This window comes from Eupransor demetentiae, assembly GCF_963930865.1.
Lineage (GTDB): Bacteria > Bacillota > Bacilli > Lactobacillales > Lactobacillaceae > Eupransor > Eupransor demetentiae.
In genome coordinates, this window is sequence record NZ_CAWVOH010000001.1 from 1 (window position 1) to 113,689 (window position 113,689).

Sequence of the window (113,689 nt, forward strand, 5' to 3'; positions counted from 1 at the left end):
ATAGAGGAACCACCTGTACCCATCTCGAACACAGAAGTTAAGCTCTATAGCGCCGAAAGTAGTTGCCGGATCGCTGGCTGCGAGGATAGGACGACGCGATGCCGTACATAGGAGAAGAGAGCAGTATTCGGAGAGGTGTCCGAGTCAGGCTTAAGGAGCACGCTTGGAAAGCGTGTAAGCGGTGAGAGCTGCTTCGAGGGTTCGAATCCCTTCCTCTCCATTTGGACGCTTAGCTCAGCTGGGAGAGCACCTGCCTTACAAGCAGGGGGTCACAGGTTCGATCCCTGTAGCGTCCATTTTGCGTATGTTATTATATATACGTTGCTCTCTGTGACATGAGCCTTAGGTGGCCTATGTGAGGTGCGAGTCCTTATCATGTCTTTCAACCTTTTTGGTTGATTTTAATAATAGTTATCGTAGGGATATAGTTTAACGGTAGAATAGCGGTCTCCAAAACCGTTGATGGGGGTTCGATTCCCTCTATCCCTGCCATGGCGGTAGTGGTGAAGTGGTTAACACACTGGTTTGTGGATCCAGCATGCGAGGGTTCGATCCCCTTCTACCGCCCTAATAAAGTTTCGACTTTATTCATGCCCTTGTGGCGGAATTGGCAGACGCGCTGGACTCAAAATCCAGTGGTGGCAACACCGTGTGGGTTCGACTCCCACCGAGGGCATCACAGAAGTTTCGGATTTCTTCCGAAGCTTTTTCTTTTACTATCTAAGTGGGGTAGTGGGGCTTGCTTTTATTTCTTGCGTAAATTTATTTGGAGGAAGATTTCTGACTTTGAGCTCATGGCTCAAAGTTTTTTTATTATTCTGAGCGCACTTGAACGCTTGTAAAATCGCCATTTTTTAGGTATTCTTAATGTTAGTATGCTGATGATTTGAAAAGGATGAAGTGACTTGAATACGGATGATTTTAAACAAGCTTTGGAAGCGTTTGGTATTAGGCTTTCTGACTTTCAAATGCAGCAATTTGAAAGCTATTATAAGCGATTGGTCGAGGTAAATCAGCAGTTTAATTTAACGGCTATTACTGAAAAACAGGATGTGTATTTAAAGCATTTCTATGATTCTTTGACACTTGCGGGCTACGTGAAATCTTTGCAGTCGGAAGAACTGACTTTGATTGATGTTGGGGCAGGTGCTGGTTTTCCATCCTTGCCGCTAAAGATAGCTTTTCCTAATTTAAAAGTAACGATGATTGATTCGCTTAATAAGCGGGTTAAGTTTCTTAAAGAAATGGTGCAGCTTCTTGGCTTGGATGGTGTGACCGTTTTGCATGGTCGTGCGGAAGATTATGGGCAGGATTCTCAGATGCGCGAATCTTTTGATATTGCGACTGCGCGCGCGGTTGCTCGCACCTCAGTCTTGTCTGAATATACTTTGCCTTTTGTTAAAATTGGTGGCCAGCTGCTGGTCATGAAGGCCTCGACTGCTGAAGCTGAATTAAAAGATTCAAAGGGTGCTTTAAAAGTCCTTGGCGGACAGTTGAAGGAGCAGTTCGACTTTGATTTACCAAATGGTGATCCGCGAGTTATTCAAGTGATTGATAAAGTTCAAAAGACACCTAAGAAGTATCCACGTCAGGCTGGTCTTCCCAGCAAGAAGCCGCTGCACTGAGCATTTTCGTAAAGGAGTTTGCGATGGCACATGTAATTGCCTTAGCCAATCAAAAAGGTGGCGTTGGTAAAACAACCACCAGTATAAATCTTGGCGCAGCTTTAGCTCAGGCGGGAAAGCGTGTGCTTTTGGTCGATATCGATCCTCAGGGAAATGCTACGAGTGGTTTGGGCGTCGACAAGTCCACTTTGAAGTCTGACGTTTATGACGTTTTGATTCAAGAGGCAACGGTTCGTGATGTGGTGGTTGCCACTGATAACATGGACCTAGTACCAGCGACGATTCAGCTTTCCGATAGTGAAGTGCAACTGGTCAATATTCCAGAACGAGAATATCGTTTGAAGAAGGCACTAGAGGCGGTGCAGGGGGAGTATGATTATATTTTGATCGACAATCCACCTTCATTAGGGCTATTGACGATTAATTCCTTTACTGCCGCTAATTCAGTATTGATTCCAGTCCAGACAGAGTTTTACGCCTTGGAAGGATTGGGACAGTTGATTAACACGGTTGAATTAGTTCGCCAGCAGTTTAATCCAGAATTGGAAATCGGTGGCATTCTTTTGACTATGTATGATGGTCGTACGAATTTGGCCAAGCAGGTTTCACAAGAGGTTCGCTCTTATTTCAAGGACCGGGTTTACCAAACGGTTATTCCACGAACGGTTCGTTTGTCGGAAGCACCGTCATATGGTCAAGCAATTATTGATTTTGACCCCCGTTCGCTTGGAGCGCGGGTATACACTGAGCTAGCTCAGGAGGTTTTGAAGCAATATGGTTAATAAAAAAGGTGGCTTAGGCAAAGGTATGGACTCCCTTTTTGGAGCTAACCGCGTTTCGCCTTCAGCCCTAGAACATTCGAAAACCATTCAGCGTAAACCTGAAGCGGGGGAAAAGGTTGAAAAGATCACGCTATCGTTAGTTGATCCTAATCCTTTTCAACCTCGTGAACATTTTGATCAAGAAGCCTTGCAGGAATTGGCGAATTCAATCAAAGAAAATGGTTTGTTGACGCCGATTATCGTTCGTCAGGCCGGCGATCGTTACCAGATTATTGCCGGAGAACGACGTGTACGAGCATCCAAGCTGCTAAAGCTGCGCAAAATTGATGCTATCGTTCGTAAGACGAATGATGACACCATGGCCACTTTGGCCTTGATTGAAAATTTGCAGCGCGACAATCTCAATCCAATCGAAGAAGCCCATGCTTTTGACGGCCTATTGAAGCAATTAAAGCTGAACCAAACGCAACTGGCTGAGAAATTGGGCAAGGAACGTACGACAATTGCTAACTCCTTGCGACTCTTGAAGTTGCCTGACGAAGTGCAAGATTTGGTTCAAAACAAGGAATTGTCGATGGGGCAGGCCCGGGCTTTGCTTGGTTTGGAAAAGTCGAACAAGTTAAAAGCAGCTTTGAAAGAAATTTTGGGTAAGGGGCTTAACGTTCGCCAGGTCGAACAACTGGTTAAGCGTTTGAACAGCGACCAGGCTGCACCGAAGAAAGCGCCAGAATCACCTTACGTGGCTGACCTTTCCAATCGTTTGGAAGAAAAGTTTGGTACCAAAGTACGCTTGCAAACCGGTGCTAAGGGAAAGGGTAAAATCGAAATTGATTTCCTTTCCAACGATGACTTGGCCCGCATCCTTGCTTTACTAGAAATTGAGGTGGACCAATGATGCCAGTTCCTGAATATCATTTACATGACGTTGTTGAAATGAAAAAGCCCCACGCTTGTGGGGCGAATGCCTGGGGAATCATGCGTTTAGGGGCGGACATTAAGCTGAACTGTACGGCTTGTAACCGCACCATCATGTTGACCCGTTTTAATTTCAACAAACGTTTAAAGAAAATTATTAAGTCAAATGCCACTCAAGAAGAGGGCTAGAAAGTAGGATTTTACTATGGCACTTACGGCCGGAATCGTTGGATTACCTAACGTTGGAAAATCAACACTATTTAACGCCATTACCAAGGCGGGCGCCGAGATGGCCAATTATCCTTTTGCCACTATCGAACCGAATGTTGGAATGGTGGAAGTGCCTGACAAGCGCTTGGCCCGCATTCAAGAAATTGAGCCTGCGGATAAGGTTATTCCAACTACTTTTGAATTTACGGATATCGCTGGAATTGTAAAGGGGGCTTCTCAAGGAGAAGGTCTTGGAAACAAGTTCTTGGAAAACATTCGCCAGGTCAACGCCATCGTCCACGTTATGCGTGCCTTCGATAACGACGAGATCATCCACGTTAACGGTGTTGTGAATCCTTTGGATGATATCGATACGATTAACACGGAATTGATTTTGGCTGATTTGGAAGCCGTTGATAAGCGTTATGCCAAGGTTGCACGAGCAGCTAAGGGGAGCGATAAGGCCGCCAAGGCCGAAGCCGCGGTTTTGGAAAAGATTAAGCCTGTTTTGGAAGCGGGTAAGTCAGTCCGTTCAATCGATTTTAACGAAGAAGAAGCAAAGGTTGTTAAGGGGCTCTTCCTTTTGACGGCCAAGCCCGTGCTTTACGTGGCCAACATCGCTGAAGAAGATATGGCGGATCCAACGAAGTCAAAGTACTACCAGCAAATTAAGGAATTTGCGGATAGTGAAAAGGCTGAAGTGATTGCTTTGTCAGCTGAAACGGAAGAGGAAATCGCTCAGTTAAATGATGACGAGAAGTCAGACTTCTTGGAATTGGCTGGCGTTGACGAACCTGGTTTGGACAAGTTGATTCGTGCCGCTTACCACTTGTTGGACTTGCGTACCTTCTTTACCGCTGGCGGTAAGGAAACTCGCGCTTGGACCTTTAAGGCGGGTGCTAAGGCACCACAAGCAGCGGGGGTTATTCACTCCGACTTTGAACGAGGCTTCATTCGGGCCGAAACGATGTCCTTTGAAGATTTGGACCATTACGGTTCCGTTAAGGCCGTTAAGGAAGCCGGTCGCCTTCGCTCAGAGGGTAAGGAATACGTTGTCCAAGATGGGGACATTATCGAATTCCGTTTCAACGTTTAATTAAATTTCTGTTAGGAGAATTGCATGTCGAATCAAGAACATGAACTAACGAAGAAAAATGAAGCTTTCGTTTTCCAGTTAGGTAAATTACTTGGTCAATCCGATAAGTTAGATGGTGACCAGGTTGATGATATTATTGCTGAAGTTCGTACGAAATTGTATGAAAATCAGTCAACTGGTCGGACGGCTGCCCAAATCTATGGGACGCCCAGCTTAGCTGCTAATCACTTTTTGGATCCTAAGCAAAATGCTAAGACGATGCAGGAATATTCTAACTGGACCCTGACCCTTGATACAGCGATGGCCTTTCTAACTTTTATTGCGCTCTACGTTGGCGCTACGATGTTACTTTCTAAGAACAGCAACACTGGGATTGGAATTACTTTTGTTTTGGCCATGCCATTCTTGATTGCATTCATGTACGTTGCTTTGATGCGCCGGCTTGTTCCTGATCCTAAGAATCCTAATCCTAAGCCAATTAAGCGCTGGGTTGCTTGGTTAACGATTCCAGGAATTACCATCTTTATGCTGGCAATCTCAGTGCTTTTGGTTTTGTTGCCCCACTTCCTCAATCCTGTTTTGCCAGGTTGGCTTTACATTGTCATTGGGGTTTTGGCCTTTGTGATCTTGCGTTGGAACCGTGGCCAGGCAGGTATGCACAATGTGGGAATTTTGGCAGTAAGCAAGTTGGCGCAACAATCGCGTGAACAGATGCAGAATAACAAGGATTAACTCATGAAAATTTTAGTTGTTGACGACGATGTCGAAATTGCAGAATTACTTGAAATTTACCTTAAAAATGAAAGCTACGAACCATTGATTGCCCATGATGGGAAGGAAGCTTTGTCAAAGCTGAACACTAATCCGGACGTGGCCTTGATGGTTTTGGACATTATGATGCCCAACATGTCTGGTTTGGAAGTGTTGAAGGCGGTTCGTAAGGATACTCATATTCCAATCTTGATGCTCTCAGCAAAGTCATCGGATATGGATAAGATTCAGGGCTTGGTTTCAGGCGCTGATGACTACGTGACGAAGCCATTCAATCCTTTGGAAGTTATGGCGCGCATCCGTTCTCTTTTGCGTCGCTCCCAAAACATGGTTCAAGACGAAAAGCCTGATGTGTTGAACATCGGCTCTTTGGTGATTAACAAGGACAGCCACGAAGTTAAGACCGCGGACGGTGAGCTAGTTAATTTGACGGCCCTTGAATTCGGTATTTTGTACTTGTTGGCTTCCCATCCAAACCGTGTCTTCTCAGCGGATGATATTTTTGAACGTGTTTGGCAGCAAGAATCCGTAGTCTCCGCCAAGACTGTTATGGTGCACGTTTCTCATTTGCGTGATAAGTTGGAAGAAGCAACCGATGGAGACCAAGTTATCCAGACTGTCTGGGGCGTTGGTTACAAGATTGAAGTGAATTAATGATGAAAAAGGCTAGCAAGCAACGATTAGAGATTTATTATTTTGGCAAAGGGGCGCTTTTGACCCTGATTACCATTCCAGGTCTCTTCTTTGTTTTTAATTCTTTACAAAAGCAAATGCCAGCCTGGTCAACAAAATTTTGTTGGCCTTTTTTTTGCTTAATCGCCTTCCTAATTTTAGGGGCTATCGTTTGGACTTCCTGGCGGGAGTGCAAGCAGGCGGTTTCGATTCAGCGTTTGACTGATGAATTGGCTCAGCAGGTTAACCAGGAACAAGGGCACACGATTGAATGGCAACATCCTGTCGATCAGCGAGTGGCCACTTTAACCAAGCAGTTTAACCAGGTTATTACCCGTTCCAACCAGCTTCATCAGCAGGAAGAAGAGACCAAGTCTTCTCGTGATGAAATGATGACGAATATTTCCCACGATTTACGGACGCCTTTGACTGCGATTATCGGGTATCTTGGTCTCGTGGTCATGCAAAAGGATCAGCTTTCGACGGCTGACCGCAACAAATACATCCAAACGGCCTATGACAAAGCCAACCAAATGAAAACTTTGGTGGAAGACCTCTTCGAGTTTTCAAAGACCCAGCTTCAAAATGCTAGTTTGAACATTACCGAATTTTCTGTCGGAGACCTCTTTGCCCAGCTTTTGGCTTCTTATGAAGTTGAAGCTCAGGAAAAAGGAATTGAGCTAACTTACCTGATTGAGCCCCGTCTGATTATCATGGAAGGCGATTCGGACAAGTTGGCCCGGGTCTTGATGAACCTGATTAACAATGCCTTTAAGTATGCTAAGGGCGCCACTTTTATTAAGTTGACGGCGCAGGTTCGCCCTAATGATCAAGTTGAAATTCGTGTCACCAACGACGGCGAATCGATTCCTCAGGATTCTTTGGATTCACTTTTTGATCGTTTTTACCGGGTGGAGAGCTCGCGTAACAGTAAAACCGGGGGAACCGGCTTGGGCCTTGCCATTGTGAAGGGCATCGTCGAACAGCATCACGGCCAGGTGAAGGTCGAATCAAGTCAAGAAGCTACATCCTTCGTGGTTTCCTTGCCTATTCACCAAGTTGCTACCAATGATGACGAGGGAGAATCTGTCAGTGACTAAACGTAATTTTCCATACAAAGCTTGGCTAGGTTTCATTGCAATACCGGGACTTATTGTCTTTCTTTTTGTGCATAATTTAATCGTTGATCATGCTAATCATGATATTCCCAACCAATTAAAGGCACAAAAGGTAGAACCGGTTTCTTTGAACGTGAATGCTAACTCAGCTTTGGTGGTTGATTTGTCGTCCGGACAAATTTTGGGTGAAAAGGACGCGAACAAACAGGTACCAATCGCTTCTCAATCGAAATTGCTAACGGCCTATGGTGTTTTGAAAGCGGTTAAGGTAGGGAAGATCTCCTGGCAGAGTCAGGTTAAAATTCCAGCCAGTGCCGACTTGTCTGGGCAAACTAAGGACCTTTTCTCTCACCTGGATATTAAGGCCGGTGATAAGGTCTCTGTTAAGGACCTCTACACGGCGATGTTCACCAACTCCGCCAACGATGCAGCCTTCTCCCTAGCTAGTTATTTGACGCCCAAGGGCAAGACGACCCAGGAAGTCTTGCAGGGCTGGGCAAAAGAATTGGATTTGACTGATTCGGCCTGGTACAACGCAGCCGGACAGAAAAACGGGGATGCATTCGGTAATCGAGTAAAATCAGCCCCAGATTCCGCCAGCAATCATGCTTCGGCTAAGGAATTAGCCAAGATTGTTCAGGCTGATCTTCAGCTGGATCCAGAACTAAAGCAAATCGCTAAAATGAAGACTTTGACTTACACCAAAAATGGTAAGAACAAGGTAACGGTTCAGACTGACTACGGGAAGGTCCAAGGCCAATTAAAACAAAACTACGGTAAGAACGATGTTTTGACGATTGGTGGTGTCAAAACCGGCTCCACTCCTGAATCCGGGGCGGCCTTCACCGGCTTTGTCACGGATTCCAAGGGACATGAATTTTTGACGGTCATTAATGGTGCCGGCGATTATCAAAATAAGACCCAACGCTTCCAGGCAACCTTCCAAATGGTTCGTCAGGTTTTGCAGGCCCGTAAGGCCCAAGACTTCAAGGCTGGCAGTAGCATGGCCCAGCAAAAGAAAGTTGATTCCGCCACAACCCGCTACCGCCGTATCCCGGTTCACGTTGCCCAGTCAAAGAGCTATTGGACTGACGCTGATCAGGCCCTTGAAATTCATGAGTTAAAGAATCTCAAAGATGACAAGGGGAAGGTAGCCAAGAACGAACTTGTTGCCCGAGCTCGATTAACCTTGGATACTGATTTCTTGAATGAGGATGATGGGGTTAGCTTGGCTGCAGACAAGGATGTTCCTGCAGTTGGTTTCTTTACTACTATCTGGCACTGGATTTGGCATTAATGGTAATTTTTAGATGTAAGCCCTTTCATAATCGATGGCTTGTGCTATAATAATGATAGCGGTTACATTACTGATAGAAAGGGAAGCGGTTCAGGAATGAACCCGGTATTAAAATGGCACAGATTCAATTTGATGCAAAGTCAGTCGAACAGTTTGTTGGCGCAAACGAATTAAAGGAGATTCAACCTTTAATTACCATGGCTGATCAGGAACTTCGCAATGGAACTGGCGCTGGTTCAGATTTCATTGACTGGTTAAACTGGCCCAGTGATTACGATAAGGAGGAGTTCGCACGCATTAAGGCGGCTGCTAAGCAGATTCAAAGCGACTCTAAAGTTCTTGTTGTGATTGGAATTGGTGGTTCCTACTTGGGTGCCAAGATGGCCTTTGATTTCTTGCATCCATCCTTTAATAACGAATTGGCGGATGACCAGCGCAAGGGCGTTAAGGTTTACTTCGCTGGAAATTCAATGTCAGCTTCCTACATCAACGACTTGATTCGTGTCATTGGCGACCAAGACTTTTCAGTTAATGTCATTTCAAAGTCAGGAACGACCACGGAACCATCGATTGCCTTCCGCGTTTTCAAGCAAAAGTTGATTGAAAAGTACGGTGAAGCTGCGGCTAAGAAGCGCATTTACGCCACAACGGATGCTAAGAAGGGTGCCTTGCACGATGAAGCCCAAGCAGCTGGTTATGAAACTTTTGTTATTCCTGATGGCATCGGTGGTCGTTTCTCAGTTTTGACGGCGGTAGGGCTTTTGCCAATTGCTGCTTCAGGTGCTGACGTTGACCAGTTAATGGCTGGTGCTAAGTCCGCTCAGGAAGAATATACCGAAACGGATTTGACCAAGAACGCTGCATATCATTACGCTGCCTTGCGCCGTATCCTTTACGACAAGGGTTACACGACTGAACTCTTGATTAACTGGGAGCCATCTTTGCAGTACTTGTCAGAGTGGTGGAAGCAGTTGATGGGTGAGTCTGAAGGTAAGAACCAGAAGGGCATCTATCCATCATCAGCCAACTACTCAACGGACTTGCATTCCTTGGGTCAGTATATCCAAGAAGGTCGTCGTGACCTCTTTGAAACGGTTGTGACCATCGACCAGCCAAACACGGATTTGGATGTTCCTAAGACGGCTGATAACGGCGATGGTTTGCAATACCTCGAAGGTAAGACCATTAACGAAGTTAACGCAACGGCTGCTCAAGGGGTTGTTTTGGCCCACTTAGATGGTGGTGTGCCAAACTTGGCCATTCGCTTGCCAAAGCAGGATGCCTTTACGCTCGGTCACTTGATCTACTTCTTTGAATTGGCCGTTGGTATCTCTGGTTACACCTTTGCTATCAACCCATTCAACCAACCCGGTGTTGAAGCCTACAAGACGGCCATGTTCGCCTTGCTGGGTAAGCCAGGTTACGAAGAAGAAACTAAGGCTTTCCGTGCCCGTTTAAATAAGTAAATTAAAAAAGCTCATCGTCATGATGGGCTTTTTAGTTTGCAAAAAATTGTTGCATGGCTAGGACACTTTTGTCGGGCCCAACAAAGTATACGGTATCGCCAGGTTCGATGACGGCGTAGGGCCCAGGGGAGAGGACCAATTCATCTTGATGAAGAATGGCCACGACTGTGGCACCGGTGTTTTGCCAGATGTTTAGCGTTCCAATTGATTGATGGAGCTTTTGACTGTCATCGTCAGGGATAAACTCATGGGGCGCCATGGGACTCTGCTGACGCACTTGCTGGGTTTGGTCAGCGAGTAGGCCGAGGAGTTGGTTTAAACTCGTTAGGTCCTCTTTTTGCCGCTTTAGAATTTCTTTAATCTCACGGTTGGTGGCCTGGATGTTGTTACTTGCGGAAGCTTGTGACAAGAAATCTTGGGCTTTTCCTCGTGATAGAACCTCGACCCCCGAGCCATGAACAGGCTTGACGATAGCGAGATCGGCAAGGACGGAAACAGCTTTGCGGGCCGTCTCAGCCGAAACACCATAGGTGGCAGCTAGGGTTGATCGGGCATGGAGTTTTTGACCAACTAGGAAATGATTATCAACGATGTCTTGTGCAATTTCTTGGGCAACTTTATGGTAACGCGGTTCGCGAATTTTCGGCATAAAAGCTCCGCCTTCATTATTTTAATAAAATTTGTTTCTACCCGACGAAGTCAGTAAATTTGACATCAAATCTGTGTCGTGTAGAATAGATATATCGTTACTGACCATCTTTATTAATTTATAAATGGTCACTTGTTAGTTTAATGTAAATCAACAAGATAGTCAAACGGGAGGGGCGCATGCCTAAAGTAGAATTAAAGCACCTGACCAAGATTTTCGGGAAGCATCAAAAGGCTGCCCTGAAGATGGTCAAGGAGCACAAAAGTAAGAACGAAATTTTTGAGAAAACCGGCTCGACTGTCGGGGTTTACGACATCAACCTTTCAGTTGATGAAGGTGAAATTTTCGTTGTCATGGGACTTTCTGGTTCAGGAAAGTCAACCATGATCCGGCTCTTGAATCGTTTGATTGAGCCAACCTCTGGTCAGATTTTCATTGATGGCCAGGAAATCACTAAGTTAAATAAGAAGCAGATGCTCAACATTCGTCGTAAGAAGATGAGCATGGTTTTCCAGAACTTCGGTCTTTTCCCACACAAGACCATCTTGGAAAACACCGAGTATGGCTTGCAAGTTCAGGGCGTGCCCGCAGAAGAGCGCCGCAAGCGTGCCGAAGCAGCCTTGGATAACTCCAAGTTGCTTTCCTTCAAGGATCAATATCCTAGCCAGTTGTCTGGTGGTATGCAGCAGCGTGTTGGTTTGTCACGTGCTTTGACCAACAACCCGGATATCTTGTTAATGGATGAAGCCTTCTCAGCCTTGGATCCCTTGGTTCGTCGTGAAATGCAAGATGAACTCTTGGATCTTCAAGCCAACTTGAAGAAGACCATTATTTTCATCACCCACGATTTGAATGAAGCGTTGCGTTTGGGTGACCGCATCGCCATCATGAAGGATGGACAAATCCAGCAAATCGGTACTGGTGAAGAAATTTTGACCCAGCCCGCTAACGATTACGTTGAGTCCTTCGTGGAAGATGTTGACCGTTCGAAGGTCTTGGTTGCTGAAAGCATTATGAAGCCAGGTGTCACGGTTAACGTTGATTCTGATGGACCTAACGTGGCTTTGCACCGTATGTCTGAAGAAAAGGTTTCTGGTGCGGTTGCCGTTGATAAGGAACGTCACTTCGTCGGTTACATTACTTCTGACGGTGCCGTTAAGGCCCGTAAGGAACAGTTGCCACTGAGCGAAGTTGTGACAGATATGCCAACGGTCAAGCCAGATACTTTGATTGCTGACATTATGAACATTATTTATGATGCCAACACGCCAGTTGCCGTAGTCGATGATGATCGCCGCCTTAAGGGAATCATCATTCGTGGTGCGGTGATTGAAGCGTTGGCCGATGATACTGATAGTCAGGGGGATGAATAAACATGTTCAATATTTTAACTTCCGTGCCCCAACTACCGCTTGAATCTTGGATTTCTGATGGTGTTAACTGGTTGACCACGCATTTGGCCGGCTTCTTCGACGTCCTTCAGCAAATCGGACAAAACGTCATGGATGCCATGACCAACTTCTTGACGGCCATTCCAATGCCGCTCATGATTATTGGTTTGACTTTGATTGCGATTGTTACGACGCCAAGAAAATGGGGCTTTCCACTCTTTGTTGCACTGGGCTTGCTCCTTGTTGCCAACCAGGGTCTCTGGAATGATTTGATGTCAACGACCACCTTGGTTGTGATGTCATCCTTGGTTTCAATTATTATCGGAATTCCACTTGGAATTTGGATGGGAAAGTCGGATCGTACCAATGCGATTGTGAAGCCAATTCTGGATTTCATGCAGACGATGCCCGCCTTCGTCTACTTGATTCCAGCCGTTGCCTTCTTCGGTATTGGTGTGGTTCCTGGGGTTTTCGCCTCCGTTATCTTCGCCTTGCCACCAGTTGTTAACTTCACCAACTTGGGTATCCGTCAGGTACCAAAGGCCTTGGTTGAAGCAGCTGATTCATTCGGTTCAACGACCTGGCAAAAGCTTTTCCAACTGGAATTGCCAAATGCTAAGAACACGATTATTGCCGGTACGAAGCAAACGATTATGCTAGCCCTTTCCATGGTGGTTACGGCTTCCATGATTGGTGCGCCCGGCCTTGGACGTGGTGTGTTGTCCGCCGTTCAGCACGCTGATGTTGGTTCTGGTTTCGTTAATGGAATTGCCTTGGTTATCTTGGCCATCATCATTGACCGCTTTATCCAGAAGATGGATACGCCGCCAGAATATGCGGTTAGCCACGGTAAGCTCCGTACTTGGATTGTCTGGGGTATCGTTGCCTTGATGGCAGTCGGTGGGGCAGTTAATTCATTTGCTAACCAAAAGTCTGCTGGTAAGACGATTAACCTGGGCTACGTGCAATGGGATTCCGAAGTTGCTTCAACCAATGTTTTGGCCGAAGCGATGGAACAGCATGGTTACAAGGTAACGATGACGCCGTTGGACAACGCCGTTTTGTGGCAGTCCTTGGCGAACAAGCAAGTGGATGCCACTGTTTCTGCTTGGTTGCCAAACACTCACCACGACTTGTATGAAAAGTACAAGAACGACATTGATGTGCTTGGTCCGAACTTGAAGGGCGTTAAGCTTGGTTTGGTTGTACCGGATTACATGGACGTTAACTCCATTTCAGATTTGACCAACCAAGCCAACAAGACCATCGTTGGAATCGAACCTGGTGCCGGTATCATGAAGGCCGCTGATAAGACCCTTAAGGCTTATCCAAACCTTTCCGGTTGGAATTTGCAGGCTTCATCTTCAGGTGCCATGACTTCTGCTTTGAACAAGGCTTATAACGCCAAGGAGCCAATCGTTGTGACTGGTTGGTCACCACACTGGATGTTTTCAAAGTACCACTTGAAGTACCTTGAAGATCCTAAGAAGACGATGGGAACCGAAGAAGCGATTAACACGGTTACTCGTAAGAACTTGAAGTCAACGAACCCAGATGCTTACAAGGTCCTTAAGAAGTTCCACTGGACCAAGGAAGATATGGAAAACGTGATGTTGTCTATCCAGAATGGTAAGTCACCTAAGGCTGCCGCTCAGGATTGGATCAAGAGCCACAAGCAACAAGTTGATGCTTGGTTTAAGTAATTCAATGTAAAAGAAAAGCCGCTCGTGCTGAGCGGCTTTTTTGGTGCTTGGATTTAATTACGCAACTTGCTTGGCTTCAAAGCTTTCAAGAGTTGCTTGGTGATGTTTTCGTCGCTGTAGGAGAGGACGTTGCGGGAATAAATTCGCTCGCCATACTTGGCTAACAAAACCAAAGCAAGCACTGAAATAGCTAAGGAAACAATCGCTAATGGCCAGTTTGCTGTGTGTGAAGCTAACTGCACAGGCATAAGGCTCTGGGCGACAAAAGGAATGTAGGAGAATACCTTTACTAGTCCATTTTGGGCACCTGCGGAACCAGCTGTGAGACCTAAAGTGTAGGGAACCATTGAAAGGTAGTTTACAGGTTGGATTGCCTGCTGGGTCTGAGAGGCATCATTGACCAAAGAAGCTGAAATGGCAACAAGGACAAGATAAAGTACGATGGCAACAATGACGAAAACCAAAGTATAAATCAAAACCGGCAAGGTTAGCATACCAAGGTATTCGTGGAAGAAACTTGTAATTTCTGGGAATTTTGTGATTGCAATAATTGCCGCAATCACAATGAGTAGAACATAGAAGGTAACTTGAGTAAGTAGAATACCGAGCACTCCAAAGATCTTTCCAAAGTACTGTGACTTTGCAGATGATGCTGCTAACAAAGTTTCCATGATACGGGATGATTTTTCATTTGAAATTTCGTTAGCAAGAATATTTGCGTAGAACAGAATTAGGAAGAAGACAATCACTGAGATAGCAAAACTTAGACCAGTGGTCGTTCCCTGACTAATCTGACTACTCTTCGTCTGGTTTTGTTCCATGACGACTGAATTAACAGAGTAAGGCTTATTAAGATCGTTAGCCTGTGAAGTTGTAAGACCGTACTTATTCGACTTTTGCTTGATTAACCACTTGTTCAAAAAGTCTTTCAAATCTTTGGTTTTGACATCATTACTTTTTGGTTGAGTGGTCAGCGTTGCTTTGTCAGCATGGAGAACTAAGACAGCGTCAAGGTCACCAGCTTTAAGTTCTTTCTTGGCTTGCTGTTCGTTAGTTATTTTGACGACATCTAAGTCTAAATCTTTTTGTGAATTTTTGATTTCCTGACGAAGTTCAGGTTGGTTAATGACCGCAATTTTAGGTGTATCAGTGTTTTGAAAGGCTGCAATACCTTGAACGATGGCGACCATCGCAATTAATCCGATTAAAGGAGTAAGCAAGACAAACCAGAATGATTTCTTTTTAACATATGTGATGTAGGTGTGCTTGGCGACTAAAGCAGTTTGGCTATTCATTAGTTGGCAACCTCCTGGCGGAAAATTTCATCGAGGGTTGGTGGCTGTTGGCTGAAGGCGGGGATGTAGCCGTTGGCCGTGACGATATTAAAGATTTCGTGGCCGACTTCTTCGTTGGCCAAAATCAATTCGAGACCTGCGCCCTGTTCTTCAACGGAAGTCACGCCCGGAACAGCGGCCAATTGTGCCGCGGAAAATCCAGGTGCTTCCACATATAGGCGAGTGCGGCCAAAACGTTCGCGGATTTCTTGTGTGCCACCTTGCAAGACTGTCTTACCCTTTTTGAGCATGGTCAAGTGGTCGGAAATCTTGGTTACGTTGTTCATGTCGTGACTGGAGAAGATGATGGAAGCGCCTTGATCGCGGAAACGAAGGATTTCGTTCATCATCAAGCTAGTGTTGACGGGATCCAAACCAGAAAATGGTTCATCTAAGATGATGAAGTTGGGCTTGAAAATCATTGCCGCAATCATCTGGATTTTCTGGGCGTTTCCCTTTGAAAGACTTTGTACTTTGTCTTTAGGCTGACCAACAACATCGAGGCGGGACATCCACTTCTTGAGTTCGGCTTGGGCATCGGCACGGGCCATACCATGCAGGGCGGCCATGTAGACGATTTGATCCTCGATGCTTTGCTTCTGGTAGAGACCACGTTCTTCTGGTAGGAAGCCAATCTTCTGGCGGCGAGCCGTTGTGATTGGCTGACCGTCCCAAGTGATCTTACCCTTCGTTGGTTGGATAAAGTTCAAAATCATGCGGAAGGTGGTGGTTTTACCGGCACCGTTTTGGCCAATTAGGCCCATTACAGAGCCTGGTTTGAGGCTGAGATTGAGGTCCGTCACAGCCGTGTGAAGGCCGAAATCTTTTTGGACGTGTTCGAGATTAATCATGGGAATCCTTTCTGTTTAGGAGAATTTGTTGAGTAGCAAGTAGGAAAGTAGGTAAATTGCGGAAGCAATTGTGATAACTCCACTGATTAATATTCCAGCTTTTAAGTTAGCAACGCAGTAGAAATAGGCCATCAGTAGGAGGCTGAGCGCTTCAAAGGCGACAAAGCCGATTTTGGCAGCGCGCGTGTTGTTTAACTGAACTCGTTCATCACTTTCTTTGATTTTGGCTTGTTGGAGTTTGTCAGGGTGTTTTTTGATATTTAGATATAGTAATAAGTAAAAGACAGCTATAACTAAAAACGCAGTTATGAATCCGGTGAGAAGCCCTAGTTTTGCAGCTTTACTTACGTCAGCAAAGACGAAAATCGTCGCATAGAAAATGGCACAAAAGGCAGCGATTAATGAGTAACGCATCACTAAGATTTTACGATATTGGTTGTTGGTTACGGATGGATTGACGCTGATGAATAGGTATTTGAGCATGTGAGGTCCTTAATTGTATTTGTTTAGAAGGGTGCGAGTGATGATTGATAGCCATACATTTCCCATAAGGAACCACCAAAAAATATTTGCTAGATGTTCCGGACCTTCGAACATGTAGTAGGCCCAGAAAAGTGTTGAAACATAGCTCATAGTGATGACGGAAACACGGTAAGCTTTCATTTCATTTTGAACCCGGCGTTCATCAGTGGCATTTATTTTCTTTTCCAGGACTTCTTTATCTGAAAGTTTATACATTCGGACGCAGTAGAAGACTGTTAATAATGCGAAGAAGACAAACATTGATGCTAAGAAGATTAGTTTTCCAGTAAAAGTGTATTCACTTTTTGCGGTAACAGGTGCTATGAGTGCCGAAATAAACATAAAAAGATAAGCTGATGTTATGGAGAAAATAATTCGATGGCAATAGATTTTACGATACTCATTTACTGTAATTGATGAGGGGATGGTTCCAAATAGATATTTAAACGTGTTCATGATTTTTCCTTTCAAGGTAATTTGTTGAGTAAGTACCAGACAATGCGGTAAATAATTACTGATCCGAATGCAATTAGCATTAGCGCCAAAGAGAATTCATATTTTTCTATTCGAGCAGAGTAGATTCCTGCTGCATAAATTGCAACTAAGAGTGTAAAGTAAGAAACTTTCAAGGCTCTTAAACTGTTATATTTGCTTCGTTCATCCGTTTCTTTGATTTTTTTCTGTTGAACTTTCTTTAATGGCATGTTTTTAGCTTGACGGAAAGTTACCCAAACAATCAAAAGAACAACAACGGCTACAAAACTAATGCGTAACAAGAAGCCTTTATCCGTGAGAAATGCCAATGGGTGGGTGTCCATGAACGATGTTGCTAATAGGCCACCTATAGCACCCCAAACTGCTGCTAAGCTACGTACTTCCAGAATTTTTCGATATTCTTCGTCACTGATAACGACTGGTGCAGTGGAAAATAAATATTTTAAATTTTTTCATCTTACTCCTCCTCAAAAGTAAAAATATCTTCGATTGTTGTGTTGAAATAGGTGGCTAAGCGGTGCGCCAGCATCAGCGAGGCATTGTATTTTCCCCGTTCGAGGGAGATGATGGTTTGCCGGCTGACCTGCAGCTGGTCCGCTAACTCCGCCTGAGTAACGTGATGTTCCTGGCGAAGTTCCTGGATTTTATTTTTCAATCTTTGCTCTCCTTGTTAAGCAAACTTTACATTTAGGATAGCAAATCAGCTTTTTGATGTAAAGGGTACTTAACATTACATTTATATTTTCAAAAGATTACAGATTATTACAAATGTTTATAATTGACGCGGGGCAAGGGATTTAGTAAACTATTATATGTTCTGGCCCTATGGTCAAGTGGTTAAGACGTCGGCTTCTCAGGCCGAAATCGAGGGTTCGACTCCCTCTGGGGCTACTATGAAAAGGACCTATCTAGCATTTGCTGTTAGATAGGTCTTTTGTTTGCCATGCAGAGTATAGCCACAAGTGCTATATTAAAAATAAAATTGATTGGGGAGAGAAGTATGAAGAAGGTTTGGAGAGTTCACCGCTGACATTGTGACCGGCGCTTTGCTTCTACTTTTCACTCAGGTCGCCTAAAAGTAAGAAATAACTGAGGCTCTAATGAAAAAATTTTTCCTAACATCATACTTAGCAGGGACAGCACCTTTGCTTGCTGGTTTCCTGAAAAAGGACACTAATCAGCCGCAACGAACACTCTTCATTACCACCGCAGGTAACGTCGAAAGCTACACGCGCTATATTAGTGAAGGACGGGCGACTTTGGTTAAATTGGGTCTGCAAATTGACGAGCTGGACATTGCAGCTGTTGATGAAGCCACGGCCCGAGAACAAATTAAACAAGCAGAAATGATCACCATCGTCGGCGGTAATACCTTTTATTTGCTGCAGGAATTGAAGAGGAAGGATTTGCTGCCACTGCTTCGGGAAAAGTGTGAGGCTGGCACACCCTATATTGGGGAATCGGCTGGATCAATTATTCTGGCACCGGATATTAGTTATGCGCAAATCGTCGACAGCCCTGACCTGGCGCCGGAATTAAAGGACTATAGTGGTTTAGCGCTGACGGATTTTTACACCCTGCCACATTACATCGAACCGCCTTTTACCGAAGAGGTTCAGGAAACCTATCGACGGTATCACGACCAACAGGATTTGGTGCCGATTAGTAACTCGGAGGCGATTGTCGTGACTGGGGATGAATATAAAGTTGTGAAATAAAAACCGCCCTCCCCCGAGTGCGGTTTTTTTATCGATAGCGCTGGCTATACTTTGCCATGTAATCGGCATGATACTGGTTGTAATCCAGACCCAATCTTTCGAGTTTTTGATTGGTCTCTTCATTGATTGGAACGTAACCTTTTTTCAGCAATTGTTTAATGTGCATTGTGTTGTACTGAGATCCTAAGTAAATGTGTAGTAATGTACCGGCCGCCCCCAATGTTATGAGTGATGCAATGTTACCCAAAATGAAAAAGCCAAAAAACATGGCGTAATCACCACGAAAAAGCATCGGCCAGGCATCCCAAAACAGGGACGTCCAGGAAAAACCAGTTATTGTGGTAACTCGTTCGCCGGTGTCTTGCTGAACAAGTTGAACATACTGCCGCATAATAAATCCCCTTACTTCAATAATCTTCTCTCTAGATATTTTAAATTATAGCCGAATTATGAAAGTCTTGTCACTGTTTTTAAAAAAGTAAACTAAAAATAAAATCAATGGCGAGAAAGTCCTACAAGTGGGATTTGTTCTCCAGAAAAGCATAGCCAGCTGACGTGACCTTATTAATCGTAAAGTCATATTCGCCAGAAAAATATGCTTTAATGTACTGTTTCTCGTAGAGTGATTCAACGCAGCGGCGAATTTTGTCAGGCGAATATTTTTGATTTAGTAAGCGCTGCACATCGTCAGCAGTGGTGGGTAAAGCATCATCTTTTTCCTTGGCTTCAGCAATGAGCAAAATTTTGCGGGCGAGTCTTGGGGATTTAATCATAGAACCTCTTGTTTGTTTAATATTTTCGTAGATAGTATAGCAAGTATATTAAAATCACGCGAAGTATACCAAGTATACTTTGTGAAATCGGAGTATACTAAGTATACTTTGTGAAGTTTAGAATTATAGAAAGTGCGCCATTATGAACCTATTCCGGAAACCCAGCCTGAACAAATCCATTGCCGCCCGAACCAAGGGCCGTGCAACGCGTCAACTCAAGAAAGCTTTGATTCCTGGCTACGGCCAAAAGGGGATGGGGATGGCCCGTCCTAAGCGTGCCATCTACAACAAGGTTTATCGCAAGTCGACGATTGGCTGGAAAGATTTATTCAAATAAAAAGCGTTGCCAATTGGCAACGCTTTTTTAGACGAGGAGCATAAAGAGGTAAATCGTGAAGGCCGAAGCAATGGTGCTAATTAGCTGAGTCGACGCAATCGTTGCTTCGCGAATTCGATAGCGGATTGCGATGGTAACGGGCATAGCTGGTGAGGGAAGGGCCATCGTGATCACAATCATTTTGATTAAATCGTGCGGCAAGTTTAACAGGGACATGACAGCCAGCAGAAGGCCCGGTATGGCGATGTTGTGGAAGACGACGGTCTGTGCAACTAACTTGTTAAAGACGACGCGGTTAGTAAAGAGCGTGATTCCAATTGAGAAAAGTGCAATCCCGCTGGCGGCTTTTCCAAAGGCCAAAAAGATAATTTCAGCATGGGCTGGGACTGGAATTCCTAGAAAAGATAGGAAAAAGGCTGCGAAGGGGGCGAAAACCAAAGGGTTTTTAAAAGTGTCAACAATCTTGCGAGCGATAGAACTTTGCTTATCAACCAACGCGAGTGCCAGTGGAATGGTAATCAGGTTGGAAAAGAGCGCATAGATGCCAATGATAATGGCGCTCACCTTTGCTGAGAAAACGATTGGCAATAAGGCTGATCCGATAAAGGGTACCGAGGCGTTGGCTACCGAAAGCGTCAGCAAGGCACTGCCGCTCTGTTCAATTTTCATTCCATAACGGTAATAAAAAAAGAAAATGGCAAAAGCGACGACCATCGTTGCTAGAATCCAAAAGGCGAGCGGACCGTACTGACTTAGCTGTCCACGGGGCGTTTCCCAAATGCCGATGAAAATACTAAGGGGCAGGGCGTACTTCATGGTTAACTTGGCCAGCTGCTTGTTGTCTGCCTCGTCGAAGTCACCATGGCGGGCAGCGAAGTAGCCCAAAATGATGGTCCCCAGGACTGCTAGAATCGGTATAACAAGAATTCCCATTGATTAATCTCCCATCTGTTTTGTTTGATTATAGACCTGAAAATTAGATTTTCTTTATTTTTGTCAGGAAAACCGCCATTGGATAAAGAATACATTTTTAAGCTTGCTAAAGCAGAAATCTTGCAGTAAGATTAAAGAAATTATCATTATTCGTTGAAAAGATGAGTAGTTTAGCTAAAGTGCAAGAGAGAGTTCGGGTAGGTGTAAGCGAACCACGGCGGCTAAACGAAGAATGGTCTTGGAGAATTAGAAGGTGAAGCCTTAGCCTTTTACGTCTGACAGTCGTTATCCTGTTATAAAGTGACAGACTTCGGTCTGTAATGAAGATGGTACCGCGAGCACTCGTTCTTTGATGAACGGGTGCTTTTTATTTTGGAGGCCGACATGGCAGAAGCAGAAACAAAATTGAATCATTCGATGAACACCAATCACCTGATTGCGCTTTCCCTTGGGGGTGTGATTGGAACCGGAATTTTTATGTCCCCGGGTTACTTCATCAAAACCGCTGGACCACTTGGCACAATCGGCGCCTATTTGATTGGGGCCTTGCTCGTGACGCTGGTCATGATGTGTCTGAGTGAACTCTCGGTTTATATGCCCACAACCGGGGCCTTTCACGACTACGCAACGAAATTCATTAACCCGGGCGTCGGCTTCGTAGTTGCGTGGCTTTACTGGTTAACCTGGACCATCGCGCTGGGCTCGAATTTACTGTCCATGTCAATCTTGACGCAGCGCTGGTTGCCCAGCATTTCCGTTTGGGAAATCAGTCTTGTTTACGGCGCCATTATCTTGGTTTTGAACCTCTTTAACCTTGCTTGGTTTAACAAGAGTGAAGCGGTTACTTCCTGGATTAAGACGATTGCTTTGTTGGTTTTCATTATCATTGGCCTGCTGATGGTCTTTCGGGTGGTGCCGGTTCATCACTTGCAGACGCTACCTGATTTTCGTGAATTGACCCGTCAGGGTTGGTTGCCACACGGTTGGGGACCCATCATCGCCACGGTTTTGACCGCTAACTTTGCCTATTCTGGTACTGAAATGATTGGGGTTGCCGCTGGGGAAACAAAGAATCCGGCCAAAATGGTGCCTCAAGCAATTAAACGAACGTTGATTATCTTGATTGTCCTCTTCATCGGAGCAATCGTGGTCATGGGCTCCCTTTTGGCACCCAGCGACAAGGCCTTGGTGACGAGTCCCTTTGTTGAAATCTTGAATCAGGCTAGCATCCCATATGCAGCCGATGTTATGAATGCGGTCTTGATCATCACGCTTTTCTCGGCCTCTAACGCCGGCGTATATGCGGCCTCCCGTATGATTTGGTCACTGGCTAATCAAGGGCAAATTGCCAAGCGCTGGGGCAGGTTGACCAAGCATGGTTTGCCCGTTTATGGACTGCTACTAACCATGTTGGGTGGTGCCTTGTCATTGCTATCCTGTGTCTACTCGGCGCAGGCCCTTTACCTGGCCTTGACCGCTTTGTCAGCCTTCGCTGTGGTTGGCGTTTGGCTAGTAATCGGCTGGTCGCAGCTAAACTTCCGCAAGCACTTTTTGCAGGAACACAGCCTGTCTGAATTGAAGTATCGGGCTCCCTGGTATCCGGTCCTTCCTTGGCTAGTTATCATCTTCTGCCTTGTCTCCATGGTTGGCATTGGTTTTGACCCCGACCAGCGGATTGCCCTCATTATCGGCTTCCCGTTTTCACTAATTGTTTACGCTTATTATCAATTCCGTCACCGTTCAAGTAAGAAAGGAAATTAAATATGTCAAACTTTATCGATTGGGAAAAATCACAAAAAACCATTCTTTTTGACTCGTCCATGGGCTTAGGTTTGAAAAGTCTAGGCTTCGACGTCAACAACCCACTTTGGACCGCCAAGGCCTTGGTTACGGATCCGGACAAAATTTATCAGGTGCACCGCGAGTACTTTGATGCGGGTTCGAACATTGCCTCAACGGATTCCTACCAAGCTAATTTGGCTGGTTTTATCGACCAGGGATACACCCGCGACGAAGCCGAAAAGTGGATTAAGGGGTCCGTTCAGCTTGCACAAAAGGCCCGTGAAGACAGCACAGGGAAGCAGACCAAGTGGGTCGCAGGTGCGATCGGACCTTACGGGGCCTACTTGGCCGATGGTTCAGAATATACTGGCGATTATAGCCTGAGCGATGAAGACTTGCGCGCTTTCCACCAGGACCGTTTGGACTGGCTAATTGCGGCAGGCGTTGATTTGTTGGCGATTAAGACTATTCCTAATTTCAAGGAAATCCAGGTTTTGGCTCAGATGATTTCCAAGTATCCAGACGTACCGGTTTACTTCTCCCTGTCCTTAAAGGATGCTCATCATTTGAGCGACGGCACGGACTTGCATATCGTGCAGGATTTCTTGGAAAAGCAGCCTAGCATCGTAGCCTACGGGGCCAACTGCTTCCACCCCCGTTTCGCCGATGATGCGATTAAGTACTTCACGGAGAACGCCAAGGGCGACAAGGATATCTTGATTGCACCCAACGCCGGTGGCCAGTACGATCCATCCGTCAAAAAGTGGGGCGAACCAATCGACAAGGTCTTCTCTGACAATGCCCCTAAGTGGCGTGAAGAAGGGGCTAAGTGGATTGGCGGCTGCTGCGAAATGAAGCCCGAAGAAATGCAAGCTGTTCATGACGAATTGGTGCAATAAAAAAAGCCCGGAAGGGCTTTTTATTTTTGATCTAATTTCTTTTCGATTTGGGCCAAACGTTCTTCAATTCGGCTTAAGCTCTCTTCGATTTTGTCATTCTCGTTTTCCTGGTCTTGGTGAACGAAGAAGGAGGTCACGGTACTCGTGATACTTCCAATCAAGCCAATGCCGACGATCATGAGGATGCCGGCAACGACTTTTCCCAGAATTGTGTGGGGTGAAATGTCGCCGTAACCAACCGTCGTAGTCGTGGCGATTGCCCACCAAATGCCGTCACCAAAGCTTGTATCTTCTGACAAGGCGTAAACGCCGCCACCGAGCAGCATGATTGCAATGGCGGACAAAAGGACGTAGATGAAGCCGTTTGTTTTGAAGAAACGAGCGAAGTTCCCCTGTAATTTCTTAGAGAAACCAACAATGCGGACAACTTGTAGAATTTTGATAATTTTGACGGCTCGCGTAACACGGAAAATCGAGAAGATGGCATCAAAGGGCATGATGGCAATCAGGTCAAAAATATTCTTCTTGAAGAAATCCCATTTGTTTTTAGCCAGGGTGAAGCGTGTCACATAGTCAATCCAGAAGTAGAGCAGGATGGAATAGTTGATGAAGTTATAGGGCCAGTCGCTCATGTGGATGACGCCCGTGATGTCCAGCAGGGATAAGAGAATCGCCACGATGGCTAGAACGAGGGATGCGAAATAATAGAGTGCTTTCATAACTTTAGTATACATAAAAAAGCCCGTGGGACGGGCTTTTTTCTTAGCGTTGTGAACGGCGGTAGCCGGCATTGAGGGCTTCTTGTTCACTATTGAAATAGACGACGTTTCCACTATTCATATGGTAACTTTGTTGACCAGGCACGTGATAGACACGGGTACGTGAGTTACCAATGATTGCTCCTTGCGAAGCAGTATTATAGTCGTTTGCGGGCGCCTGATTTGCTGGCGCTGCCGGAGCAGGGGCAGGCGCTGCATTGATGGTTGAATTATTTTGGGATTCAGCTGCAGGTTGACTAGGAGCTGCGGTGTTAGCTGAAGATGATGAAGTGCTTGAAGTTTGCTTGCCCTTGGAAGTGCTGTGCTTCTTAGCAGAACTTGAACTAGATGAAGACTTCTTCTCATGAGAGCTCTTATGTTTTTTAACTGAGCTAGAATTTGAAGAGGAATTTTTCTTAGCAGATTTGTGTTTCTTTACGGAACTAGAACTGCTTGATGATTTTTCCTTTTCGCTGGAACTTGAACTTGATGAAGTAACCTTAGTAGCCGTTTGTGTTTGCGATGATTCTGAATCTTTTGAATCTGCAGTGGCACCCGTCATAATGAAGGTAAGAAGGGCAGCAACTGTGATACCGATTTTCTTTCCTCGCGAAGAACGTAAACCATTCTTTTTGTTCTTACGCCACAAAACAATGGCATAAATGATTACTGCTAAAAAAATTAAACAAAATATAGACGACACTTTCTCTCTCCTGGAGCTTTTTGCGTGGTTCACTGCTTGCACGTAGAAGTTCGGTGGGGATGAATATGTATGCCCAAAAGGGCGTTGAAATTAAGAAATCTTGTGAATGTTAACGATTTTAATCGTAGGATACTTTGTGTCATCTACTTTTGAATCTGATACAAACGATTTTTGCTTGCCCAGCAGGATCCCTTCGATAGATACCTTATCGCCTTCTTTGAATCCTGATTTAGTATAGTCGGCTTGGAAATGTCCTGTATATAACTTAGAGTTCTGATCAGTAGATGCGGAAATCCAAAGACCCTTGCCACCACTCAATGTCCCCAACTCTGCATTTTCCAGTTTGATGCTCTTACCAATATTTGATGATTTTTCAATATCATCTAAATCCCAGTTGTTGGCATTTTGTACGGCTTCTGCATCATTGTATTGATAATTTGTTTTGCTATCCGAAGTTTTCTTTTTAGATGATGAAGACTTCGATTTAGAACTACTTTGTGATGACTTTGAATTGTCATCTGAATTTGACGATTGACTCCATATAATTAAGGCTACTAATGCCAACAGAGCTAACGAAATTTTCACTAATTTTGATGAATGTTGACCGTTCTTTTTATTTCTACGCCAAAGAACAATTGAATAGATGATGATTCCTAGAAATACTATACAAAAAAATGCTCCCACTGTTTCTCTCTCCTTGGTGAACTCTTTTAAATCATAGACCTAATAGCTGTTTCTTCTTAACGTCAAATTCTTCTTGAGTGATGATTCCCTCATCAAGAAGAGATTTGAGTTTTCTTATTTTTGTAAATGAATCATCTTGAGATTCGGCTTGTGGTTGACTGCTTTTATTGTCGTAAGAATCCATTGCCTGTCGGAGTTTATCAACCAAAATCGGAGCTGTTTCTTTGCTTACATTTTCAATTAAAGTTGTGTTGGCTCCATTGGTAATTGCAACATTAGCTAAAACAAGCTTCTTACTATATGAAACAGAGTTAATGTGATTGAAAGGGAATTCTTTGAAATCAGAACCCCAGGTCCAATTATTGTTAACAAAAACAAGACGTTGATCAGTAAGTACAACTAAAACCGTTTTGGAATCAGAAAAACCACTTGTCGCGTAAAGAATTGTTTCATTATCACGAAGAATTTCCAGTAGGTGTCTAACTTCTTTTTTAGTTCCAAAGAGATCACTGACACCAGCTGCATCCATCTGAGCCTTAATTTTTAACATGTCTTCGTCATGTTGTTTCTGTGTTTCAGTACGATGTTCAGTTTTATAAGCCTGATTATCTTCTTTAACCTGATCTTTTGTGCGTGGCTGACCAGATTCAATGATTTCTTTGCATTCCTCTGCGGTGTGATGTTGAAACCAATCAACAGCAGAAAAAGCAGCGGGTTTTTCCAATGTTTTTGACGCACAGTTGAAATCAATATGACCGTCAGCAACTGTAGTTGATTTACCAAATCCTATTTTTTCATTACAAATTAAGCATTCCTTTGCCATAATTTCTTCTCTCTTTCCAATTAATTCGTGAGACCAAACACAAGTATTAATTATAAGACATAAAGTGCTAATGTATTATTATAATTATCAATTTTGTACAAAGCTGAACACACTTCATAAATTTGTCATCAAAAAAGCCCACCAGCCATCCGGCCAGCGGGCTTCCTTTATATCTTATTGTTTATGCGTCACAATCCGGCCCTTAATCATCCAGGAACCGTTGTACTTGACGGCCTTCATGACTTGGAACTTGACGTGCTTGCCCTTTTTCAATCCGCTTTGCTTAGCTTCGGGGAAGAAGTTCAAGTGCTTACCGGCCTGAATAACTTGGCCGTATTCCTTATCACTTTTGACCTTGAGAATGTCAACGTCGATAACCTTACCGTACAAGTTGTCCTTATCGTTCAAGGCGCTTTCGGCTTGGGTCGTCGTGTAGTCGACGGGGATGTGGTAGTGATCGTATACGCTGTAGGCGTTGTAACCAATCAAGCCGACACAGACAATGCCGACCAACCAGTAAATCCATTTTTTAGAAAACTTAGACATTAAATATCTCTCCTTAGTGTGAGACAAAAGCTCGTCTCACTCGTATCATTCACTAGACCCTTACTTCAAGTCCACGGTAATGTGGAGTGAATCACCGTCACGGTTGACCTTAACAACTAACTTCAAGTTGTCGTCGGGGTTCGCCTGCGTCGTAATGTCACCGGAAACAGAGTCATTCTGAGCTAGGCTACCACCGGTAAATCCGCTGGCTTGCGCATTCTGGCCCAGACTCGTCTGGTTACCATCGTCGTCAAGCGAGAAGTTGTTCGGATTGTAGGAAACATCGCTGCTACCCTTGTTGGCCATGGAGACGTTAACCTTGACGAACTTCTTACCATCTTCCGCCTTTTGATCACCATCAGTGTCACTGTAGGAAATGTTGTTAACGCGGTATAGGAAGCCGTTGTGGTCAGCAGTTTGTCCGACCTTCAGAGTTGAAGTTGGGATGCTCTTCACCGGCGCAACCGTCTCGTGCTTAACAGGCTTTTTAAAGGTTAAGTCACCGATTTCGGCGAGGACAATCACAACCAGGATAATGGTTGAAAGAATGAACCAGCCGTGCCGATAGAAAGGCACATGATATTCGGTTTCAGTTGTATTTACTTCGTTCATCTGTAAACCTCTGTTACCATTATAAATGATTTTAGCGGAAAGGTCTCTTTAAAAAAATTTAAACTTTGCTAAAATAGAGCTGTATCGAAAAAGGAGAGAGAAATGTTAAAGAGTATTTATGGTTTGTCAGCCCTCGGTGTGGCCGGATTACTTTTGTCCGGTGCATCAGTGGCTAACGCTGATAGTAATAATGATGCTTTGCCTGGAGACCCACAAGCGGCCTTCGTGATGCCAGCCTTTTTGCCGGGTGCAATCTGGGATAAGGCTGCCCAAGAACCCGTTTCATATGGAAATGATGCACTTGTTGCACCAACTAATTCAAATGGTACGGAAGTAGTTCCTGACCACTACATTCCTGGTCAAACTTGGAATGGCGAAAAGCAGGTTAACGAACCAGTTGTCACGTCAAACAATGAGGCAACGCCGAGTAGTAACTCAGCCAATGCCAGCACAAACAATTCAACTTCCGTAAACCCACACAACATTCCTGGTGTTGTTCGTGATGTCAACAAGTTTGCCACGAACAATGGGGATGTTTACTACTTCGGTAACAATGGCGAAGTTGTGACTGGTGATCAGACTATCAACGGTCATCAAGTTCATTTTTTCAACGATGGTAAGCTCGACTGGAACAGTGTAAATGTCGATTTGCCTCATGATTTCTACAACCAAAACGAAGAGGGTGCCCCTGAAGGCTGTGAGGGAACTTCTTTCCAAATGGCCCTTTCTGCAAAGGGTAAGCAGGTGCCTTCATTGAAGGATATCTACAACACTATCGGCTACGGTTGGGATGTTCCTGCCAACGAAGGTTTCCACGGTAACCCATTTGGTTGGGGTGCTGACGAAACGCAGACTGTTCTTGCAGCCCCATTGGCGAACAAGTTGAATGATGTTTACGGTGTTAAGACGGTCGACATGACTGGCGCAAGCATCGGTGACGTGATCTCACAGTTGATGCAAGGTAACCCTGTGATTACTTATATCCCATGGGATTTGAAGATTACGGGTAAGAACAATTTGCACGTCCAGGTCATTACTGGCTATGCAAATGGTAACTTCATCATTGCTGATCCATTGCGTCATGCGGATTACCAACTGCCAGTTGATGATTGGTACTACTTGAATCAAAACATCCAACCGCTTGGTTTTTCTGCCCCACAAGGCATGAACGTTGCGGTTCAATAATAACTAATAAAAAAGGCTACTATCCGAAAGGACAGTAGCTTTTTTTATTGGATGGCGTTGATAATAACCAAAGCACACCCAGCTAGGAAAACCAGAGTTCCCCAAACAAGCTGAGTAATCAGTGAATGGTCACGAAAATATGCGCGCACCCAGGGGAGAAATGAGCCCAACACCAAGAGTAAAATACCCAAGATGATTAGGGCTAGACCGAAAAGTCCAAGCATGTGGCGCCTTCTTTCTGAAAGGGTGGAATTGGTTTACGAATGTTCTTCTATATTCTAGCCGATATCGCCCGGCGAAATATTAAAAAAAGTCTTAAGTAAAAGGATGCCTGTTAAAAACAGACATCCTTTTGGTCAGAGTAGAAAGGCGTAGCCGAACATGCAAAAGACGGCTATCACGCCAATCAAGATAAACCACCAACGGAAATAGACCGGGAAGTCACCCTTTGATTCCAATTCTTCGTCGCGTTCTTCTTTTGATTCCTTCGTCATAATTGCTCCTAAGTTTCTCTTTTCTACTATTGTAACAGCCTAACTTTCAAAAAATGGACAAATACGAATGCTATTATAACGCCTATGTTACAAAGGCTTTTCAATCTCTTTACTTTTCCTATATTAAACGAAAATTAAAGTCCGGAGATGCTATACTATCTAAGTTATCTTTATCCTCTTTCTAGAACTGAATTGATTTGGCATTTACCTACACCGCTCCTTGCGAGCGCCTAGTATATACACTCCAGTTTTCTACTTAATTGTCGTAGTAATGTAAGTCCAAGCCAACGGTAAGCATCCTGCCCAGGGTGCTTATTTTTGTCTTCAAAAAGCCCAATATGAGGGCTTTTTTATTTGTTATGGTCAACAATCCAAGGTTGGTCGGATTCTTCGTTTTCTTTGACGACACGAGCCAAGGTATCTTGAGCGGCCGGCACAAACATCTTAGGGGTTGGGTGAATGGGGACGAAACGAGCGTCCAAGGTTTCGTCACCGTCAACCTTGAGTTCGCCGCCGATTAATTTCACTTCAAAACCGATGGCAATCGTTTCCTGGGCATCGCCCCAGGAGTTTTTCTCAGTGACATTACTGGAGAGACCGATGATGCGGACGACTTCAACATCCAAGTTGGTTTCTTCTTTGAATTCGCGGACTACGGCCTGCATGGGTGAGTCGCCATACTCTAGGTAGCCACCGGGAAAGCCCCAGCCTACATCTGAGTCACCACGTTTTTCCAGGAGAATGGCATCGCGCTTATCATTCCATAAGACGCCGAAGGCCGAGACGAAAATCATGCCTTCGTGACCGACTTTTTCACGCATCCGAGCAATATAGTTTTTATCCATAAGATTGACCTTCCTTTGTTCCCATCATAACAAATGGACACCGGTGCGGCCATGTTATAATAGGAAAAGAATTTACGAAGAAAGCTGGTAGGGCATGGCAAAGCAACACGCGGCCGTTTGGTACGAACATTTACATACAGAAAAGCATACGGGGGCTCGCCGTGGTCGGATTCACACGCCGCACGGTACCTTTGAAACCCCAATGTTTATGCCAGTTGGCACGCAGGGAGCCGTTAAGGGTGTGGATGTCCGCACGCTAAAGGACATTGGCTCCCAGTTTATTTTGTCCAACACTTACCACCTCTGGGTGCGTCCCGGGGATGAATTGATTGCTGAAGCCGGTGGCTTGCACAAGTACATGGGCTGGGATCAGGCCATCCTGACTGATTCCGGTGGTTTCCAAGTTTTCTCCTTGTCTGATGCGCGTAAGCTGAAGGAGGAGGGCGTGACCTTTAAGAACCACGTCAACGGCGACAAGATGTTTCTTTCTCCCGAAGTGGCCATGCGAATCCAAAACAACTTGGGTTCCGACGTCATGATGCAGTTGGACGAAGCCATTCCTTATTTTGAAACTTATGACTACGTTGAAAAGTCGATGCAGCGTTCCTTGCGTTGGGCCGACCGTGCCCAGCAGTACCATAAGAAGACCGATACACAGGCTTTGTTTGGTATTGTTCAGGGGGCTGGTTTCAAAGCTTTGCGAACGGAATCGGCTCAAGAACTGGTCAAGATGGACTTGCCCGGTTATGCCGTCGGTGGTTTGTCGGTCGGGGAATCTAAGCATGAAATGAACCGTGTCTTGGACTTTACCATGCCACTTTTGCCAGAGGATAAGCCCCGCTACTTGATGGGCGTGGCGGCGCCGGATTCCTTGATTGATTCCGTAATGCGTGGCATGGACATGTTTGACTGTGTTTTGCCGACTCGAATCGGGCGTAAGGGGACTTTGATGACGCCGCACGGACGAGTTGTTATCAAGAATTCCAAGTACAAAAACGATTTCACACCGATTGATGCCGATTTGTCCTACTATTCTGATAATCCCATTCGGAGCGAGCAGTTTGGGAACTTAGCCCAGTACGATATTCCGGGTTACAATCCTTTCCAAACTTTGACACGTTCCTACTTGCACCACTTGTTTAATGCGAACGAACAGTTGGGTTCTCAAATTGCTTCGGCCCATAACCTGCGTTTCTTACTCCAATTTATGGAAGACATGCGTCGCGCCATCGAAAACGATGAGCTGCTTGAATTCCGTGAGCGGGTTATGGAAGATTACGGATACAACAAACCCAACGCGCGTTTGTTCTAAAAATTTGTTACAATATTAGGAACATAATTAATAGAAGGAAGTAAAAAATGAATGCGAATATGATTGTCGTTGTTGTTATGCTTTTGGCGGTGGTTTACATCATGTCACGCCAATCAAAGAAGCAACGCGAACGCCAAGCCGAAATGCAAAAGAACTTGGCCAAGGGCGCTAAGGTAACCACGATTGGTGGTTTGCACGCCGTTGTTGATTCAGTTAACGAAGCCGAAAAGACGGTCGATTTGGATGCCGAAGGCGTTATCTTGACTTTCGATATCAACGCTTTGCGTAAGATTGAAAGCGGAGCTACTCCAGCCGCAACGACTGAAGAAAAGCCAGCTGACAAGCCTGAAGAAAACGATAAGCCTTAAAGTAAAAAAGAAGCCATAGGGCTTCTTTTTTTATTGATTATAATGGGCAATTTCTACCAAATTATTGTCTGGATCACGTAGATAAATTGATGTCATAGCACCTAGCGCCCCGTGTTTTTGTTCTGGCCCTTCAATCGGTTGAATATTTTTAGCTTTGAGTTCGGTTAAAACTTGTTCAATAGGCGTTTCGGTGATGAGACAAAAATCTCCGGAACCCGGCGTGGGCTTCGCCGATTTAGGTTCGAATTCATGGTGGATTTGGTGGAGATTGATTTTACAAGCTCCTAAGTGAAGAGCCGTTCGACCGTTCTGAAAATGTTCGACTTCCATTCCTAGGATGTCCTGGTAAAAATTCACACTGCTTGAAATGTCGGCGACGGTGAGTACAAGATGATCAATATTTTTAAATTTCATATGGATATTCCTCCATTGCTAAGCATAGCAAATTGATGTTGAATTCTAAAATTTTGAACGGCACTTTTTGAAAAACTTGTGTTAGGATAGACTATACTTTTTTGCCGATTGAAATGCATAGGAGGATGTCATGCAAATTTTGATCAAACATGCCAAGCCCTATCGCGGACTCTTAATTGCCTCCGTGCTAGCTGTTGTGGTTATGGCGGGTGCTTCCCTCTGGCAGCCCCATCTATTTCAAAAAATGATTTCGGCCATTCTCGCCGATGACAAAAGCAAGCTGCTGGGACTGGGAATTCAGCTAATTGTAGTGGCCCTGTTGGGAATTGCGGCAGGGGTCTTGAACACGATTCTGGCTGGAAAAGTTTCCCAAGGGATGGCTGCAGATATTCGTGCTGAGGAGTACGCCAAGATTCAGTCCTTCTCCTTTGGTAACATCGAAAAATTCTCTGCTGGAAATTTGGTTGTTCGCATGACCAACGATGTTAACCAGGTGCAGCAGCTAATGATGATGTTGCTTTCAACGGTTTTGCGAATCCCGATTCTCTTCATTGGTGCCATTGTTTTGGCCATTTACACGATTCCGTCCCTTTGGTGGATTATCGTTTTGATGATTGTTTTGATTGTGGCCTCATCAGCGGGTATTTTTGCCAAATTGGGCAAGTCCTTTGCTAAGATTCAGTCCCTAATCGATACCAACAACACTCTGGCTAAGGAAAACTTGCAGGGCGTGCGCGTGGTCAAGTCCTTCAATCAAGAAGGAAACGAAACGCAGCGCTTCACCGATAACACTGACGAGTTAATTCGAGTCAACATCAAGATTGGTTATCTCTTTAATTTCACTTTCCCTATTTTTATGATCATATCGAATTCAGCTATTACGGCGGCGATTTTGTTGGTGGGAAAGGATATCGTCAAGCATCCCGAAAACTTGGCGGCAATTTCGCCCTTTGTTTCCTATTTAACGCAACTTTTGATGGCCATTATGATTGGTGGCATGGTTTCAACCTTTGCCTCCCGTGGTTTTGTTTCCCTTGGCCGTATTAAGCAGGTCTTGGACACGAAGCCGGATGTCACCTATGACCCTGAGGCGCCTGCTGAGAATTTGTCGGGTTCGGTGGCCTTTAAGGATGTTTCTTTTACTTACCCAGGCGACGAAAAGCCTGCCTTGAAGCACGTTTCCTTCAGCATAAAGCCAGGTGAAATGGTCGGAATTGTCGGGGCAACCGGTTCCGGGAAAACGACCATGGCTCAACTAATTCCACGTCTCTATGATCCCACTGAGGGGGAAGTTGACGTTGGTGGTGTTAACCTGAAGAAGGTCAACGAAGCCTCTTTACGCAAGACTGTTTCTTTGGTTTTGCAAAAAGCGATTCTCTTCTCCGGTTCGATTGCCGACAACTTGCGGCACGGAAAGCCAGATGCAACGCCGGCTGATATGCAGCGGGCGGCTGAGATTGCTCAGGCTGCTGAATTTGTTGACCGCTACGATGATGGTTTTGACCATGAGGTTGATGAACGTTCCGCTAACTTCTCGGGTGGTCAAAAGCAACGTCTGTCAATTGCACGAGGCGTAATTGGCAAGCCTAAGATTTTGATTTTAGATGATTCAACATCTGCTTTGGATGCCCACAGTGAAAAGTTGGTTCAAGAAGCTTTGAACCAAGACCTGAAGGGCACTACGACCATGGTCATTGCCGAAAAGATTTCCTCCGTGATTAAAGCGGACCGAATTTTGGTCATGGATCATGGGGAACTGGTCGCGGAAGGTAAGCACGAAGAATTGGTGGAAAAGTCATCAATTTACCGTGAGATTTACACGACTCAAAAGGCAAAGGAGGAAGAAGCATGAAAAGCTTTATGATTGCTGTGCGCTACTTCCTGCGCTACTTAAAGAAATATTGGAAGGGCCTGATTTTTGCGCTGGCCTTTGTCATACTGGGAACTTACGCCCAAGTTAGGGCTCCCTATTATATGGGAAAAGCCTTTACGGATTTGTCGACCTACCTCAGTCAGTATGTGAACCCAGCCACTCATGGAAAGGCATCGCTGGATAAGTTCTATTCAGCCGTCTGGTCCATGGCTGCTTTCTACATCTTAACCGAAGTTGGTTTGGTTCTTTCGGGAATCATTACTTCGCGGATTTCTGCCAAAACCTCCGGTCGGATGCGGATTGGCCTCTTCTCCAAGCTACAAAAAATGACCATCAAGTACTTTGATAGTCATCAAGACGGTAAGATTCTTTCACTCTTTACTTCGGATATTGATAACATTTTCAACGCTTTGAACCAGGCGGTTTTCCAGGTCTTTTCACAGGGCTTGCTCTTCATCGGTGTTATCTGGATGATGTTTGAACAATCGGCAACGATGGCTTGGGTGACGATGGCAATGACGCCCATTGTTATCCTCTTGGCCTTCTTCGTGATGAAACGTGCCCGCCACTACATCAACGATCAGCAGGAAGCCATTGGGTCCATGAACGGTTATATCAACGAGCAAATCAACGGGCAAAAGATTATCATCACCGAAGGTTTGCAAAAGAAGTCGATTGCCGGCTTTGCACCTTACAATGAAGATGTGCGTCAGAAGACCTACAAGGGCCAGGTATATTCCGGTATGCTTTCGCCAATGATTCAGGGCTTCTCCTACTTGAACCTGGCCATTGTCATTTTCTTCGGGTCTTGGCTGGTCTTGAACTCCGGCATGTCTAAGGCAGCTGGGCTGGGCTTAGTGGTCGTCTTTTTTAACTACTCCCAGCAGTACTTCCAACCGATTTCACAGTTAACTTCCATCTACAATTCCTTGCAGTTGGCTATTACTGGTGCCAATCGTTTGGATAAAGTTGACCAAGAGAAAGAGGAATCCAATCCTGGTAAGGGCAAGGCTTTGCCTACTTTGGAAAAGCGCGTCGCCCTGAACGATGTTGACTTTGGTTACCAGCCCAATCGTCAAATTTTGCATGATGTTTCCATCGACGTGAAGAAGGGGCAGATGGTTGCCTTGGTTGGGCCAACCGGCTCTGGTAAAACCACCGTCATGAACCTTTTGAACCGTTTCTACGATGTAAACTCTGGTTCCGTGACTTTTGACGGCCGCGATATTCGTGACGTTGACTTGCAGTCCTTACGGGATCAGGTCGGTATCGTGCTGCAGGAATCAATCATCTTTAGCCGAACGATTGCTGAAAACATTAAGTTCGGGAAACCGGAGGCAACGGATGAAGAAATGATTGCTGCGGCCAAGGAAGCGCACATTCACGACTTCATTGAGTCGCTGCCGGATGGCTACCAGACACAGGTTTCGGATGAGAATTCGATTTTCTCAACAGGCCAAAAGCAGTTGCTCTCGATTGCACGAACGATTTTGACAAATCCGGATTTCTTAATTTTGGATGAGGCAACTTCCAACGTTGATACGGTGACGGAAGAAAAGATTCAAAAGGCAATGAACAACGTCATTGCTGGCCGAACCAGTTTTGTCATTGCCCACCGTTTGAAGACCATCCTCGGTGCTGACAAGATTGTCGTCTTGAAGGATGGCCGCGTGATTGAACAAGGTTCGCATCAAGAATTACTTGATCAAAACGGCTTTTATGCCGAGCTATACCACAATCAAATGGTCTTTGAATAAAGCTAAAGCTGTCCCTTGGGGCGGCTTTTTTAATTGGAAGGGCTGTCGGGTAAATGATATACTGAGAGTACTGTTTTTAATTTGGCCTTACTTTAAATTACTGGAGGAACAGGATGAGAATTGGCTTGTTTACCGATACTTATTTCCCGCAAGTTTCGGGTGTTGCGACTTCGATTCGTACTCTGAAAGATGCGTTGGAAGCGCAAGGACATGAGGTTTACATTTTCACGACCACTGATCCTAAGATTGACAAGAACACGAAAGAGGAGCATATCTATCGCTTTTCGAGCTTGCCCTACTTTGGTTTTAAAGACCGCCGTTTTACTTTCCGTGGCTTGATTCAAGCGGTTGAAATTTCCAAGCAATTGCAACTCGACATCATCCACACGCAAACTGAATTTTCATTAGGCTTGATGGGAAAGTACGTTGCCCGTCAAATGAAGATTCCCGTGATTCACACTTACCACACCATGTATGAGGACTATACGCATTACGTTGCGCGTGGCATGTTGCTTAAGCCTTCCGCCGTCGGGCCTTTGGTCAAGGCTTACTTGAAAGGTATGTCAGGCGTGATTGCACCTTCCGAATTAGTTAAGGAAACTTTGATTCGTTATGGCGTTGAAAATATGCCAATTCCAGTGATTCCAACCGGTGTTCCTGTACCAAAGTTGACTGATCACGAGGCTGATTTGCGGGCTAAGTTTGGTTTCAAGCCCGACCAACCCGTGATTCTGTCCCTGGGTCGTTTGGCTTACGAAAAGAACATCGCCATGACGATTTCAGCCTTTTCTGAATTGTTGCAGAGCATCCCCGATGCTCGTTTGGTGATTGCTGGAGATGGTCCGGCCCGCAAGTCCTTGCAAGAACAGGTTGAAGATTTGGACTTGCAGGACAAGATTACTTTTGCCGGCATGGTCAACCACGATGAAGTTTATGACTATTACCACATGGCTAACGTCTTCGTGTCATCTTCTGATTCGGAAACGCAGGGCTTGACCTTCATTGAAGCCATGGCCGCTGACCGTCCCTTTGTTGCCATCCATTCGCCTTATTTGGATAATTTGGTCGACTCCAAGGCAATTGGAACTTTGGTGGATGATTACGATGATTTCTTGGAAGCCATCGAATACTACCTTAAACACGCGAATACCGAAGCCGACTCTGAAGTGCGTCACGAAAAGATGAAAAACGTTGACGCCACCCATTTTGGGAAGCGCGTCTTTGCCTTTTACGAGGACGTCATCGCCGGTTATCAGCAAGAACAGGATGCTAGCCAGGACGATGAAGAACTTAACGATGATGAAATCGGCTACATCAAGCGTATTTTACGAAACCCCTTCAGGAGAAATTAATCTTGAAAGTCTTGTTATATTTTGAAAACCAAGCACTGATCGCCAAGTCCGGCATTGGCCGGGCCTTACGTTTGCAGCAAGCGGCTTTGGCTAATACCGACGTAGAAGTGACCACTGACCCGAAGTGCACGGATTATGACATCTTGCACATCAATACCTACGGAGTCATGAGCCATCACATGGTCAACAAGGCCCACAAGATGGGGAAGAAGGTCATCTACCACGCCCATTCAACTTACGAGGACTTTCGTAATTCCTTCATGGGTTCCAATCTCTTGGCACCGCTCTATAAAAAATACTTGGTTTCCTTGTATGGCAGCGCGGATGCTTTGATTACACCGACGCCCTATTCCAAGCACCTGCTTGAAAATTACGGTCTCAAGCAGCCTATTACCCCAATTTCAAACGGGATTAAGTTGGCGAAGTATACCCAGGATCCAACCAAGGTTGCTAAATTCCGTGAACACTTCGACCTAAAAGAGGATGATAAGGTTGTGATGTCCGTGGGCCTTTTCTTTGAACGAAAAGGGATTTTGGATTTTGTCACTTTGGCGGAGCAACATCCGGAACTAACTTTTATCTGGTTTGGTTACACTGACCCTAAGTTGATTCCAGCCAAGATTCGCCACGTGCTGAAGGATCATCCTAAGAATTTGATTTTCGCCGGTTACATTACCGGGGATGTCATCTTAGGGGCTTATCAGGGTGCCAATCTTTTCTTGTATCCTTCTTATGAAGAAACGGAAGGCATTGTTGTCCTAGAAGCGCTGGCTTCAAAGCAAAAAGTATTGGTTCGCGATATTCCAGTCTACGATCCCTGGCTCAAGGACGGTCAAAACGTCTACAAGGCGGGCGACCTCGTTGAATTTGAAGAGAAAATGCAGGCCATCCTAAAGGGTGATTTGCCTGATGTCACGGCAGCAGGCTACGAAATTGCCCAAGCACGTGATTTGAAAGAAATCGGTCAGCAGCTTAAGGCTGCCTATGAGGCCGTTTTGCAGTAAGCCCCTATCAAGAGGAGTAAAGTAATGTCAAAACGTAATTGGTTATCAGGCGGCCTAGTCGTTATTCTGACTGCATGGGTCATTTACTATCTGACAAATGAATTAAAAGGCAAGGGCCACCAACTTGAAGCAGCTTTGAAGGTACTCGATTGGCGCTGGCTCGCAACTGGTTTTGTCTTGATGCTGGTTTCAATTTGCTTTGAAGCCTTCGCTACGCACGCCCTATTGGACCGTGCGGACCGCAAGCGTCTGACGCCTTTGGCCTTGATTAAAGTTCCCCTGATGAATCTTTTGGGAACTGGCCTGACGCCCTTTGCTTCGGGTGGCCAGCCCGCCCAGCTTTACGCCTTGGTTTCTGAAAAGGTTGAAGCCGGGAAGGCCATGTCGGCAATCTTGATGAAGTTTTTGGTCTATCAAGTTGTTGTGGTACTTTTCTTTATCGTCGGTTACTTTGCTGCCGATGACTTTATTTACAAGAACGTCGCCCCAACCTTTGCCACCTTTATTCCCTTTGCCATTGCCATTCACGCTTTTGTGATTATCGGGATTGCCATGGTTATGTTTTGGCCGGCTCTCACGCTGAAAGTGATGGATTGGTTGGCAAAAGCCGTCGGGTATTTCGCTGGTCACGACCGATACCAAAGTGTGTTTGACAAGGGCAAGGAGAAGATTAATAATTTTCACAATGAATCACGTCGTGTAGTAAAAAATTATCGTTCACTAGCCCTGGCTACGCTGTATACTACATTGCAGTTGATTGTTTTTTATTTGATTCCATACTTCGTGATTCGTTCCTTTGGTTACGCCTGGGTCAATCCTTGGCTTATCGTGACCATGAACATCATGATTGTCATGGTGATTTCACTTTTCCCAATTCCTGGTGGGGTTGGTGGGGCGGAACTTTCCTTCCAGCTCCTCTTCACACCATTCGTTAAGAACCCAGTAACTTTGGTTTTGGTGATTTTGCTCTGGCGTCTGATTACCTATTACTTTGGCCTATTTGCCGGAATTATTGCTTATATTTGGCCGGTCAAAAAGGAGTCCTAATGTATGGCACAGCTTCGTTTACAAAGTGAATTAGATCAAATTTTAAATCGCTTACGAGCCATGACTCAGTCCAATGACCAACCCGTGCAGGTGCGGCGTTTTGAGGTTTATGGCCTAGAAGTGTTACAAGTTACGTATGATCAACATAGCAAAATCTGGACCATTCGCGAACACCGCCAGTCGCGGCAGTTCCAATTCGATGATTTAGATTTGGTGGCAATTGAAATTTATGACATCTTGCACGATGTCCAACTTACTTTTTAAGATTTGACTGATTGAGGAATGATGATGAAATCTAAAATTAAGGCAGCATTTAACCCCCGTACCTGGTGGCCTAAGGCCAAGGATGGCATGCATAACATGTCGCCGCTGGTCGCTTTTTTTCTGCTAAATCTCTTTTTGGTTTGGATTAAGACCTACATTAATTATCTGGTCAACTTTAACCTGGGCGTTACGGGACCAATTCAGAACTTCTTATTGGTCTTAAACCCAATTCCAACAGCGATTATGCTGCTTAGTATCGGACTTTACTTCCGTGGGAAGTTGTCCTATTGGTTGATTTGGATTTTTAACCTGATTCAGTCACTCTGGCTCTTCGCCAACATTCTCTATTATCGTGAATTTACCGACTTCCTTTCCTTTGGAATCATGGGGTCTGGTTCTGCAACGGGGAATAACTTGGGCAAGTCAATTGCCGCCATTATCCATCCGACCGATTACTTGGTCTTCTTGGATTTGGTGATTATCCTAGTCTTCCTACTTTTACGTAAGATTAAAATCGATCGCAAGGGTATCCAAAAGCGCTACGCTATTTTGACAATCTTGCTGGGCTTAATCTTGGTCTTCGTTGACTTTGGAATTGCCAACGTTGATCGCGATGGTCTCTTGGACCGTTCTTTCGACAATAACTACATTGTCAAATATCTCGGTTTGAACGAGTATGCGCTCTTCAACGCCAACCAAACTTACCAGCAATCAAACACGCGTAAGAAGGCGGGTCCTAAGGATCTGCAGAAGATTCAGCAGTTCGTCAAGGAAAATCACAGCCCTGCGAATGTTTCCTATTACGGTACGGAAAAGGGAAAGAACGTCTTCGTTATCCACTTGGAGTCCTTCCAGCAATTCTTGATTGACTACAAGGTGGATGGCCAGGAAGTCACGCCGAACCTAAATGCCTTTTATCACGACCAACACACGAAGTCCTTTGATAACTTCTACAACCAGGTTGGCCAAGGAAAGACTTCCGATGCTGAAATGATGCAGGAAAACTCGCTCTTTGGTTTGAACTCTGGTTCCGCCATGGTTAAGTACGGGGCATCCAACACCTTTGAGTCAATGCCTGGCATTTTGGGCCAGATGGGCTACACAAGTGCGGCCTTCCACGGTGACGTGGCGACCTTCTGGAACCGTAACAACACCTACAAGTCCTTTGGTTACAACTATTTCTTCTCTAAAGAATTCTATCCAAACGCTAATAAGCCAAGCTACAACGTCGGCTATGGTTTGAAGGATAAGATTTTCTTGAAGGATACGGCGCAGTACTTGCAGCAGTTGCCTCAGCCTTTCTATGCCAAGTTGATTACGGTAACGAACCACTATCCATACGACTTGGATAAGGAAAATATTTCCTTCCCAGCTACCAAGACCGGTGATAACACAGTCGATGGCTATGTTCAGACTGCGCACTACTTGGATCAAGCCTTTGGTGAATTGATGGACTACTTGAAGAAGGCCGGCTTGTACGACAATTCAATGTTTGTCTTGTACGGTGACCACTTTGGTATTTCTGAAAATCACCAGCCTGCTATTGCCCAGCTTTTGGGTAAGGATAAGGTAACGGATTACGACTTGGGCGAATTCCAAAAGGTGCCATTCATGATTCACTCCAGCGACTTGGATGGTGGCATTGATCACACCTATGGTGGTGAAATTGATATGATGCCAACTTTGCTTGATTTGCTTGGTGTGCCAACCAATAATATGACCATCTTTGGTCACGACCTTTTGTCCGCCCAAAACCCACAAATCGTTGTATTCCGTAAGGGCGGCTGGGTAACGCCAAAGTACATGAAGTACAACAACCACTACTACGACACGCAGACGGGCGAAGAGCTTTACTTGAGCAAGGATAAAGAATTGGCCAAGGAAGCCAAGGCTAATGATGCCTATGCCGACAAGGTCCTTTCCGATTCTGATAAGGTCATTACCGGCGATCTCTTACGCTTTGATAAGCGGACCGATTTCCACAAGGTGAACAAGAAGAATTATGACTACTCGAAGAAGGCTACTTTGAAGGCCTTGAAGCGTTCGCAAGAAACGAATCCATCTTCAGTTTTGGCCAAGAATGATGGTCATTCAACGACGGATGAATATACGACGGATGCACCTGAATACTCATCATCTTCTAAGTAAATAAAACGAGCAAGTGTGAATAGAACACTTGTTCGTTTTTTGCTATAATAGAACTATTCTTGACGATTTTTAATGGGGGTAGCAATGATTACACAAGAGACTGACCACAAGTTTGAAGTGGTCTCAAAGTACAAGCCCACAGGCGATCAACCCCAAGCGATTGAAAAGCTGGTTCACAACCTTAAAGCAGGGGTGAAGGAGCAGATTTTGCTCGGCGCTACCGGAACTGGTAAGACCTTTACCATTTCCAACGTGATTGCACAAAATAATAAGCCCACTTTGGTTCTTAGCCACAACAAGACTTTGGCCGGACAGCTCTATTCGGAGTTGAAGGAATTTTTCCCGCATAACCGCGTGGAATATTTCGTTTCTTACTATGATTACTATCAGCCCGAAGCCTACGTGCCCAGTTCGGATACCTTTATCGAAAAAGATTCTTCGGTCAACGATGAAATTGATAAGTTGCGTAACTCGGCGACTTCATCACTTTTTGAGCGAAACGATACCATTGTCGTTGCTTCGGTCTCTTCCATCTTTGGATTGGGTGATCCTCACCAGTATAAGGAACACGTGATTTCAGTGCGTGTGGGCGAAGAATATGGTCGTAACGAATTGATGCGGGACCTGGTGGACGTTCAGTTTACCCGTAACGATATCGACTTCCAGCGTGGAACTTTCCGTGTTCGTGGGGATGTGGTTGAAATTTTCCCGGCTTCACAGGATGAATTTGCCATTCGGGTGGAGTTTTTCGGTGATGAAATCGACCGGATTCGCGAAATCAATGCTTTGACTGGTGAAACGGTGGCGGACCGCGACCACGTTGCCATTTTCCCAGCTAAGCACTTTATGACCGATGATGACCGCATGCGGACTGCCTTAGAAGGTATCCGTGAGGAAATGAATGAACAGGTTGAAAAGTTCAAGAAGGAAGGGAAGCTGCTTGAAGCTCAACGTATCAAGCAACGAACTGAGTACGATTTGGCCATGCTGGCTGAAATGGGCTTCACTTCTGGGATCGAAAACTATTCACGTTGGATGGATGGCCGTGAAGCTGGCGAAGCGCCCTTTACGCTGCTCGATTTCTTCCCCAAAGACTTTTTGATTGTTGTGGATGAAAGTCACGTTACCATGCCGCAGGTTCGTGGAATGTTTAATGGCGACAAGGCACGTAAGGAAACTTTGGTTGATTACGGCTTCCGTTTGCCATCAGCACTGGATAATCGACCACTGAAGTTGCCTGAATTTGAGCAGCACGTCAACCAGATTATTTATATGTCAGCGACGCCAGGGGATTATGAACTGGCTCGGGTTCCCAAGCAAGATATTGTTGAACAAATTATTCGACCAACTGGCTTGCTTGATCCAACCATCGAAGTTCGCCCGGTCATGGGCCAGGTGGATGATTTGGTTGCCGAGATTAATAAGCGTGTTGAAAAGGATGAGCGTGTCTTCATCACGACTTTGACCAAGCGCATGGCCGAAGATTTGACCGATTACTTTAAGGACTTGGGCATCAAGGTGGCTTACTTGCACTCTGATATTAAGACCTTGGAGCGAACGGCGATTATTCGTGATTTGCGATTGGGCAAGTACGACGTTTTGGTCGGGATTAACTTGCTTCGTGAAGGAATCGATGTACCGGAAACTTCGCTTGTGGCGATTTTGGATGCCGACAAGGAAGGTTTCTTGCGTAATCCGCGTTCCTTGATTCAGACGATTGGCCGTGCTGCGCGTAACCAAAACGGGCACGTTATTATGTACGCCGATCACGTGACGCGTTCGATGCAAGAAGCCATTGACGAAACGCAGCGCCGTCGTGATATCCAGATTGCATACAACAAGAAGCACGGTATCACGCCAAAGACCATTAAGAAGGAAATCCGCGATTTGATTTCTGTCACTCACGCGGTTGATGATGGTGAAAAGAAGATTGATTTGACGAAGGTTGATTTCAAGGACCTTCCAAAGGATGAACAAAAGGATATCTTGGATAACTTGACCGGCCAGATGAAGGCTGCGGCCAAGTCCCTTGATTTCGAAACGGCTGCAAAGCTGCGCGATAACATTATCTCGTTGAAGGCGGAGCAGAAGAAGGGAAAGCGTTAAGCCATGGCAAAAGATAAAATCGAAATTCGAGGCGCCCGTGCACACAACCTTAAAAACGTTGACGTTGATATTCCCAAGGAATCGTTGACCGTCGTGACGGGTTTGTCAGGGTCAGGAAAGTCTTCCTTGGCCTTTGATACGCTCTATGCCGAAGGACAACGGCGCTACGTCGAAAGTTTGTCCTCCTATGCCCGCCAATTTTTGGGTCAAATGGACAAGCCCGATGTGGACTCCATTGATGGTTTGTCACCTGCCATTTCAATTGACCAAAAGACCACCTCGAACAACCCTCGTTCAACGGTTGGAACGGTAACGGAAATTAACGATTATTTCCGTTTGCTTTTCGCCCGTGTGGGCCGTCCTGATGATCCTGCCGATGGGACTAAAATCATGTACACCATCGACCAGATGGTCGAATACGTTCAAAAGCATTTGGAAGAAGGCACTCGTTTGCAGGTCTTTGCACCGATTATTCGAGGAAAGCGTGGTAGTCACGCTAGTGCCTTTGCCCAGATGAAAAAGCAGGGATATGTCCGCGCACGAGTTGACGGTGAAATCATCGAACTCGACAACGAGACACCGGAATTAGACCGAAATAAGAGTCACGACATTGACGTCATGATTGACCGAATTGTCTTGCGCGACAATGCTCGTTCCCGCCTCTATGACTCTATGGAAGCCGCGGCAAACATTGCTGACGGCATGGTCGAATTAGATGTCGTTACACGTGGTGATGAAGAAGCACCAGCGCCATTGAAGTTTTCCGACCACTACTTGGGTGAACTCCGTGATTTCCGGGTGGGTCGTTTGGAACCGCGTCTTTTCTCATTTAATGCGCCTATGGGGGCCTGCCCGGTTTGTCAGGGCTTGGGTGTCACTCGGGAAGTTGATTTGGACTTGGTTATTCCTGATCAATCGAAGACTTTGCGCGAGGGTGCGATTGCACCCTGGAATCCAATTTCATCGGATTACTATCCCGAATTGCTCGGTCAATTCTGCGACCAGTTTAAGATTGATTTGGATACGCCCTTTGAAAAATTATCAAAAGAAAAGCAGCGCTTGGTGCTTGAGGGATCAGGCGACAAGCCTTTCCACTTCCACTTTAAAAATAGTTTCGGCGGGGTACGTGACGTTGACCAACCCTTTGAAGGCGTTTTAAACAACATTAGCCGCCGTTTCAATGAAACCAATTCTGACTTTACCCGTGATCAGATGGCCATGTACATGACGGAATTGCAGTGTAAGGCCTGTCACGGTTATCGCTTAAACCCGGCCGCATTGTCGGTTAAGGTTCACGGCAAGCACATCGGTCAAGTGGCTGAACTTTCCGTTGAAGACGAGTTGAAGTACTTTAATGACATTACCTTGGGCCAGCAGGACCAAGAAATTGCCGCACCAATCATCAAGGAGATCAAGGACCGCCTTGGTTTCTTGCAGAGTGTTGGTTTGCAATACTTGACGCTGGCTCGTTCAGCTCGAACTTTGTCTGGTGGAGAATCGCAGCGAATACGTTTGGCAACTCAGATTGGGTCGAATCTTTCCGGTGTCCTCTACGTTTTGGATGAACCGTCAATCGGTTTGCACCAGCGTGATAATGACATGCTCCTGCGTTCGATGCAGCGTATGCGTGATTTGGGCAACACTTTGGTTGTCGTCGAACACGATGAAGACACCATGCTCGCTGCCGACTATTTGATTGATGTCGGTCCTGGGGCGGGTTCACTCGGTGGAAAAATTGTCGCTGCCGGTACCCCAAAGGAAGTGGAAGCTAACCCGAAGTCTCTGACTGGACAGTACTTGTCCGGTAAGAAGTTTATCCCGGTTCCTAAGAAACGCCGTCCAGGAAATGGCAATGAAATCGTGATCAAGGGTGCCAAAGAAAACAACCTGAAGAATGTAACCGCCAAGTTCCCGTTGGGGAAGTTTGTCGCTGTCACGGGTGTTTCCGGTTCCGGTAAGTCAACGCTGGTAAACACCATTTTGAAGCGGGCTTTGAAGCAGAAGCTGAACAACAACTCGCAAAAGCCAGGGACTTATAAGAGCATTGAAGGCGTGGAAAATATCGAACAGGTTGTTGATATTGACCAGTCACCAATCGGCCGCACTCCTCGTTCTAATCCAGCCACTTATACTGGCGTTTTCGACGACATCCGTGACCTCTTTGCACAGACCAATGAAGCCAAGCTGCGCGGCTACAACAAGGGTCGTTTCTCCTTCAACACTAAGGGGGGGCGTTGTGAAAACTGTCGTGGTGACGGTGTCATCAAGATTGAAATGAACTTCTTGCCCGACGTTTACGTTGCCTGTGAAGTCTGTGGCGGAACCCGCTATAACTCGGAGACTTTGGAAGTCACTTACAAGGGACTTAATATTTCCCAGGTTTTGGATATGACGGCAGCCGAAGCCCTTGAATTCTTTGCGCCCATTCCAAAGATTGCTCGGCGTTTGCAGACGATTAATGATGTTGGTTTGGGCTACGTCAAGCTCGGTCAATCCGCTACGACTTTGTCTGGTGGAGAAGCTCAGCGAATGAAGCTGGCCTCTGAATTGCACCGTCGCACTAACGGTAAGACGGTTTACATTTTGGATGAGCCAACGACTGGTTTGCACACCGATGATATTGCCCGCCTGTTGACGGTTTTGAACCGTTTGGTTGATGCCGGAAACACGGTCATTGTCATTGAACACAACTTGGATGTCATTAAGTCGGCCGACTGGTTGATTGACATGGGTCCTGAAGGTGGTGCCGGTGGTGGAAAGGTTCTGGTTTCTGGAACGCCTGAAAAGGTGGTCAAGAAGGCTGAATCTTACACTGGTAAGTATTTGAAGATCATTATGGATCGCGATATTGCGCGTGAAAAAGCAAAATAAAAAAGCGTCCCTGAATGGGGTGCTTTTTTTGTTAGACTGCGACAGGGGCCTTGATGGGGCCTTCTGAAACGTAATCGATTAATTTGATGTCGTCCATGGTGTAATCGAAAATTGACTTTACTTCCGGATTCAACCAAAGCTTGGGTTGCTTGTGGGCTGGACGGTCGAGCTGTTCCTTAACTTGGTCGACGTGGTTCTTGTAAATGTGGGTATCGCCAATCGTGTGAACGAAGTCGCCCACTTCCAAGCCCGTTTGGGCAGCGAGCATGTGGATGAGGAGGGCGTAAGAGGCGATGTTAAAGGGCACACCCAGGAAGAAGTCGCCCGAACGCTGATATAGTTGTCCGGAGAGCTTACCATCGGCAACGTAGTACTGACTCAAAACGTGGCAAGAAGGAAGGGGTGCCTGTGGCGTGGTCTCTGCATTCCAAGCCGTCAAAATCATGCGACGGGAGTTGGGATTGTTCTTAATTTGGTCAATTAAGTTGGAAACTTGATCCGTGGTGTCGCCATCTGGGAGAACCGAAGCCCAAGTGCGCCAAAGCTTACCATAAACCTCACCAATGTAGCCAAACTTTTCCATGAAATCATCGTCGTTCAAAATCTTATCCACGAAAATTTGCTTTTGTTCTTGGTAAATCTTGTTAAATTCAGGATCAACAGGCGCGCGGCGGCCGAAGTCGGTCATGTCAGGACCGTTGTAATCTTCCGATTCAATCCAGTTTTTGAAGGCCCATTCGTCCCAAATGTGGTTCTTGTGTTGGAGTAAGAAACGGATGTTGTTGTCACCGCGCAAGAACCAGAGCAATTCGCTTTTAATTAAGTTGAAGTAGACCTTCTTGGATGTCAAAATTGGGAAGCCTTCGCTCAAGTCAAAACGCATTTGCGTGCCGAAGATGGAGTAAGTTCCAGTCCCGGTGCGGTCCTCCTTAAAGTGGCCTTCGTCCAAAATCTTTTTGGCCATATTGAGGTACTGTGCTTCGTTTTTAGTCATGCTTATCTCCTTCATTAATAAAACGTTGTAAATCAATTTGCTGAGCGGTTTCCGCCTCAAACGGCACTTGGCGCATGCTGACTTGCTTTTGTTCCAGTAATTCCTGGGCAAAGGGGTCATTGCGGTAATTGCGCATAAATTGGATGGATTTAATGCCAGCTTGCAAAAGTAACTTGGTGCACTGGACGCAAGGGACGTCAGTTACATAGAGGTCACCACCGTCGACGGGAATGCCCATTTTAGCAGCTTGCATCAAGGCATTTTGTTCGGCGTGGACAGCTCGGATGCAATGGCCGTCTACCATATAGTCGCCAACGTCAGTACAGTGGGGTGTCCCAGCAACCGCACCGTTGTAACCGGAGGCGATGATACGGTGGTCTTTTACGATGATGGCACCGACGTGTAGACGGGTACAGGTTGACCGGGTCGAAAGAATTGCAGCTTGGGCAATGAAATATTGATCCCAGCTGATACGTTGATTTCCCATTGAAGCCTCCCAAAATCTGGTAAGATGATAACAATACAATATATCTTATCATTTAGACAGCGGATTTTCTCAGGAGAATAGGGGACAAAGATGACGGAAATTTTAGATGGTAAAGCAGTTGCAAAGTTGACAAACGAAGAAACGGCCAAGCGGGTGGCAGCCCTGCCCTTTACGCCGAAGTTGGCGGTCATTTATGACCCAGAGAACGGCGGAAGCGAACTTTATGTGGGGATGAAATCGCGTAAAGCGGCTCGTTTGGGAATGGAAACGGTCGACATTGCCGTGCCTGCCGATGCCGACACAGCCAGTGTTGTTGCAACGGTTAAGCAATTAAATGAAGACAGTAGCATCCAAGGAATCTTGGTCCAAAGCCCTTTGCCAGGTGAAATTGATGAACAGGTTATTTTTTCAGCGGTAGCACCAGCCAAGGATGTTGACGGTCTGGGAGCTTTCAGCCAGGGCTTGCTTTTCGCCGATGCACCGGCCGAGTACACCGTTGCCGCAACGCCTAAGGGTGTCATGACGCTCTTGGAGCACTACCACATTCCAACCAAGGGAAAGCGGGCTTTAGTTGTCGGACGTTCACAATTGTTTGGCCGCCCCATGATGGCCTTGATGTTAAACGCGGACGCTACGGTTACGATTGCTCACCGCTATACTCCGGCAGAAGATTTAAAGGCTGCCTTGAAACAAGCCGATATCGTCATGGTCGGTGTTGGAATTCCGAACTTTATTAAGGGCGAAGACCTCCAAGAAGGGGCCGTTGTCGTTGATGTCGGCATGAATGTCGTTGATGGTAAGGCCGTCGGCGACGTTGACTTTGCCTCTGCCCAGGGCATTGCCTCCTACATTACCCCCGTTCCCGGTGGTGTGGGACCTATGACCATCGCAACTCTCCTTGAAAATACCGTTACCGCCGCAGAATTGCAGGCTAAATAAATTCAGCAAAACGAATCGAAAGATTCGTTTTTTTTTGTAAAAAAGTGGCTTCGTCCTCGTACTATTCTCTACGAGGGGGAAATCATGCAGATTGAAGAGCTTTTGTTGAGCGCCCATAAGCGCTCGAGTAGTGATATTTATATTTTGCCTGACGGCCAAGGTTATCGCTTGGGTATGCAGGTTCAGGGAGCATTGGCAGAGTTCAAGCATTTGTCGCAGGAAGAGGCGCTGCCCTTAATTGCGGCAATTAAGTACCGGAGCCAGCTTAATATTTCTGAAAAGCGACGGCCACAACTGGGACGCTTCGACTTTCAGCATGGCTGGGTTCGGGTATCGACGGTGGGCGATTTTTTGGAACGTGAAACGGTCGTGTTGCGTTTAATTCAGAAACGACAGACTTCTATCGCTTGGCTAAATACAGGTCAGTATGCCTATTTGCAGCAAGAGATGCCATCAGCTGGTTTGTTTTTATTGACGGGACCAACTGGTTCTGGAAAAACAACAACGATTTACCAGCTACTAAGAGAATTGGATAACCGAGTCGTCTTGACGATTGAAGACCCAGTTGAAATTCATGAGCCGACCTTTGTTCAGCTGTAGGTTAATGAAACGGCTGGAATTTCCTATGTTGATCTGATCAAAGTGGCTTTGCGCCATCGGCCTGATGTTCTGGTCATTGGCGAAATTCGTGATGCCCAGACGGCCAAGGCGGCAGTGCAGGCAGCTTTAAGTGGCCACCTGGTCTTGTCAACAGTACATGCTTTATCGGCTCGAAATGTGACTTCCCGACTCTTAGAACTAGGCGTAAATGCCGGTCAGCTTCAAGCCGCCTTTCGTGGTGCTGCTTATCAGCGCTTGCTGAGTAAAGAAGATGGGCAACAGGCAGCCTTACTTGATTTCTACTTGCCAAATGAAGCTACAGAAGTGCCCACAAACCTTAGCTGGGATCAGTCGCTCACAGCAGCCTACCAAGGAAAGGAGATTAGCAAAGTAACTTATGAAAAATACCAAGCGATTGAACAAGAAAGCGCAAGTTGAATTCTTCCGAGAACTAGGGGAATTATTGGACGCTGGTTATAGCCTTGATCGTGCCTTAGATATTTTGAAATTGTCGCATGTTCGTTGGTCAGCACTGATTGAGAGAGTTCAGTTCGAGTTGGAAGATGGTCGTTCTTTTTACGATGCCTTGAAGGGGCGGATTGATACCAAAAATTTGTTATCGATTCAAATTGCTCAGCAACACGGCCAGTTAGCGACGGGGTTAATTCAGCTGGGTCAAGTATTGGGCCAGCTAAGTCGGCAAAGCGATAAGCTGCGTCAGGTGATGCGCTATCCCATGATTCTTTTGTCCCTTTTACTCTGTCTTTTACTAGCTCTCCAGTTTTTCCTTTTTCCAATTTTAAATCAATGGCAGCAGTCTCAAGGACAGGCCACAGGCAGTCAGAATGGGACTTGGCTATTAACGCTATCTCTCCTGTGTGGAGCCAGCATATTTGCTGCATTCGCTGCTTTTTTGTACTGGCGCCGCCAAAGTCGCTTGAATCGTGTCCGCCTTCTGGCGAAACTTCCGATTCTAGGCACACTGACAAAATTAATGGTTACTTATCAAGTGACGGCGCAATTGGCACTGATGGCCAAAGTTGGCTTGAATTTGCCGGCAATTATCGACGAATTGGCCGAAAAACCCGGCGAAGATTTTACAAAGGAGTTAGCGCAAAAAGCCAGGGTCACCCTAGCAGCAGGTCAAGGAATCGAAGCTTTTATTTTGCAGGAAAACTACTTGGATTCGGCCCTTGCAGGTTACTTTTTAAGGGGGCTTAAGGCAGAAGTGCTGTCGGATTACTTGAATTATTATGCCAAGCAGCAGTTTAGCCGCTTCATGATTCAAACGGACCGCTTGATTGGCATTTTACAGCCCCTTTTCTTTTGTGTAATCGGGGTGGCCATTGTGGGGATGTACTTATCGATGTTATTGCCGATGTATCACAGCTTAGGAGGAATGTATTCATGAAGAAGACGAAGAAGCGTGGTTTTACCCTAATCGAAGCAGCCGTGGTACTTTTTATCATTGGTCTTTTGATGCTTTTGATTTTGCCGAACCTAAATAATCAACGCAAAAACGCTAGTAAGACGCATGCCAAGGCAATGGTTGCCACTGTACAAACGTAGGTGGATCTCTATCAAAACGAACATCCTGAAGTTAGTAATGTCAGTTTGAGCGACTTAGAGCAGGCACACTATCTCAGTGGAAAACAAATTGAAAAGGTAAAGGAACTGAAAATTGGTATCAGCAATAACGAAGCCCACCAATAAAGGATTTACCTTGGTTGAAACAATCGTCACTCTCGTTATTGTGACCTTAATTATGCTGTTAGGTTGGCAGGGAATGAAGCTGGCTCAAGTTCGACCCACTAAGCCTCAATTTGAAGCAAACTTCGATGCTCACTGGCAAAGCATGCGGGCTCAGGCGCAGAGAAAAGGGCAAGTCGAAAAGGTTGAGTTCCGTGATGGTGTGGTGGTTTTCGGTCGCGATAAGGTGGATTATCCCGGGCACTTTCGTCTTAATGATGCCGTGACCGTCAAGATTCTACCAACTGGCTACGTTGCACCGCAAACTATTCATTTAGAAGATGGGCAAGAGGAGTTCAAGATTGTTTTCTCACTAGGAGGTGGTGATTATCGCTTCCAAGGATAAGGTGAAAGCGTTTGTACTAGCAGAGGCTTTGTTGGCCCTCGCTTTAATTTCGATGGCGGTTGTGATTGAGATGGAGCAGATACAAACATTTAAAAATCAAAGAGTGGCATTAGAGCAGAAAGGTCGCGATGCAAAGCAGGAAAAAATTAAGGCAATGGCTGCCTGGGAAACACAAGAAAGGCTTCACCCTGATCGAAGCGCTACTAGCACTGGTCGTGACGGGACTAGTGCTTCTGAGCATTCAACTGATTCTTCCCAGCCTAAAAGACGGAGCAAAATTAAGGACACAAGTGACCTTCCAAACGGCTCTGAATCAACTTCTGTTACAGGGCTACAACAATCCAGTTCTCAAAGGTGACTTTGTTACTATGCTGAATCAAGATCAGGTACCTGCTCAGCTTGTTTTGAAGAAGGATCGCTTAGTGCTTGCTGGTGAGGGAGCTGGCCAAGTTATTCTTCTTTCGAAAATTAAGAAGTTGTCCTTCCAGCAAGAAAAGGGCTACATCGCTGTTTCGGCCGAAAGTAACAGCGGTGAAGGATTATCTGGCGAACTCTTTTTGCCAAGGCGGGAGAACAGTGATGCAATCAAAAAATAAACAAGCGGGTTATATCCTAGTGACGGCGTTGATCTTTTTAGGGGTTATGGCTTTAGCTCTGCTCAGTCAAAGTATCGTTTTTGGGCAGCAAATTCGTGCCCAACAAGAAGCTAATCAAAATACCCGTTTGGAAACTCTGCAAATTCTAGCGAGTTTACACTATAAAAAAGACAAAAAAACTGAATTCAACCTGAAAGGTTACCAAATTAAAATCCAGGATGGAACGATTTTACTACAATCAGATGCTGCCAAATACCAGCGGCCCCTCCTGCCTTAAAAACGCTTGCTAGAGCTACCCTAAAAGGCTAGAATAAAGCCATGATTAATAAAGATGTTACCCAATATTTTGACAAAGTTTTCGAGGCAATTGAAGCTTATCAAAAGGCGCAAAATTCAACTTATCATGGTGCTGCTTTAATGGTCTTAAAGGACATTAATGCCGGTGAAGCCACTGCTATAGATCAGGAAGATGTAAAGCAAAAAATCCAAGCCGCTGTTGACCTCGATTGGCAGAAGCTCGACTTCTCTGCCCGCCGGCATGTTCTGCAATTAATTTTGTTGAAGATTGACCGGATGGATAAGGTCGAACCTAATTTACAGTTGACGCCTGATGGAATCGGCTATCTGCTTGGTGACTTAATTTACCAAACTGCCGATTGGACTGGACAAGGAAGTTTGCTGGACCTAACGGTTGGGACGGGAAACCTACTTTGGACGGTGGAGGAAGTGCTCCTTTCCCATAAGCTTGACCCTGATCGCTATGGTTTTGACAATTCGGATGAGCAGTTAGCTCTGGCAACCGTTTCAGATGATTTGCTGAATGAAAAGCCTAGTGATTTTTATCAAGCCGATGTTTTGACCGTTCCCAAGGACGAAATTCCTGCAGCCGACGTTGTGTTGGCTGATTTACCAGTTGGCTATTATCCTGGGCAACCTGATGGCGACTACATGACTGCTAGTGCCGAAGCTAACAAGTCTTTTGCCCACTACGTCATGATTGAAAAGGCCTTTGACTTGGTTCAACCGAAGGGCTGGCTGTACTTTATCGTACCGGCTAATCTGCTGGATGGTGAAGAGAGTCAGAAAATGTTGAAGTTCATCACGAACCGGGCCCGTTTGAAAGCCTTTATGCGCTTACCTGCCGACTATTTCAAAAATGCTGCAGCTGCCAAGGCAGTCTTGGTTCTACAGCCCAAAGAAGCCAGTCAACAGGGCGAAGTTTTGATGGGCCAGTACCCATCGCTAAAGGACCCCAAGGGCTTCGAAGAATTTTTGCAAGAAATTAAACGCTGGGTTAAACTAGAAAAAGAATAATAGAACAAAGTATTAAGATAGGCAGGGAATTTTAATGGCAAAAATAATGGCAGTCAACGCTGGTTCTTCATCACTTAAGTTTCAATTGTTGGAGATGCCAGCTGAACAGGTGATTGCAAAGGGATTGATTGAACGAATTGGTATGGATGATGCCATCGTCACGATCAAGTACACCGCTGATGATCAGGCCGCTCAAAACGACAAGGTTACAGTCGATGGCGAAAAGGCAAAGTTCAAGGATGTCACTGCCATCAAGGACCACGAAGCAGCAATTAACTTCATGTTGGCCCGGTTGAGTGGTTTAGGTATCATTGAAGACTTCAACGAAATCGTTGGGGTTGGTCACCGTGTTGTTGCCGGTGGTGAAGAATTTAAGCATTCCGTTGTTGTAACGCCAGAAGTTTTGAAGAAGATTGAAGACTTGGCAGACTATGCACCTTTGCATAATCCTGCTAACGCACAAGGTATCATCGCTTTCCAGAAGCTTCTGCCAGATGCAATTTCAGTTGCTGTCTTCGATACTTCCTTCCATCAAACGATGCCTAAGGAAAACTACTTGTATTCATTGCCATACGAATACTACACTCGTTACGGTGCCCGTAAGTACGGTGCACACGGTACTTCACACCGTTACGTAGCCGGTCGTGCAGCTAAGATTTTGGGCCAAAAGCTCGAAGATTTGAAGTTGATCACCATGCACTTGGGTGCTGGTGCTTCAATTACTGCTATCCAGGGTGGTAAGTCATACGATACTTCAATGGGCTTCACGCCCTTGGCAGGGGTTACCATGGCAACCCGTTCTGGGGATGTCGACGTTTCCTTGGTTGACTACATCCAAAACAAAGAAGGCCTTTCAAACGAAGAAATGCTGAACATCTTGAACAAGAAGTCAGGTTTGCAAGGTATTTCAATGTTGTCATCTGACATGCGTGATTTGCGTGCTGCCCGTGACACGAACGAAAATGCTGAATTGGCTATCCAAATCTTTGTTAACCGTGTTGTTCGTTACGTTGGTCAGTACATCGCCGAAATGGGTGGGGCAGACGCAATTGTCTTCACTGCCGGTATTGGTGAAAACGCTGATTGGATTCGTAAAGAAATTAGCGATAAGTTAGGTTACTTCGGTATCGAACTTGATGATGCTAAGAATGCCATTAACGGTCAAGAAGAAATCATTTCAAAGGATTCTTCAAAGATTAAGGTGCTTTTGGTACCAACCGATGAAGAATTGATGATTGCCCGTGACGTTCAGTCATTAATGAACAAGTAAAATAGTGTATACTGGACAAAGTAACTGGCTTAGGCTAGTTACTTTGTTTTACAAATAAAATTAATAAGCCACTAGGTGATTATTATGCAACAGAAAAGAAGCAAGCCACGTAAGCGGAAGTTTTCCGTTCGTTTGCTAGCTGCTATCGCAGTCATTATCCTGGCCTTCCTTGCCATGAAGGTTATTTCGGATACTGGTTACCAGGCCTTGAATCCTAACGATACAAAGTTTAAGACGGTAACGATCAAAGAAGGTTCCACCCCACTCCAAATGGGTGAAACCATGCAAAAACAAAATATTATTCGTTCAGCTAAGGCCTTTGCCTCTTACTCAAAGAAGTATGGTTCTGAAAAGTTGATTGCGGGTACTTATTTGCTTTCTGCCGCCCAAGATGTCCCTTCAATCTATAACCAGATGACATTGGGACCAAGTGCAGCACCACAATTACCAAAGGGTTACGCCTTTGTTGGAAACAATATGACGCCTGAGCAGGCGGCACAGTCAATGGCTGGCGCTTCGAGCGTTTCATCGGCCAAGATTGTGGCGGCTTACGATGACAAGAGCGTCATTAAGGATATGCAACAGAAGTATCCCCAGTTGTTAAGTGGTATTAAGCCAAACGGTAAGAATACTGATAAGCTTTACAACTACGTCACGCCTGGAATTTACAAGTTGTCTGGTGTTAGCAGCGTTGATGCCTTGATGGACAAGCTGCTTAGCATCTCAAATGACAGTTTGAAGCCATACTATAAGAAGATGGAAGCCAATGGCATCCAGTCGCCTTTGGTCATTAACTTGATTTCAAGCTCTGGTGGCGATGAATTTGATCGTCGTTTGGCCTTTATCCAAAAGATTGCTCCTTATGCCCAAGAATTGTTTAAGGAATACGGCGTCTTGCCTTCAATCTCAATTGCACAGGCCGCCCACGAATCAAACTGGGATAATTCAAAGTTGTCATCTAAGTACAACAACTTCTATGGTGTTAAGACGCAGGATACCACTCCTGGTAAGTCCGTCGTCCTTGAAACCACTGAAGATGAAAATGGTGAAACGGTCACACAGAAGGCTCGTTTCGCGGTATACACTTCATGGAAGCAGAGTATGAAGGCGCACGCCAAGACTTTGGCACAGGGTAACACTTGGAACCCAACACAGTTCCAGGACGTCCTTGCTGCTAAGAATTATAAGGAAGCCGCTAAGGCCCTTTATGATGACCACTACGCTACGGATACGAATTACACCACCTTGCTGACAAACTTGATTGAATCATGGAATTTGCAGCGTTATGATAAGTAAATAAAAAGTCGGTGAAATACCGGCTTTTTATTTTTAATTTCACAAGCTTAAAAGTATTGTGTAAACGGTTTCATTGTTGTAGAATAGCACTTGTAACATACAAAAGGAGTGAACAGAATTATGAATTTAGCAATCTTAATTGCGCTGTTCCCAGCCCTCTTCTGGGGTTCAGTTGGGATCGTTTCATCCAAGATGGGTGGAACTGCCGCACAACAAACACTAGGAATGACTGTCGGTGCTTTGATCTTTGGATTGGGTACGATGTTCTTCTACGTAATTCCTAAGGGTATTTACCTTGGCCCACAAATCTGGGTTGTTGGAATTATTTCCGGTTTGGTTTGGGCCGTTGGTACAGCCTACCAGTTCTTAACCTTTAAGGAAATTGGCGTTTCAATTGGAATGCCTTTGTCAACGGCTGGCCAGATTATCATGAACGCCATCATGGCAGCTACACTTTTGGGTGAATGGATTAACGTCAAGATGTGGTTGGTTGGTGTTGTCTCAATCGCCCTTGTCGTTGTTGGTGCTACTTTGATTTCAGCACCTGACAAGCAAGCCGAAAAGAAGGCAACTTTGGATGCAAAGGGTTTCTTCTACTTAGCTCTATCAACCTTTGGCTACATGCTTTACTTCGCTTTACCTAACTTCCTGGCTAAGATTCACTACATCGAACCATCAGTTAAGAACGCGGGTAACGGGGTTAGCTACATGACTTCAATCGTTGGCCCACAGGCCATCGGTCAGGTTATCGGAGCCATCTTGATCGCCGCTTTGATTTTCCACGAACGCGAACAAATGGTTGAAAAGCCAACTTGGAAGAACATCACGACTGGTTTGGTTTGGGCCTTGGGTAACATCTTCATGTTTATCTCAGCTGCCGATCCAAAGGTTGGTCAGACCATTGCCACGACCTTCTCACAGTTGGGAATCATCGTCGGAACCTTGGGTGGTATCTACATCTTGCACGAAAAGAAGACTAAGGGCCAGATGCGTAACATCTTCATCGGAATTGCCTTGGTTATCATCGGTGCTTTGATTATCGGTAACATTCACAGCTTTGCCTAATTTAAGCCAAATAAAAAAACGCCCGCGAGGGCGTTTTTTTTATTACTTCTTTTCAACATCAAGAATCTTGACTTGAATTTCCACTCCGTTAGGAAGGGGAACGCGAACCGTTTCACCAGTCTTACGACCAATCAAAGCGGTTGCCATTGGGGATTCGTTTGAAATCTTACCCACGTTAGGATCAGCTTCAACAGAACCAACAATCGTATAAGTTTCAGGTTCTTCGTCAGGAAGTTCCTTGAAAGTAACTGACTTACCAAGGGAAACTTCGTTGTCAGCCGTTGCGTCGGCATCGATGATTTCTGCATTTTCAATCATCTTACGAACGGTAATGATACGACCTTCAACAAAGGCTTGTTCATCCTTAGCGGATTGGTATTCTGAATTTTCAGAAAGGTCACCGAATGAACGAGCGATTTGAATTCGCTTAGTGATTTCGGGACGTTGGTTATTAATTAAATCTTCTAATTCAGCTTGAAGCTTATCACGGCCTTCAGCCGTCATAGGAAATGTCTTTTCTTCTGACATTGTGTAAAGTTCCTTTCATCGCGCCTGTGGCGCCAAGATACAGCAAGAAAAATATATCACGAGGGGCCTAATCTTGCAAGACAAATGGCCGTTTCGTGGGACGAACTGACATAATTAACGTAAAGCAGGCAAAAGCGGTAATCCAATAGCCATATTTGAAGCCACGCGGGGTATAGCGCAAGGTCAAATGGTGTTTACCAGGTTTGCTTGGAATAGCAAGTAGATAGTCGCCAACCTGCTTGCCCTTGACCTTTTTACCGTCGAGGTAAATTTGCCAGCCCGGATCACTTGGAATTGAAGTCATGATTAGGGGCTTGGCCTTGGTCGTGGTGATGTCACCCGAGAGGGAACGTTGACCGTGCTTGCTCAAGCTGATTTGGTTTTGCTGCAAGTTTTGAATGCCGGATTGGAGCTGCTTCTGGTCAAAGTGGTAGAGGGCCATTTGACTGGTAAAGATACTATCGTTGCGCAAGCGGATAGTGAGCTTTTGTTGCTTGCCTTTGACATTATCAGCGATGTTGAGGACCACGGCCGAGCGGTAGGTGGCAAATTGGGTCACGATTTTATCATTAACAAAGAGGTCGAAGTCAGAAATCTTCAAGTTGCCACCCAAGGTTAGGTAGTAGGGGCCGCTATTGCTTGGCGTAAAGTAAAGATCCATTGAAGCGGGCTTTTTAACATCTTTTTTGGCCAGGGTGACGTTGGTTAAATTATCTGGAACAGTTAGATTGTGACCGACAGCTGATTCAAAGTTATCAGTTCGTAGAGCTGATGAAGCTTGGCCGGTAAGGTTCTGGAAAAGAGTTGCCTGATTGTGCATTGGGTCGCTATCCGTAAAGTTGGTTTTCAACGCCTTGTTATTGGCAGCGTATACCGGTGCGAGGGCATTCGGGTTCTTCCATACCTTCGTATTATCGGTCCTTGCGAAGAATTTGTACTGATTAAAATCGGGACGGGTGGCCATTTTACGAGCCAGGGGCGAGCCTGCTTCGCGGTCGAACTGGTCGTCACCGGAGAAGAAGTATTTGAAGCCCAGCAAACTATCCGTAATCACCGTGCCGTTACTGTAGATGACGTTGTTGTCACCGGCGGGCAGCCCCATGTTTTGATAAAAGTTGCCGGTACTCGTGGTGACCAGTGAAGAAAAATGAGAACCGCCAAAGTAGTCTTCCATCATGCTGTCGCCGCGGGTCCGTTCGAAGTCCTGTCCAACACGGTACCAGCCATGATCGCCTTTAATTTTTGCACGGCTGGCATCGAGTGCCCGAATCGTGTTTTGATAATCGTCTTTACCGATGTAAGAAAAATTGTGCAGAGTGGAAGAAACGTTAATCGCCAGTGCCAAGACAGTCGTTAGTAGCAAGAAGGTCAGCTGGATGGCGCCAGACGGAATAGCTGAAAGTTGAATGAGAATCAAACCACTCAATAGGAAGAAAATCGTGATGTTGTCCTTTTGAACATAGGCTAAATTACCAAGCTGCGTCCAGGCATAAGCGACGACGCCCAGCATTAAGACGAGTGCGGTTAGCCGGATTTTCCAATCCAATAGCTGGTCGGGATGATAGGCCCAAGCCCCCAGCAAAATAATAAAAAAAGAAATGATAAAGCTAAAGCGGTCGGGATACCAAACGGGGTACTGTCCCCCGTGAAAAGCAATGGTGAGTGGTGCCCAGGTCGTTGCCAGGAAGAAAATAAAGAGAATGCCAAAGGCACCTAGCTTGACCCAGCGCGAAATCCCTTTTTGCAAAAAGAAGGCGAGCAGGGCAATCAAAGCGAAGGCCGCGACATAAAAGTTGGCCTGGCCATCCTGCATTTGTTGAAAATCAAAGCTGCCGGGAATTAGTTTAACAATCAGCTTGATTGGATCGTTATCAAAGCCCCAGTGGAGCTCCGAATTGTGCTGAACCTTACTGCCTTGCAGCTGCTGGAAAACCGGTATCAAGAGCCAAGCGGCTAAGCCAAGTGCCGTCAAAACGGCGCTAGAAAAGGCTTTAATTTTAGGCCAAAGGGGGCGGCCAACTTGGAAGAGGCGCCAGAAAAAGTAGAGGCCAATAAAAATGGCCATCATGTAAGCGATGTAGTAGTTCAGAATGAAGGAAGCCGTAAGCAGCAAGGCGAAGGGCCACCATTTCCCGCCACGAAGTAACTTTTCAAGGGCAAGGATAATCAGCGGCAAGATGATGGCAGAATCCAGCCAGAGCAAGTTTAAATCGTTGGCAATAAACCAGCCCGACAAAGGATAGTTAATGGCAAAAAGAGTCAGATAGTAACCCTTTTGCAACCCTAACTTTTTCAGGGCATAGGCCATGGTCAGGCCGGCGCAACCAAATTTTAATAGCGTGACAAAGAGAATGACTGCTGGAAAAGTCATGGGTTTTGCCAGCAAAAAAATTAGGTTGAAAGGGCTCATTAAGTAGTAAGCCCACTCGGACAGCATATCCCCACCCAAGCCGTTGGCAAAGGAGTAGAAAAAGCTACCTGGATGATTGAGCAGGGTGTGTTTAAATTCGGCAAACTGATCGATGTATTGCTGGCCCAAGTCGACAGTTAAAATGGTGCTGTGGCCGAAGGGCATCATGCCCCGGCTAGCGTAGTAGCCCCCCATAATTAGAACGGGAATCCAAAAGGAAAGGGCGAGCGGTGAAATGGTTAATTTTGTAAGGGTTGCCTTGATATTCTTCATAATTTAAGGATACCAAATTATGGCCCTTTTTTTAGCTAGAAAATGGCTATCTATGGTAGAGTAGGAAGAGTATATTCACTTTAATTTTGGTGAGGAAAAATGAAACATAATCCCTACTTAGAAAACCGAACAAGAAATGATGCCCGGGCGAACTTGCCGGGTCGTTTGAAGATCCTTTTATACGTTGTAATGGCCTTGATGCTGGCCCTCATTTTCCAGTTGGCCAACCTGACCATCAAGCAGGGAGCGGACTTCCAAGCCGAAGTTAACCGTTCTGACGAAACGGTCGAAAAGGGGAACGCCCCGCGTGGTTTGATTTATGATTCGACTGGCCGGGTCATCACCGGTAACAAGCCGCAAACGGCGATTACCTATACCCGTGGAAAGAATGCCACGACCGGTGAAATTGCTGCCGAAGCAACCCGCTTGTCGAAGTACATTTCAATTGACACGGACCGTTTGAGTGCGCGTTCGCAGGCTGACTTTTATCTAACTTCTAATAGTAATCGTGCTAAAAAGATTCAAGCTGCTGTTGAAGCAGCAGCCGGCAAGAGTTCAAAATCTTGGACAGTTACCCAGCTTAACACTGCCATGGCTAATTACGTCAAAAGCAAGGGCTTGGACAAGAGCGTCGATAAGAACCAGGCCATGATTTTCCAGCGAATGTCGGGGGCTTATGCTTTGTCGACGACCTTCATTAAGGAATCAGGCGTTAGCGAAAAGGCGGAAGCCGAAATCGGGGAACACTTGTCAGATTTGCCGGGAATCAAGATTGGTTCTTCCTGGTCTCGTGAGTATCCGCAAGGGGAAGACTTCCAGCCTTTGGTTGGAAAGGTAACTAACGAAGCGGTTGGTTTGCCAGAGGACCGCTTGCACACCTTGCTTGCCCAGGGTTACTCGCAAAACGAACCAGTCGGTTCTTACTCTTTGGAAAAGCAGTACGAAAGTATTTTGAAGGGCTCTGCTTCCCAGACCTTGGTTACCACGACGGCGGCCGGAATTAAGACCACCAAGATTAAGTATGCCGGTCAAGCCGGTGACAACTTGAAGTTGACCATTAACGCCGACTATCAAAAGAAGGTCCAACAAATCCTTGAAAGCAACATTCCGGGTGGGGATGTCCAGGGAATTTATTCGACCGTGATTAACCCCTACACGGGTGGTATTTATGCCATGGCCGGGGTTAACCGTAACTCAAAGACCGGTAGCAAGACGGCCGATCCGCTTGGAAACATTAACCAGGCCATCGTCATGGGTTCTGTCGTTAAACCCGCTGTCATGGCGACGGCCTTCCAACGTGGCGTGGTGACACCAACCAACAACACTTTGGACGATCAAGCCATTAAGATTGCTGGTACGCCAACGATTACTTCCTACTGGAACCAGCAAGGTACACCAACACCAATTGACGCCTTGACGGCCTTTGAACGTTCATCGAACACCTACTTCGTCCAACTGGGAATGAAGATTGGTGGCCAGACTTATTCGCCTGGTGATCACTTGCATTTGAATGCCGATGCCTTCCAGACCTTGCGAAATGGCCTTGGCCAGTTCGGTTTGGGTAGCAAAACTGGAATTGATATTGAAGGGGAAACGGCTGGTTACCGTGGGCCAACAACTGGTGCGAATGCTGGTAAGTACCTCTATGAATCATTCGGACAGTACGATTCCTATACCACTATGCAGTTAGCTCGTTATGTTTCGGCAATTGCCAACGGTGGTTACCTCTTGCAGCCACACTTGGTTGGTTCGGTCATGCAAAATGATGTGACGAATAAGCACTCGAAGACGGTTTGGACCGCTGAACCTCAGATTCAGGGTCAGGTTAGTCTTGATTCAGCCCAATGGAACATTATTTATAAGGGAATGGAACGAGTAGCCAACGGTTCCGATCCGCATAACACCGGTGGTGGCGTGCACAACTTGAACCCTCGTGTTTATGCTAAGACTGGAACGGCTGAAACGACCACGAACGGCCATTCAACCTTTACCGAATCCATCATCGTTTACGTGCCTGGTCAGCCATTCGCCATGGCGATGGCCATTCCTGGTATGAACAACTACTTGGATGGAACTAACGGACGAATTGCTTCACAAATCATCAATGCCTTTTGGGAGATTGTTTTGCATAATCCTAATGGTTCATCAGATGATGATAAGAACAAAAAGTCATAAGAAAAAGACCTCGTTGGAGGTCTTTTTTTGTTAGTCCTGCTTGCGGTAGAATGAAGGTGAAAGGGGTCGCAATGGCTTTATCTTATGCACAATTAAAAGAATTGGTTCCGGTGGTTTTGAAGGCCGGTAACGTCCCGAACATCGTCGGGGAAGCCGGGGTTGGAAAGTCTGCTCTAGTTGCTGATATAGCGCAGCAAATGCAGGCTAAATTAGTGACGACGGTGGTTTCATTGTCGGAAAAGGGTGACTTGGCGCTGCCTATTCCTCCACTGAATCAGCAAGATATGGTTGATACCAAACACTATGGCCGCTTGGCCGACGTAAAGTTTGGCTATAATCATACCTTAATTGATATTATTACGGCGGCAGAAAAAGAACCGGAACGGCCCATCATCTGGTTTTTAGACGAATTTAATCGTGGTAATCAGGCGGTACAAGCTGAGCTCATGAACTTGGTTTTGCAGCGGCAAATTAATGATATCGTTTTGCCGGATAATGTTTACCTAGTTTTGGCGGAAAATCCGGATGACACCATGTCTGGTTTTGAAGAGGATCAGTATGCGGTACAAGCTGCCGATTCGGCCATCAAGGATCGTACGACCCGTTTGGTGATGAAGGTTGCGGTGACGGACTGGTTGGCTTGGGCGGCAACGGGCGAACCCGTGCATATTGATCCCTTAATTCGTCGTTTTATTGCCGGAAACGCCAACATGCTTTACCCAGAACAACGCTCAGGTGATTTGGACCCAACTCCCCGTGCCTGGCAGCGTGTTTCGGATAATTACCGTCAGCTTAAGCACTTACCAGCCAAAGAGCAGGATGCCCTGTTGTACGATCTGGTTGCGGGCGACCTTGGCCAAGCAGCGGCCAGCCTCCTAGTGGCGTTCTTAAATGAAAACACCGTGGTCATGACGGCCGAGGATATTTTTGACAGCCAACCAGCTGGCAATAAAGTCCCTAAAAAGGTGGCCCAACAATTTAGGTCACTGAGTGAAATTCAAAAAATGACGGTCATGAAGTCCTTGATTAAGACGGCGGACATTACCAAGGACAGTAATGCGGCTCGTTATAGTCAACTCCTGCAAATGCTGGCCCCCGATAGCCAGTATGCCGTTGTCCAACAGTTGGTTAACGACCCCGTTCTTGACGACTTGTATCAGTCTGACCAGCACCATGCCAACGTTTTGTACCAGCAAATTATGGATATTGCTACCCATTAATGACCGATAAATTTGAAGACAACTTAACGCTAGCCATTAAGAACTTGCTCGATACCGCGCCTTTGTACGGTTCGGTCATCATGCAACTGAACCGCCAGTACGATTCCAATCAAAAAGTACCGTTGGCCTTGTACTGGCAGGACCATGCCTGGCAACTACGCCTAAATCCTGACCTCATTCGGAATGATTTTCCAAGTGCTGATAATTTTGCTCAGGCCCTGGCTCACGAAGCGCTACACCTTATTTGGCAGCATCCCATCCGCTATGCTGAAAGTAAGGCGGATCCACGAGCGATTCAGTTTGGAACCGATGTGACGGTTAACCAGTATTTGATTCCAGCCTTGGGCCCCTTACCGGACGCCGTTACCCTGGCTACGATTTTAGCCGATTATAAAAAATTGTTAGCTGAAAATCAGGATTCGGCCTACTATGTTCAGGCTTTCGAGGACTTACTGGCTGAAAATCCCAAGATGCGTGATCCTAAGATCGATAATTCAAAGTCCTGGGAATCTGCGGCAGGGGCCATGGTCGAAGCCCAAGCAGCCTTGAAAAATATTTTGCAGCAAGCGCAAGAAGATGCTCGCCGGGCTGGTCGGGGGCAAGTGCCCGCCCAGGTCATGCGGGCCTTGCAGGCTGCCCTGGTAGCTCATAATAATTGGCGCCGTATACTGTCACAGGCGCTTTCCAATCAACCCGTCCTACCCAAGTCCTCGCGGGCCCGCTTTAATCGTCGGCAGCCTTACCGCCTAGATTTACCGGGGCAATTGGCTCAGCAGGAAAAAGAAGTTTGGATTTTCGTTGATCAGTCGGCTTCAATTCCAAATGATGCCGTTGCCCGCTTCTTAGCCTGGTGCCAGCAAATCCAAGGGCAGATTCAAGGTCGGCTACATTTTTACGCCTTTGATAGCGCCGTTTCACCGATTCAAAATCTGAAAATTTGGCGCCGACAAGCAGCTGGTGGCACTAATTTTCAAGCGATTTTTGATGAACTAAAAAACCAGCATGCCCAGCTATCAGGGACCGTTGCGATTATTTTTACCGATGGCCAGGGGGAAAAGCAGATTAACAATTTTGGCTATCAAAGGGTATACTGGGTCTTAACTGGTGATCAAGGGCTGTCTTTGAAGCAACCCTTTGGGCGCCAATTGAAGATGGAGGATTGATATGACGGCCTTAAATCCTGAAGATTTGCGTTCTTTGGCCCATAAAGATGAACGTTTTCGCCGCGCCGAAGCACTCTTGAAAAATGATTGGAGTCAGGTTTTGCTGGACTATCCGCGCACCAATCAGTGGATTAGTCTGGCCGACATTGCCTTTGCCAAGCGTTTGAGTGCAGCGGACGATGACTATCCTGCTTTCGACCTGCAATCCTTTAGTCAGGTTCAGGCCTTCATTGCAGCCTTCCAATCCTATTTAAGCAACGACATAATCAAGAAGTTAAAGGAGCCTTATTTATGAAAATCGAACTTGTCCTAGCCGTTACGCAGTCCCTTGAAGAACTGAATGCCTTAAAGCGCCAAGCGCCTGACGAGTTCTTCATCTTGGAAAAGCCTGGCCAAACTAACGTTTTGCTTTTGAATCCTGAAAAGTTTCAGGGGCAATTCAAGGAACCAATTGTTTATGAATTGGGAAAAGCCGGCAAGCAATTGGCTGGTAAGCACATTTACCAAGTTGATTTTGGCTACCAAGACGATGTCGAGTCATCCTTGATTGATTTGGCCAATGACCATGGTGTTTTGGCCTTTGACCCGCGTGGTAAGGCACAGGGTATGTACTGGACTTTCTGGGAAAGCCAAGCCGAATTGGACCACTTTTTGACTTCGGATAACTACCAAGCGATGAAGCAGTTGATGAAAGATCCCTTTGCTACTGTGTATACGAATAACTAAAAAAACCATCCCAAGAGGGATGGTTTTTATTTTTTATCTTTTGGTTCAACACCGTACAATTCAATGTGATAACCCGTGATGTTGAGACCGGATGCTTTCCGTGCCGCCTGCATGAGCGGACGGGGATCGAAGTTATTGGCATCGATAATTTCGCTCGTATCCGTATCAATGATGTGATAGTGGGGTTCGGCGAAGAAGTCGTAGTGACGCTTACCGTCGGCCAGACCCTCGATGATCACAACCAAGTCAACTTCCACCAACTTTTCCAAAGTATTGTAAATTGTGGCCAAAGAAATGTCAGGCAAGTCAGCATGAATCATTTCCGCCGTGGGGTGCGTTTCATGGGTCATCAAATAATCGAGTAGGGTCAGGCGCTGTTGCGTGGCCTTTAAACCATGCTCTTGTAAGAGTGTACGTACTTTATCATCCATAATGTAACCTCCAGCTATCACAGGATAAGGACAGTATAACACATAAAAAAACATTTTAGAACTATTCTAATTTACTAGACTTTTAGATTAGAATGCCTTATACTTTTGTTTGGAATAATTCTAAACGGAGATGCGTTATGGCAGATAAAGATCAAAACTTAATGGAAAAAAACAATATCATCCGTGCCGGAGTCATGGGTGGTAACGACGGAATTCTTTCCGTCTCCGGAATCATCTTAGGTGTGGCCGGTGCCACGAGTAACACCGGTGCTATCCTTCTAGCCGGCTTTGCTGGAACCTTGGCCGGGATGGTGTCTATGGCGATGGGGGAATATGTTTCCGTTTCCTCTCAGCACGACGCGCAAAAGAAAGTACAAAACATTCAAACGAAAGCCTTGAAGGATAACTACCAGAGCGAATTTGATTTCGTTGCCGAAAAGTATCATGAAGTGGGAATTTCCCAGGAATTGGCTGAACAAGCTACCCGCGAAATGATGACCAAGGATCCTTTGGTAACAACGGTGCGTGAACGTTACGGCTTCTCCCCAAATTCCGTTTTGTCCGCCTACAGTGCCGCCATTGCTTCTTTCATTTCCTTCCCCTTGGGCTCTTTGCTCCCCATGGCAGCCATGGCCTTTTCACCTCAGGCAATCCGTGAAGCGGCAACTTTCTTAGCGGTTCTGGTTGCTTTGGCGATGACCGGTTACTTTGCGGCTCGTCTAAACGGGGCCGATAAGCGCCACTCAATGTTGCGTAACGTTACGGCTGGAATTTTCACCATGTTGGTCACTTACTTTATTGGTTCACTGTTCCGCTAAGGAGGGAAGTTAAATGTTAATGATGCTTAGTAAAAAAAATAACCGCGCAAAAGAAGCCAGTCCCAAAGACCAGCAAACCATCGATGAACGTTTGAACTCCATCCGTGCCGGAGTGCTGGGTTCTAACGACGGGATTCTAACCGTTGTCGGCGTGGTCTTTTCTGTGGCTGCAGCCACACCAAACCGCTTTACCATCATGATTGCAGCGCTTGCCGATTTGATGGCCTGCGCCCTTTCAATGGCTTCTGGTGAATACGCCTCAGTTTCAGCGCAATCAGATAGTGAAAAAGTGGTGGTTAAAAAAGAAGAAGAGCTGCTCAAGACCAACTATCCTGAACAGTACCAGGTTGTCGTCGACCATTACGTTGAGCGTGGGGTAACCGTTTCGACTTCCGAAGCAATTGCCGAAGAATTGATGAACAAGAAGCCTTTGGCCACTATCTTGAGCATTAAGTACGACATGACCTTGGGACACTACATGAACCCATGGCAGGCAGCCTGGGCCTCACTCTTCTCAGCTTCACTTGGTGGACTTTTGCCACTATTGGCTCTAGTTTTGGCGCCAACGGCCTACCAGTTCTTCGCTACCATTATGGCCACGGTTGTTGCGGTCGGAATTACCGGTTTGTTATCCGCTAAATTATCGAATGGATTGGTTGGCCGTGCCATTGTTCGTAACATCTTAATTGGTGTTGTTACCATCGCAATTCACTACGGAATTGGTATGTTTTTCTAATTTGGTCTACTTGAAATATTGTGAAAAATAGTGCATTATTACTTTAAATAATCTATAATGAAGGCAGAAAGAACGGAGGATTTGTCATGAAAATTGTTATTGTCGGTGCTTCTCACGGTGGTCACGAATCAGCGGTTGAAGCTTTAACCCGTTACGAAGGTAACGAAGTCACGGTTTATGAAGCAGGTGATTTCATCTCCTTCATGTCCTGTGGTATGCAACTTTACTTGGAAGGCGACGTTACCGATCGCGATGACGTGCGTAACTTCAAGGCTGAAGATGTTGAAAAGCTGGGTGGAAAAGTTTTGGCTAACCACCAGGTCATGGACATTGATGCTGACAAGCACCAAGTGACGGTTAAGGACTTGATGTCTGGTAAGACTTTTGAAGATACTTACGATAAGTTGATTTTGTCATCTGGTGTAACACCAGCGAACTTGCCTGTTCCTGGAATGGAATTGGAAAATGTTTACATGATGCGCGGTCGTGACTGGGCAACGAAGATTCACGCTAAGTTGCACGACAGCACTGTTCGTAACGTGGTCGTTGTTGGAACGGGTTACATCGGAATGGAAGCGGCTGAAGTCTTCAACAAGACTGGCAAGAATGTCACGATTATTGACATGATTAACCGTCCTTTGGGAAACTACCTTGACCAAGAATTGGCAGACAAGATTGCTGATGAAGTTACTGGTAAGGGTATTACTTTGAACTTGGGCCACACGGTCGCTGCCTTTAAGGGAAACGACAAGGTCGAAATGGTTCAAACTGATGACGGACAAGAATTGTCTGCTGACCTTGTCATTGTGGCTGCCGGTGTTCGTCCAAACACGAGCTGGTTGGCTGGCAAGGTTGACCTTGACCAACGTGGCTTCATCAAGACTGATCCATATTTGCGTACTTCTGCTAAGGATGTTTACGCAATTGGGGATGCCATTTTGCCACTCTTTGCCCCAGCAGAACAGCCAGCGCCAATCGCCTTGGCCTCAACTGCTCGCCGCGAAGCCCGCTACGTTGTTGAAACGATGGCCATGAAGGAACCTGCTCGCCCATTTGCCGGCGTTAACGGTTCATCTGCTTTGACGGTTTTTGACTACAAGTTGGCCACAACTGGTGTCAATGCCAACAATGCCGAAAAGATGAACTTGAAGACTGCCTCAAGTTTGTACCATGCAACGGTTCGTCCTACTTTCGTTACTAACGGTAACCCTGAAGTATGGGTAAAGTTGGTCTTCAACCCTGACAGTCACCGCATCTTGGGTGGCCAGATTTTGTCAAAGGCAGACGTGACGGCTCACGCTAACACGATTGCCTTGGCCATCAAGGCTAAGATGACTTTGGAAGACTTGGTCGAAGCCGACTTCTTCTTCCAGCCTGGTTTTGATCGTCAGTGGTCAGTTTTGAACTTGGCTGCTCAAACTGCTTTGGGCGAAACCCCTAGCGTTTAAGACAAATTAAAAAAATAAGTACAGTATTCCAGATTTTCTGCCATAATAGAAATGTTATGAAAGAGAATCTGGTTTTATTTTGGAAGAAAATATGGAAGGCTGCTCACTTTGAGGCCTTGATGACTTACTTTAATCGTGCACAGCTATCAGTGGTTGGGCCAGCCTTTGCTTACTATACTTTGCTGACTCTTTTTCCAACTTTGATTGCAGCCACGGTCTTGCTCTCGCTTTTTCAAGTGAATGGCGACAGTGTAATGAACAATTTGATGCAGATTTTGCCAGCAAGCATTAGTCAAATTATGGAACCGGTTATCCAGTCGGTTTTCCGTGCGGATAATAAATCTTACTTGTCCTTTTCAATTATCTTTATTATCTGGGCCATTTCACGTGTTATTGCTGTCTTGCGTCGTACCTTTAATGAAGTTTCCGGTGTTGAGGAACGTGGTTCCAGCATGTTGACGCGGGCTTGGTCCTTCCTCTGGTTGGTGATGACCCTGGCAGCTTTTGTCGGTTTGACCATTGTCGGGAACGTTTTGAACGTGGTCGTGCATAATCTTTATTTGGGACCGGTTGTTGATTTCTGGGCCCGCCAAACCCACTGGCTGATTGTGGCCGGCCTTTGGCTACTGTTGATGATGCTAAACTTCATGCTGCCCACACGAGAAGCGCGGACTAAGTTACGCTACGTTGCTTTGGGTTCTGGTTTTGAATTGCTCTTGCTCTCGGGCTTGAACAAGGTTTTTGCCTGGTATGCCAAGTTACAGGTTGGCCGTTACGGCTTTTACCAGTCGATTTCATCCATCATTGTTTTCTTGATCTGGTTGAATTTGATTGCCACAATTCTGGTGGTCGGGTATATTACCATTAACTGGTTAGCCAGCTTTGACAAAGAGATAAAGGAGAAAGCCGATGTTTACCAAGAGTGATTTTGACGTGTTTCAAGACCCGACTTTAGATGGTCGTATGGATAAAATCCGCAAGATTATTGATCCGAAATTTGAGGAGTTTGCGGAAAAGGCTTTGCCCATCTTAAAAGAGGATGGCCAGGACTGGTATGCTCACGTGGCCAAGCACCGGATGCGCAAGACTTATGCTCCTGACAATACCTGGGTGGCCTTTGCGCCCAACAAGCGTGGTTATAAGATGATGCCCCACTTTGAGCTAGGTTTGTGGGAAGATAATCTTTATTTTTACTTGGCTATTGAAGAAAACATGAAGCCCAAGGCTCTACCTGAAATTGGCGCTAAGTTGGTCGATTTGAGTCAGGCAGTCGCTGCTTTGCCAAGCGATTACACCTTGTCGGGTAATCACATGGTCAATGAAAACCAAGACTTGCCAAACTACGACGCCATGGTGGAACGCTACGTTAAGGTTAAAGCAAGCGAAGTCCTAATTGGGCTGAAGGTTGATAAGGATAGTGATCTCTTCGGTACGCCGGCACTGGAAGAAGATTTGTTGCAAGCGCTGCGAACTCTTTTACCGCTTTATGAAAAATTACGTTAAATAAAAAAGCCCCTCTTAAGGGGCTTTTTCTTCGACCATTAATTCGTCATCGTGACTCTGCATCATCTGGAGTGACTGGGCCTGACTAATTTCGTTGAAAAGGGTGTTAGCCACACCACTCTTGATGGCTTTATGCTGATAGGCATCTTGAACATAATCATATTCATACTGGAAGACCTGAACGAATATATTATTGGGAATTTTAACCACCTGTGAGTGGTTCTTACGTTCAACGTACTGGAAGAGTTGGTCCATGCTACGGCGGGCCATATAAATATCAGTATTATTCACGTTGTTGTTGTCTAGGCGATCCTGAAGTTCTTCGTTTAGGAATTGATCAGCAGCCTTCATCACGTCCTGGTTTAAGGCTAAGAGGGCTTCGTGGAAATCCTTGAACTGCTGATATTTTTCCTTATAAGTCGGATTATTTTCGAATTGCTTCTTGAGTCTATCACCGCGATGGCCGTGCAGGAAGCGACGCAGACCAAGCTTAAGAAGGAAGCGGCGATAGCTGTGCTGGAGACGACGGTAAAAATGTTGAAGGGGATGTTCGTGCCAATTAGCCGACAAAGGCGAGCGTTCAATCATTTGGCCGTAGCGAGTAATAACCAGTGGCGAGTATCGGTCGACAATTGCGTCCGTAATCAAAAAATCACTGATAAAATCGGCCACCTTCTGAGCTTCTACTGGAAAGGCTTTGCTTTGTTCGGCTTCGTCAATCCGTTGATTGGACATCTTTTGCGAAAAGAGTTCAGAAACCAAACTTTCGCGAACGGCACGATCAGGGATGTTTTGTTGAACTTTTAGGGTAGCAAAATCAACCATCTGTTCACGAGCGTTGTCCAATTCTTCTTCGGTATAGGATTGTTCACTGACCGGTAACATCTTGGGTAAAATTACGGAAGCCATCACCATAGAAATTAAGATGACCATGCTGGCAATGATAATCAAGTCGGTACGGTAGATGAAGGTTTCTCCGTTGATTTTAGTTGGCAAGGAGAAGGCCATGGCCAGCGTCACAGTTCCATGAACGCCGCTAATCCCAAAGACTTTCGCGTTGAAATTGACTTCCGAACTGCGGTCCTTACCGAAGAAGGCCACCATGTGTTCCGAATTTTCGAGGCGGACCCAGAGGTAACGGACGACGACCATGGTTGTGTAAATGGCCAAACTGAGAGCAAATAACTTCCAGTCGTTTTCCCAGCCTAGATTTTGCATATCTTGCCAAACGGAAGGCAGCGAGATTCCTAAGATTAGAAAGACCACTTCATTAAGGATACTTGTTAGAGTTTCCCAGATATTTTGAGTAACAATTCGGACTTCGGTGGCGGCCAGACGCATTCGGTTGCCTTCCCAATTGTGCACGATACCCGCAGCAACTACGGCCAAGATTCCTGAAAAGCCCATATGTTCAGCCACCAAAAAGATTACGAATGGCGTCATAATGTTGATGGGAATCGTGGTTGTTTGTGGGTTATTGATGTGCATGTTTAGCTGAAAGCGAATTTGGATAATTAATACCGACAAAATGATGCCGACCAAAACTCCGCCACCAGCAACGATTAGAAACTTCCCGATGCCTGCAAGACTAGTTTGCCAGGTGAAAGATCCCACTGGGATGACTGTCAAAGCAAAGTCAAGCAAAACCAGGCCGGTTGCATCGTTAAAGAGCGATTCCAAACCGAGGGCTTTGTTAACCCCTTTGGGCATGGCCAAGTTAGAGGTAATTGATTTAACAGCCACTGCATCAGTTGGTACGACAATAGCAGCAAGGGCGATTGATAGTGGTAGGGTCCACTTTTCTTCAATTCGATTCGTTAACAATCCAACCAAGATAGCGGTGAAGATGGCTAAGGTCACGGAAAGCTCTATAATAACCCTGAAGTGGGATTTAATTGACAGCAGGCTTTCTTCTTGGCCATCCATGAACATGATGGGCGCTAGAATCAGCAACATGAAATATTCTGGTTCCAAGCTAAAATGTTCTAGGGAGGGGATGAAAGACATCACGATCCCCAATCCAATTAAAGTAAAAGCATTGGGGAAATTTGGAAAGAATGATTTGGAAATATTGGCAATAATAACGCCACTGACAAGCAGGGCAATAATGGTTAAAGCAGACATGCAAAACTCTTTTCTAATTTTCTATCATTATTATAGAGGGAAAGTTCGGAGGGGGCAATTTAGCGGCTTGTGAATTAAAATGAAAAAGCTTTAATTTTGCTATGATAAACGTTTATACTATAGATAAATGATTGGAAAAGGATGGTAGCGTATGACTTCGATTCCCCGTCTCTTAGAGACATTTAAACCACAACATTACGATTTGTATTTGGATATTAATCGTCAAAATAAAACCATTAAGGGTGAAACTAAGATTCAAGGTCAAGCAAAGCAAGCCGACATCGCTTTGCACCAACATGACTTGGTGATTGAATCCGTTCAAGTTGCCGGTCAAGACTTGGCCTTTACAATGGACAACGACAAGGACCTTTTCTACTTCACTTTGCCTGCTGCGGGCGAAAGCGAAATTACGGTTAAGTACCATGCCCCATTGACGGATAACATGAACGGTATTTATCCTTCTTACTATCAAGTTGATGGCCAACAAAAGCAGTTGGTCAGCACTCAATTTGAAACCTACTTTGCTCGTCAAGCCTTCCCAGGTGTCGACGAACCTGCTGCTAAGGCAACTTTCTCCTTGGCCATCAAGTGGGATGAACAACCTGGTGAAACGGTGATTGCCAACATGCCGGAAGAAAAGGTTGTTGATGGTGTGCACTATTTCCAAGAAACGGTTAAGATGTCCACTTACTTGGTTGCCTTTGCCCTTGGCGATATGCAAGCCAAGAAGGCCAAGACCAAGTCTGGCGTTGAAGTTGGTGTTTTTGCAACTAAGGCCCATCCCGCTAGGGATTTGGACTTTGCCCTCGACATTGCCACCCGTGCCATCGATTTCTACGAAGATTACTACCAAACTCCATATCCATTGCCTCATTCCTGGCAAGTGGCGCTACCTGATTTCTCAGCGGGTGCCATGGAAAACTGGGGAATTGTCACTTACCGCGAAGCTTATTTGCTAGTTGACCCTGATAACACTGCTTTGGCCGTCAAGCAGACGGTTGCAACGGTGATTACCCACGAATTGGCCCACCAGTGGTTCGGTGATTTGGTCACGATGAAGTGGTGGGATGAGCTCTGGTTGAATGAATCTTTCGCTAACATGATGGAATTCGTCGCCGTGGATGCTTTGGAACCCGACTGGCACATCTGGGAAAGCTTTAACGCTGGGGATGTGCAGGCAGCCTTGAAGCGTGATGCCATCAAGGGTGTTCAACCCGTGCACGTAGAAGTTCAGCATCCCGAAGAAATCGATGCCTTGTTTGATCCAGCCATCGTCTATGCCAAGGGAGCACGTTTGCTAGTCATGGTCCGTTCTTTGATTGGCGATAACGCCTTGCGCACTGGCTTGAAGAACTACTTTGCCAAAATGAAGTACAGCAATGCTTCCGGCGATGACCTCTGGGCTGCCTTGGGCGAAGCTTCAGGTCAAGACATTGGAGCCATCATGAAGACATGGTTGGAGCAGGGCGGTTACCCAATCGTTAAGCTCCAACTCGAAGATGGTCACTTGATTGCCAGCCAGGAACAATTCAACATTGGCCCTAAGGATGGCAAAAAGCGTTTGTGGCAGGTGCCTTTGAAGGCCAACCGTGCTGATTTGCCCGCTTTGCTATCCGAAGAAAAGCTTGATTTGGGTGATTATGACGAAATCAAGGCTGCTGGGCAAGGGGCAGTTCGTTTGAACGTCGGCAACGCCGGTCACTACATCGTCAAGTATGATCAAGAATTGTTGGCCGATGTCTTGGGCGACTTGGATTCAATGGATGCCATTAGTCAGGCTCAAGTTTTGCAAGACAACCTTTTGCAGGCTCAAGCCGGTGTGATTTCTTACGCCGATTTGATTTGGCTCCTGCCTAAGCTAGCTGAAAAGCGTTCGGCCTTGGTTAATGATTTGGTTTACCAAATTGTTGCGGGCTTGAAAAACTTTGTTGACCCTAAGAGCCAGGCCGAAAGCTGGTTGAAGTTGGTGGTCAACCACTTGTCTGAAGAGCAAATTGCTCGTTTGGGCTGGGATGCTGAGGACAGTGACACGACGGATGACCGTTTGATTCGTCCCGTTGTTTTGTCAGCTGGTCTTTACGGTGAAAACCCATTGGTCCTTAACCCCGCTCACGAAAAGTTCGAAGCAGTTAAGGGTGACGTTACGAAGCTGCCTGCCGATGGTCGTACAACGATTTTGCTCAACGAAATCAAGAACTTCAACTCGGATGAGACTTTCCAAACTTTGTGGCAGGCCTATCGTCAAACTTCCAACGCCAGTCTGAAGAACGACTTGCGTACCGCTTTGACCGCTAGTCCTAAGGAAGCACAACTCAAGGAATTGGTCGAGCACTTCCAGAATGCTGATTATATCAAGCCTCAAGATTTGCGTGGCTGGTTTGCCGGCGTCTTGAAGAATCCCGCTGGCCAGGAATTGGCCTGGACCTGGTTGCGTGACCAGTGGTCATGGTTGGAAGAAAAGCTCGGCGGTGACATGGAGTTCTCATCCTACGTTACGGTTATTTCGCGCATCTTCCACACGGAAGCACGTTTGCGAGAGTTTAAGGACTTCTTTGCTGACAAGATTGACCAACCTGGTTTATCTCGTGAAATTACGATGGATATCGATATCATCGCTTCACGAGTTGCAGTCGAAAGCCAACAGAAGTCAGCCGTCGAAGCTGCTTTGGCTATCTTGGCACAATAAAATTACAAATATCACAAAAGCAATCCGTTGGATTGCTTTTTATTTTGCTTTATTTTTGCGCTTGATTAAGATAAAATGAGATATCTATCATAATTTATTAAGCTGAGGATGAAAGCCATGACAACATTGAAAATCGAAGATTTACACGTAAGCGTCGCCAATAAGGAAATCCTGAAAGGGGTGAATTTGACCGTTAATACCGGTGAAATGCACGCCATCATGGGACCGAACGGAACTGGAAAGTCGACCTTGTCCCAAGCCATCATGGGCCATCCTGCCTATACAATTACGCAGGGGCGGATTTTGTTGGATGGCAAGGACTTGGCCGATATGACCGTTGACGAACGCGCCCGTGCTGGCCTTTTCTTGGCCATGCAGTACCCCTCTGAAATTCAGGGAGTTACCAACGCCGAATTTATGCGCGCCGCCGTTAACGCCCGCCGTCCAGAGGATGATCAAATTGACTTGATGACTTTCATCAAGGACTTGGACGAGAAACGCGAATTCCTTTCCATGAGTAAGGAAATGGCCGGCCGCTACCTCAACGAAGGTTTCTCAGGTGGGGAAAAGAAGCGTAACGAAATTCTACAAATGATGATGATTAAGCCGCAAATCGCCATCTTGGATGAAATCGATTCTGGTTTGGATATCGATGCTTTGAAGGTGGTTTCCCGCGGCGTAAACAGCATGCGGGGTGCTAATTTTGCCACTTTGATGATTACCCACTACCAGCGTTTGTTGGATTACATCGTGCCTGACTTTGTCCACGTGATGATGGGCGGCCGCGTCGTTAAGACTGGTGGACCAGAATTGGCCAAGAAGTTGGAAGCCGAAGGTTATGCTGGTTTACGTGATGAATTAGGACTCGATATTGTCCTGACGGATGAGGATGCTGATGGAACGAAGGGAGGCCAGTGATGGATAAGTCGAATTACAGTCAACTTGACTGGCCTCGTTTCGATAAGGTGCGCTACCAACCCTGGGGTTTGGAAGATAACCAGCCCAGTGATTTTACTGCCGAAAAGCCCTACTTCAAGCATGAAGAAAGCTTAGGAATCGAAGTAGCGGGTAGCAGTACGCCTTTTATTAAAGTCCCCAAGGACTTGCAGGAAGCCGGTTTAGTGGTGGAAAACTTGGTGGAAGCCAAGCAAAAGCATCCGGACTTGGTGGCTTCCGTTTTGGGGAAGGTCGTGGCACCCGATGCCGACCGTCTGTCTGCCCAAAATTATTGGGAAAATCAAACGGGGATTTTGCTTTACGTTCCCGCGGGTTTGACCATTGAACCCGTGATTGAACTGTCCTTGGATCACTTGTCCGATAAGGACCAAATTGCCCGTATCTTGGTCTTGGCTGGTCAGGATAGTGAATTTAAAATTATGCAGCACTTGCGTTCCGTCGGCGAAGAAAAGAGTAAGCTTTCCTTGGTTGTTGAAGTTTTGACGCAGCGTGGGGCCAAAGTGACTTATGCCAACTTGGATTCCCTCAACCAGGGCACGCAGTCCTTTATTAACCGCCAAGCACAGGTGGGCAACGACAGTCGGGTTGACTGGGTTAATGCAGCCTTCAACAACGGCAACACCATTAGCCGTTTGTCCACGAATTTGATTGGCAACGGGTCAGCAAGTCAAAGCGACGTCGCCGCCTTTACCAACCGTAAGCAGGTTGCTGGCTTTGTTACGGAAATCGAAAACCTCGGCCGCCACACGGTTGGTCATATTTTCCAGCGTGGGATTATCTTGAACTCTTCGGCCTTGGTCTTTAACGGGATTGGCCGAATTATCAAGGGCGCTAAGGGCTCGGATGCCCAGCAAGAATCGCGCGTTTTGATGTTGTCAAAGCGCGGTCGTGGGGAAGCGAACCCCTTGTTGTTGATTGATGAAAACGATGTTACGGCCGGGCACGCTGCTTCGGTTGGCCGGGTTGATGCTGATCAACTCTACTACTTAATGAGCCGTGGTTTGCCTGAAAGGGTGGCCCGTAAGCTGGTTATCCGTGGTTTCGTTGGTGAAATCTTGACCAAGTTGCCGACAGCCAGTGCCCAAGAAGCTTTGATTGAATTAATTGAAGAGAAATTGTCTTATGAAAAGTAACCGGGAAGAATTCCCCATTTTACAAGAAAAAATTAATGGCCAGCCAATGGTTTATTTGGATTCGGCGGCGACTTCGCAGAAGCCCAAGGCTGTTTTGGAAAGCTTGAAGGCCTACTATGAGCAGGATAATGCCAACGTTCACCGCGGCCTCTACACTTTGTCCATGCGGGCAACGGATGCCTACGAGGCTGCTCGCGATAAGGTTAAGGGCTTCTTGAATGCTGCTGAGCGAGAAACGATTTTGTTTACCCGTGGCACGACAGAATCCCTCAACTGGGTGGCGCAATCTTATGGTGGAAGTCACTTGCAGCCAGGTGATGAAATTGTTTTGACTTATGCTGAACACCATTCCAACTTGGTGCCTTGGCAAATTGTGGCCAAGCAAACTGGCGCGAAGTTGCGCTATGCTGATTTGACGGAAAAGGGCCAGGTTGACTTGGTTAAGTTGGCCGAACTTTTGAACGAAAAGACGAAAATTGTGGCCATCAACCACGTTTCCAACGTCTTGGGTACCGTTAATCCAATTCAGGAAGTGACGGCATTGGCCCACGAAGTTGGGGCGGTTGTCGTTGTCGATGGTGCTCAAGCTGCGCCGCACATCCCCCTTGATGTGCAGGCTTTGGATGCTGATTTTTATGCCTTTTCCGGGCACAAGATGCTGGGACCCACTGGCATTGGCGTGCTGTATGGCAAGCGTGAATTGTTGGAAGAAATGCCACCCGCCCAGTATGGCGGCGAAATGATTGAGGCCGTCGGCCTGTATGAATCAACCTTCCAGCCACTGCCGGAACTTTTCGAAGCCGGTACGCCAAACATTGCCGGCGCGATTGGTTTAGGGGCCGCCATTGACTACTTGCAGGATTATGGTTTTGACCGTTTGCAAAAGGAAATGGGGACTTTGATTGAAGCAGCTCAGAAGGGCCTGTCAAAAATTGAAGGTTTGACCATCTACGGACCAACGAATCCCGCAGAACGAGTGGGGGTGCTTTCCTTCAATTTGACAGGTGTTCATCCCCATGATCTGTCGACGGTTTTGGACCAGTATGGCGTTGAAGTCCGCGCAGGACACCACTGTGCCCAACCCTTGATGCAGTATTTGGACGTATCGGCAACCGTCCGTGCTTCTTTTTACCTATACAATGACATGGAAGATGTCCAACGTTTAATCGCTGCGGTGCAAGCAGCAAAGGAGTTTTTCAACGATGACAATTCCAGGACTTGATAATCTATACCGGCAAGTCATTATGGATTACGGCCGGCATCCCCACCATTTTCATCTCTTGGACGAAACTTGGTCGGATCAGGCTAAAAAGTACAACCCTTCCTGCGGCGATATCATCCAGCTCGGCGTGAAATTTGACGGCGATAAGCTGGCAGAACTCGCTTTTGATGGTGATGGTTGTGCGATTTGTAAAGCTTCGGCTTCCATGATGACCGATATCCTGGCTGGACAAAGTTTGGCGCAAGCCAAAAAGATTAGCCATGAATTTTCAGAAATGTTAACGACGGAAAACGCCGCTAGCGATGACTTGGGGGATGCCCAACTCTTGGCTGGTGTGAAGCAGTTTCCTACCCGAATTAAGTGCGCCACTTTACCCTGGCACGCGCTCGATGAAATTTTAAGTAAGCAAGATCAAGGAGGTCAGCATGGAAATTGATCGTAAAGAGGCCCTGGAGAAAACCCGAGCCGCCATTGCCGCTGATAAGGAATACGAACATGGTTTTCAAGATGACTACAAGGCCGTCTTTTCAACGGGCCGTGGGATCAACGAAGATATTATTCGTAAGATTTCAGCTAAGAAAAACGAACCTCAGTGGATGTTAGATTTCCGCTTGCAGGCCTACCAAACCTACTTGGATATGCCCATGCAAGAGTGGGGACCGGATTTGTCCGGCATCGACTTTGACGATATCTACTACTACAACAAGCCAACCAATGAAAAGTACCGTGACTGGGATGATGTTCCCCAGGAACTGAAGGATACTTTTGAACGCTTGGGTGTGCCGGAAGCCGAACGTAAGTGGTTGGCCGGTTCATCTGCCCAGTACGAATCAGAAGTGGTTTATCACCGCATGAAGGAAGAATTTGCCAAGACAGGGATTGTCTTTACTGATACCGATACGGCCGTGCAGGAGTATCCGGAATTGGTTAAGGAATACTTTGGTTCCTTGGTGAAGCCTTCCAATAATAAATTGGCGGCCCTGAACTCTGCAGCCTGGTCCGGCGGGACCTTTATTTACGTACCAAAGGGCGTTCACGTTACAACGCCAATTCAGTCCTATTTCCGAATTAACACGGAAAACGAAGGGCAGTTCGAACGAACTTTGATCATCGTTGATGAAGGCGCCCACGTCGATTATGTTGAAGGTTGTTCAGCTCCCATGTATTCGGGCGATTCCCTTCACGCTGCCGTTGTTGAAGTTATCGTTAAAAAAGATGGCTACTGTCGTTACACGACCATTCAAAACTGGTCGAACAACGTTTACTCTTTGGAAACTAAGCGAGCAGCTGCCCATGAAAATGCCACCATGGAATGGGTCGATGGGAACTTTGGTTCCAAGACTACGATGAAGTATCCTTCCGTTTATTTGGAAGGCGAGGGGGCCCGTGGGACCATGCTTTCTATCGCGGTGGCTGGAAAGGGTGTTAACCTCGATTCCGGGGCCAAGATGATTCATAACGCTAAGAAGACTTCTTCTTCCATTATTTCCAAGTCAATCGCCCACGATGGCGGTTCGACGGATTATCGTGGGACGGTCAAGTTTGGTCGTGACTCGGATGGTTCCTTTGCCCACGTTGAATGTGACACCATTTTGGTTGATGACCAGTCCTCGGCAGATACCATTCCCTACAACACTATTTTGAACGGCAATGTTTCCATGGAGCACGAGGCGAAGGTTTCCCGTGTTTCTGAAGAACAGCTCTATTACTTGATGACCCGTGGTATTTCGGCTGAAAAGGCGACGGAAATGATTGTTATGGGCTTCATCGAACCATTTACCAAAGAACTTCCGATGGAATATGCGGTAGAATTGAACCGACTAATGAAATTTGAAATGGTAGGTTCTGTTGGATGAAAGATCAAGCAAAAGAAAAAGAAATTATGGATGCCCTCACTTCCGTGGTTGACCCGGAGCTGCAGGTCGACATCGTTAACCTTGGTTTTATTAACTGGGTCGATTTGGACAGTGAGGGCGAGGCAACCATTAACATGACTTTGACCATGCTAGGCTGCCCAATCATGGACACCATCGAAAACATGGTCAAGGATGCCTTAAAGATTGTTCCAGGGGTCAAAACAACTTCGGTTGAATTAGCCTGGGAACCAGCATGGACGATTGATCGCATGACTGATTTTGCCAAGATGTCTTTGGGCTTGGTGTGAAAAATTAAAATTAAATAATTTAATCCTTGACAATAAATGAGTTAAATATTAGAATTAACACATAATAATTATTCGAGAGGAGAAAATACGATGATGAAACGCATGAAGCAAACCACTATGATGTCAACTTCTTCAATTCATGCTGTTTTGATCAGCTTGTTGGGCAACCCCTAATGAGCTGAGTTTTAAGACTGGCCATTAGGGGCGAACCCAAGAATGGCTGGTCATTAAAGTTTGAGTATTTTCAAGCGGACTAGTCAATTTGATTAGTCCGCTTTTTTTATTACTTGAGGAGATTTAAAAATGAGAAAAATTACATTTTACGACACAACCCTACGAGATGGGGAACAAACCATTGGCGTGAACTTTACAACCGATGAAAAGGTCCGCATTGCCCAAGCACTTGAAGCTTATGGCGTTTCAGCGATTGAAGCCGGTTTCCCGGCGGCTTCGAACAAGGACTTCGATGCTGTTTCTCAGATTGCTCGCACCATTAAACAGTCAAAAATTGTCGGTTTGGCGCGTCTGGTACGCCGCGACATTGATGCAGCAATTGAGGCAACCAAGGACGCTGCCCACCGCGGCATCCATATTTTCATTGCAACTTCACCGATTCATCGCGAAGCCAAACTACATATGACCAAGGCTGAGGTCATTGAAAAGATCAAGGCCGACGTAACTTACACAAAACAGTTTATCGATGATGTGATTTTCTCACCAGAAGATGCGACTCGTACCGAACCTGATTTCCTAATTGAAGCCATTCAAACGGCAATTGATGCCGGCGCAACCATGATTAACATCCCCGACACAGTCGGTTATTCGACCCCGGATGAATACGGGGCCCTCTTCGATTTCTTCCAAAAGGAAATCCCCAACTATGATCAAATCGGTTGGTCAACCCACACTCACAACGATTTGGGCATGGCCAACGCCAACGCCCTTGCCGGAGTGGCCCATGGCGCTACTGAAATTCAGGGAACCATCAATGGGATGGGGGAACGCGCTGGAAACGTTGACCTGATTGAAGCGGCGGTGGCCCTTAAGGTTCGCCAAGATAAGTTCCAGGTTGAAACGGATATCGATTTGGCCCAGTCGATGAAGGTTGCTACAGCGATTTCACAGATGGCGGAAATGCCAATTCAACCGAACAAGGCTGTGACCGGACGCAACGCCTTCGCCCATGAATCGGGGATTCACCAGGATGGCTATCTGAAGAATCCAGCCACTTATGAAATTCTTTCACCAGATATGGTTGGGGCCCATGCTTCACTGCCGCTGGGAAAGCTTTCTGGTTCCCACGCCGTGATGAGCAAGCTTAGTGAGCTTGGTTACGAAGTAAGCAAGTGTGACATGATCCATATTTTTCCAAAGTTCAAGGCGATTGCCGAAGAGCATAGCTTAGTTTCAGACGAACAGCTCTGTGACATGATGCGACAATTTCACGTAGAAAAGGCGGTTGATAGTCAATGGGTGATGTAAAAAAAATCGCCGTCCTCAAGGGCGACTATATTGGACCGGAAATTATGACTGCGGCCCTGCAAGTTTTAGAAGCGATTGCGCCAAAGTATGATTTCAAATATGAATTAGAAGATTTACCCTTTGGTGGCGACGGCATCGACCGAGCGGGAGATCCCTTACCAGCAAGTACGGTTGAAACGGCTAAGCAAGCCGATGCCATTCTACTGTCATCGATTGGTGGTCCCAAATGGGACGACGCGCCCCGGCGACCCGAAACTGGTTTGCTCGAGATTCGTTCGGCCCTTGGACTTTTTGCTAACATCCGGCCGACGACCGTAGTCGAGAGCCAGATTGACCGCTCACCCTTGAAAGCCGAAATCGTTAAAGGCACGGATTTCGTGATTGTCCGCGAATTAACTTCTGGTGCTTACTTCGGTAAGCCTCGGGAACTCCGCGAAAAGGATGCCATCGATACGATTTACTACAGTAAGGACGAAGTCGAACGCATTATGCGAGTAGGTTTCCAGATGGCCCAGCAGCGACGTAAGAAAGTTACCATCGTCGACAAGTCCAACGTCCTCGCCACTTCAAAATTGTGGCGGGCAAGAGCAGAAGAAATCGCCAAGGATTTCGCTGATGTTGCGGTGGATTATCGCTACGTTGATGCCATGGCGATGGGCATCGTTGCTCGGCCAACGGATTTCGATGTCGTCATTACTCCGAACCTGTTTGGTGACATTTTATCCGACGAAGCCGCACAAATTACCGGTTCAATTGGTCAAATCCCATCGATGTCAATTGGCGCAGATGGTCCGAACCTCTACGAACCAATTCACGGTTCTGCTCCCGATATCGCCGGTCAGGGCATCGCCAACCCCTTCTCCATGGTCAACACGGTAGCGATGATGGTGGAAAATTCCTTCCAGGAAAAAGCCATGGCTGCTGAAATGCGCCAGGCCATTGCCACAGTTACCGCAGCGGGAACAGTTACCCCCGATATGGGTGGTAGCGCCAAAACGCAAGACATTGTTGCAGCCATGATTGCAAGTATTAAGGAGTCATAACATGAGTAAGACACTCTTTGACAAAATTTGGGAAAGCCACGTCATTGCCGGTGAGGTGGGGGAACCCCAGCTACTTTATGTCGATTTACACCTCGTCCACGAAGTTACCTCGCCGCAGCCTTTCGATGGCCTTCGCACAGCACATCGTAAGGTTCGCCGCCCTGATTTAACTTTTGCCACGATGGACCACAACGTGCCCACCAAAGATATTTTCAACGTGCAAGACCAGATGTCGCGTTTGCAGATGCAGGCTTTGGAAAAGAACTGTAAGGAATTCGGTGTTCCGCTAGCTTCGATTGGGGATGACAAACAAGGAATTGTCCACATTGTCGGCCCTGAACGAGGCTTGACGCAACCGGCCAAAGTGATTGTCTGTGGTGACTCCCACACCGCAACACACGGCGCCTTTGGCGCAATTGGTTTTGGAATCGGAACTTCGGAAGTTGAACACGTTTTAGCAACGCAAACCATCTGGCAGGTGAAGCCCAAGACGATGGGCATTAAGATTTCCGGTAAGCTGCCCAAAAACACATCCGCTAAGGATATCATCATGGCCATCATTGCCAAGTACGGCGTTTCCTTTGGAAACGGCTATGCGATTGAATTCTTTGGCCCCGGGGTCGCTGATTTATCAATGGAAGCCCGCATGACCATGTGTAACATGTCAATCGAAGCGGGATCAAAGACGGGAATGTTCAAACCCGACCAAACCACTTTTGACTACGTTACCGGCCGTGAACATGCTCCTAAAGATATGGATGCCGCCATCGAATACTGGAAGCAGTTCTATACCGATGACGAAGAAGCCTTCGACAAGGTTTTGACCTTTGACGTCACGGACCTTAAGCCGATGATTACCTGGGGAACCAACCCCGGAATGGCCATGCCAGTCGACGCGGTTACACCTGAAATTAAGGATGGTAACGACCAGGCAGCCTACGATTACATCGGCCTTCGCCCTGGTATGCATGCTGAGGAAATCCCAATCGATTACCTCTTTATCGGTTCATGTACCAATGCACGCTACGAAGACTTGGAAGAAGCAGCCAAGATGATGAAGGGCAAACACTTAGCCCCCAACATCACCGCCTGGATTGTTCCCGGTTCCCGGGCTATCCGGAACAAGGCCGAGAAAACCGGCATCGCCAAAATCTTCAAGGATGCGGGTTGTGAATGGCGCGAACCTGGTTGTTCCGCTTGCCTGGCCATGAATCCCGATAAGATTCCGGCCGGCATGCATGCCGCTTCGACTTCAAACCGTAATTTCGAAGGTCGTCAGGGGGCCGGTTCACGGACTCACCTGGCGTCACCAGCCATGGTGGCGGCCGCAGGAATTGCCGGCCACTTCGTTGATATCACTGAATTATAAGAAAGGGCACAAATATGGAAGCCTTTACAACTGCCATCGGAACCGCGGTCGTTATCCCGGATAACACCATCAATACCGATTTGATTTTGCCCAAGCAATTTCTGAAAAACATTTTAAAGACGGGGTTTGGTAAGTACCTTTTCTTCGATTGGCGCTACCTCCCCAATGGTGATCCCAATCCCGACTTCGTTTTGAACAAGCCGGAGCACAAGGATGCTTCGATTTTGATTACTGGGACGGACTTTGGTTCTGGTTCATCGCGTGAGCACGCCGTTTGGGCCTTGAAAGATTACGGTTTCAAAGCCGTCATCGCTGGCGGGTTCTCGGATATCTTCTACATGAACGCGACCAAGAATGGCTTGCTGCCGGTGGTTTTGCCCGAAGAGGACCGCAAGATTTTACGTCAGGTCAAATCAGACGAACTCGTCACGATTGACTTGCCCAAACAAGAAGTGATTTACAACACGCAGGTCTTCCACTTTGACATTAACCCACAGTGGAAGGAAAAGTTCATTAAGGGCGAAGACGACATTGATCACACCCTTAAGTTTGCAAATGAAATTAGTGCTTTTGAAGGAAAGCGCCCCAATTTTGGATAGGAGGAAACATGGATAATGCAGCCACATTACGGCTAAGAATGGACGCCACAGGTGCCAGCCCCTTGTTTTACAAAGTCTTTGTCCTGGTTGCAGCCGGGATGATTCTTGATGCGGCCGATGTTTACCTGGCTTCTGCCGTTAACACGACCATCATCCAAACGAAATTTGCAACGCTTGGACAGGGGTCAATCTTCCTGTCATCCGGCTTCTTGGGCCTTTTCTTTGGTTCCCTCCTTGCTGGTTTCATCGGGGACCGTTTTGGTCGTCGGCAGGCCTACCAAATTAACCTCTTAATTTTTGGGGGCTTCACGCTACTGGCAGCCTTTTCCGGAAATGTTTGGTGGTTAATCGCCTTTCGTTTTATCGCAGCGATTGGCCTAGGGGCTGAAATCGTGACTGGTTTCTCCTTTATCAATGAATTTGCCCCTGTCAAAACCAGAGGTCGCTGGTCCGCCAGTGTTTCCATGATTGCCAACTGTGCCGCTCCTCTAACGCTTTTACTGGCCTCTTTTATTATTCCTAACTACTCTTGGCGAACTTTAATGGCCATGGTTGGTGTGGCGGCCCTGATTCTTTGGGTGATGCGCCACAACTTCCCAGAGTCACCGCGCTGGTTAATTAGCCAAGGTCGCTATGATGAGGCCGAAGCCATCATCGAACAAATGGAAGTCGCCCGCCAGCAGAAGCTGGAAGATGCTAAGGAAGACTTAGCCATTGCGCAAAAGGTCAGTCCCGGACGGGCTTTAGCCGTCGCCATTGTGGCTGTTTCAGCCATTAATTTGATTCAATACACCTTTACTTCCTGGATGCCAACGCTGCTAGTTCGCCAGGGGATTCAAGTGGTTCACTCCCTTAGTTTCTCTGCAGTGATGCTGGCAGGCGCACCGATTGGGGCCTTAACCGGTGCCATCTTAGTTGACCACCTTGGTCGCAAAAAGGTGATTGTTTCGGCCTTCATTGCTGCCGCAATTCTGGGCATGATCTATGCTTATCAACGTGAAGTAACGCCCATCCTAATTGTTGGCTTCATCCTGGTAACTGTGATCTATATCCTGATGGCCTCAATTGTTTCCGTTTATATGCCGGAACTTTTCCGGACGGACTTCCGTTTCCGTGGAACGGGTATTGCTAACGCGGTGGCTAAGATTTTGACCGTCTTTACTCCCTACATGGCAGCCTGGGCCTTAGCCCGCTTTAATGCCAACCTGATTTTTATTGTGATTGCTGGAATTGCCCTTATTGCAGCGGTAACGGTCGCCTTCATGGGACCCGAAACCAAGCAGGGCCGAATTGATTAAAAGAAAGAAGAAGAAAATGACAAACGTAGATGCAAAGAAAGTGAAGTGGAACGGCGCCGTGCAACCGGAAGCCATTGATATTTTGAAGGGTGACGGCGGCATGATTGTTTCACCTACCAAGGTCGGTTACATTATTATGACCTCGGATAAGGCAGGTTTGGAACGTAAGTTCGCCGCCAAAAACCGTAAGCGCAACAAGCCCGGTGTTGTGCTATGTGGCTCAATGGAAGAATTGCGCGAATTGGCCGAAATGAACCCTGAAATCGACGCTATGTATCAAAAGCACTGGGATGAAGACATCTTGCTCGGTTGCATCCTCCCTTGGAAGGAATCCGGCAAGGCCAAGATTCCAAACGATGGCTCGCAAGAATTGATGATGGATGGTCGTGAAACCTCATGTTTCGTCATTAAGTTCGGTACCCCATCTGAAAACATCGCCCGCGAAATGTGGGAAAAGTATGGCAAGTTCTCCTTTGCTTCATCTGCCAACCCTTCTGGAAAGGGAAACCGTGGTTTGGTCACGGGTATTGGGGAACAAATCGAAAACGCGGCCGACTTGATTATTGATGCCAACGAATACGTGGCCTCAATTCAGCCCGACAAGAACATCGATACTCGCTACGAACAAGGCGTCATGGTTTCCATGGTTGATGACGAAGGTAAGCTAATCCCCGAACAAAAGGGACAAGTTGGCGTCACACCAGCACCCGTCGTCATTCGTAAGGGCCTCGACGTTGATAAAATCATGACCATCATGACGGAAATCTTCAACACCTGGGATTATCGCCACGGTTTCTACTACTAAGTAAAGCGGCCATTGAGCCGCGCAAAGGAAGTGACTCTTATGGAAAAGAGTTTTAAAAAAGATGCAGGTAAATACGGGGCCTTTATTCTTCTAATTTTGGCAACGGGGCTTATTTTCTTGGGCACGGGTGTCGCCCGCTACCCAGAAATTATTGGAATGGCCGTCATTTCCTTTACTTTTGGTTTGCGCCACGCCTTCGATGTTGATCACATCGCTGCAATTGATAACATTACGCGTAAGATGCTCAACGATGGCAAAAACACGCGCGGCGTCGGCTTCTCTTTTTCATTTGGACACTCCATGGTCGTGGTTTTAATGGCTTTGGTGACGGTTCTCTTCGTAGAATGGGCGCATAACACCATGCCGGTTTTTGAAAACATCGGGGGTGCTTTTGGGACCATGATTGCCGCAGTGATGCTGCTCATGCTGATGCTGGTTAACAGTTTCATCCTGCACGGTATTTGGAAAAACTTCCGCCGTATGAGCAATAAGGACGGCGAAAAGCACAGTCAAAGTGATGCTGAACTGATGGCTGATTCGAAAATCTACGCCTTCTTCATGAAGATGTTAAAGATGATTAAGCACAACTGGCAAGTGGCCATCGTTGGCTTTCTTTTCGGTCTTGGCTTTGATACGGCGACTCAAATCGCCATGCTAGCGACCTCGGCAACCGCCACGAGTGACGGGATTGCCTGGTACACGACGCTAGCCTTTCCGCTCTGTTTCACGGCGGGGATGTGCCTGATGGATACTCTGGACGGCTTTTTCATGTCATCAACTTACAACTGGATTATTTCTTCTTCCTACCGTAAGGTTTATTTCAACATGATTCTGACATCTATCTCAATCGTGGCCGCAGGCTTCATCGGGCTTGTTGACCTTATCCAAGCTTCCGGTGCCATGTTCTCCTGGGAAAACGGTATGACCAACTGGGCGGCTTCGCTGGACTTTAACCAGCTAGGCCTTATCCTGGTGGCCATCTTTGCCTGTGCTTGGGCCATCGCTATCGCGATTTGGAAAATCATGAAGCTCGATCAATACGACGAGCCGGCATAATAAAAAAGCAGCCAAACGGCTGCTTTTTTATTTATCTGGTGGGGTTAAGGTATCGTTTTTGATGTAGGAACGGAAGTCGCGGTGCAGTTGTGCAAAGAGCTCATCCGGTCCCGTCTTTAACATTTCCTTAGGGAAGAAGAAACGTTGGTCGACACTGGCGCGGCCCTTGATGGCGGCCACCAAGGCGGACAGTTCTGACAGTTCACGGTGACTACCATCTTCCAAAACAAAGTCAATCTGGGTCCGCGGCTTTTTCGCCAATGGGTTGTAATCGTCATAAGGGAGATCGACCGCATCGTTACGAGCCGTGTAGTATTCAGGGTCAAAGCCGGCATCGCGAACGAGATTCTCCAGCTGGTCTAGATACTGGTCCGTCTGTGGATTAATCTGAATTGATTTGAGCGGACGGCGGTTCAAAAAGCGCTGTGACAAATCGGACAAGATTGGATCTGGATGATCTTGCCACATGTTGATGTAGGCCATGAAGACGTGGTCATCAATGCGCAAATAGTCGTGAACCGTTAGTTCTTCGCCTGTGAAAAGCGGTGCCAACAAGGGACCGACAAAGTCCGTTTCATTCCAATCATTTCGCTGAGCCTGAATTTGTAATTCTTGAACACGGCGCAACAAGTGCTCCAAGATAACTTCCATTCCACGCGAAACGGGGTGGAAGTAGACTTGGAGATACATTTGGTAACGGCTAACGATATATTCTTCAACGGCATGCATACCACGAATATCAAAGGTAATCCCGTTCTTTGAAGGCCGCATCATTTGCAAAATGCGGTCAATATCAAACTCACCGTATTTCGTGCCAGTGTAATAAGCGTCGCGCAATAGATAATCCATCCGGTCTACGTCAAGCTGACTGGAAATCAACTGAACGACCTGTGGGTTGGAATAAGTTTTGGCAATCACCGAAGCCACCTTGTTCGGAAACTCAGGGGAGTAGGCAGACAAAACGCGGTTAATTTCCGTGTCACCCATGATGATGTTACGCGTCATCGCTTCGTGGTCAGTGTTGAAAAGATGCTCAAAGGTGTGCGAAAAGGCACCGTGACCCAAATCGTGAAGCAGAGCCGAAACGATGGTCAGCATCCGTTCTTCAGGATTCCAAAGGCCGTCACCAGCTTCTTGGCTACGGTAGTACTTTTCAAAGTGGTCCGTTACCCGGCGGGCTAATTCATAGGCGCCGACACAATGGCCGAAACGGGAATGTTCCGCTCCGTGAAAAACGGATGAGGCAATTCCGAGCTGGTGGACGCGGCGTAAACGTTGAAATTCAGGCGTATTAATAAGGTCGAGGACCAACTGATCCTGGACGTGAATAAAGTTGTGAATGGGGTCGCGTAAGACTTTTTCATGTTGCAGTTTTTCTGTCACTGTTAGCTACCTTTCCCTTCTTTCCTATATTATAATGGAATCGTTCTATAGATGCCATTTTGGAGGTTTACCTTGGCAGATTCGCAAGCAGTACAAGTTCATTTTATGAGCAAAATATATCAAGATGGGGGCGACGAGTCCTATCAGGTCGACGCACCCGGTTCCCTTATTGTACGAGGGGACAGTGCTTATCTCACCTACATTGAGCAATTACCCGATCAAGACGAAGTCGAAGTTCTTTTTAAATTTAAAGATGAAGGCATTCGCTTGAATCGCAAGGGCCCACAAAATAATCATATGGCTTTTGAACTCGACCAAAAGCGCAACTTCAAGTATGAAACGGCTGCCGGACCGATGCAGTTAACGACCCGAGCTACTGAAATTGAGCGGGATTTCGACCTGGAAGCAGGACGGGGCGAACTTGGTTTGAACTATATTTTGTATCAAGGGGACCAAGTCCTTGGCCAGTACCGAGTTGAGTTGCAATTTGAACCAAAATTGAGTACACTTGATTAGTTAGAAAGCGGAAAGGACGTGTGATATGTCACTACAAGTAGACGGTCAGCCAAAAGAAGAGCTTGCCTTAGTTGAAATTGCCACAGCGATTCTGACTGAGCATGCTGAACCAATGCATTTTTCAGCCCTAGTCCAGGAAATTCAGGACTTTTTGGGGGTCGATGCTGAGACCTTTCAGCCACGACTATCACAGTTTTACACGGACTTGAATACGGTCGGTTCTTTCATCTCATTGGGTAACAATGAATGGGCTTTGCGTGAATGGTATCCAATTGATGCCATCGACGAATCCATCCATGAAATCGATGAAGAAGACGAAAAGCCAAAGCGTAAGAAGGCCAAGAAGAAGGTTAACGTCTTCGCCGACAACGCTGCCGATGATGACGTCATCGATTACAACGATGATGATCCTGAAGACGACGACTTTGACGACGTCCCTGATGACGAAAAGACGGAAGACGATGATGATGCCGATGACGAAGACTCAAAGGAAGAATCCATCGACGAAAATCTTACTGAATTGGCCGGTACGGACGATTTGGACGACCTTTCAGACGGTGATGAAGAAAAGTAATTACTCGACTTTTTAGTGGGAATTTTATCCAAAAAATTCTTGCTTTTTACGGGGTCGGTCTGTAATATATATACATGTGCTAAGCACAAAAAGCTCTCGTAACTCAGTTGGTTAGAGTAGGGGATTTTTAATCCCAAGGTCCTCGGTTCGAATCCGAGCGAGAGCACTGATAATTTTTATCAGGAGACCTTTGGGATATTCCATCAAAAAGCGAGCTCGTTTCGAGCTTGCTTTTTATTTTCTCCTTGCAAAAGGGGATTTGAGCAGTTAGAATAATAGCAATGTGAGTGAGGACGAGTAAGTCAAATTCGGCATACAGCGACGTCATGGTTGGTGAGAATGGCGGCCGGTTTGATTGAAGACTACCTTACTAAGACGGTATATCAGTAGCGCGTGAAAGTATACCCGGTTTAACCAGCCGTTACGATGGTTTAAGAGATGTTATCTTCTATGATAACAATATGGGTGGTACCACGCGCCGGCGTCCCTAGCTTTTTGGCTAGGGGCGCCTTTTTTGTTTGGTAGCACAGTTAGAGGAATTACTATGGGAAAAGAAAATAATGAACTAAAACGAGATTTATCTTCATTTCAAATGGAGATGATTGCCCTGGGTGGAACCATCGGGGTCGGACTTTTCATGGGGGCTTCATCAACGATTAAGTGGACCGGGCCTTCCGTTTTGTTGGCCTACATGTTGTCTGGTTTGGTGCTTTACATCGTGATGCGTGCTTTGGGGGAAATGCTTTACGTTGACCCTGAAGTTGGATCTTTTGCCAATTATGCCAGTCACTATATTCACCCAGTTGCCGGCTATCTGACGGTCTGGGCCAACGTTTTCCAGTGGCTGATGGTTGGAATTTCGGAAACGATTGCCGTCGGGGTTTACCTAGATTACTGGTTCCCCCACGTTCCGGGTTGGGTGACCGGCGTCGTTGTCTTGGCAACCTTGACTGGCGCAAACTTGGTCACGGTTAAGGCCTACGGTCGGATGGAATCTTGGTTCTCCTTGATTAAGGTTTTGACAATTGTCTTTATGATCATTCTTGGTTTCTTGATGATTATTTGGGGAATTGGAAACCACGGTCATCCACTTGGCTTTTCAAACCTTTGGACGCACGGAAACTTCTTTGCGGGCGGTTTGAAGGGCTTCATGTTCGCCCTTTCGATTGTAATGACCTCTTACCAGGCCATTGAAATTATTGGAATCACGGCTGGTGAAGCAGCTAATCCGCAGGAAGCTATCGTGAAGTCAATCAAGTCCATTGTGGCCCGTATCTTGATTTTCTACATCGGCTCCATCTTCGTGATTATCACGATTTACCCTTGGGATAAGTTGGACCAAGTTGGTTCACCTTTCGTGGAAACCTTTGCCCGTGTCGGCATCACGGCTGCCGCTGGAATCATCAACTTCGTGATGATGACCGCTGCGATTTCAGCCTTGAATTCTGGAATTTTCTCATCGAGTCGAATGCTCTATACTTTGGCCATGAACAAGGAGATTTCACCGAAATTCTTGAAGCTTTCAAAGCGCCGCGTGCCTGAAGTAGCTGTTTTGGCCATTTCCGGTGGGGTTTTGATTGGAATCGTCTTGAATGCAGTTTTGCCGTTGATTTGGCACGATTCTTCCAAGATTTTCGTCATGGTTTACTCAGCATCAACGTTGCCTGGAATGGTGCCTTGGTTTGTGATTCTTTGGAGTCAAATCAAATTCCGCAAGGAGCATCCTGAATTGTTGGAGGGACATCCTTTTAAATTGGCCTTCTCGCCATTCTCCAATTACTTTGCCATCGCGGCTTTGATTGTGACCTTGGTCTTCATGACCATTAACCCTGATACGCAAATTCCACTATTGATTGGTTTTGTTTTCTTGCTCATCATGGGTATTTACTACATGATTACGCGCCGTCATAAAAATTAAATGAAAAGAGCCGGAAGGCTCTTTTTTTGTTAAACTTAAATTAAAATCTTTAAAAGCGGAGAGAGTTATGGGGATTAATCGGATTGAATTGAAGGAAGAAGCGAAAGCTAAGTTAAAGGGGCATTGGGGACAAGCCATTTTGGTGTCTTTGTCCTTGCCTATTTTTATTGTCTTGTGGGAAGTTTTCACGATATTGTTGTCCCTTTTCTTGGTTGCGATTAAGGCCAGCATTCTTTACGATTTATTATCGGTAATTTTCTTTTTCGGTATGCCCTGGGCTGTCATGGCAATTGCTTTTGGGGTCAATTACGCTTATTTGGATTTCTTTCGTAATCCAAATGAAAAGCAGAATCCGCTGTTGCGTTGTGTCCGCGTTTATCAACAAAGTGGCTTGCTATCCGGGACTTTTGCGCTCGCTATCCTGACCAGTATGTGGTTGTTCTTCTGGGAGATACTTTTCTATTTTCCTGCTGTAGTTAAAAGTTGTGCCTATTCACAGACCTTCTTTATTTACCGGGATCATTTACAATTGGGGCACAAAATTGATTTCGGCCAAGCTGTAACGGAGAGTCGTCAATTAATGGATGGGCACAAGTGGGAATATTTTGTTTTGAGTCTGAGTTTTATTGGTTGGAACATACTTGGCCTACTTACTTTGGGTATTGCTTACATTTGGATTGTTCCCTATATGAAGGTGACTTTTGCTGGTTATCACGAAAAGTTAAAGGAAGTAAAGCTGCTGGAAATGTATGGGCAATTGGCGGCTCGGTGATTTAAGATAAAATTATCGATTTGTTGTAAAAGAGCCAGGAGGCTCTTTTTTGCTTGCCTCGAAGGTCTTTGGTACACTAGAATTCGAACGTTAAAAAAATTTGAGGGGGATTTATGAATATAAATCGTATTGATTTGAAGAATGAAGCGAAAAGTAAGTTGAAGGGTAAGTGGGGTTATGCAATTTTACTTGCTTTGATTGAATTAATTTTCGCTTTTATATATGGTACTGGGGCGGAATCTTCAGTTCATCAAACGGGCACATATTTTGGCTTTGCATTCATTGGGGGAATTATTTATTCACTCATCGTTTTTGGTACTGACTTTGTACTCTTGGACTTTTTCCGTAACACAGAGAAGAAGCGTGAGCCTGTTTTACAATTTGTGCGTGTCTACCAGGAAAAGGGGCTATTTTCAGGAACCCTTGTAATCGCAATCCTAGTTTATATCTGGACGTATTTGTGGTCCCTTTTATTGATTGTTCCAGGTGTTATTAAAGGTTTAGCTTATTCACAGGCACATTTTATTTACCGTGATCATTTGGAAGCTGGTGAAAAGATTGGCTATACTCAAGCGGTGACTGAAAGTCGTGAAATGATGGACGGCCATAAGTGGGAATTATTTGTTTTGGGATTTAGCTTTCTTGGATGGATACTTCTTGGTTGCATTACTGCTGGAATTGCCTTCATCTGGGTTCTTCCTTACATTCAATTAACTACTGCTGGCTACTACCAAAAGCTCAAGGAACTCCAAGCTTCTGACCAATACGTGGCCTGACTTTATCCTTTAAAAAAATCATTGACAGACCCTAGGTCAGTCAGTAATATATATTAGGGCTCACATTTAATGTGAAAAACACGTTTCGCTCCCAAGCACTGCTTGGGAGCTTTTCTGTTTTTATAATTTCCCTGGGGGTAAAACCCGATAAGAACTGTTGAACAAAGAGCTATCAGGAGGCAGCATGGCAAAAAAGCAGACGAAGTATATTTTTGTAACCGGTGGGGTTGTTTCATCCTTAGGTAAGGGAATTGTCGCCGCTTCCTTAGGTCGACTTTTGAAAAACCGTGGCTTGAAATTGGCCAGCCAGAAGTTGGATCCTTACATCAACATTGATCCCGGCACCATGTCACCATACCAGCACGGTGAAACTTTCGTGACTGGGGATGGATTGGAAACCGACTTGGATATGGGTCACTACGAACGTTTCATGGATATCGATACCAACATGTATTCGAACGTGACAACCGGTCGTATTTACTCAGAAGTTTTGGCAAAGGAACGTCGCGGTGACTACAACGGTGCCACTGTTCAGGTTATCCCACACGTAACCAACGCCATTAAGGATAAGATCATCAAGGCTGGTGAATCAACTGACGCTGACGTGGTCATCGTTGAAGTTGGTGGAACGGTTGGGGATATCGAATCATTGCCATTCATCGAAGCTTTGCGCCAGATGAAATCGGACTTTGGTTCAGAAAACGTCTTCTACATTCACACTTCATTGATTGTTTACTTGCGTGCCGCAGGGGAAGCCAAGACTAAGCCAACCCAGCACTCAGTTACCCAGTTGCGTTCATTGGGTATCCAGCCGGACATGTTGGTCTTGCGTACGGAAAAGCCTTTGACGGATGCCATGAAGGAAAAGTTGGCTACCTTTACTGATGTAAAGCCTAACGCCGTGGTTGAATCTCGCGACGTGGAAACCTTGTACGAAATTCCTTTGAATTTGCAAGCACAACACATGGATGACGTTGTTTTGGATAAGCTCCAGATCAAGGCGCCGGAAGCCGACATGACCGAATGGTCAGAAATGGTGGAACGCATCAAGCATCCAAAGCACAAGATTAACGTTGCCGTGGTTGGTAAGTACACTGACTTGCCGGATGCCTACATTTCCGTTAACGAAGCCTTGAAGGCTGGTGGTTACGCCCAAGATACTGATGTCGAACTAAAGCACATCAAGTCTGAAACGGTGACTGCCGACAACGTTGCCGAACTTTTGAAGGGCATGGACGGTATTATGGTTCCCGGTGGCTTTGGTTCCCGTGGAACGGAAGGTAAGATTCAAGCCATTAAGTATGCCCGTGAAAACAACATTCCATTCTTGGGTGTATGTTTGGGTATGCAGTTAGCTTCTGTTGAATTTGCTCGTGATGTCTTGGGCTACAAGGATGCTAACTCAACTGAATTGAACCCAGATACGGATGCACCGGTTATTGGTTTGATGGCCGACCAAAAGAACGTGGAAGGTCTTGGCGGAACGCAGCGTTTGGGCTACTACCCAACTTGCTTGGTTGCCGGTACCAAGGCAGCCCACGCCTATGGCGATGTTCCGGAAGTACAAGAACGTCACCGTCACCGCTACGAATTCAACACGGCGTACCGCAAGGAATTCGAAGATAACGGCATGGTCTTCTCTGCAACGTCACCGGATGATCGTTTGATGGAAGTTATCGAATATCCAAAGAACGACTTCTTCGTGGCTGCTCAGTACCACCCAGAATTCTTGTCACGTCCTAACCGTCCGGAAGGACTTTACAACAGCTTCATCTCAGCATCAATTAAGTATGCTGAAAAGCACTAAGCGACATTCAGAAAACGTACTTCGGTACGTTTTTTTGATTCCAGTGAAAGAGGGTATAATGTAATCATGCTTGCACATCCTTCAAAACATATCGAAGATAAACTTTCGCTCTTACCCGCCGAGCCCGGATCCTATCAAATGAAGGATCTCCACGGGAAAATCATTTACGTTGGAAAGGCCAAGAACCTGAAAAACCGGGTGCGGTCCTACTTTAAGCAGGATCACGACGGGAAGACGGCCGAACTGGTTTCCAATATCGTCGACTTCGACTTTATTGTGACCAATTCCGATAAGGAAGCTTTTTTGCTCGAAAACGAGCTGATTAAAAAGTATAAGCCCTATTACAACATTCGCTTGAAGTATGGAACAGGCTATCCTTACATTAAAATCACGCGCGAACGCGACCCCAAGATGGCATTGGCCAACGAAGTCCGCAAGGATGGCGGTTTTTACTTTGGCCCTTATCCGAACGTTTATGCGGCCCAAGAAACCCTTCGGTTTTTGGAAAAGAATTATCCCCTGCGTCGCTGTAATGGCTACCAGGGACGCCCCTGTCTCTACTATTCGATGGGTCAGTGTCTCGGCGCCTGTTGGAAAAAGGTCCCCAAAGAAGAGTACGATGCCCAAATCGACAAGATTAAGCACTTCTTGGATGGGGACACTCGGACGGTTAAGCAGCGCATTGAAAAGGAAATGAAGTTTGCGGCCAGTAACCTGGAATTCGAACGGGCCGCTGACCTTCGCGATCAGCTGAAGTACATCGATGAGACCGTTGAAAGCCAGCGAGTTTTGTCCCGCGATACCACGCCGCGCGACCTCTTTAATTTCTATTTGAATAAGGGTTGGATGACGGTTGAAGTCTTCTTCCTTCGCCAGGCCCGATTGATTCGCCAGTTTAAGCGGACTTTTGTTATTGTGGGCGATGCTGATGAAGAGCTGACTACCTTTATTCAGCAGTTTTATTCGCAGCGCAACATCCAGAAACCGCGCGAAATCTTGGTTCCTAAGGAAATCGATACTAAAATTTTGTCCGAAACCCTTGAAATTCCAGTTCGTACCCCCGTTCGTGGTGAAAAGAAGGACTTGCTCGACTTGGCTAAGAAGAATGCCAAGATTGTTCTCGATGAAAAGTTCCGTTTGATGGAGCTAAATGAGCAAAAAACCACGGGTGCCATGAAGGAAATCACCGATGCCCTTGGCATTCCGATGGGGCGCAAGATTGAAGCCTTCGATCACTCCCACACGCAGGGCGTCGAGATTGTTTCGGCCATGGTCGTCTTTGAAGACGGGGTGCCCGCTAAGAATCTCTACCGTAAGTATAAAATCAAGACGGTGGAGCACGCTGATGAATGGGCGGAAACGCAGGAAGTCATGCGCCGTCGCTACAGTCGTTTGTTGAAAGAACACGATGATTTACCGGATTTGATTTTGATGGATGGAGGTGAAGCTCAGGTGCATGCCGCCAAGGAAGTCTTGGAGGATGAACTGGGCCTCGACATTCCAATTGCCGGCATGGTCAAAAACGACAAGCACCGCACGGCCGACTTGCTCGATGGCCGGACGATGAAAAAGGTCCCCTTGGATCGCCAGTCACAAGGATTTTTCTTGCTGCAGCGTGTTCAAGATGAGGTCCACCGTTTCGTCATTACTTTCCACCGCCAGCAGCGTTCCAAGAACTCACTGGCTTCACGACTCGATACGATTCAGGGCGTGGGTCCCAAAACTCGGCAGAAGTTGCTGCGTGAATTTGGTTCCTTACCCAAAATCGAAGCTGCTAGCATCGAAGATTTACGTGAAATTGGCATCAACGAGAAGCTGGCCCGCGTGATTCATCTATCGCTGGCGCAGAACCATAGCTAAAGGACGGGGCCTGTGTTAAACTTAACTGTTAATAATTTTTTCGCTTTTTAAGGAGATAAGTGCTTAGGCACGAGTAAATATGGCATTTGTTGATCAAGCACAAGTTGAGGTAAAAGCCGGTAAGGGTGGCGATGGTATCGTTTCCTTCCGTCACGAAAAGTTCGTGGCCATGGGAGGACCCTTTGGTGGTGATGGGGGCCATGGTGGTTCCATTATTTTGAAGGTTGATGAAGGTTTGCGAACTTTGATGGACTTTCGTTATAACCGTCACTTCAAGGCCCAACCCGGTGGTACTGGTGGTACCAAGGGGATGACCGGTGCTTCTGCCGAAGACCGCATCATTAAGGTGCCGCAGGGAACGGTTGTTTCCGATGCGGAAACCGGCGAATTCTTGGGTGACTTGGTTGAAAATGGTCAGACTTTAGTCGTTGCCAAGGGTGGTCGTGGTGGCCGTGGAAATATTCGTTTCGCCACCCCTGCTAATCCAGCGCCAGAACTCTCCGAAAACGGGGAACCAGGCCAGGTTCGTACCATTAAGTTAGAACTGCGGGTTTTGGCTGATGTTGGTCTGGTTGGTTTTCCATCGGCTGGAAAGTCAACTTTGCTTTCGGTGGTTTCCAACGCCAAGCCTAAGATTGCGGCCTACCACTTTACAACGATTGATCCTAACATTGGGATGGTTCGTTTGGGGGATGGACGCGACTTCGTTATGGCGGACTTGCCCGGTTTGATTGAAGGGGCTTCACAGGGTGTCGGACTTGGTTTCAAGTTCTTACGCCACGTGGAACGGACCCGCGTCATCTTGCACTTGGTCGATATGTCTGGCATTGAAGGAACGGATCCTTATACCCAGTACCGTAAGATTTTGACGGAATTGCAGCAGTACGATCCAACGATTTTGGAACGACCACAAATCGTGGTGGCGACCAAGATGGATTTGCCCGACTCTGCGGAAAACTTGAAGAAGTTTGAAGCTTCCGTTAAGAAGGATTCCGGTTTGTCAAAACAACCTCAAATCGTTGCGATTTCAGCAGCTACGCATGAGGGCGTCGACGACTTGATGCGTTTAACCGCCGATACTTTGGCTAAGGCACCGGTTCCTGAAAGTTACCGTCCGGAAGAAGAAACGACGGCTGAAAAGCTCTACCAGTACAAGGAAGAAGAGCAGCCACAGTTCCAAGTGGAGTGGCAGCCTTCTGAACATTACTGGTTGATTTCCGGTAAGGATGTCGAAAAGCTTTACGCCATGACCAACATGCAGCGTGAGGCGACCGTGATGCGCTTTGCTCGTAAGTTGCGTCACATGGGCGTTGATAAGGCCCTTAAGGATGCCGGCGCCAAAAACGGCGACGATGTTCGAATTAATAACTCTGATTTTGTATTTGAATATAGTGAATAAGTCTGGGAAACCGGACTTTTTTACTAGGGAAAGGATAAAAGATGTTACGAATAGGTACGATTGGGACTTCATGGATTACCAAGCAATTGATTCAAGCCGTCGCGGCCAGTGACGATTATCGCTTGGACAAGGTTTACTCGCGTTCTTTGGACCATGCCGAGGATTTTATTGCGGAACTCGAAGCCGATGCCCAGGATGCCATCGCGGTGGATTCGCTGTCGGATTTGCTGAGTGAACTGGATATTGTTTACATTGCTTCGCCCAATTCTTTGCATTTTGAGCAGGTTTTGGCAGCCATTCGGGCCAACATTAACGTCATTGTTGAAAAGCCAGCCTTTTCAAATCCTGCGGAATACGCCAAGGTACAGGCCGTTTTAGCCCAGCATCCGGATGTGCATTTGTTCGAAGCTGCTCGGCATATCCACCAGCCTAACTTCAAACTTCTGGTGCAACAAGTTGAGCGTTTGCCTAAGGTTCAGGGCGCGACCTTTACAATGGCCCAGTACTCTTCGAAGTACGATGCCTACTTAGCTGGTAAGCAGCCTAACGTCTTTGAAAAGAAGTTTTCAGCCGGCGCGCTTTATGACCTGGGCGTCTATCCTTTATACGCGGCCTTGACACTTTTCGGCCAGCCCCAAGCCGTGCAGTATTTGCCAATTATGCTCGATAATGGCGCCGATGGTTCCGGGAGCGCAACGCTCTTTTACGGGGACTTTAACGTCACTTTGCATTTCTCCAAGACCTACAATTCCAACCAGGTTTCGGAAATTTACGGTGAACGCCAGACTTTGACGATTGACCACGTGGCTGACGTCAACAAGTTGACCTTGTCGGATGGTCAGGGTGGAGTTGAAGACCTATCCCGCGAACAAGATGCTAATCCAATGGCCGCTGAGTTGTCGGACTTTGCCAAAATTTTGGCTAACCCAACGAAGTATCGTGATCAGTATCAATACGATTTGAAGTTGTCGATGCTGGTTAACCAAATGCTCTTTGACTTGCGCCAGTCGGCAGGGATTGACTTCCCGGCGGATGCGGATGAAAAATAAAAAAGCTGAACATTGTGTTCAGCTTTTTTTATTGGATCTTTTTCTTTTTTTCGGGGTGCTGGTCTAAGTATTCACTGCCCCAGTTGGCCATGGATTCAATGATGGGGGCCATGCTTTGGCCAAGGGGTGAAAGCTGATACTCCACTTTGGGTGGAACCTCGGCATAGACTTTACGCTCTACCAAGCCATCTTCTTCCATTTCCCTTAGGCTTTGGGTCAGCATTTTTTGGCTAATGCCAGCAACACTGTTTTTCAGTGAACTATAACGTTGCATGCCTTTCAGTAAATCTCGCATGATGAGGACCTTCCATTTGCTACTGAGCAGGTCAATAGTCGTGGCAACTGGGCAGATGCCATTTTGTTCTAGTAATTTTCGATTGGCCATAAAGTGCTTATCATCGCAATGCTCTCTAATAGAAAGTATAAAACGATTAAGTGCCTTCTTTCAATTTTGATGTTAGTAAATTATAGTTAGTTTCGTAAAGAAAGACAAGTGCGAGGGAGTTACAAATGATTTCTTTAATCAATGTACATAAAAATTATGTCGATAAAGTCGTGCTGGATAAGATTAATTTTGAAATTGCCAGTCACGAATTTTTCGTCCTAGTGGGACCGTCTGGAAGCGGAAAAACCACCTTACTAAAAATGATTAATCGCTTGAATGAACCCAGTTCTGGCCGGATTGAAATCGACGGTCAGGATGTCAAAAAAATTGAGGATATTAAGGCTTTTCGCCGCGGTATTGGTTATGTTTTGCAGTCGGGGGCTTTGTTTCCGAATTTAACCGTTGCTCAAAATATTGCAGTGACTTTGGATGACAAAAAATATAAGCCAGACGAACAAAATCAGTTAATCGCTAGCATGTTAAAGCGAGTAGACCTTGATCCAGCGACCTTCATGCAGCGCTATCCTAATGAACTTTCTGGTGGAGAAGCGCAGCGCGTCGGGATTGTTCGAGCTTTGATTTTCAAACCCAATATCATGCTAATGGACGAGCCTTTTTCCGCACTGGATCCACTGTCCCGTCGGCAATTGCAGAATCTGCTTTTGGACTTGCACCGGGAATTTAAGACCACGATTGTCTTTGTGACCCACGATATGCAAGAAGCCCTGAAATTGGGTCAGCGAGTAGCAATTTTGCATGAAGGTGAGATTCAACAAATCGCTAGTCCACGAGAAATTATGGCGAAACCGGCCAACGACTTTGTCCGTAATTTCTTTGCTGAAGAAAATCCAGCCGCGCAGAATGTTGAGAATGTTATCGCTGCTGGCTTTGCCGAAGAGTCTGTTGGGCAAAGATTTAACATATCGGCTTCAGCCAGTTTGGCTGACCTAGCAGCTGCCCTGCAAAAAGCACCGGATGCAATCGTTCAAGTCGACGACTGGCAAATCAGCAAGGATGACGTATTGAACTACTTGGCAGCTAACGGAGGGGAGGCCGCTCATGAATAATTTTATGAATTATATTAACGAAAACGGCTCCGCAATCGGGAAAGCTTTGCTACAGCATATTTCCTTATCCTTCGTCTCTTTGATGATTACCATGGTGATTGCCATTCCGCTCGCTATTTTCTTGATGCGCTATCCCAAGGTGGGCGAAGCGGTTCAACAACTAGCCGGCGTCATCCAAACCTTGCCCAGCTTGGCGATTTTGGGTCTCTTGATTCCCTTTGTCGGGATTGGTACTGTGCCGGCCGTTATTGCACTGGTGCTGTATGCCATCATGCCGATTTTCTCTAATACCTATGCCGGCTTAACCGGTATTGACCCTGAACTAAAGGAAGCTGCGGAAGCCTTCGGTTTGTCCGGGCCTTTCAAACTCTTTCGGATTTACTTGCCACTAGCACTACCCATGATTTTGACCGGAATCCGCTTGGCCATGGTCATGATTATTGGAACGGCTACCTTGGCCGCCTTGATTGGTGGCGGAGGGTTAGGAACCTACATTTTGCTGGGCATTCAAACCAACAATAACAATGCCTTGCTGGTTGGTGCCTTGCTATCTGCTATTTTGGCGCTGCTGGCTTCTTACCTCCTGAAGATTCTTAGCAAGCTTTCCTTTAAAAAATTGGGTATTGGCCTTGTTGCCTTATTGATCATCCTTGGCGGTTTTTACGGTTGGCAGGCCTGGTCGAACAGCCAAAGCCAGACCATTACCATTGCCGGTAAAATGGGCGGCGAACCCGAGATTTTGATTAACATGTACAAGGATGTGATTGAGGCCGATGATTCCCACACTGAAGTGAAGCTGAAGCCAAACTTTGGGGGAACTTCCTTCCTCTTTGGGGCCCTACGTTCTGGCAAGATTGACATCTATCCTGAATTTACCGGAACGGTTTTGCAGTCCCTTGTAAAGGGGGATGGCCAGGTTGCCCACAATCCAGAAAGGGCCTATCAAGCGGCTCGTCAGTCCTTAAATAAGCAGTTCAACTTGGATTATTTGGCACCCATGGCTTATCAAAATGGCTATGCTTTAACAGTTCGTGCCAGTGATGCCAAGCAGTATCAGTTGAAAAGCATTGCTGATTTGGCCAAGTATCCACAATTTAAGGCTGGCTTTGATCCTGACTTTTACCAGCAAAAGGATGGTTATCCTGGCCTTAAGGAGAAATACCATTTGGATTTCACCAATGTTAAAACGATGGAACCCGCTTTGCGCTATGAGGCTTTGAATAATGGTCAGTTAGACGTCACGGATGCCTACACAACTGATCCACAAATTAAGCAGTATCACTTAGTGGTTTTGAAGGATAGTGACGGCTTCTTCCCGCCATATCAAGCGGCACCCTTGATGTCACATAGCTTTGCCCGCAAGCATCCGCGTGCGGTTAAGGCCTTGGATAAGTTGAAGGGGAAGGTGACGACTGAACAAATGCAGGCCATGAACTACAAGGTGACGGTCTTGCACCAAAAGGCCGCTGACGTTGCCAAAGAATTCTTGCAGCAAGAACATTTGATTTAAGGAGTTACAATGCAGGCTTACCTCGTTAAAAAAGCAGGCGGACCCGAGGTTTTGGAAAGGGTTACGCGACCCAAACCAGGAGTTAAACCGGGCTGGAGTCGGATTAAAATCAAGGGCTTTGGCTTGAATCATTCAGAAGTTTTCACCCGGGAAGGGAAGTCACCTAGCGTGCATTTTCCAAGAATCTTGGGCATTGAAGCCGTTGGTGTGATCGATGGGAGTTCGGATGAAGAAAAGTTACCGCTTGGAAGGGCCGTGGTTACCTTTATGGGCGAAATGGACCGGGCCTACGACGGCAGTTATTCGGAATATGTTCTAGTGCCCAATAAGCAAATTTACCCCGTAAAAACTAATTTTTCCTGGACTGACTTGGCAGCAATACCAGAAACTTTTTATACGGCCTATGGAATTTTTAAGAGTCTTCAGTTTAAAGCCGACGACCAGCTCTTGATTCGAGCGGCCAGTTCTAGCGTTGGTTTTGCCCTGTTAAAGCTGGTCAAGGCCCTACCTTTTTCCGTTCAAGTGACTGGCACGACTCGTTCTGCAGCTAAGGCTAAAGCTTTACAGGCGGCAGGTTTTGACCAGGTGATTGTGACCGATAATCCTAATCAACTGGAATCGAAATTGAATTTTGATAAAATGGCGGATTTAATTGGGCCCACTAGCTTGCTTGATTCCTTTGCTCACTTGAAGGAATACGGCATTGTCAGTTCGACAGGGCAGCTCGGGGGGCAATGGACGCTGCCAAATTTTGATCCGATTTCTGATATCCCGAACAATCGCTATTTAACCGGTTTTTATTCCGGAGACGTCGAACCTGGCGTTCTTCAGGCAATGTTCAATTATCTTGAAGATCAGTATGTCGATGTTCGTCCAAATAAGGTTTTCCCTTTTTTAGATTTAGTCGCTGCTCACCATTATCTTGACAGGGCTGAGGGAATGGGAAAAGTCGTGGTCATGTTATAGGAGAGTATTATGCAAATCAAACAGACGGAGAATCACGATTTAATCAAACTTGAAAAGGGTGACCAGCTAATGGCCGCCATTAAAGAATTTGCTCTAGAAAAGCAGGTATCTGGGACTTTTAGCGGCATCGGTGCAATGGACAAGGTTGTTATCTCAACCTATTTACCAGAAAAAAGTGATTTTCTCGACCACGAAAAAGAGGGCCTGCTGGAGATGTTCACTTTGACAGGTAATGTTTCTTGGAACGATGCGGAACCGGTCGTTCATGCGCATGCGGGATTTTCTTTTTTAGATGGTAATCAGGAAGTGGCGGTCATTGCTGGTGATTTGCGTGAAGCCCATGTTTCCTATACGGCGGAGATTCTTTTTGTACCGGAAACAGAAAAAATTATGCGCGAATTTGATTCCAAAGCTGGCATTGATGTCTGGAAATTAAATTAAAAAGAGCTGACGGCTAATTTTTAGTCATCAGCTTTTGTTATACTAGAAGAAGATTAAGCCTTTGCTGCCAATGGAGAAAAGCATGATTTTACCAGAACTATTAGAAAAATTTGAGTCGGATTTTAAAGAGAAAACGCCCATTCAAGCGGCCTTATTTGATCGGCTGGCGGAGGGTGAATCACTCTTTGGTTTGGCACCGACTGGTTCCGGTAAAACCTTGGCCTTTACCTTGCCCCTGCTTTCCCGTTTGGACCTAACCGCTAAGCAAAGCCAAATGATGATTTTGGCGCCTTCCCAGGAATTGGGAGCGCAGTTGGCTCAAGTTATTCGTCCTTATGCCAGCTTGATTGGCGTGAAAGTGGCAGCCTTAATTGGAGGTGCCAACGGTAAACGCCAGGCGGACAAGTTGAAAAAGGAAAAGCCTGCTGTTGTCGTCGGCACGCTGGGTCGGATTCAGACCATGATTGCCGGCGGTGCTCTCAAAACCAAGCACATTAGCATGCTAGTCATTGATGAAGCAGATGCCACCATTACCGAAGAGCATCGCGAAGATTTGGAAAAGTTGGCTGATTCTTTGCCCGCCTTGCAGCAGGTTAGTCTCTTTTCGGCAACCTCCGGTGTTGATTTGGCCTGGGTGCAGCAACTCTTCGGGCAAGCGGTTACGCCCGTTTCCGTTGGGCAACAGGCGCCGAAAAGCATTGACCATACTTATTTGCACGTTGATGCTCGCGCCAGTCACAAAGTTTTGATTGAATTAGCTCGGCGCCATATTCAAGCCTTGGTTTTCTTTAATTCGATTAATGCCTTGGTTGCCGCGCAGGCTGCACTACGTCACGAGCACGCCTCCGTCATGTCGGTTGGGAATAACGAAAAGTCCCACTTGAAGCGAGCCGATGCTTTGAAATCCTTTAAGAAGGGTGACTTGGACTTGCTTTTGGCAACGGATGTGGCCGGGCGTGGCCTTGATATTACCGGCCTTCCTCTGGTCGTAAATGCCCAGGTACCCCGTAACTTAACCACTTACCTGCATCGTTCCGGTCGTACCGGCCGTGCCGGTCAAAAGGGAAAAGTTTTGACCTTGGGAAACGATCACGACATTCGCTTGCTCAAGCAGTACTTGCCCGATGACATCGAACTAACAAAGTTTTCCTGGTCGGCCTTTAACACTAAGAAAGCGTCGAAGCCAACCGCAGAAAAAGCCGAAGATAGTCAAAAAGAAAGTCCACATGCAGAAGAGTCTGTCTCTCAACGCCCCAAAGCTGCTCCAGCCAAGAAAAAGCCAGCAGCTGCAGCAATTCAGACTGTTGGCAAAGTCAAAGCGAAGAAAAAGCACCAGGCCCGTAAGCGTAAGAATAAGGGTAAGCCCAAGTGGGCCCAGCAACATGATTAAGATAATGGACTCCAAACTGAAGGGTTTGGAGTTTTTATTTTTGCCAAAGCCAACTCCTCAAAAGCCTGTTATAAAGCCGGTTGCGACCTCCGCCCGTAACTTGAGACAGTAATTTTTGATGAGGTATTGTAAAAAAACACTCGATTCTGAATACTTAGTGACAGGCATATTTGACCGATCAAGATAAAGGAATGGGAAAAGGATGAAAAATCAGTTTGGGAGTCAGTTAGTTATGCTGCGGCAGAAAAAGAATCTGTCACAAGAAGGACTAGCGCAAAAATTATTTGTATCACGGCAGTCAATTTCAAAATGGGAAAATGGGGAAGTCGAACCCAGCATTGATAAGTTAATCATGCTGGCTGAAATTTTCGCCGTTGACTTGGATTTTCTTCTTTTAGGGAAAAGTCAGCACGATGAGGTCATTTTGAAAATGGCGAAAGTTCAAAAGCACTTTGATAAAGCGGTATTACGCGACGTGAATTTAGAAGTCCGGAGTCGCGACCGCATTGCGCTGCTCGGTAGCAATGGTTCCGGTAAAACGACCATCGTGAATTTGATTTTGGGTGCCTATCGCCCTAATGGCGGTCAGATTCAGCGTTATTTTAAGCCGGAAGATGACCTCAGCGTCATGCCCCAAGAAAATCATTTATTGGAAGCCTTGCGCCTAAAAGAACAGGTTGCCTTATCGGCAAAAATTCAAGGCCAGTACAAGGCGCAAAATCTTAAGGAACTGGTCAATCAATTTCATTTAACTGACCAAAGTAGAAAATTAATTAGCCAGCTATCAGGCGGACAAAAACGACGTTTGGCGCTTTTGCTAGCTCTATTGAAACCAAGTAAGTTGGTCATTTTGGATGAACCGACAGTGGGGATGGACCTTGAATCGATTGACTTCTTCTGGAGCTACCTCGAACATGTCTCCGGTGCTGTCATCACCATTACCCACGATTTTAATCAAATTGACCGCTACTTTAACCGGGTACTGCTGCTTAAAGATGGCGTGATAGCCGCTGATGAACGCGTCGCGACCATTCACTCCAACAACCAAACAATTGAGCAGTGGTACCGTGCTAACAACCAAAGTCAGGAGCAGCCCGCATGATGAATTGGATTCGTATTAAAAGCACTTTTCGTAATCGCCGTTTTGTTCTTTTTACCCTTATATTCCCGCTAGGAACTTACTGGGCGATGAACAACATTGCGCATTCCGCCGGTTACAATAATTTTGAATTTAACACTTTCGCCTTTGTTACAGCCGTCATTATTGGAATCGCTGGAAATTCTGTCGTAACCTTTTCCAAGAAGATTGCGGACAGTCTAGGGTTTTACCGTTTGCAGGCTCAAACTTCGCATTATGGTTTCTTTTCTTGGTTGCGTGATGAGTCCTTGGTGAACTTGTTCTTAAATGCCGTCATCTGCCTTGCGGTTTTGCTCCTTGCTTTGGCTTGTGGCAACGTGCGTTTAACGAGTCACTTGCTGCTAATCATTACTTTACTGTTAATTTTGGGACTTTATTTAACAGGCATCGGCTTTTTCGTTGCTCAAGTTTTTGATCCTAAAACCATTTCTGCCTTGGCCATGCCGTTAAGCAGCGGAATGGGGAGTTTGATGATTCGCTGGGAAAGCTTTTTCAATTCAAATGATACTGTGATTGTAATCTTGACGGCTATCCAAAAATTCTTCCCCGGCTATTATCTTTTCTTGATTATTGAAAAATTAAACGCTCAACAAAGCATCGCGATGGAACTCCTAGCCTTTATTGGCACTTCCTTGTTGCTCGTGATTCCTTTTGGACTACTGTTCCTTTCCAGAAAAATTAAAAGTGCGTAAAGAGATGGCTAGTAAACTCTACCGAGTTTGCTAGCTTTTTGCTTTGTAAATCCATCATTCCAAGCGAAATTCCTATGCTAAAATGGAGTAAGTTTACCGGGTTAATTTTGAAGTGGGCTAGTGCCCGCTTTGAATGTAAAAAGGAGTTAACGATGCCTGAATTACCAGAAGTTGAAACGGTCCGTCGCGGACTAAATATTCAAGTTAAAGGGGCTACGATTCAAGAAGTCGAAGTGCCTTATCCTAAGGTTGTTCAGAGCAGTTTGCAGGATTTCAAGAAGGACTTGATTGGCGCAACCATTACTGAGGTTGACCGCCGCGGCAAGTACTTGCTTTTCCAATTCTCAAACAACAAAACGATGGTTTCCCATCTACGTATGGAAGGACAGTACTCGGTGGAACCCCTGGGGGCTGAGCCACATAAGCACACCGAAGTCATTTTTAAGTTGACGGACGAACGTCAGCTCATGTACAACGATACGCGCCGCTTTGGACGAATGACTTTGGCCGACAGCGACGAAATCATTCAAGAAGTTCCGACTTTGGCCGAACTGGGGCCAGAACCTACCGAGGAAGACTTGCATTTAGGCTACATGGTCAAGATTTTCGGTAAGTCCCATCGCCAGATTAAGCCTTTCTTGCTCGATCAAAGCAAGATTGCCGGTTTGGGCAACATCTACGTCGATGAAGTCCTTTGGCAAACCAAGATTCACCCCGAAACTTTAACGGACCAGTTGACCCGCAAGCAGCTCGAAGAACTTCGCGAAAACATCATTGCTGAAATTAAGAAGGCGATTGCCAATCACGGTACGACCGTCCATTCTTTCAGTAACGTTTTTGGTAAGGTTGGTGAATTTCAAAATCAGCTCGATGTATACGGACGAGCCGGCAAACCTTGCCGCCGTTGTGGCGAAACTTTAATCAAAATGAAGGTCGCCCAGCGTGGTACAACGATTTGTCCACGCGAACAAATTTTAGTAAAAAGTAAGTAAAGGATTAGCATGAAGCCAGAAAAAATTAGCATTCGTCGAGTCAAGTTAACGGCTCGCCAACAATTAAAGAAATCTTTCAGTGATGCTTTAAAGGCCAATTTTTTCATGATCGTTTTTCAGGTTATCCAGGTCTGGATTCTGGCACTCAGTATTTTGACTATCATTATGACGGTCAATGATCCAAGTAGTTCTTCCACGTCTGGCAGTAACAACCCCTTGGGACCGGAGAATATTATCACGGTCCTTGCTCGAGCGGTCATGACCCTGTTTGTCTGGTCAGCCTTGTGGACGACGATTGATGCTTTCCAGGCGCCCAACAGTAAGGTCACTTTCCGCCAAACTTTGCAGAGCTTTACCAACGGCCATTTTGGTGTGACCTTCTTACTTGCCCTGGTGCAAAACATTTTGCTCAAATTGTGGACGGTCTTAACCATGCCTTTGTTAAGCATTCCGGGAATCGTGAAGCGCTTTTCATATTCGCAGACCTACTATGCTTACAAAATGGATTTGCTCTTTAACCGTAAGCAGCGTTCATTGACGGACTACATTACGATTTCGCGCCGGGTCATGGATGGGCATAAGTGGGAGCTCTTTCGCCTAGAACTGTCATTTTTCTTCTGGCATCTCCTTGGGATTTTGACCTTTGGGCTGGGCTACATCTACGTTTTGCCTTATCTTTACACTAGCCGGGTCGTCTATTCGACTCAGATTTTTGCTCAAGCGGTAAAGGAGCCTTAATCATGAAAATCATTGGTTTAACGGGTGGCATTGCCACGGGAAAGTCAACCGTTAGCAAAATGCTGGCTCAAGCCGGTTTTCCCATTGTGGATGCTGATTTAGTGGCCCGCGAGGTCGTCGAACCCGGCACAACCACACTGGAAAAAATTAAGATGGCCTTTGGTGCCAACATTATTGATAACGGCGTTTTAGACCGTAAGCGGCTTGGCGAACGGATCTTTGCAGATCCTAGTCAACGGCGGGAATTGGACCAAATTATTCAACCCGCCATAAAGAGCGCCATGGAAGATAAGATTGCCTTTTGGCGGATGCAGAAGGTGCCGCTTCTGATTATCGACTTGGCTCTTTTGTTTGAACGGGGCTACGATAAAACCGACCTCTTTGACAAGATTGTTTTGGTCATGACGGACCGGCGGATCCAACTGGAGCGCTTAATGGCACGTAACCACTTATCTTTGGCCGAAGCCGAGCAGCGGGTTAATTCCCAGATGAAAAGCGAGCAAAAATTGGCCGGAGCTGATTTTGTGATTGATAATAACGGCAATTTGGACGACCTGAAACAGCAGGTTGACGAACTGATTGCAAAGTTACAGGAATATGGGCATGCGCAATGATGAATCCAAAACTGAATTAAAAGCTTCGGCGGGTTTGCTTTTGCAGAGTCGGTCCTTGATTTCAAATAGTGATTTGGAACGGCTAGACGACCTCTATTTACCTTTCTTAGGGCCCAATACAGCGGCTTTGTACCGTCTTTTGGCCAAAGAAGTTACCCATGTTGATGAATGGCAGGAACGACCGGACCATAATTTCATTTTGGATTCCTTGACGATGAGCTTGCCTGAATTCGTCCGTTCCCGCCGGCGTTTGGAAGGGGCTGGTTTGTTAAAAAGCTACTACCTTCAAGATCAGTTGGGGGAGCTCTACACCTATCAATTGCTGGCGCCTTTGTCCGCGGAGGACTTTTTCAAGGAACCGCTTTTAGCAGGTTTGCTTTACAACTATTTGGGTGAAGAACGCTTCTTACAACTCGAAAAGCGCTATGGCTTGCAAGGTCAGCGTGAAATCAAGGGTGAAGACTTATCCGCAAACTTCCTGCAAGTTTATGGCAGACAGGGCAACCGCCGTGCGCCAGCTAGTCAAATCCCAACGAGCACCAAGCCAAGTTTTGACCGCCAAGCTTCCGACTTTGATTTTAAGGGGATGACGGCTTTGGTACAGGGCACGCAAGAAGATGAAGTGGCACGCCACCGCGATTTCATTTTGGCCCAGCAGATTTTGTATGGCTTTAACGAGCAGGAAATGGCCCGAGCCGTTTCGCAGGCGACCTCTTTAGCAGATCATAAAATTGACGAGGGCCAGTTGCAACGGATTCTAGCCAGTCAGGGTCAGAGCGTAAAGCCTAAAGAAAAGGGGCCTTCCACGACGGTTGCAGCGAAAGAGTCGTCCAAGCAGCCCGTCTCGACAGCTTTAGAAGCCTTGCTGCAGGCCGCCAATGAAATGGCGCCGATGGATTTCTTACAGGCCCTTAAGCAGGATAACCACGGTTTCGTTGCCAATAACGAACGGCGGATTTTGACCGACTTGATTGAAAAAACGACCTTGCCTGCTCCAGTGATTAACATCCTGACCTATCAGGTTTTGGTGGGGATGGATAATACCAGCTTGAAGCGTAACTTGGTCGAGGCCATCGCCAATGACTGGTCGAAGGCACAAATTAAGACGGCCGAGGGGGCGATTAAGGCCATCAAGGACCGTCAAAATCGCCCACAGAGCAAAACCAACAACTACCGTGGTAAGCCAAGAGCAACCCGGGTCGAACCAAAACTTGTTAAAAATGAGGACGCCCATCCTCAGAGTCATAATCAAGCCGATATGCAGGCCGCGTTGGCAGCTTTGCAACAGCTGCGTACCAAGAAGTGAGGTAAAGGGTGAAGAGTTTAGCAGAAGTTTTAAAGACATTTCAGGCGCGCTATCCCAACCAGGATCAGACGTCGTTAACGGCGATTGCTGAAGAAATTTTGGCTGATCAGGACGTCCAGCGTTTCTGGCAGGAAAATCAGGACAAACTGCGTGGTGACGCCTTTGAGCGCAAGATGATGGATTTATACGAATTCATCCAGCAAAAAAAGCGAATCGCTGATGGACAGCCTTCCTTGTATCCTGGATTTTATCCGAGTTTGGCCTTGGCCAAGGGTTATCCTTACGTTGCCTATGTGCCCAGTGAGGAAACGTTGCGCAAGCAAGAACAGCAGGAAAAGTTAACGGTTTACCAAGTGCCCAAAGCTGTTAAGCAGGCCGACTTGCAAAGCATTGCCGAAGAGTCGGCTCAAGATCCCGGTCGCATCGATGCCTTGACGGAAACCATTCGGATTTTCAATGAACAGGTTCACCATGCGGACCATTTTATTCCGGGCGTTTACCTATCCGGCGATTTTGGAATTGGGAAAACCTATTTGATGGGGGCCTTGGCTAACGCCTTGGCCGTTAATCAAGTGGACGTCATGCTCCTGCATTTTCCGTCCTTTATCAATGATTTGAAGGCTTCCTTTAACAAGCCCCATCAGGATTTGTCGGACTTAATCGACCAGGCTAAAAAGGTCTCGGTCTTGATTTTGGATGACTTGGGAGCCGACACTTTAACGGCCTGGAGCCGTGATGACATTCTGGGTGTTATCTTGGAATACCGGATGCAAAATGAGTTAACGACTTGCTTTACATCCAACTTCGATCTAAATTCATTAGAAAGTTACCTCGCTCAAACCCGAGATGGTGTTGAGCCTGGTAAGGCCGCCCGCCTCATGCAGCGCGTGCGTTTCTTAGCAAAACCGGTCCATATGGCCGGCATTAATCGCCGCTTGGAGTCTTAAAATGCTTAATCGTCGACAAATGTTTCAATTGATTATCCTAGCCCTCGCAGTGGGCTTTGCCTGGCTACTTGGCCGCAATGATGCTGCCCTTTACAAGCAGCCGATTGCCCAGGTAGTGGCGGTCAAAAATTTGTCGAACCAAAGCGTAACCGATGAGCAGGGCAACGAGGACCGGAACAAGGAGCAGGAGTTAACGCTTCGCTTCTTGAACCGTTCGGGTCAAATGAAGGTGACCAATCAGTACTACGCTTCCCAAGCGATGACCGAACCTTACCGCAAGGGCGATCAAGTCATCTTGAGTCATCAAGCTTCAGGCTGGCAGATTGTCTCCTTGAAACGCGATGCTTTGCTGGCAGCCTTAACGGTTGCTGTGCTGGGATTGATGCTGATTTTAGTGGGTCGGCGAACGACTTCCTGGATTATGTTAGCCTTACTGGCCAATTCCGTCCTCTTTGCCGGGGCCATTTTCTGGGACATTACCTTTAAAAACGTCAACGTAGTCGTCTTGTTCTGTGCTTTGGCCTTGTTATTGGCCGTCGTTTCACTGCTGATCGTGCTTCGTTTTAACTGGCAGGCCTTAATTACCTGCTTAAGCACGATTGTCGCGACAGCCTTGGCCATGATCATCATGTGGTTGGCGCTTTTGATAACTGGGCATGAAGGCGTGCACTTTGAAACCATGTCCTATGTGACCCAGGTGCCTGTCGCTGTCTTTTATGCTCAGGCAGTAATCGGGGTGCTTGGTGCCGTCATGGATGAAACAGCTGACATCGTGGCCGGCCTTTTCGGCTTGGCGCGTGAACCCGGACAGCGGGCTTTCCACGAATACTGGGATGCCGGCCGTTCAGTTGGTAAGGAAATCTTGGGCACCCTGATTAACGTGCTCTTTATGATTTTTATTGCCGAAACTCTGCCCATG

General features: G+C 46.3%; 111 protein-coding genes, 7 tRNA genes, 1 rRNA gene, 3 pseudogenes and 1 other annotated feature (1 of these 123 cut by a window edge). Of the genes and pseudogenes, 94 read left to right on the plus strand and 28 right to left on the minus strand.

What is annotated here, in order from left to right:
* The 16 genes from rrf to ABSY64_RS00080 all read left to right on the plus strand — a co-directional run.
* Positions 1–102 (plus strand): 5S ribosomal RNA (gene rrf, locus ABSY64_RS00005); the annotation flags it as partial.
* A gap of 27 nt (positions 103–129) precedes the next feature.
* A tRNA-Ser gene (locus tag ABSY64_RS00010) sits at positions 130–220 on the plus strand.
* Positions 221–223: 3 nt separating this feature from the next.
* Positions 224–296: transfer RNA gene (locus tag ABSY64_RS00015), tRNA-Val, on the plus strand.
* Positions 297–418: 122 nt separating this feature from the next.
* Positions 419–492: transfer RNA gene (locus ABSY64_RS00020), tRNA-Trp, on the plus strand.
* Positions 493–494: 2 nt separating this feature from the next.
* Positions 495–567, plus strand: a tRNA-His gene (locus ABSY64_RS00025).
* Between the two features lie 25 nt (positions 568–592).
* Positions 593–676, plus strand: a tRNA-Leu gene (locus ABSY64_RS00030).
* Between the two features lie 229 nt (positions 677–905).
* Positions 906–1,625 (plus strand): 16S rRNA (guanine(527)-N(7))-methyltransferase RsmG, encoded by a 720-nt coding sequence (gene rsmG, locus ABSY64_RS00035; protein WP_349641020.1) that lies wholly within the window; start codon positions 906–908, stop codon positions 1,623–1,625.
* A gap of 23 nt (positions 1,626–1,648) precedes the next feature.
* Positions 1,649–2,407: a ParA family protein gene (locus ABSY64_RS00040; protein ID WP_349641021.1), complete on the plus strand. Its 759-nt coding sequence runs from the start codon at positions 1,649–1,651 to the stop codon at positions 2,405–2,407.
* Positions 2,400–3,302 (plus strand): ParB/RepB/Spo0J family partition protein, encoded by a 903-nt coding sequence (locus tag ABSY64_RS00045; protein ID WP_349641022.1) that lies wholly within the window; start codon positions 2,400–2,402, stop codon positions 3,300–3,302. Before ABSY64_RS00040 ends, ABSY64_RS00045 begins: the two co-directional genes overlap by 8 nt.
* Complete coding sequence (locus ABSY64_RS00050) at positions 3,299–3,511, plus strand: DUF951 domain-containing protein (RefSeq protein WP_349641023.1); 213 nt, start codon at positions 3,299–3,301, stop codon at positions 3,509–3,511. Before ABSY64_RS00045 ends, ABSY64_RS00050 begins: the two co-directional genes overlap by 4 nt.
* Positions 3,512–3,527: 16 nt before the next feature.
* Positions 3,528–4,628, plus strand: a complete 1,101-nt coding sequence (gene ychF / locus ABSY64_RS00055; protein WP_349641024.1) for a redox-regulated ATPase YchF — start codon at positions 3,528–3,530, stop codon at positions 4,626–4,628.
* Positions 4,629–4,652: 24 nt separating this feature from the next.
* Complete coding sequence (locus ABSY64_RS00060; RefSeq protein WP_349641025.1) at positions 4,653–5,360, plus strand: DUF1129 domain-containing protein; 708 nt, start codon at positions 4,653–4,655, stop codon at positions 5,358–5,360.
* Between the two features lie 3 nt (positions 5,361–5,363).
* The gene (locus ABSY64_RS00065; protein ID WP_349641026.1) at positions 5,364–6,053 is read left to right on the plus strand and encodes a response regulator; all 690 of its coding nucleotides are present in this window, start codon (positions 5,364–5,366) and stop codon (positions 6,051–6,053) included.
* A complete protein-coding gene (locus tag ABSY64_RS00070) occupies positions 6,053–7,171 on the plus strand; it encodes a sensor histidine kinase (protein WP_349641027.1) in 1,119 nt (372 codons plus the stop codon). The genes ABSY64_RS00065 and ABSY64_RS00070 overlap by 1 nt, the downstream gene beginning before the upstream one ends.
* Positions 7,164–8,486: a D-alanyl-D-alanine carboxypeptidase family protein gene (locus ABSY64_RS00075; RefSeq protein WP_349641028.1), complete on the plus strand. Its 1,323-nt coding sequence runs from the start codon at positions 7,164–7,166 to the stop codon at positions 8,484–8,486. The genes ABSY64_RS00070 and ABSY64_RS00075 overlap by 8 nt, the downstream gene beginning before the upstream one ends.
* A gap of 113 nt (positions 8,487–8,599) precedes the next feature.
* Positions 8,600–9,952 (plus strand): glucose-6-phosphate isomerase, encoded by a 1,353-nt coding sequence (locus ABSY64_RS00080; RefSeq protein WP_349641029.1) that lies wholly within the window; start codon positions 8,600–8,602, stop codon positions 9,950–9,952.
* 31 nt (positions 9,953–9,983) lie between these two features.
* On the opposite strand, the gene ABSY64_RS00085 is transcribed toward ABSY64_RS00080, so the two are convergent.
* Positions 9,984–10,601 (minus strand): GntR family transcriptional regulator, encoded by a 618-nt coding sequence (locus ABSY64_RS00085; protein WP_349641030.1) that lies wholly within the window; start codon positions 10,599–10,601, stop codon positions 9,984–9,986.
* Between the two features lie 179 nt (positions 10,602–10,780).
* On the opposite strand from ABSY64_RS00085, the gene ABSY64_RS00090 reads away from it, so the two are divergent.
* Positions 10,781–11,974, plus strand: coding sequence for a quaternary amine ABC transporter ATP-binding protein (locus ABSY64_RS00090; RefSeq protein ID WP_349641031.1), 1,194 nt, complete (start codon positions 10,781–10,783; stop codon positions 11,972–11,974).
* 2 nt (positions 11,975–11,976) lie between these two features.
* Complete coding sequence (locus ABSY64_RS00095) at positions 11,977–13,695, plus strand: ABC transporter permease/substrate binding protein (protein WP_349641032.1); 1,719 nt, start codon at positions 11,977–11,979, stop codon at positions 13,693–13,695.
* A 53-nt stretch (positions 13,696–13,748) separates the two neighbouring features.
* Here the strand turns inward: ABSY64_RS00095 and ABSY64_RS00100 are convergent, their stop codons facing one another.
* From ABSY64_RS00100 to ABSY64_RS00125, 6 genes are all read right to left on the minus strand, one after another.
* On the minus strand, positions 13,749–14,990 hold the full coding sequence (locus tag ABSY64_RS00100; RefSeq protein WP_349641033.1) for an ABC transporter permease: 1,242 nt from the start codon (positions 14,988–14,990) through the stop codon (positions 13,749–13,751).
* Entirely contained in the window at positions 14,990–15,880 is an 891-nt protein-coding gene (locus ABSY64_RS00105; protein WP_349641034.1) for an ABC transporter ATP-binding protein, read from the minus strand. The genes ABSY64_RS00100 and ABSY64_RS00105 overlap by 1 nt, the downstream gene beginning before the upstream one ends.
* 15 nt (positions 15,881–15,895) lie before the next feature.
* Positions 15,896–16,363, minus strand: coding sequence for a hypothetical protein (locus ABSY64_RS00110; protein WP_349641035.1), 468 nt, complete (start codon positions 16,361–16,363; stop codon positions 15,896–15,898).
* Between the two features lie 9 nt (positions 16,364–16,372).
* Positions 16,373–16,858 carry a hypothetical protein gene (locus tag ABSY64_RS00115; protein ID WP_349641036.1) on the minus strand — a complete coding sequence of 162 codons (486 nt, stop codon included), beginning with the start codon at positions 16,856–16,858 and terminating at the stop codon, positions 16,373–16,375.
* Between the two features lie 11 nt (positions 16,859–16,869).
* Positions 16,870–17,220: a hypothetical protein gene (locus ABSY64_RS00120; protein WP_349641037.1), complete on the minus strand. Its 351-nt coding sequence runs from the start codon at positions 17,218–17,220 to the stop codon at positions 16,870–16,872.
* Between the two features lie 134 nt (positions 17,221–17,354).
* On the minus strand, positions 17,355–17,552 hold the full coding sequence (locus ABSY64_RS00125) for a helix-turn-helix transcriptional regulator (RefSeq protein ID WP_349641038.1): 198 nt from the start codon (positions 17,550–17,552) through the stop codon (positions 17,355–17,357).
* A gap of 164 nt (positions 17,553–17,716) precedes the next feature.
* On the opposite strand from ABSY64_RS00125, the gene ABSY64_RS00130 reads away from it, so the two are divergent.
* Both ABSY64_RS00130 and ABSY64_RS00135 read left to right on the plus strand, forming a co-directional pair.
* Positions 17,717–17,788, plus strand: a tRNA-Glu gene (locus ABSY64_RS00130).
* A gap of 209 nt (positions 17,789–17,997) precedes the next feature.
* On the plus strand, positions 17,998–18,615 hold the full coding sequence (locus ABSY64_RS00135; protein ID WP_349641039.1) for a Type 1 glutamine amidotransferase-like domain-containing protein: 618 nt from the start codon (positions 17,998–18,000) through the stop codon (positions 18,613–18,615).
* 28 nt (positions 18,616–18,643) lie between these two features.
* Here ABSY64_RS00135 and ABSY64_RS00140 read toward each other — a convergent pair whose 3' ends face one another.
* Both ABSY64_RS00140 and ABSY64_RS00145 read right to left on the minus strand, forming a co-directional pair.
* A complete protein-coding gene (locus ABSY64_RS00140; RefSeq protein WP_349641040.1) occupies positions 18,644–19,006 on the minus strand; it encodes a hypothetical protein in 363 nt (120 codons plus the stop codon).
* 121 nt (positions 19,007–19,127) lie between these two features.
* On the minus strand, positions 19,128–19,388 hold the full coding sequence (locus ABSY64_RS00145; RefSeq protein WP_349641041.1) for a hypothetical protein: 261 nt from the start codon (positions 19,386–19,388) through the stop codon (positions 19,128–19,130).
* Positions 19,389–19,530: 142 nt separating this feature from the next.
* Between ABSY64_RS00145 and ABSY64_RS00150 the strand changes: the two genes are divergently transcribed.
* Positions 19,531–19,725 carry a hypothetical protein gene (locus ABSY64_RS00150; RefSeq protein ID WP_349641042.1) on the plus strand — a complete coding sequence of 65 codons (195 nt, stop codon included), beginning with the start codon at positions 19,531–19,533 and terminating at the stop codon, positions 19,723–19,725.
* A gap of 27 nt (positions 19,726–19,752) precedes the next feature.
* Here ABSY64_RS00150 and ABSY64_RS00155 read toward each other — a convergent pair whose 3' ends face one another.
* Positions 19,753–20,658, minus strand: coding sequence for an AEC family transporter (locus tag ABSY64_RS00155; RefSeq protein WP_349641043.1), 906 nt, complete (start codon positions 20,656–20,658; stop codon positions 19,753–19,755).
* A 144-nt stretch (positions 20,659–20,802) separates the two neighbouring features.
* Positions 20,803–21,011 (plus strand) — a binding site (T-box leader).
* Positions 21,012–21,042: 31 nt separating this feature from the next.
* Here ABSY64_RS00155 and ABSY64_RS00160 point away from each other — a divergent pair.
* A complete protein-coding gene (locus ABSY64_RS00160; RefSeq protein WP_349641044.1) occupies positions 21,043–22,419 on the plus strand; it encodes an amino acid permease in 1,377 nt (458 codons plus the stop codon).
* Positions 22,420–22,421: 2 nt separating this feature from the next.
* Entirely contained in the window at positions 22,422–23,339 is a 918-nt protein-coding gene (gene mmuM, locus ABSY64_RS00165; protein ID WP_349641045.1) for a homocysteine S-methyltransferase, read from the plus strand.
* A gap of 20 nt (positions 23,340–23,359) precedes the next feature.
* Here the strand turns inward: mmuM and ABSY64_RS00170 are convergent, their stop codons facing one another.
* The 6 genes from ABSY64_RS00170 to ABSY64_RS00195 all read right to left on the minus strand — a co-directional run bounded on the left by ABSY64_RS00170 (position 23,360) and on the right by ABSY64_RS00195 (position 27,465).
* Complete coding sequence (locus ABSY64_RS00170; RefSeq protein WP_349641046.1) at positions 23,360–24,073, minus strand: ion channel; 714 nt, start codon at positions 24,071–24,073, stop codon at positions 23,360–23,362.
* Between the two features lie 28 nt (positions 24,074–24,101).
* Positions 24,102–24,800, minus strand: a complete 699-nt coding sequence (locus ABSY64_RS00175; RefSeq protein ID WP_349641047.1) for a sunset domain-containing protein — start codon at positions 24,798–24,800, stop codon at positions 24,102–24,104.
* Between the two features lie 90 nt (positions 24,801–24,890).
* The gene (locus ABSY64_RS00180; protein ID WP_349641048.1) at positions 24,891–25,484 is read right to left on the minus strand and encodes a hypothetical protein; all 594 of its coding nucleotides are present in this window, start codon (positions 25,482–25,484) and stop codon (positions 24,891–24,893) included.
* Between the two features lie 31 nt (positions 25,485–25,515).
* Positions 25,516–26,307, minus strand: a complete 792-nt coding sequence (locus ABSY64_RS00185) for a PH domain-containing protein (protein WP_349641049.1) — start codon at positions 26,305–26,307, stop codon at positions 25,516–25,518.
* Between the two features lie 174 nt (positions 26,308–26,481).
* Positions 26,482–26,853 (minus strand): hypothetical protein, encoded by a 372-nt coding sequence (locus ABSY64_RS00190; protein WP_349641050.1) that lies wholly within the window; start codon positions 26,851–26,853, stop codon positions 26,482–26,484.
* Between the two features lie 60 nt (positions 26,854–26,913).
* Positions 26,914–27,465 (minus strand): DUF4352 domain-containing protein, encoded by a 552-nt coding sequence (locus ABSY64_RS00195; RefSeq protein WP_349641051.1) that lies wholly within the window; start codon positions 27,463–27,465, stop codon positions 26,914–26,916.
* Between the two features lie 102 nt (positions 27,466–27,567).
* Between ABSY64_RS00195 and ABSY64_RS00200 the strand changes: the two genes are divergently transcribed.
* Entirely contained in the window at positions 27,568–28,650 is a 1,083-nt protein-coding gene (locus ABSY64_RS00200) for a C39 family peptidase (protein ID WP_349641052.1), read from the plus strand.
* A gap of 44 nt (positions 28,651–28,694) precedes the next feature.
* Here the strand turns inward: ABSY64_RS00200 and ABSY64_RS00205 are convergent, their stop codons facing one another.
* The 3 genes from ABSY64_RS00205 to ABSY64_RS00215 form a co-directional block, all read right to left on the minus strand.
* Positions 28,695–28,874 (minus strand): hypothetical protein, encoded by a 180-nt coding sequence (locus ABSY64_RS00205; protein ID WP_349641053.1) that lies wholly within the window; start codon positions 28,872–28,874, stop codon positions 28,695–28,697.
* 132 nt (positions 28,875–29,006) lie between these two features.
* Positions 29,007–29,144 carry a hypothetical protein gene (locus tag ABSY64_RS00210; RefSeq protein ID WP_349641054.1) on the minus strand — a complete coding sequence of 46 codons (138 nt, stop codon included), beginning with the start codon at positions 29,142–29,144 and terminating at the stop codon, positions 29,007–29,009.
* A gap of 350 nt (positions 29,145–29,494) precedes the next feature.
* Complete coding sequence (locus tag ABSY64_RS00215) at positions 29,495–29,989, minus strand: NUDIX domain-containing protein (protein WP_349641055.1); 495 nt, start codon at positions 29,987–29,989, stop codon at positions 29,495–29,497.
* 94 nt (positions 29,990–30,083) lie between these two features.
* On the opposite strand from ABSY64_RS00215, the gene tgt reads away from it, so the two are divergent.
* Together tgt and yajC are read left to right on the plus strand one after the other, a co-directional pair.
* Complete coding sequence (tgt, locus tag ABSY64_RS00220; protein ID WP_349641056.1) at positions 30,084–31,301, plus strand: tRNA guanosine(34) transglycosylase Tgt; 1,218 nt, start codon at positions 30,084–30,086, stop codon at positions 31,299–31,301.
* 47 nt (positions 31,302–31,348) lie between these two features.
* Positions 31,349–31,669 carry a preprotein translocase subunit YajC gene (gene yajC, locus ABSY64_RS00225; RefSeq protein WP_349641057.1) on the plus strand — a complete coding sequence of 107 codons (321 nt, stop codon included), beginning with the start codon at positions 31,349–31,351 and terminating at the stop codon, positions 31,667–31,669.
* Positions 31,670–31,699: 30 nt separating this feature from the next.
* Here yajC and ABSY64_RS00230 read toward each other — a convergent pair whose 3' ends face one another.
* A complete protein-coding gene (locus ABSY64_RS00230; protein WP_349641058.1) occupies positions 31,700–32,083 on the minus strand; it encodes a VOC family protein in 384 nt (127 codons plus the stop codon).
* 130 nt (positions 32,084–32,213) lie between these two features.
* On the opposite strand from ABSY64_RS00230, the gene ABSY64_RS00235 reads away from it, so the two are divergent.
* The 9 genes from ABSY64_RS00235 to uvrA all read left to right on the plus strand — a co-directional run bounded on the left by ABSY64_RS00235 (position 32,214) and on the right by uvrA (position 46,505).
* Positions 32,214–33,935, plus strand: a complete 1,722-nt coding sequence (locus ABSY64_RS00235) for an ABC transporter ATP-binding protein (protein ID WP_349641059.1) — start codon at positions 32,214–32,216, stop codon at positions 33,933–33,935.
* Complete coding sequence (locus ABSY64_RS00240; RefSeq protein WP_349641060.1) at positions 33,932–35,713, plus strand: ABC transporter ATP-binding protein; 1,782 nt, start codon at positions 33,932–33,934, stop codon at positions 35,711–35,713. Before ABSY64_RS00235 ends, ABSY64_RS00240 begins: the two co-directional genes overlap by 4 nt.
* 113 nt (positions 35,714–35,826) lie before the next feature.
* Positions 35,827–37,065, plus strand: a complete 1,239-nt coding sequence (locus ABSY64_RS00245; RefSeq protein WP_349641061.1) for a glycosyltransferase family 4 protein — start codon at positions 35,827–35,829, stop codon at positions 37,063–37,065.
* Between the two features lie 2 nt (positions 37,066–37,067).
* A complete protein-coding gene (locus ABSY64_RS00250; RefSeq protein ID WP_349641062.1) occupies positions 37,068–38,069 on the plus strand; it encodes an LTA glycolipid anchor biosynthesis glycosyltransferase, IagA/BgsA family in 1,002 nt (333 codons plus the stop codon).
* Between the two features lie 24 nt (positions 38,070–38,093).
* Complete coding sequence (locus tag ABSY64_RS00255; protein ID WP_349641063.1) at positions 38,094–39,116, plus strand: lysylphosphatidylglycerol synthase transmembrane domain-containing protein; 1,023 nt, start codon at positions 38,094–38,096, stop codon at positions 39,114–39,116.
* A gap of 3 nt (positions 39,117–39,119) precedes the next feature.
* Complete coding sequence (locus tag ABSY64_RS00260) at positions 39,120–39,380, plus strand: YkuJ family protein (RefSeq protein WP_349641064.1); 261 nt, start codon at positions 39,120–39,122, stop codon at positions 39,378–39,380.
* A gap of 87 nt (positions 39,381–39,467) precedes the next feature.
* Entirely contained in the window at positions 39,468–41,528 is a 2,061-nt protein-coding gene (locus ABSY64_RS00265; protein ID WP_434063053.1) for an LTA synthase family protein, read from the plus strand.
* 84 nt (positions 41,529–41,612) lie between these two features.
* Complete coding sequence (uvrB, locus tag ABSY64_RS00270; RefSeq protein WP_349641066.1) at positions 41,613–43,634, plus strand: excinuclease ABC subunit UvrB; 2,022 nt, start codon at positions 41,613–41,615, stop codon at positions 43,632–43,634.
* Between the two features lie 3 nt (positions 43,635–43,637).
* On the plus strand, positions 43,638–46,505 hold the full coding sequence (gene uvrA, locus ABSY64_RS00275) for an excinuclease ABC subunit UvrA (protein WP_349641067.1): 2,868 nt from the start codon (positions 43,638–43,640) through the stop codon (positions 46,503–46,505).
* Between the two features lie 31 nt (positions 46,506–46,536).
* Here uvrA and ABSY64_RS00280 read toward each other — a convergent pair whose 3' ends face one another.
* Entirely contained in the window at positions 46,537–47,499 is a 963-nt protein-coding gene (locus tag ABSY64_RS00280) for a thymidylate synthase (protein WP_349641068.1), read from the minus strand.
* Positions 47,492–47,986, minus strand: coding sequence for a ComE operon protein 2 (locus ABSY64_RS00285; RefSeq protein WP_349641069.1), 495 nt, complete (start codon positions 47,984–47,986; stop codon positions 47,492–47,494). The genes ABSY64_RS00280 and ABSY64_RS00285 overlap by 8 nt, the downstream gene beginning before the upstream one ends.
* A 90-nt stretch (positions 47,987–48,076) precedes the next feature.
* Between ABSY64_RS00285 and ABSY64_RS00290 the strand changes: the two genes are divergently transcribed.
* From ABSY64_RS00290 to ABSY64_RS00345, 12 genes and pseudogenes are all read left to right on the plus strand, one after another.
* Positions 48,077–48,925, plus strand: coding sequence for a bifunctional 5,10-methylenetetrahydrofolate dehydrogenase/5,10-methenyltetrahydrofolate cyclohydrolase (locus ABSY64_RS00290; protein WP_349641070.1), 849 nt, complete (start codon positions 48,077–48,079; stop codon positions 48,923–48,925).
* Between the two features lie 84 nt (positions 48,926–49,009).
* A pseudogene (gene comGA, locus ABSY64_RS00295) lies at positions 49,010–49,963 on the plus strand (competence type IV pilus ATPase ComGA).
* Positions 49,923–50,936 (plus strand): type II secretion system F family protein, encoded by a 1,014-nt coding sequence (locus ABSY64_RS00300; RefSeq protein WP_349641071.1) that lies wholly within the window; start codon positions 49,923–49,925, stop codon positions 50,934–50,936. Before comGA ends, ABSY64_RS00300 begins: the two are co-directional and overlap by 41 nt.
* Positions 50,933–51,238, plus strand: a pseudogene (locus tag ABSY64_RS00305) (prepilin-type N-terminal cleavage/methylation domain-containing protein). Before ABSY64_RS00300 ends, ABSY64_RS00305 begins: the two are co-directional and overlap by 4 nt.
* Positions 51,207–51,620: a prepilin-type N-terminal cleavage/methylation domain-containing protein gene (locus ABSY64_RS00310; RefSeq protein WP_349641072.1), complete on the plus strand. Its 414-nt coding sequence runs from the start codon at positions 51,207–51,209 to the stop codon at positions 51,618–51,620. Before ABSY64_RS00305 ends, ABSY64_RS00310 begins: the two are co-directional and overlap by 32 nt.
* Positions 51,621–51,748: 128 nt before the next feature.
* Positions 51,749–51,826 (plus strand): annotated as a pseudogene (locus ABSY64_RS07600) (hypothetical protein); the annotation flags it as partial.
* Between the two features lie 162 nt (positions 51,827–51,988).
* Positions 51,989–52,216 carry a hypothetical protein gene (locus ABSY64_RS00320; RefSeq protein WP_349641074.1) on the plus strand — a complete coding sequence of 76 codons (228 nt, stop codon included), beginning with the start codon at positions 51,989–51,991 and terminating at the stop codon, positions 52,214–52,216.
* The gene (locus tag ABSY64_RS00325; protein ID WP_349641075.1) at positions 52,200–52,493 is read left to right on the plus strand and encodes a hypothetical protein; all 294 of its coding nucleotides are present in this window, start codon (positions 52,200–52,202) and stop codon (positions 52,491–52,493) included. The genes ABSY64_RS00320 and ABSY64_RS00325 overlap by 17 nt, the downstream gene beginning before the upstream one ends.
* Before the next feature lie 41 nt (positions 52,494–52,534).
* Positions 52,535–53,530: a class I SAM-dependent methyltransferase gene (locus ABSY64_RS00330; protein WP_349641076.1), complete on the plus strand. Its 996-nt coding sequence runs from the start codon at positions 52,535–52,537 to the stop codon at positions 53,528–53,530.
* 34 nt (positions 53,531–53,564) lie between these two features.
* Positions 53,565–54,800 carry an acetate/propionate family kinase gene (locus ABSY64_RS00335; RefSeq protein WP_349641077.1) on the plus strand — a complete coding sequence of 412 codons (1,236 nt, stop codon included), beginning with the start codon at positions 53,565–53,567 and terminating at the stop codon, positions 54,798–54,800.
* A gap of 84 nt (positions 54,801–54,884) precedes the next feature.
* A complete protein-coding gene (locus tag ABSY64_RS00340) occupies positions 54,885–56,096 on the plus strand; it encodes an endolytic transglycosylase MltG (protein WP_349641078.1) in 1,212 nt (403 codons plus the stop codon).
* Between the two features lie 120 nt (positions 56,097–56,216).
* Positions 56,217–57,161 (plus strand): GRP family sugar transporter, encoded by a 945-nt coding sequence (locus ABSY64_RS00345; protein WP_349641079.1) that lies wholly within the window; start codon positions 56,217–56,219, stop codon positions 57,159–57,161.
* A gap of 42 nt (positions 57,162–57,203) precedes the next feature.
* On the opposite strand, the gene greA is transcribed toward ABSY64_RS00345, so the two are convergent.
* Positions 57,204–57,689: a transcription elongation factor GreA gene (gene greA / locus ABSY64_RS00350; RefSeq protein ID WP_349641080.1), complete on the minus strand. Its 486-nt coding sequence runs from the start codon at positions 57,687–57,689 to the stop codon at positions 57,204–57,206.
* A 67-nt stretch (positions 57,690–57,756) separates the two neighbouring features.
* Positions 57,757–60,372 carry a YfhO family protein gene (locus ABSY64_RS00355; RefSeq protein WP_349641081.1) on the minus strand — a complete coding sequence of 872 codons (2,616 nt, stop codon included), beginning with the start codon at positions 60,370–60,372 and terminating at the stop codon, positions 57,757–57,759.
* Between the two features lie 99 nt (positions 60,373–60,471).
* On the opposite strand from ABSY64_RS00355, the gene ABSY64_RS00360 reads away from it, so the two are divergent.
* The 5 genes from ABSY64_RS00360 (at position 60,472) to ABSY64_RS00380 (ending at position 65,656) form a co-directional block, all read left to right on the plus strand.
* Positions 60,472–62,547 (plus strand): peptidoglycan D,D-transpeptidase FtsI family protein, encoded by a 2,076-nt coding sequence (locus tag ABSY64_RS00360; RefSeq protein ID WP_349641082.1) that lies wholly within the window; start codon positions 60,472–60,474, stop codon positions 62,545–62,547.
* A gap of 71 nt (positions 62,548–62,618) precedes the next feature.
* A complete protein-coding gene (locus ABSY64_RS00365) occupies positions 62,619–63,767 on the plus strand; it encodes an AAA family ATPase (RefSeq protein ID WP_349641083.1) in 1,149 nt (382 codons plus the stop codon).
* A complete protein-coding gene (locus ABSY64_RS00370; RefSeq protein ID WP_349641084.1) occupies positions 63,767–64,930 on the plus strand; it encodes a vWA domain-containing protein in 1,164 nt (387 codons plus the stop codon). Before ABSY64_RS00365 ends, ABSY64_RS00370 begins: the two co-directional genes overlap by 1 nt.
* A 1-nt stretch (position 64,931) precedes the next feature.
* A complete protein-coding gene (locus ABSY64_RS00375) occupies positions 64,932–65,225 on the plus strand; it encodes a hypothetical protein (protein ID WP_349641085.1) in 294 nt (97 codons plus the stop codon).
* Positions 65,222–65,656: a hypothetical protein gene (locus ABSY64_RS00380; RefSeq protein WP_349641086.1), complete on the plus strand. Its 435-nt coding sequence runs from the start codon at positions 65,222–65,224 to the stop codon at positions 65,654–65,656. The genes ABSY64_RS00375 and ABSY64_RS00380 overlap by 4 nt, the downstream gene beginning before the upstream one ends.
* A 26-nt stretch (positions 65,657–65,682) precedes the next feature.
* Here the strand turns inward: ABSY64_RS00380 and ABSY64_RS00385 are convergent, their stop codons facing one another.
* Positions 65,683–66,087: a Fur family transcriptional regulator gene (locus ABSY64_RS00385; RefSeq protein WP_434063044.1), complete on the minus strand. Its 405-nt coding sequence runs from the start codon at positions 66,085–66,087 to the stop codon at positions 65,683–65,685.
* 137 nt (positions 66,088–66,224) lie between these two features.
* Here ABSY64_RS00385 and ABSY64_RS00390 point away from each other — a divergent pair, with 137 nt between their 5' ends.
* The 5 genes from ABSY64_RS00390 (at position 66,225) to ABSY64_RS00410 (ending at position 70,592) form a co-directional block, all read left to right on the plus strand.
* The gene (locus ABSY64_RS00390; RefSeq protein WP_349641087.1) at positions 66,225–66,905 is read left to right on the plus strand and encodes a VIT1/CCC1 transporter family protein; all 681 of its coding nucleotides are present in this window, start codon (positions 66,225–66,227) and stop codon (positions 66,903–66,905) included.
* A 13-nt stretch (positions 66,906–66,918) separates the two neighbouring features.
* The gene (locus ABSY64_RS00395) at positions 66,919–67,641 is read left to right on the plus strand and encodes a VIT1/CCC1 transporter family protein (RefSeq protein ID WP_434063045.1); all 723 of its coding nucleotides are present in this window, start codon (positions 66,919–66,921) and stop codon (positions 67,639–67,641) included.
* A gap of 86 nt (positions 67,642–67,727) precedes the next feature.
* Complete coding sequence (locus ABSY64_RS00400) at positions 67,728–69,089, plus strand: FAD-dependent oxidoreductase (RefSeq protein WP_349641088.1); 1,362 nt, start codon at positions 67,728–67,730, stop codon at positions 69,087–69,089.
* A 119-nt stretch (positions 69,090–69,208) separates the two neighbouring features.
* The gene (locus ABSY64_RS00405; protein WP_349641089.1) at positions 69,209–70,015 is read left to right on the plus strand and encodes a YihY/virulence factor BrkB family protein; all 807 of its coding nucleotides are present in this window, start codon (positions 69,209–69,211) and stop codon (positions 70,013–70,015) included.
* Positions 69,999–70,592 (plus strand): DUF1054 family protein, encoded by a 594-nt coding sequence (locus tag ABSY64_RS00410; RefSeq protein ID WP_349641090.1) that lies wholly within the window; start codon positions 69,999–70,001, stop codon positions 70,590–70,592. The genes ABSY64_RS00405 and ABSY64_RS00410 overlap by 17 nt, the downstream gene beginning before the upstream one ends.
* A 15-nt stretch (positions 70,593–70,607) precedes the next feature.
* Here the strand turns inward: ABSY64_RS00410 and ABSY64_RS00415 are convergent, their stop codons facing one another.
* Positions 70,608–72,716: a cation:proton antiporter gene (locus ABSY64_RS00415; protein WP_349641091.1), complete on the minus strand. Its 2,109-nt coding sequence runs from the start codon at positions 72,714–72,716 to the stop codon at positions 70,608–70,610.
* A gap of 151 nt (positions 72,717–72,867) precedes the next feature.
* Here ABSY64_RS00415 and ABSY64_RS00420 point away from each other — a divergent pair, with 151 nt between their 5' ends.
* From ABSY64_RS00420 to ABSY64_RS00485, 14 genes are all read left to right on the plus strand, one after another.
* Positions 72,868–75,402, plus strand: a complete 2,535-nt coding sequence (locus ABSY64_RS00420) for a M1 family metallopeptidase (RefSeq protein WP_349641092.1) — start codon at positions 72,868–72,870, stop codon at positions 75,400–75,402.
* A 117-nt stretch (positions 75,403–75,519) separates the two neighbouring features.
* Positions 75,520–76,320 (plus strand): Fe-S cluster assembly ATPase SufC, encoded by an 801-nt coding sequence (gene sufC, locus ABSY64_RS00425; RefSeq protein WP_349641093.1) that lies wholly within the window; start codon positions 75,520–75,522, stop codon positions 76,318–76,320.
* Positions 76,320–77,492 carry a Fe-S cluster assembly protein SufD gene (sufD, locus tag ABSY64_RS00430; protein ID WP_349641094.1) on the plus strand — a complete coding sequence of 391 codons (1,173 nt, stop codon included), beginning with the start codon at positions 76,320–76,322 and terminating at the stop codon, positions 77,490–77,492. Before sufC ends, sufD begins: the two co-directional genes overlap by 1 nt.
* On the plus strand, positions 77,482–78,714 hold the full coding sequence (locus ABSY64_RS00435) for a cysteine desulfurase (protein WP_349641095.1): 1,233 nt from the start codon (positions 77,482–77,484) through the stop codon (positions 78,712–78,714). Before sufD ends, ABSY64_RS00435 begins: the two co-directional genes overlap by 11 nt.
* The gene (gene sufU / locus ABSY64_RS00440) at positions 78,695–79,150 is read left to right on the plus strand and encodes a Fe-S cluster assembly sulfur transfer protein SufU (RefSeq protein WP_349641096.1); all 456 of its coding nucleotides are present in this window, start codon (positions 78,695–78,697) and stop codon (positions 79,148–79,150) included. Before ABSY64_RS00435 ends, sufU begins: the two co-directional genes overlap by 20 nt.
* Entirely contained in the window at positions 79,140–80,570 is a 1,431-nt protein-coding gene (sufB, locus tag ABSY64_RS00445) for a Fe-S cluster assembly protein SufB (protein ID WP_349641097.1), read from the plus strand. The genes sufU and sufB overlap by 11 nt, the downstream gene beginning before the upstream one ends.
* Positions 80,567–80,878 (plus strand): metal-sulfur cluster assembly factor, encoded by a 312-nt coding sequence (locus ABSY64_RS00450; protein WP_349641098.1) that lies wholly within the window; start codon positions 80,567–80,569, stop codon positions 80,876–80,878. The genes sufB and ABSY64_RS00450 overlap by 4 nt, the downstream gene beginning before the upstream one ends.
* A 303-nt stretch (positions 80,879–81,181) precedes the next feature.
* Positions 81,182–82,360, plus strand: coding sequence for a 2-isopropylmalate synthase (locus ABSY64_RS00455; RefSeq protein WP_349641099.1), 1,179 nt, complete (start codon positions 81,182–81,184; stop codon positions 82,358–82,360).
* Positions 82,348–83,403, plus strand: coding sequence for a 3-isopropylmalate dehydrogenase (leuB, locus tag ABSY64_RS00460; protein ID WP_349641100.1), 1,056 nt, complete (start codon positions 82,348–82,350; stop codon positions 83,401–83,403). Before ABSY64_RS00455 ends, leuB begins: the two co-directional genes overlap by 13 nt.
* Before the next feature lies 1 nt (position 83,404).
* Positions 83,405–84,772: a 3-isopropylmalate dehydratase large subunit gene (gene leuC / locus ABSY64_RS00465; RefSeq protein WP_349641101.1), complete on the plus strand. Its 1,368-nt coding sequence runs from the start codon at positions 83,405–83,407 to the stop codon at positions 84,770–84,772.
* Positions 84,773–84,786: 14 nt separating this feature from the next.
* Positions 84,787–85,371 (plus strand): 3-isopropylmalate dehydratase small subunit, encoded by a 585-nt coding sequence (gene leuD / locus ABSY64_RS00470; RefSeq protein ID WP_349641102.1) that lies wholly within the window; start codon positions 84,787–84,789, stop codon positions 85,369–85,371.
* Positions 85,372–85,379: 8 nt separating this feature from the next.
* Positions 85,380–86,669, plus strand: a complete 1,290-nt coding sequence (locus ABSY64_RS00475; RefSeq protein WP_349641103.1) for an MFS transporter — start codon at positions 85,380–85,382, stop codon at positions 86,667–86,669.
* 16 nt (positions 86,670–86,685) lie between these two features.
* Positions 86,686–87,474: an L-threonylcarbamoyladenylate synthase gene (locus ABSY64_RS00480; RefSeq protein WP_349641104.1), complete on the plus strand. Its 789-nt coding sequence runs from the start codon at positions 86,686–86,688 to the stop codon at positions 87,472–87,474.
* Positions 87,475–87,513: 39 nt separating this feature from the next.
* Positions 87,514–88,530: a HoxN/HupN/NixA family nickel/cobalt transporter gene (locus ABSY64_RS00485; RefSeq protein ID WP_349641105.1), complete on the plus strand. Its 1,017-nt coding sequence runs from the start codon at positions 87,514–87,516 to the stop codon at positions 88,528–88,530.
* Between the two features lie 27 nt (positions 88,531–88,557).
* On the opposite strand, the gene ABSY64_RS00490 is transcribed toward ABSY64_RS00485, so the two are convergent.
* Complete coding sequence (locus ABSY64_RS00490; protein ID WP_349641106.1) at positions 88,558–89,913, minus strand: HD domain-containing protein; 1,356 nt, start codon at positions 89,911–89,913, stop codon at positions 88,558–88,560.
* A 72-nt stretch (positions 89,914–89,985) separates the two neighbouring features.
* Between ABSY64_RS00490 and ABSY64_RS00495 the strand changes: the two genes are divergently transcribed.
* The 10 genes from ABSY64_RS00495 to ABSY64_RS00540 all read left to right on the plus strand — a co-directional run bounded on the left by ABSY64_RS00495 (position 89,986) and on the right by ABSY64_RS00540 (position 100,584).
* Complete coding sequence (locus tag ABSY64_RS00495; protein WP_349641107.1) at positions 89,986–90,429, plus strand: YwiB family protein; 444 nt, start codon at positions 89,986–89,988, stop codon at positions 90,427–90,429.
* Positions 90,430–90,454: 25 nt separating this feature from the next.
* Entirely contained in the window at positions 90,455–91,003 is a 549-nt protein-coding gene (gene rpoE, locus ABSY64_RS00500; RefSeq protein WP_349641108.1) for a DNA-directed RNA polymerase subunit delta, read from the plus strand.
* A 92-nt stretch (positions 91,004–91,095) separates the two neighbouring features.
* Positions 91,096–91,169: transfer RNA gene (locus tag ABSY64_RS00505), tRNA-Lys, on the plus strand.
* A gap of 378 nt (positions 91,170–91,547) precedes the next feature.
* Complete coding sequence (locus tag ABSY64_RS00510) at positions 91,548–92,921, plus strand: amino acid permease (protein ID WP_349641109.1); 1,374 nt, start codon at positions 91,548–91,550, stop codon at positions 92,919–92,921.
* A 67-nt stretch (positions 92,922–92,988) separates the two neighbouring features.
* A complete protein-coding gene (locus ABSY64_RS00515; RefSeq protein ID WP_349641110.1) occupies positions 92,989–93,693 on the plus strand; it encodes a DUF975 family protein in 705 nt (234 codons plus the stop codon).
* Between the two features lie 113 nt (positions 93,694–93,806).
* Positions 93,807–94,469: a DUF975 family protein gene (locus ABSY64_RS00520; protein WP_349641111.1), complete on the plus strand. Its 663-nt coding sequence runs from the start codon at positions 93,807–93,809 to the stop codon at positions 94,467–94,469.
* A 184-nt stretch (positions 94,470–94,653) separates the two neighbouring features.
* Positions 94,654–96,276: a CTP synthase gene (gene pyrG / locus ABSY64_RS00525; RefSeq protein WP_349641112.1), complete on the plus strand. Its 1,623-nt coding sequence runs from the start codon at positions 94,654–94,656 to the stop codon at positions 96,274–96,276.
* Positions 96,277–96,342: 66 nt separating this feature from the next.
* Positions 96,343–98,136 carry an excinuclease ABC subunit UvrC gene (gene uvrC / locus ABSY64_RS00530; RefSeq protein WP_349641113.1) on the plus strand — a complete coding sequence of 598 codons (1,794 nt, stop codon included), beginning with the start codon at positions 96,343–96,345 and terminating at the stop codon, positions 98,134–98,136.
* A gap of 79 nt (positions 98,137–98,215) precedes the next feature.
* Positions 98,216–99,535: a GTPase ObgE gene (gene obgE, locus ABSY64_RS00535; protein ID WP_349641114.1), complete on the plus strand. Its 1,320-nt coding sequence runs from the start codon at positions 98,216–98,218 to the stop codon at positions 99,533–99,535.
* Positions 99,536–99,576: 41 nt separating this feature from the next.
* The gene (locus tag ABSY64_RS00540; protein ID WP_349641115.1) at positions 99,577–100,584 is read left to right on the plus strand and encodes a Gfo/Idh/MocA family protein; all 1,008 of its coding nucleotides are present in this window, start codon (positions 99,577–99,579) and stop codon (positions 100,582–100,584) included.
* 28 nt (positions 100,585–100,612) lie between these two features.
* Here ABSY64_RS00540 and ABSY64_RS00545 read toward each other — a convergent pair whose 3' ends face one another.
* The gene (locus ABSY64_RS00545) at positions 100,613–100,969 is read right to left on the minus strand and encodes a winged helix-turn-helix transcriptional regulator (RefSeq protein WP_349641116.1); all 357 of its coding nucleotides are present in this window, start codon (positions 100,967–100,969) and stop codon (positions 100,613–100,615) included.
* Positions 100,970–101,094: 125 nt separating this feature from the next.
* Between ABSY64_RS00545 and ABSY64_RS00550 the strand changes: the two genes are divergently transcribed.
* The 13 genes from ABSY64_RS00550 to ABSY64_RS00610 all read left to right on the plus strand — a co-directional run.
* Complete coding sequence (locus ABSY64_RS00550) at positions 101,095–102,036, plus strand: ATP-binding cassette domain-containing protein (RefSeq protein WP_349641117.1); 942 nt, start codon at positions 101,095–101,097, stop codon at positions 102,034–102,036.
* Positions 102,029–103,546, plus strand: coding sequence for an ABC transporter permease/substrate-binding protein (locus tag ABSY64_RS00555; RefSeq protein WP_349641118.1), 1,518 nt, complete (start codon positions 102,029–102,031; stop codon positions 103,544–103,546). Before ABSY64_RS00550 ends, ABSY64_RS00555 begins: the two co-directional genes overlap by 8 nt.
* Positions 103,547–103,555: 9 nt before the next feature.
* Positions 103,556–104,512, plus strand: a complete 957-nt coding sequence (locus tag ABSY64_RS00560; protein ID WP_349641119.1) for an alcohol dehydrogenase catalytic domain-containing protein — start codon at positions 103,556–103,558, stop codon at positions 104,510–104,512.
* A gap of 9 nt (positions 104,513–104,521) precedes the next feature.
* Positions 104,522–104,953 carry a PPC domain-containing DNA-binding protein gene (locus ABSY64_RS00565; protein WP_349641120.1) on the plus strand — a complete coding sequence of 144 codons (432 nt, stop codon included), beginning with the start codon at positions 104,522–104,524 and terminating at the stop codon, positions 104,951–104,953.
* Between the two features lie 82 nt (positions 104,954–105,035).
* Positions 105,036–106,343 (plus strand): DEAD/DEAH box helicase, encoded by a 1,308-nt coding sequence (locus tag ABSY64_RS00570; RefSeq protein WP_349641121.1) that lies wholly within the window; start codon positions 105,036–105,038, stop codon positions 106,341–106,343.
* Between the two features lie 202 nt (positions 106,344–106,545).
* Positions 106,546–107,445: an XRE family transcriptional regulator gene (locus tag ABSY64_RS00575; protein WP_349641122.1), complete on the plus strand. Its 900-nt coding sequence runs from the start codon at positions 106,546–106,548 to the stop codon at positions 107,443–107,445.
* Positions 107,442–108,173 carry a multidrug ABC transporter permease gene (locus tag ABSY64_RS00580; protein ID WP_349641123.1) on the plus strand — a complete coding sequence of 244 codons (732 nt, stop codon included), beginning with the start codon at positions 107,442–107,444 and terminating at the stop codon, positions 108,171–108,173. The genes ABSY64_RS00575 and ABSY64_RS00580 overlap by 4 nt, the downstream gene beginning before the upstream one ends.
* A 152-nt stretch (positions 108,174–108,325) precedes the next feature.
* Complete coding sequence (gene mutM, locus ABSY64_RS00585; protein ID WP_349641124.1) at positions 108,326–109,165, plus strand: bifunctional DNA-formamidopyrimidine glycosylase/DNA-(apurinic or apyrimidinic site) lyase; 840 nt, start codon at positions 108,326–108,328, stop codon at positions 109,163–109,165.
* 9 nt (positions 109,166–109,174) lie between these two features.
* Positions 109,175–109,903, plus strand: coding sequence for a DUF975 family protein (locus ABSY64_RS00590; protein WP_349641125.1), 729 nt, complete (start codon positions 109,175–109,177; stop codon positions 109,901–109,903).
* A 2-nt stretch (positions 109,904–109,905) separates the two neighbouring features.
* A complete protein-coding gene (gene coaE, locus ABSY64_RS00595) occupies positions 109,906–110,517 on the plus strand; it encodes a dephospho-CoA kinase (protein WP_349641126.1) in 612 nt (203 codons plus the stop codon).
* Positions 110,507–111,823: a DnaD domain protein gene (locus tag ABSY64_RS00600; protein ID WP_349641127.1), complete on the plus strand. Its 1,317-nt coding sequence runs from the start codon at positions 110,507–110,509 to the stop codon at positions 111,821–111,823. Before coaE ends, ABSY64_RS00600 begins: the two co-directional genes overlap by 11 nt.
* A gap of 8 nt (positions 111,824–111,831) precedes the next feature.
* Positions 111,832–112,770 (plus strand): primosomal protein DnaI, encoded by a 939-nt coding sequence (dnaI, locus tag ABSY64_RS00605; RefSeq protein ID WP_349641128.1) that lies wholly within the window; start codon positions 111,832–111,834, stop codon positions 112,768–112,770.
* Between the two features lies 1 nt (position 112,771).
* A protein-coding gene (locus ABSY64_RS00610) for a YibE/F family protein (RefSeq protein WP_349641129.1) crosses the window boundary here: on the plus strand, positions 112,772–113,689 show its 5' portion. The gene runs 171 nt beyond the window's last position; 918 of the gene's 1,089 nt are visible here — the first part of the coding sequence; its start codon is at positions 112,772–112,774; its stop codon lies beyond the right edge, outside the window.

Excerpts from the sequence above, each read along its gene's own strand:
- ABSY64_RS00040 (WP_349641021.1), top strand. The coding sequence starts at position 1,649 with ATGGCACATGTAATTGCCTTAGCCAATCAAAAAGGTGGCGTTGGTAAA.
- ABSY64_RS00045 (WP_349641022.1), top strand. The coding sequence starts at position 2,400 with ATGGTTAATAAAAAAGGTGGCTTAGGCAAAGGTATGGACTCCCTTTTT.
- ABSY64_RS00050 (WP_349641023.1), top strand. The coding sequence starts at position 3,299 with ATGATGCCAGTTCCTGAATATCATTTACATGACGTTGTTGAAATGAAA.
- ychF (WP_349641024.1), top strand. The coding sequence starts at position 3,528 with ATGGCACTTACGGCCGGAATCGTTGGATTACCTAACGTTGGAAAATCA.
- ABSY64_RS00060 (WP_349641025.1), top strand. The coding sequence starts at position 4,653 with ATGTCGAATCAAGAACATGAACTAACGAAGAAAAATGAAGCTTTCGTT.
- ABSY64_RS00065 (WP_349641026.1), top strand. The coding sequence starts at position 5,364 with ATGAAAATTTTAGTTGTTGACGACGATGTCGAAATTGCAGAATTACTT.
- ABSY64_RS00070 (WP_349641027.1), top strand. The coding sequence starts at position 6,053 with ATGATGAAAAAGGCTAGCAAGCAACGATTAGAGATTTATTATTTTGGC.
- ABSY64_RS00080 (WP_349641029.1), top strand. The coding sequence starts at position 8,600 with ATGGCACAGATTCAATTTGATGCAAAGTCAGTCGAACAGTTTGTTGGC.
- ABSY64_RS00085 (WP_349641030.1), bottom strand. The coding sequence starts at position 10,601 with ATGCCGAAAATTCGCGAACCGCGTTACCATAAAGTTGCCCAAGAAATT.
- ABSY64_RS00090 (WP_349641031.1), top strand. The coding sequence starts at position 10,781 with ATGCCTAAAGTAGAATTAAAGCACCTGACCAAGATTTTCGGGAAGCAT.
- ABSY64_RS00095 (WP_349641032.1), top strand. The coding sequence starts at position 11,977 with ATGTTCAATATTTTAACTTCCGTGCCCCAACTACCGCTTGAATCTTGG.
- ABSY64_RS00100 (WP_349641033.1), bottom strand. The coding sequence starts at position 14,990 with ATGAATAGCCAAACTGCTTTAGTCGCCAAGCACACCTACATCACATAT.
- ABSY64_RS00105 (WP_349641034.1), bottom strand. The coding sequence starts at position 15,880 with ATGATTAATCTCGAACACGTCCAAAAAGATTTCGGCCTTCACACGGCT.
- ABSY64_RS00110 (WP_349641035.1), bottom strand. The coding sequence starts at position 16,363 with ATGCTCAAATACCTATTCATCAGCGTCAATCCATCCGTAACCAACAAC.
- ABSY64_RS00115 (WP_349641036.1), bottom strand. The coding sequence starts at position 16,858 with ATGAACACGTTTAAATATCTATTTGGAACCATCCCCTCATCAATTACA.
- ABSY64_RS00120 (WP_349641037.1), bottom strand. The coding sequence starts at position 17,220 with ATGGACACCCACCCATTGGCATTTCTCACGGATAAAGGCTTCTTGTTA.
- ABSY64_RS00135 (WP_349641039.1), top strand. The coding sequence starts at position 17,998 with ATGAAAAAATTTTTCCTAACATCATACTTAGCAGGGACAGCACCTTTG.
- ABSY64_RS00140 (WP_349641040.1), bottom strand. The coding sequence starts at position 19,006 with ATGCGGCAGTATGTTCAACTTGTTCAGCAAGACACCGGCGAACGAGTT.
- ABSY64_RS00145 (WP_349641041.1), bottom strand. The coding sequence starts at position 19,388 with ATGATTAAATCCCCAAGACTCGCCCGCAAAATTTTGCTCATTGCTGAA.
- ABSY64_RS00150 (WP_349641042.1), top strand. The coding sequence starts at position 19,531 with ATGAACCTATTCCGGAAACCCAGCCTGAACAAATCCATTGCCGCCCGA.
- ABSY64_RS00155 (WP_349641043.1), bottom strand. The coding sequence starts at position 20,658 with ATGGGAATTCTTGTTATACCGATTCTAGCAGTCCTGGGGACCATCATT.
- ABSY64_RS00160 (WP_349641044.1), top strand. The coding sequence starts at position 21,043 with ATGGCAGAAGCAGAAACAAAATTGAATCATTCGATGAACACCAATCAC.
- mmuM (WP_349641045.1), top strand. The coding sequence starts at position 22,422 with ATGTCAAACTTTATCGATTGGGAAAAATCACAAAAAACCATTCTTTTT.
- ABSY64_RS00170 (WP_349641046.1), bottom strand. The coding sequence starts at position 24,073 with ATGTATACTAAAGTTATGAAAGCACTCTATTATTTCGCATCCCTCGTT.
- ABSY64_RS00185 (WP_349641049.1), bottom strand. The coding sequence starts at position 26,307 with ATGGCAAAGGAATGCTTAATTTGTAATGAAAAAATAGGATTTGGTAAA.
- ABSY64_RS00190 (WP_349641050.1), bottom strand. The coding sequence starts at position 26,853 with ATGTCTAAGTTTTCTAAAAAATGGATTTACTGGTTGGTCGGCATTGTC.
- ABSY64_RS00195 (WP_349641051.1), bottom strand. The coding sequence starts at position 27,465 with ATGAACGAAGTAAATACAACTGAAACCGAATATCATGTGCCTTTCTAT.
- ABSY64_RS00200 (WP_349641052.1), top strand. The coding sequence starts at position 27,568 with ATGTTAAAGAGTATTTATGGTTTGTCAGCCCTCGGTGTGGCCGGATTA.
- ABSY64_RS00205 (WP_349641053.1), bottom strand. The coding sequence starts at position 28,874 with ATGCTTGGACTTTTCGGTCTAGCCCTAATCATCTTGGGTATTTTACTC.
- ABSY64_RS00210 (WP_349641054.1), bottom strand. The coding sequence starts at position 29,144 with ATGACGAAGGAATCAAAAGAAGAACGCGACGAAGAATTGGAATCAAAG.
- ABSY64_RS00215 (WP_349641055.1), bottom strand. The coding sequence starts at position 29,989 with ATGGATAAAAACTATATTGCTCGGATGCGTGAAAAAGTCGGTCACGAA.
- tgt (WP_349641056.1), top strand. The coding sequence starts at position 30,084 with ATGGCAAAGCAACACGCGGCCGTTTGGTACGAACATTTACATACAGAA.
- yajC (WP_349641057.1), top strand. The coding sequence starts at position 31,349 with ATGAATGCGAATATGATTGTCGTTGTTGTTATGCTTTTGGCGGTGGTT.
- ABSY64_RS00230 (WP_349641058.1), bottom strand. The coding sequence starts at position 32,083 with ATGAAATTTAAAAATATTGATCATCTTGTACTCACCGTCGCCGACATT.
- ABSY64_RS00235 (WP_349641059.1), top strand. The coding sequence starts at position 32,214 with ATGCAAATTTTGATCAAACATGCCAAGCCCTATCGCGGACTCTTAATT.
- ABSY64_RS00240 (WP_349641060.1), top strand. The coding sequence starts at position 33,932 with ATGAAAAGCTTTATGATTGCTGTGCGCTACTTCCTGCGCTACTTAAAG.
- ABSY64_RS00245 (WP_349641061.1), top strand. The coding sequence starts at position 35,827 with ATGAGAATTGGCTTGTTTACCGATACTTATTTCCCGCAAGTTTCGGGT.
- ABSY64_RS00255 (WP_349641063.1), top strand. The coding sequence starts at position 38,094 with ATGTCAAAACGTAATTGGTTATCAGGCGGCCTAGTCGTTATTCTGACT.
- ABSY64_RS00260 (WP_349641064.1), top strand. The coding sequence starts at position 39,120 with ATGGCACAGCTTCGTTTACAAAGTGAATTAGATCAAATTTTAAATCGC.
- ABSY64_RS00265 (WP_434063053.1), top strand. The coding sequence starts at position 39,468 with ATGCATAACATGTCGCCGCTGGTCGCTTTTTTTCTGCTAAATCTCTTT.
- uvrB (WP_349641066.1), top strand. The coding sequence starts at position 41,613 with ATGATTACACAAGAGACTGACCACAAGTTTGAAGTGGTCTCAAAGTAC.
- uvrA (WP_349641067.1), top strand. The coding sequence starts at position 43,638 with ATGGCAAAAGATAAAATCGAAATTCGAGGCGCCCGTGCACACAACCTT.
- ABSY64_RS00280 (WP_349641068.1), bottom strand. The coding sequence starts at position 47,499 with ATGACTAAAAACGAAGCACAGTACCTCAATATGGCCAAAAAGATTTTG.
- ABSY64_RS00285 (WP_349641069.1), bottom strand. The coding sequence starts at position 47,986 with ATGGGAAATCAACGTATCAGCTGGGATCAATATTTCATTGCCCAAGCT.
- ABSY64_RS00290 (WP_349641070.1), top strand. The coding sequence starts at position 48,077 with ATGACGGAAATTTTAGATGGTAAAGCAGTTGCAAAGTTGACAAACGAA.
- ABSY64_RS00300 (WP_349641071.1), top strand. The coding sequence starts at position 49,923 with ATGAAAAATACCAAGCGATTGAACAAGAAAGCGCAAGTTGAATTCTTC.
- ABSY64_RS00320 (WP_349641074.1), top strand. The coding sequence starts at position 51,989 with ATGCTGAATCAAGATCAGGTACCTGCTCAGCTTGTTTTGAAGAAGGAT.
- ABSY64_RS00325 (WP_349641075.1), top strand. The coding sequence starts at position 52,200 with ATGCAATCAAAAAATAAACAAGCGGGTTATATCCTAGTGACGGCGTTG.
- ABSY64_RS00330 (WP_349641076.1), top strand. The coding sequence starts at position 52,535 with ATGATTAATAAAGATGTTACCCAATATTTTGACAAAGTTTTCGAGGCA.
- ABSY64_RS00335 (WP_349641077.1), top strand. The coding sequence starts at position 53,565 with ATGGCAAAAATAATGGCAGTCAACGCTGGTTCTTCATCACTTAAGTTT.
- ABSY64_RS00340 (WP_349641078.1), top strand. The coding sequence starts at position 54,885 with ATGCAACAGAAAAGAAGCAAGCCACGTAAGCGGAAGTTTTCCGTTCGT.
- ABSY64_RS00345 (WP_349641079.1), top strand. The coding sequence starts at position 56,217 with ATGAATTTAGCAATCTTAATTGCGCTGTTCCCAGCCCTCTTCTGGGGT.
- greA (WP_349641080.1), bottom strand. The coding sequence starts at position 57,689 with ATGTCAGAAGAAAAGACATTTCCTATGACGGCTGAAGGCCGTGATAAG.
- ABSY64_RS00355 (WP_349641081.1), bottom strand. The coding sequence starts at position 60,372 with ATGAAGAATATCAAGGCAACCCTTACAAAATTAACCATTTCACCGCTC.
- ABSY64_RS00360 (WP_349641082.1), top strand. The coding sequence starts at position 60,472 with ATGAAACATAATCCCTACTTAGAAAACCGAACAAGAAATGATGCCCGG.
- ABSY64_RS00365 (WP_349641083.1), top strand. The coding sequence starts at position 62,619 with ATGGCTTTATCTTATGCACAATTAAAAGAATTGGTTCCGGTGGTTTTG.
- ABSY64_RS00370 (WP_349641084.1), top strand. The coding sequence starts at position 63,767 with ATGACCGATAAATTTGAAGACAACTTAACGCTAGCCATTAAGAACTTG.
- ABSY64_RS00375 (WP_349641085.1), top strand. The coding sequence starts at position 64,932 with ATGACGGCCTTAAATCCTGAAGATTTGCGTTCTTTGGCCCATAAAGAT.
- ABSY64_RS00380 (WP_349641086.1), top strand. The coding sequence starts at position 65,222 with ATGAAAATCGAACTTGTCCTAGCCGTTACGCAGTCCCTTGAAGAACTG.
- ABSY64_RS00385 (WP_434063044.1), bottom strand. The coding sequence starts at position 66,087 with ATGGATGATAAAGTACGTACACTCTTACAAGAGCATGGTTTAAAGGCC.
- ABSY64_RS00390 (WP_349641087.1), top strand. The coding sequence starts at position 66,225 with ATGGCAGATAAAGATCAAAACTTAATGGAAAAAAACAATATCATCCGT.
- ABSY64_RS00395 (WP_434063045.1), top strand. The coding sequence starts at position 66,919 with ATGTTAATGATGCTTAGTAAAAAAAATAACCGCGCAAAAGAAGCCAGT.
- ABSY64_RS00400 (WP_349641088.1), top strand. The coding sequence starts at position 67,728 with ATGAAAATTGTTATTGTCGGTGCTTCTCACGGTGGTCACGAATCAGCG.
- ABSY64_RS00405 (WP_349641089.1), top strand. The coding sequence starts at position 69,209 with ATGACTTACTTTAATCGTGCACAGCTATCAGTGGTTGGGCCAGCCTTT.
- ABSY64_RS00410 (WP_349641090.1), top strand. The coding sequence starts at position 69,999 with ATGTTTACCAAGAGTGATTTTGACGTGTTTCAAGACCCGACTTTAGAT.
- ABSY64_RS00415 (WP_349641091.1), bottom strand. The coding sequence starts at position 72,716 with ATGTCTGCTTTAACCATTATTGCCCTGCTTGTCAGTGGCGTTATTATT.
- ABSY64_RS00420 (WP_349641092.1), top strand. The coding sequence starts at position 72,868 with ATGACTTCGATTCCCCGTCTCTTAGAGACATTTAAACCACAACATTAC.
- sufC (WP_349641093.1), top strand. The coding sequence starts at position 75,520 with ATGACAACATTGAAAATCGAAGATTTACACGTAAGCGTCGCCAATAAG.
- sufD (WP_349641094.1), top strand. The coding sequence starts at position 76,320 with ATGGATAAGTCGAATTACAGTCAACTTGACTGGCCTCGTTTCGATAAG.
- ABSY64_RS00435 (WP_349641095.1), top strand. The coding sequence starts at position 77,482 with ATGAAAAGTAACCGGGAAGAATTCCCCATTTTACAAGAAAAAATTAAT.
- sufU (WP_349641096.1), top strand. The coding sequence starts at position 78,695 with ATGACAATTCCAGGACTTGATAATCTATACCGGCAAGTCATTATGGAT.
- sufB (WP_349641097.1), top strand. The coding sequence starts at position 79,140 with ATGGAAATTGATCGTAAAGAGGCCCTGGAGAAAACCCGAGCCGCCATT.
- ABSY64_RS00450 (WP_349641098.1), top strand. The coding sequence starts at position 80,567 with ATGAAAGATCAAGCAAAAGAAAAAGAAATTATGGATGCCCTCACTTCC.
- ABSY64_RS00455 (WP_349641099.1), top strand. The coding sequence starts at position 81,182 with ATGAGAAAAATTACATTTTACGACACAACCCTACGAGATGGGGAACAA.
- leuB (WP_349641100.1), top strand. The coding sequence starts at position 82,348 with ATGGGTGATGTAAAAAAAATCGCCGTCCTCAAGGGCGACTATATTGGA.
- leuC (WP_349641101.1), top strand. The coding sequence starts at position 83,405 with ATGAGTAAGACACTCTTTGACAAAATTTGGGAAAGCCACGTCATTGCC.
- leuD (WP_349641102.1), top strand. The coding sequence starts at position 84,787 with ATGGAAGCCTTTACAACTGCCATCGGAACCGCGGTCGTTATCCCGGAT.
- ABSY64_RS00475 (WP_349641103.1), top strand. The coding sequence starts at position 85,380 with ATGGATAATGCAGCCACATTACGGCTAAGAATGGACGCCACAGGTGCC.
- ABSY64_RS00480 (WP_349641104.1), top strand. The coding sequence starts at position 86,686 with ATGACAAACGTAGATGCAAAGAAAGTGAAGTGGAACGGCGCCGTGCAA.
- ABSY64_RS00485 (WP_349641105.1), top strand. The coding sequence starts at position 87,514 with ATGGAAAAGAGTTTTAAAAAAGATGCAGGTAAATACGGGGCCTTTATT.
- rpoE (WP_349641108.1), top strand. The coding sequence starts at position 90,455 with ATGTCACTACAAGTAGACGGTCAGCCAAAAGAAGAGCTTGCCTTAGTT.
- ABSY64_RS00510 (WP_349641109.1), top strand. The coding sequence starts at position 91,548 with ATGGGAAAAGAAAATAATGAACTAAAACGAGATTTATCTTCATTTCAA.
- ABSY64_RS00515 (WP_349641110.1), top strand. The coding sequence starts at position 92,989 with ATGGGGATTAATCGGATTGAATTGAAGGAAGAAGCGAAAGCTAAGTTA.
- ABSY64_RS00520 (WP_349641111.1), top strand. The coding sequence starts at position 93,807 with ATGAATATAAATCGTATTGATTTGAAGAATGAAGCGAAAAGTAAGTTG.
- pyrG (WP_349641112.1), top strand. The coding sequence starts at position 94,654 with ATGGCAAAAAAGCAGACGAAGTATATTTTTGTAACCGGTGGGGTTGTT.
- uvrC (WP_349641113.1), top strand. The coding sequence starts at position 96,343 with ATGCTTGCACATCCTTCAAAACATATCGAAGATAAACTTTCGCTCTTA.
- obgE (WP_349641114.1), top strand. The coding sequence starts at position 98,216 with ATGGCATTTGTTGATCAAGCACAAGTTGAGGTAAAAGCCGGTAAGGGT.
- ABSY64_RS00540 (WP_349641115.1), top strand. The coding sequence starts at position 99,577 with ATGTTACGAATAGGTACGATTGGGACTTCATGGATTACCAAGCAATTG.
- ABSY64_RS00545 (WP_349641116.1), bottom strand. The coding sequence starts at position 100,969 with ATGGCCAATCGAAAATTACTAGAACAAAATGGCATCTGCCCAGTTGCC.
- ABSY64_RS00550 (WP_349641117.1), top strand. The coding sequence starts at position 101,095 with ATGATTTCTTTAATCAATGTACATAAAAATTATGTCGATAAAGTCGTG.
- ABSY64_RS00555 (WP_349641118.1), top strand. The coding sequence starts at position 102,029 with ATGAATAATTTTATGAATTATATTAACGAAAACGGCTCCGCAATCGGG.
- ABSY64_RS00560 (WP_349641119.1), top strand. The coding sequence starts at position 103,556 with ATGCAGGCTTACCTCGTTAAAAAAGCAGGCGGACCCGAGGTTTTGGAA.
- ABSY64_RS00565 (WP_349641120.1), top strand. The coding sequence starts at position 104,522 with ATGCAAATCAAACAGACGGAGAATCACGATTTAATCAAACTTGAAAAG.
- ABSY64_RS00570 (WP_349641121.1), top strand. The coding sequence starts at position 105,036 with ATGATTTTACCAGAACTATTAGAAAAATTTGAGTCGGATTTTAAAGAG.
- ABSY64_RS00575 (WP_349641122.1), top strand. The coding sequence starts at position 106,546 with ATGAAAAATCAGTTTGGGAGTCAGTTAGTTATGCTGCGGCAGAAAAAG.
- ABSY64_RS00580 (WP_349641123.1), top strand. The coding sequence starts at position 107,442 with ATGATGAATTGGATTCGTATTAAAAGCACTTTTCGTAATCGCCGTTTT.
- mutM (WP_349641124.1), top strand. The coding sequence starts at position 108,326 with ATGCCTGAATTACCAGAAGTTGAAACGGTCCGTCGCGGACTAAATATT.
- ABSY64_RS00590 (WP_349641125.1), top strand. The coding sequence starts at position 109,175 with ATGAAGCCAGAAAAAATTAGCATTCGTCGAGTCAAGTTAACGGCTCGC.
- coaE (WP_349641126.1), top strand. The coding sequence starts at position 109,906 with ATGAAAATCATTGGTTTAACGGGTGGCATTGCCACGGGAAAGTCAACC.
- ABSY64_RS00600 (WP_349641127.1), top strand. The coding sequence starts at position 110,507 with ATGCGCAATGATGAATCCAAAACTGAATTAAAAGCTTCGGCGGGTTTG.